Below are 95,878 nucleotides of genomic sequence, written 5' to 3'. Positions count from 1 at the left end.
CGGCGGCGCCGCGTCCGGTACCGGTGGTGCGGGAGCGCCAGTCGGTGAAGTCCCGGTCCCGCGAGCTGCCCCACGCCCCGTCCTCCTTGTGCGCGAGCAGCACCTGCCCCCGGTACACCGTCACGTCCCGGATCACCGCGTCCAGGGACCCGATGACCTCTTCCCGCTCGGCCCGCGCCCACCCGACCGCCGACGCACCCGGCGCACCCTCCCGCAGCCCCGCCAGCGCCGCGCGCACCGCGGCCACCAGCTCCGCCGGTGAGGCTGGGGCGCCACGCGGTGAGGGGTCGGCGGACGGTGAGCCGGTGCGTGCGGCAGGTCCGGCGGCGGGGCCTGCCGCACCAAACGGCGAGCCGAGCGGCCCGGACGAGGGGCCTCGCACATCCGCAAGCCCGGTGTCGGGACGATGAGGGTGACGAGGCATCGTGAGGAGATCGGGGCACTCGTGCGGCCCACCGGCCTTCGGCGTCGCCGCCATCGTCCTCACCTCCGCCCTACGTCGAACGCTTATATGGAAACTAGCTCTGACCACTGACATCGCCGCCGGGCCCTGTGCCACCTCGCGGGTCAGTCGCCGCCCGTCCCCGCCCGCTGCCGCCCGTCGGCGTCGCTGCCCCCGTCCCGCGCCCGCCGGCGGCAGTCGCCCGCTGCCGCTCGTCGGCCTCGCCGTCACCACCTCCGCGACCGCCGGCGGCAGTCACCGGCTGCCGCTCGTCGGCCCCGTCGCCTCCGGTCTCGCCGCCTGCCGCCCTCCGCGTCGGGGGGTTCTCCCGCCGCACCCCCACCACCGGGCGACGCGCGCGTCACAGCGCGCTCCCTCGCCCGCCACGCCACCGGCGCCTACAGTTGGAGGTCGGTGCACCGTCAGGTCGCCGGGACGGGAGACACGAATGAGCCAGCTGGGACGCATCCGTCGGCCAGCCGATCTTCGGCAGCTGACGAGCGCGGAGCTGGACGAGCTGGCGAAGGAGCTGCGCGACTTCCTCGTCGACTCCGTCTCCCGCACGGGCGGGCACCTCGGCCCCAACCTCGGCGTCGTCGAGATGACGCTGGCGATCCACCGCGTCTTCAGCTCCCCGCGCGACCGCGTCGTCTTCGACACCGGGCACCAGGCGTACGTCCACAAGCTGATCACCGGCCGGCACGACTTCGAGCACCTGCGCGGCCGCGGAGGGCTCTCGGGCTACCCGAGCCGCGCCGAGTCGGACCACGACATCGTCGAGAACTCGCACGCGTCGACGGCCCTGTCGTGGGCGGACGGCATCGCGAAGGCGCACGAGCTCGCGGGGCTGCGCGACCGGCACGTCGTCGCCGTCATCGGCGACGGCGCGCTCACCGGCGGCATGGCCTGGGAGGCGCTCAACAACATCGCCGAGGGCCAGGACCGGCGTCTCATCATCATCGTCAACGACAACGGACGCTCCTACGCGCCGACCATCGGCGGCCTCGCCCACCACCTCGACGCCCTCCGCACGGCCAGCGGCTACGAGAAGGTGCTCGGGTGGGGGAAGCGCACCCTCCAGGGAAGCGGGACACCGGGCCGCGTCACCTACGACGCGCTCCACGCGGTCAAGAAGGGCCTCAAGGACGTCCTCGCCCCCCAGGGCCTGTTCGAGGACCTCGGCCTGAAGTACATCGGCCCCGTCGACGGCCACGACACCGCTGCGATGGAGTTCGCCCTCCGCCGTGCCAAGGCCTTCGGTGGCCCCGTCATCATCCACGCCATCACGGAGAAGGGCCGTGGTTACGTCCCCGCTGAGTCCGACGTCGTCGACCGCTTCCACGCCGTCGGCGTCATCCACCCCGAGACCGGGCTGCCCGTGGCGCCCAGCCGGTTCGGATGGACATCGGTGTTCGCCGAGGAGATCGTCGAGATCGCCCGCCAGCGCTCGGACATCGTCGCCGTCACCGCAGCCATGCTCGCTCCGGTGGGCCTGGCCCCCTTCGCCGAGGAGTTCGGCGAGCGCGTCTTCGACGTCGGCATCGCCGAGCAGCACGCCATCACCTCGGCGGCCGGCATGGCGTTCGCCGGCCTGCACCCGGTCATCGCCCTCTACGCGACCTTCCTCAACCGCGGGTACGACCAGCTCCTCATGGACGTCGCGCTGCACAAGGCCGGCGTCACGTTCGTCCTCGACCGGGCCGGCCTCACGGGGGACGACGGCGCGAGCCACAACGGCATGTGGGACATGGCGCTCCTGCGGACGGTCCCGGGCCTGCGCCTCGCCGCCCCCCGCGACGAGGACACGCTGCGCGCCGAGCTGCGCGAGGCGGTCGCCGTCGAGGACGCGCCGACAGTCCTGCGCTACCCGAAGGGCGCGCTCCCGGAGCCGCTGCCCGCGCTCGCCCGCGAGGGGACGCTCGACGTCCTCGCCCGCTCCGCCGGGGACGGCGACGCACGCGTGCTCGTCGTTGGTATCGGCTCGATGGCGCCGACCGCCGTCGAGGTCGGGGCTGCCCTCGCGGCCCAGGGGATCGGTTCGACCGTCGTCGACCCGCGCTGGGTCCTGCCGGTGGCACCGGATCTGCTCGACATGGCGGAGAGGTACGACCTCGTCGTCACGATCGAGGACGGCCTCGCCAGCGGTGGGATCGGCTCGGCTGTGCGTGACGCTCTCGCGGACCGGGGTGACTTCCGGCCCGTCCAGACCCACGGCGTGCCGCTCGCCTTCCTCGAGCACGCGACGCGTGCGCAGCTCATCGAGGACTTCCGCATGCGCGCGCAGGACGTCGCGCGCGAGGCCGCTGCGACCGTCCTCGCCCTCGGTGCCGAGAGCCTCACGCCCGCGGAGCGCGCCGCCAAGCGCTGACAGCCCGGGCGCGAACTACGGCGTGCCGACGGCGGCCGCGGCGGGGACGACGGCGTGCCGAGGCGGGGACGACGGCGTGCCGAGGCGTGCCACGGTGGCTCGTGTCGCGGCCCCCGACGGCGGTCGGTCCAGAGCCTGTGGCGCCCCGTCGCCGTCGGCCGGGCACCAATGGCGCCCCGTCGCCCGGCTGGGCACCGATGGCGCCCGTCGCCGTCGGCTGGGCACCAACGGCGCCCCGTCGCCCGGCGCGGAGCATCCCTGGCGCCCCGTCGCCCAGCCGCACGCACCTGTGACCACCGACACGTGGCGGTGCGGTCCTTGGTCCCACGGCTCGTGGCCGTCGGCTTCGTACGGTGGTATCACCGCAGATCCCCACCGGGAGGCAGCCATGGCTAGCACCGTCCACGAGACCCCGTCCGTCGAGCAGCAGCGCACCGACGCGTGGCGCACGTTCGCGTCCGGACCCTGGCAGGACCAGATCGACGTCCGCGACTTCATCCAGCGCAACTACACCCCGTACTCCGGCGACGCGAGCTTCCTCGCCGGCCCGACGGAGCGGACCACCGGCATCTGGGCCCGCCTCTCGGCGATGTTCCCCGAGGAGCGCGAGAAGGGCGTCTACGACGTCGACGCGACGACGCCGTCGTCCATCACCGCCCACGCGCCCGGCTACATCGACCAGGACAACGAGCTCATCGTCGGCCTCCAGACCGACGCCCCGCTCAAGCGCGCGATCATGCCGTACGGCGGCTGGCGCATGGTCGAGACCTCGCTCAAGACGTACGGGTACGAGGTCGACCCGGTCCTGCGCGAGATCTTCACGACGTACCGCAAGACCCACAACGCCGGCGTCTTCGACGTCTACCCCCCGGACGTCCGCGCGGCCCGCAGCGCCCACATCGTCACCGGCCTGCCCGACGCCTACGGCCGCGGCCGCATCATCGGCGACTACCGCCGCGTGGCCCTCTACGGCGTCGACGCGCTCATCGCCGCGAAGAAGGACGAGCGCGCTGAGCTCGACGCCCAGCGCTCTGTCGAGGACGTCATCCGTGACCGCGAGGAGAACGCCGAGCAGATCCGCGCGCTCGCCGAGCTCAAGCAGATGGCCGCGTCCTACGGCTACGACATCTCCCGCCCCGCCCGCAGCGCGTACGAGGCCGTCCAGTGGCTCTACTTCGCCTACCTCGGGGCCGTCAAGGAGCAGAACGGCGCCGCGATGTCGCTCGGCCGGGTCTCGACCTTCCTCGACGTCTTCCTCGAGCGTGACCTCGTCGCGGGCGTCCTCACCGAGGCCCAGGCCCAGGAGCTCATCGACGACTTCGTCATCAAGCTGCGCATCGTCCGCTTCCTGCGGACACCCGAGTACGACGAGCTGTTCTCCGGCGACCCGACGTGGGTGACGGAGTGCATCGGCGGCATGGGCAGCGACGGGCGGCCGCTCGTCTCGCGGACCTCCTTCCGCATGCTCCAGACGCTGTACAACCTCGGCCCCGCCCCCGAACCGAACCTCACCGTCCTGTGGAGCGAGGCGCTGCCCGAGGGCTTCAAGCGCTTCTGCGCGCAGGTCTCCATCGACACCTCGGCCATCCAGTACGAGTCCGACGAGCTCATCCGGCCCGCCTGGGGTGACGACGCCGGCATCGCCTGCTGCGTGTCCGCCATGGCGATCGGCAAGCAGATGCAGTTCTTCGGGGCCCGCGTCAACATCGCCAAGGCTCTCCTCTACGCCATCAACGGTGGCCGGGACGAGAACTCGGGCGAGCAGGTCGCGCCCCTGAGCGAGCCGGTCACCGGCGACGTCCTCGACTACGACGAGGTCCTGGGCAAGTACGACACCCTCCTCGACTGGCTCGCCGCGACGTACGTCGACGCGCTCAACTGCATCCACTACATGCACGACAAGTACGCCTACGAGCGCCTCGAGATGGCCCTGCACGACAAGGAGGTGCTGCGCACGATGGCCTGCGGGATCGCCGGCCTCAGCGTCGCCGCCGACTCCCTCTCGGCGATCAGGTACGCCCGCGTCCGCCCCGTCCGCAACGCCGACGGCCTCGTCGTCGACTACGAGACCGAGGGCGACTTCCCGACCTTCGGCAACGACGACGACCGCGTGGACGCCATCGCCGTCATGCTCGTCGAGCGCTTCATGGCGAAGATCCGGGCGCTGCCGACCTACCGAGACGCCCTCCACACCCAGTCCGTCCTGACGATCACGTCGAACGTCGTCTACGGCAAGCACACGGGCAACACCCCGGACGGCCGTCGCACGGGCGAGCCCTTCGCTCCCGGCGCGAACCCCATGAACGGGCGTGACACCCACGGCATGCTCGCCTCGGCGCTCTCGGTGGCCAAGCTTCCCTACGCGGACGCGCAGGACGGCATCTCGCTGACGAACACGGTCGTGCCGTCCGGTCTCGGCCGCACGCCCGAGGAGCAGGCGACCAACCTCGTCGGCCTCCTCGATGCGTACATGAGTTCTTCCGGGTACCACATGAACGTCAACGTCCTCAACCGGGACACCCTCTACGAGGCCATGGAGCACCCGGAGAACTACCCGCAGCTGACGATCCGGGTCTCCGGCTACGCGGTCAACTTCGTCCGGCTCACGCGCGAGCAGCAGCTCGACGTCATCTCGCGGACGTTCCACGGGGCGCTGTGAAGCGTGGCCGGACCGGCTGACCCCGCCCGGCCTGCACGGCCCGGCGTCGATCGAGAGGATGGAGCGATGACCCAGCACACGGTGCGCGTCTCCGGCGTCGTCGCCCCGGACGGGATCAACGGCGAGTACGTCGCCGTCCCCGAGGACGCCGTGCCACGGTTGCGGGCCTCGGCCGGGACGGCGGGGATCGCCACGGTCGACGGGATGAGCCACGCCGAGCACCTCGCCGCCGTCCGGGCCGGCGACATCGGCTCCATGCACTCGTGGGAGCTCGTCACGGCGGTCGACGGCCCCGGCACGCGCCTCACCGTCTTCCTCGCCGGGTGCCCCCTGCGGTGCCTGTACTGCCACAACCCCGACACCCTGAGGATGAAGGACGGCGAGCCCGTCGAGGTGACCGAGCTCCTCGCGCGCGTGAAGCGCTACGTCCCGGTCTTCCGGGCCACGGGCGGCGGGCTCACCGTCTCCGGCGGCGAGCCGCTCATGCAGCCCGCGTTCCTCACGCGACTCCTGCAGGGGGCGAAGGAGCTCGGCGTCCACACGACGGTCGACACGTCGGGGTTCCTCGGCGCGCACGCGAGCGATGCCCTCCTCGACGCCGTCGACCTCGTCCTCCTCGACGTCAAGTCCGGCCTCCCCGAGACCTACCACCGCACGACGGGGCGCGAGCTCGCCCCCACCCTCGACTTCGGCCGCCGTCTCGCCGCCCGCGGCACCGAGATGTGGGTCCGCTACGTCCTCGTCCCGGGCCTCACCGACGCTCCCGACAACGTCGCCGCTGCGGCTGACTACGTCGCCTCGCTGGCCACCGTCACCCGTGTCGAGGTCCTCCCGTTCCACCAGATGGGGCGGGACAAGTGGGAGCGCCTCGGGATGACCTACCAGCTGGGGGACACGCCCGCGCCGACGGCGGACCTCACCGAGCGCGTGCGAGGGCAGTTCCGCGCCCGAGGGCTCACCGTCTACTGAGCCGCGGGAGGTGCCGCCTCAGGGCGTGCGGCGGCGGAGCGTCGCGGCCCCGAGGAGGAGCACCCCGACGATGACGGCGACGAGCACGGTGAGCTCGAGCCACAGGTCGGGTGACGCCTCGGTCGCGACCTCGTTCATGGCGTCCACCGCGTAGGACAGCGGCAGGGCGTTCGACACGTACTCCAGCGTGCGGGGCATCTCGTCGCGCGGGACGAGCAGGCCGCACAGGAAGAACTGCGGGAGGACGACAGCGGGCATGAACTGCACGGCCTGGAACTCGGTGCTGGCGAAGGCCGACACCGACAGGCCCAGCGCGACGCCGAGGAGCGCCGAGAGGACGGCGACGAGGACGAGCAACCACCACGGTCCCGCGGTCTGGAGCCCGAGCGGGCCGAGCGCGAGGGCTGAGGCCACGAGCGCCTGCACGGCGGCGATCGAACCGAGGGCGAGGGCGTACCCGAGGAGGAAGGAAGCCTTGCCGAGCGGCAGCGTGAGGAGCCGCTCGAGCGTCCCCGAGCGCCGTTCGCGCAGCGTCGTCACCGAGGTGATGAGGAACATGATGACGACCGGGAAGAGGGTGAGCAGCGCCGGCCCGACCCGCTGGAAGACCGGGCCGCCGTCGTAGACCCACCACAGCAGCGTGAGGAGCACGGCGGGGACGACGACGATCATCGCGATGGTCCGCGGGTCGTGCCGGAGCTGGGCGAGGACGCGCAGGGCCGTGGGGATCACGGTCGCCCGCCCGGTGCGGTGACGAGGGCGAGGAAGGCGGCGTCCGCCGTCGTCGTCCCGGTGCGTGCGAGGAGGGCGCTGAGCGGCCCGTCGGTGAGGACCTTCCCCTCGCGGAGCAGCACGAGGGTGTCGCAGCGCTGCGCCTCGTCCATGACGTGCGAGGAGACGAGGATCGTCGTGCCGCCGTCAGCCACGTCGGTGAACGTGCCCCACAGCGACTCGCGGATCGCGGGGTCGAGGCCCACGGTGGGCTCGTCGAGGACGAGGAGGTCCGGCCGACCGAGGAGGGCTGCAGCGAGCGAGACGCGGGACCGCTGGCCGCCGGAGAGCGAGCCCACGAGGCGGCGTCGTTGGGCCTCGAGGCCGACGGTCGTCGTCACGGCGTCGACGTCGGCTGCGCCGTCGCCGCGCACGCCGAGGACCCGCGCGAAGTAGCGGAGGTTCTCCTCGACGGTGAGATCGGGGTAGACGCTCGGCGCCTGGGTGACGTAGCCGACGCGGCGACGCAGCTCACGGCTCCCGGCCGGCCGGCCCAGGACGCTCACCGTCCCGCCGGCGAGGACCTGGACGCCGAGGATCGACCGGATGAGGGTCGTCTTGCCCGATCCGGACGGGCCGAGCAGCCCCGTGATCTTGCCGGCCGGGACCTCGAGACTCACGCCGTCGAGCGCCACTGCGCCGCCCCGCACGACGCGGAGGTCGCGGACCGTCACCGCTGAGCGCGCCATGACTCACAGTAGAACCGCTGCGGCGGCCGGCGGAAGGCGCGGGGAGACCACGCCGTGCCGGCGTTCGGGCCCCGCACGTCCTGCGGCGGCGGCGCCCGCCCCCTCAGCGGACGGGCACGCTCGCGACGCCCGGGGCGTGGAAGCGCCCGCCCGTCGCCTCCTCCGCGGCCCCCGTCCGGTCGAGGTACGGGGTGATCCCGCCGTTGTGGAGCGGCCAGCCCGCGCCGAGGATCATGGCGAGGTCGACGTCGGCCGCCTCCGCCACGACCCCCTCGGCCAGGAGCGCCGCGACCTCCTCTGCGAGCGCACGTCGCACCCGCGCGAGCACCCCGTCGGCGTCGAGCGGCTCCGCCAGGACCCGCGAGCCGAAGAACCGGGCGATCTCCGGGCGCACCGGCGAGGCGGCGGAGGGGCGGCGGCCGCCCGCCTCGACGAAGGCCTCGCGCTCGTCGACCATGCGGGCGAGACCGGGGGAGTCCGGGTACCGCTCGCCGAGCTCGGCGCGCAGCGTCTCGAGGACGTGGAGCGCCACCGCCGGGCCGACGAGCTGGAGGAGCTGGAACGGGCCCATCGGCAGTCCCATCGGGACGAGGGCCCGGTCGGCGTCGGCGACGCTCGTACCGTCCTCGAGCGCGCCGAGCACCTCGCCGAGCAGCCGCACGAGCACGCGGTTGACGACGAACCCCGGGGCGTCGGCGACGGCCACCGCCGTCTTGCGGCAGGCCGCGGCGACAGCGAACGCCGTCGCGTACGTCGCGTCGTCCGTGCGCGGGGTGCGGACGACCTCGACGAGCGGCATCTGCGCGACCGGGTTGAAGAAGTGGAGCCCGACGACGCGCGCGGGGTGCCGCAGGTCCTCGGCCATCCGGGTGACCGAGAGGGCTGACGTGTTCGTCGCCAGGACGCAGCCGACGTCGACGACGTCCTCGAGCTCGGCGAAGACGTCCTTCTTGACGCCGAGCTCCTCGAAGACCGCCTCGATGACGAGGTCGGCGTCCGCGAGGTCGGCCAGGTCCGTCGTCGCGCTGATGCGGCCGGCCAGGGCGTCCGCGGCGGCGGCGTCGAGGCGTCCGCCCGCCCGGAACTGCTCGACCTGCTCGCGCACGGCGGCGAGGCCGGCCTGCGCGCGCTCCGTGTCGAGATCACGCATGACGACGGGGACCCGCAGCGAGCGGGCGAGGAGGAGCGCGAGCTGGCTCGCCATGAGGCCCGCCCCGATGACGCCGATCCGGCGCACCGGCCGGGCGAGCGCCGCGTCGGGGGCTCCGCTCGGGCGCTTGGCGCGCCGGTTCGTCAGGTCGAAGGCGTACAGCCCGGCGCGGAGCTGGTCGGACATGATGAGCTCGACGAGCGCGTCGTCCTCCGCCGCGAACGCGTCGCCGCGCGGCGCGGTGCGGGCTGCGGCGACGAGGTCGAGCGCACGTGCGGGGGCCGGCGCGCCCCCGGCGGCACGCCGGGCGACCGAAGCCCGGCGGGCCTCGACCGCGGCGGTCCAGGCGGCCTCGTCGTCGGTGTGCGTCGTCCGCTGCGGCTCGATCGCCCCGCTGAGCACCTCGACGGCCCACGCGAGGCAGCCGGGAAGGAAGTCGTCACCCGGTCGCTGCACGGTGTCGACGAGGCCGGCGTCGAGGGCCGCCTGGGCGTCGAGCGTCTTCCGGCGGGCGGGGTTGTCGACGATGACCTGGAGCGCCGGCTCGGGCCCGAGCAGGCGGGGGAGGAGGTAGCACCCGCCCCAGCCCGGGACGAGCCCGAGCCCGGTCTCGGGCAGCCCGAGGCTGCGGACGTCCGCGGCGGCGGCGCGGTACGTGCACGCGAGGGAGAGCTCGAGGCCGCCCCCGAGCGCGAGGCCGCCGAGGAACGCGAAGCTCGGGACCGGCAGGTCGAGGAGCGTGGAGACGATCTCGTGGCCGGCGTGCGCGACCTCCTCCGCCTGGGCCGCGTCCGCGATCGTGGCGACGGCGCGCAGGTCGGCGCCCGCGACGAAGTACTCCGCCGTGCCGGTGAGGGCGACCGCGACGAGCTCTCCGGCGTGCGCCCGTGCGGCGGCGGAGGCGATCCGGTGCTGGAGCGCGGGCAGGCTGTCCGGCCCGAGCGTCGCCGGACGGCCGTCGGGACCGGTGAGGGTGATGAGCTCGAGCGTGCCGACGCCGAGGTCGACGTCCTCGGTCGTGACGGACGTCGTGCGGGTGGTGCTGGACATCGGCTCTCCTGCGATAGACGGCACTGTCGGTATCAGCTAGCACCGTACCGGCAGGACGCGCCCCGCGGGACCGGGCGCGCTACGCCCGCAGCGCCTCGGCGAGCGGGTCCGCGACGAGGCCGATCTGCCACTGGCGGGCACCGAGGTCCGTCAGCGCCGCGCGCACCGAGGCCGGGTCCACCGTGGCGGGCGGGGTCCAGGCGAGCTGGCGCTGTGCGGCCGGGGCGAGGAGGTTCTCCTGGGGGAGGGCGAGCGCTGCGGCGAGGCCCTTGACGACGCCGCGGACCGCCTCGAGGCGCGCGGCGGCCTCGGGGTCCTTGTCCGGCCAGCTGCGCGGCGGCGGCGGGGTGCCCGGCACCGCGGCCAGGCGCCGCGGGGGCAGCTCGCGCTCCGGCAGCGCGAGGGCGCGGGCGACGGCCCCCCACCAGTACGCCGAGCTGCGCCGGGTGTTCTTCCCCGCGAACGCGGGGAGGGCGACGAGCTCCGCCTCGCTGCGGGGCAGGGCGTGCGCGGCCGCGACGATGGCGGCGTCGGGGAGGATGCGTCCGGGCGAGCGGTCCCGCCGGCGGGCGAGGTCCTCGCGGGCGAGCCACAGCTCGCGCACGACGGCGACACCCCGGGCGGTCCGCACCGTGTGCATCGCCGACGTGCGCCGCCACGGGTCGACCCGCGGGGTGGCGGGCGGCGCGGTGCGGATGGCCTCGAACTCCTCGAGGGCCCACTCGAGCTTGCCCTGCGCCTCGAGCTCGGAGGCGAGGCGGTCGCGGAGCTCGACGAGGAGCTCGACGTCGAGCGCGGCGTAGCGCAGCCAGTCCTGGGGCAGGGGGCGCGTCGACCAGTCCGCGGCCGAGTGCTCCTTGGCGAGGGCGAAGCCGAGCTCCTCGGCGACGATGTGGCCGAGGCCGACGCGCGCCCGCCCGAGGAGCCGGGCCGCGAGCTCGGTGTCGAACAGGGAGGCGGGGGCGAGGCCGACCTCCGCCAGGCACGGCAGGTCCTGGTTGGCGGCGTGGAGCACCCACTCGGTCCCGGCGAGCGCGTCGTCGAGGACGCGTAGGTCCGGCAGCGGCACCGGGTCGATGAGGGCGGTGCCCGCCCCCTCACGCCGGAGCTGGACGAGGTAGGCGCTCTGCCCGTAGCGGTAGCCCGACGCGCGCTCGGCGTCGACGGCGACCGGACCGGTCCCAGCGGCCATGGCCCGCGCGACGTCGGCGAGCCCCTCGGGCGTCGTCGTCACCTCGGGGACGCCGTCGGCGGGCTCGACGAGCGGTTGCAGCGGCTCGACCTCGGGCTCGAGGTCGGGCTCCGGCGCGGCGAGAGAAGGCATGTGCTCTACCGTATGCGCGGCCGCGCCCGGGAGCCGCCCGACGCGCTCAGCGCCGGCGCCCGAGCGCCGTGACGTTCTCGGGCAGGGGCTCGAGCCCCGCGGCGGAGCACGTGAGCGCCGCCCAGGCCACCAGGTGCGGGCCGAGGTCCGTCGTCGTCGGCGTCCACGAGGCCCGGACCTCGATCTCAACCTCGCGGTCGCGCAGCTCGAGGCCCCCGAAGCTCTCCGACAGGACCCGGGTGACGGTGCCGGAGAGGTGGTGGAACCCGGCACCGGCCTCGCGCAGCGCGTCGGTCAGCCACGTCCAGCCCACCTCGCCGAGCAGGGGGTCGGCCCCGAGCTCGTCCTCGAGCTGGGCGCGGGCGAGGACGATGACGCGGAACGTGCCGTCCCAGGCGCTCTGGCCCTCCGGGTCGTGGAGGACGACGAACCGCCCGTTGCCGAGCATCGTCTCCGGGTCCCGGCTCGCGTTCACCTCGCCGGTGAGCGCGAGCGCGTACGGAGCGATCCGCGTGGGTGCGGAGACCTCCTCCAGGTGCAGCTCTGGGCGCTGGCGGTGCCCGCGCAGACTGAGCAGCGCCTCCTCGAAGTCCGGCGGGATCGACGCGCCCTCGCTGTTCACGTCCTCAGGCTAGGTGCCGGGCGCCCGACCGCGCCGGGGGCGCGCCGGGCCGATAGACTCCCCGCGCCCTCGGCGACCGCCGCCCGCCCGCCTCTTCGGAAGGAGCCACGGTGCCGACGACGCCGTTCCGCCCGGTCATCCTCGGGACCGACCTCGGGGTGTACTCGATCGCCCGGTCCTTCCACGAGGCCTACGGCGTGCGCTCGGTCGTCGTGGCGAACTCCCCCCGGGGACCGATCAACGACTCGCGGATCATCGACACCGTCTTCACCGGCCAGGGCTCGTCCGAGGAGCAGACCGTCGCGGCGCTCCTGCGCGTGGCGGACGAGAACCCCGGTACGGCGCTCGTGCTCATGGTCAACGCCGAGCACGAGGTCGAGCTCGTCCAGCGCCACCGCGCCGCCCTGGCAGAGCGCTTCATCGTCCCCTTCGCACCCGACGACGTCCTCGCCGCCGCGGCGGACAAGGTCGAGCTCGAGCGGGTGTGCCGCCGGCTCGGGATCCCCGTGCCGGAGTCGCGCACCGTCGACCTCGCGGCCGCCGACGGGTCCGGCTGGGAGCCGCCCGCCGTCGACCTCACCTTCCCCGTCGTGCTCAAGCCGGCCGTGAGCGCCGAGCACCTGCTCATGCAGTACGCCGGGAAGAAGAAGGTGTACCCGGCGCACGACCCCGCCGAGGCGACCGCGATCCTGCGGACCCTCGCCGGCGCGGGCTTCCGGGACGTCGTCGTCGTCCAGGAGCTCGTCCCCGGGGACGACACATGGGGGCGCACGGTCACGTGCTACGTCGACCGGTCCGGTGAGGTGACGATGATGGTCTCTGGCCAGCTTGTCCTCGGGCTGCACGCGCCCACGATGGTCGGCAACTCCGCGACGATCCTCACCCGCCCCCAGCCCGAGCTGTGCGAGCAGGCGGCGGCGATCCTCGCCGAGCTCGGCTTCACCGGCTTCGCGAACTTCGACATCAAGGTCGACCCGCGCGACGGGAAGGGACGTTTCCTCGACCTCAACCCCCGCATCGGGCGCCCGAACTACTACGCGAACGTCGCCGGGTCGAACCCGGCGCGCGCTGTCGTCGAGGACTACCTCGGGGGCGGGCACGGCGCTGCGGGCTCAGCGGGGCGGGCCGGGGAGACCGGGGCGGGCCGGGGGCGGACGGGAGCGGCCGAGCAGGAGCTTGGCGTCTACTCCTACCTGCCCTGGTCCCTCGTCCGCCGGTACATCACCGACCCGGAGCTGCGGCGCACCGTCGGGCGCATCCGGCGCACGCGCGGCTTCACGCACCCGCTCGCCTACCCCCTCGACCGCAGCCCCAAGCGGTGGTTCTTCCGGCAGGCGTCGACGGTCAACCTCGTCCGCGAGTTCCGCGAGCACTACCCGCGCCCGACGGCGACCGGCTTCTGACCGCTCGTCGTGAGCGCCTTCGCAAGGTCTGCCGGAGCGGCTCGTCGGCGGCCTGCTCCCGTGCAGGTGTGACGTCGGTCGCGGACGCACGGGCGGGGAGCACGAGGGGCGCGCGCACCGCCTAGGCTCGCCCGGTGCTCATCCTCCTGCCGCCCTCGGAGGGCAAGACCGGCCGCGCCCGCGGCAAGCCGCACGACCCCGCGGCCCTCGCCTTCCCGACCCTCGCGGCTGCCCGGGCCGAGGTCGCCGCCACGCTGGCGGACGTGAGCGCCCGGCCGGACGCGGCCGCCGTCCTCGGCGTGAGCCCCGCCCTCACCGAGGACATCGCCCGGAACACCCGGCTCGCGCAGGCGCCCGGTGTGCGGGCCGGTGCCCTCTACAGCGGCGTCCTCTACGACGCGCTCGGTTACGCCACGCTCGATCCGGCCGCGCGCCGGCGGGCGAACCGGCGCCTCGTCGTCGTCTCCGCGCTCTACGGCGCGGTGCGGCCGACCGACGTGCTGGCCCCGTACCGGCTCTCCATGGGCGCCGCCCTGCCCGGGCTGGGACGCCTCGCCTCGTTCTGGCGCCCGCACCTCGACGAGGCGCTGCCCGCGGCGGTGGGGCGCGGCGTCATCGTCGACGGCCGCTCGAGCACGTACGCCGCGGCGTGGAGCCCGCGCGGCGCGCACGCCGAGCGGTGGGTCCACGTCCGCGTGCCGGGCGCCACCCACATGGCCAAGCACACCCGCGGCCTCGTCGCCCGGTACCTGTGCGGCGTCGAGGGCGACGTGGCGACGCCGTCGGCCCTGGCCGAGGTGCTCACCGGGGCGTTCGACGTCGCGCTCGAGCCCCCGGCGCGGGCGGGGACGCCCTGGGTGCTCCAGACCCGCGTCCTGCCCGCCTGACCATGACCGCCCGCCCCGGCGCGCGGCCGGGACGGGCGGTCGGACCGGAGCGCGGGATCATGGTGCGGGTCCCGTGGGTCGGCGCTCGGGGCCGGAGGAGCGACGGCGGTTCCTCGCCTCAGATGAGCCGTTCGAGCGCGACGAGAAGGAGCAGCAGGACGGCCGTGACGATGGGCAGCAGCCACGGCGTGAGCGCGAGGAGGACGCGGCCGGCGCGGCCGTCGTCGTCGTCCCGTCCCGTCACCGGGTTGACGACCGGGTCCTCGTCGGACTCGGCCGACCGCAGCTCCCACAGGGACGTCGCGAGGAGGCCCACCGCTCCGACTGCGACGACGGCGAGCGCGGGGAGGACGACGAGCGCCTGGGTGAGGAGAACCTCCGCGACGACGATGCCCGCGACGAAGGCGCCCATGACGAGGCTGGCCCGCCAGGGGTGCCGGACGATGAACTCGATCGCGCGACCGATGGCGAGGACGGCGACGACGAGGAGGACGAGGACGGCGACCCGGCCGACCGTGAGGGTGAAGCCCTCGCCGTCGAGCCACCCGGTGAAGCCCCAGAGCGTGAGGAACATGGCGACGAGGCCGGCGACGCTGCGCACGATGACCGTGCCGAGCCCGGTGACGGGCTCGCCGGGGAGGTCGAGGCTGCGCGCGTAGGCAACCGGGTCGCCGAACGCCGCGCGCACCGGCTGACCGCTCTCCGCGCAGTGGGAGCGGACCTGCTCGAGCGCGTCCCCGATCGTGCGGCCGTCGACGTCGCGCAGGCGGAGCTCGACGATGAAGTCGCTCTCCCAGGCGGTGTCGAGGACGTTGTCGTTCCTGGTCATGAGGCTGCCTTTCGCGAGGTGACGGGTGCCGGGGCGACGTCGTCGGGGTGGTCGTCGGGGATCGACGCGGCGTCGAGGGCGCCGTCGGGGGAGGGGATGAGGTGATCCGTGACGGAGCGCGTGAACTCCGCCCAGCGCACCGTCAGCTCCGCGAGCTCGGCGCGACCCCGTTCGGTGATCGCGTAGTACTTGCGTGCGGGGCCCGCGTCGCCCGTGCGCCACTCGGGTGCGACGACGCCGGCCTTCTCGAACCGGGTGAGCAGCGGGTAGAGCGTGCCGCCCTTGATGGAGCCGAGGCCGGCGGCCTCGAGGTCCGCCGCGATGGCGTACCCGTAGGTGGGGGCCTTCGCCACCGCCCGCAGGACGCACACCTCGAGCACCCCGCGCAGCCACTCGCTCGGCCATGCCTGTGTGGTCATGACTAGATCGTACGGCTATCTAGTAAGTCTGTCTACCTATGCCATCGATCTACCTAGCGGCGGGTGACCACCGACCAGCGCGCGGGTCTTGCCCTGGGCCGGCCCGGGACCAAGGGCCGTGGGTCGAAGGGCTCAGGAACAGGGCGCAGCGCCGCGGCAGCATGGAGGCACGGGAGATCCCCGCGAACGATCATCACCACGGGAGCCACCAGTGGGAATCGCCACCACCGACCTGCTCGTCGCACGCGGCCTCACCGCCCTGGACGAGTACCAGGCCCTGACGCAGGAGGACGTCGACCGGATCGTCAAGAAGGCGTCGGTCGCCGCGCTCAACGAGCACGGCAGGCTCGCGGCGGCGGCGGTGGCCGAGACCGGACGCGGTGTCTTCGAGGACAAGGCGACGAAGAACATCTTCGCCTGCGAGAACGTCACCCACTCGATGCGCGACCTGCGGACCGTCGGGGTCATCGCCGAGGACGACCTCGCGGGGATCATCGAGATCGCCGAGCCGGTCGGGGTGGTCGCTGGAATCACCCCCGTGACGAACCCGACGTCGACGGCGATCTTCAAGGCCCTCATCTGCCTCAAGACGCGCAACCCCATCATCTTCGCCTTCCACCCCGGGGCGCAGGAGTGCTCCGTGGCCGCGGCGCGCGTCATCCGCGACGCGGCCGTGGCCGCGGGAGCCCCCGAGCACTGCGTGCAGTGGGTCGAGGCCCCGAGCATGGAGGCCACCGGCACGCTCATGAACCACCCCGGCGTCGCCCTCATCCTCGCGACCGGAGGCAACGCCATGGTGCGGGCCGCCTACTCGTGCGGGAAGCCGGCCCTGGGCGTCGGTGCGGGCAACGTGCCCGCCTACGTCCACCGGAGCGCGGACATCGGCCGCACGGTCACCGACCTCGTCCTGTCGAAGTCCTTCGACAACGGCATGGTGTGCGCCTCCGAGCAGGCGGTCATCCTCGACGACGTCATCTACGACGAGGCGATCGCCGGCCTCGAGCGCCTCCACGCGCACCGGGCGACGCCGGAGGAGAAGGCGATGCTCGAGGAGCTGATCTTCGGCGCCCGCGCCGGCTCCGAGGGGTGCGCCGGGGTCCGGCTCAATGCCGCCGTCGTCGGGCGGTCCGCGCACTGGATCGCCGCGCAGGCCGGCTTCGCCGTCCCCGAGGACACGTCGATCATCCTCGCCGAGGTCGACGGCGTGGGCCCCCACGAGCCGCTCACCCGCGAGAAGCTGTGCCCCGTGCTCGCCGTCGTGCGCGTCGCGACGGAGGAGGAGGGCATCAGGCGAGCGGAGGAGATGGTCAACCTCGACGGCCTCGGGCACTCCGCCGTCATCCACGCCGCCGACACCGAGCTCATCGCGCGCTTCGGTGCCCGGGTCAAGGCGGTCCGGATCATCACCAACTCGCCGGCCTCGCTCGGTGGGATCGGCGACATCTACAACGCCCTCATCCCCTCCCTCACCCTCGGCTGCGGCTCCTACGGGCACAACTCGGTCTCGAACAACGTCTCCGCGGTCAACCTGCTCAACATCAAGCGCATCGCCCGGCGGACAAACAATCTCCAGTGGTTCAAGGTGCCGGCGAAGACGTACTTCGAGCCGCACGCGATCCGCTACCTCCGGGACATGGAGGGCCTGTCCCGGGTGACGATCGTCACCGACGCGACGATGACCCGCCTCGGCTACGTCGACAAGGTGCTCGACGTCCTCGGTCGCCGGTCCGACCGGGTGGCGCTGCAGATCATCGACGACGTCGAGCCGGAGCCCACGATCGGCGCGGTGCGGCGGGGCGCGGAGAGCATGCGGGCGTTCCACCCGGACACGATCATCGCCCTCGGCGGGGGGTCGCCCATGGACGCGGCGAAGGTCATGTGGCTGCTGTACGAGCACCCCGAGGTGCGCTTCGAGGACCTGCGCGAGAAGTACCTCGACGTGCGCAAGCGGGCGTTCCGCTTCCCGGCGCTGGGGGAGCTCGCCCGGCTCGTCTGCGTCCCGACGACGTCCGGCACGGGCGCCGAGGTCACCCCGTTCGCCGTCATCACCGACCCGGAGACCGGGTACAAGTACCCCCTGGCGGACTACGCGCTCACGCCGTCGGTCGCGATCATCGACCCGGAGCTGACGACGGACATGCCGCCCTTCCTCGCCGCGGACTCCGGCTTCGACGCCCTCACCCACGCGACCGAGGCGTACGTCTCCGTCTACGCCAACGACTTCACCGACGGCCTGGCGCTGCACGCCATCAAGCTGATCTTCGAGAACATCTCGACATCGGTCAACGGCCAGCGGGACGGCGTGGACCCCGCGCTCGTCCGCAGGGCGAGGGAGCGCATGCACAACGCGTCGACGATCGCCGGCATGGCGTTCGGCAACGCCTTCCTCGGGATCGTCCACGCGATGGCGCACACCGTGGGATCGACGTTCCACCAGGTCCACGGCCGGACCAACGCCGTGCTCCTGCCCCACGTCATCCGGTACAACGGCACGGTGCCCACGAAGCTGAGCTCGTGGCCCAAGTACGGCACCTACGTCGCCCCCGAGCGGTTCGCCGAGATCGCCACGCACCTCGGCCTCGCCCACGCCACGCCGGCTGAGGCCGTCGAGGCGTACGCGGTAGCCGTCGAGGCGCTGCGCGCCGAGCTGGGCATGCCGGCCTCCTTCGCGCAGATGGGCATCGACGAGCTCGAGCTCGTCCCGTCGCTCGACACCCTCGCGATGCGCGCGTTCGAGGACCAGTGCGCGCCGGCGAACCCCCGCCTGCCCATGCTCGAGGACATGAAGGACATGATGCAGGCCGCCTACTACGGCGTCACGGTCGCCCAGGTCCGCACCGACCGCGCCGCGGCGGCGGCCGAGTCGGGCGCGGCGGAGACCGCCGCCGCTGGCGAGAGGGCCGCCGGGCACGACCGCCGGACGAGCCGGGCCCGCCCCCCGCGCCCGGTGCGCTGAGCACCACGCCCGGCGGGGCGCCGCCGGGGACGCGCGGGTGAGGCTCTCGCCCGCGCGTCGTCGCGCCGGAGGTCGCCGACCCGGCATCCCCGGCCTCCGCATAGGGTGGTGTGCTTGGAGCGAGGAGAGGCAGGGCGCGTGAGCAGCAGGCTGGTCCCCCTGACGGACGACGAGTTCGCGGCGCTGACCGCCGACGTCGCCGTCCCCGTCGAGCAGGCCCTCGTCTGGGATGCCTACGACCGTGCGGTGCCGGGGCGGCGGCCGTGGAAGCGGTTCGCGTTCTACTGCGAGGACGAGCTCGTCGCGGTCCTCGCGCTCTCGGAGTACACCGGGCGCGGCTTCCGCTACCTCTGGGCCAAGCACGGCCCGGTCTGGCTCGTCGAGCCGACCCCCGAGCGTGAGCGTGCGCTGCGCCAGCGCCTCGTCGCCGGCGTGCGGGCCGTCGACCCGCGCCTCGTCTTCGTCCGACTCCACGCGCGCCACCCGTCCGAGGACCTCCACGAGCTGCTCCAGTCCGTCACGTACGACCGCACGGTCGTCGTCGAGCTCGCCGGGCGCAGCGACGAGGAGATCCTCGCGGGCATGAAGAAGCGGGGCCGGCGCGACCTGCGCAAGGGCATGCGCGAGCGCCCCCTCGAGGTGAGCGAGGAGACGGGGATCTCCGCCGCGGACTTCGCCGAGCTGTACGCCGTCCTGCAGGAGACCGCCGAGCGGGACGGCTTCGGCATCCACCCGCCGGGCGTCTACACGACGATGCTCGACGCCCTCGGGCCGGACGTGGCACGGCTCTTCGTCGGCCGCTACGAGGGGGTCGTCGAGGCGTGGGCCCTCATCACGGTCCACGACGGCGCGTGCACCGTCTACTACGCCGCGAGCTCTGCCGCCGGGCGGTCCTCCGACGCCGCCACGCAGCTCTACTGGGAGATCATCCGCCGCCTGCGCGACGAGGGCGTGCGCACGTGGGACCTCATGGGCGTCGGCTCCGACCGGGCCCCGTCGCTCGAGCCGCTGACGACGATGAAGACGAAGTTCAACCCGGAGATCACCGAGGTCGACGGCGCGTGGGACGTCCCCGTGCGCCCGCTCGCGTACGCCGCCCTCACCCGGGCGCTCGCTGCTAAGCGGTCGACGCTCGCCGCCGCCCGGCGGGCCGTCCCCGCCGCGCGACGGGCCGTCGCCGGCGCCCGCGCAGAGAGCGCCGCCCCGCCGGCGGCTGCCGAGCACGAGAGCACGCACGCACACCTCGACTCGCCGGAGGCGCCGCGAGCTCCCGCAGCCGCCGCCGGCGGCGGGGACGACAGCAAGGAGAACCGGTGACCACGCTCGCCCCCGTCGATGACGCCACGTACCTCGAGCGGGCGGCCGGCATGCCGCTGCCCATCGAGCAGGCGCCCGTATGGGCGGCGTTCGACGACGTCGTCGACGGGCGCCGTCACTGGGGCCGCCTCGCGTTCCTCGTCGACGGCGAGCCGGCCGCCGTCGTCTCCCTCACGGAGGTCCGGGGCCCCGGTGGTTTCCGGTACCTGTGGGCGAAGAACGGGCCCGTCTGGCGCGAGCGTCCGACGCCGGAGCTCGAGCGCGCGCTGCGCGACCGGCTCGCCGCGTCCCTGCGCACCGTCGACCCCGGCCTCGTCTTCGTCCGCCTCCACGCCTGGCACGAGGCCGCGGACCTCCGCGACGTCATGCAGGGCATCACGTACGACCGCACCGTCGTCGTCGACCTCGAGCGCAGCGAGGACGACATCTTCGCCGCCATGAAGCAGCAGGGACGCCGTGCGATCCGCAAGGCCCTCAAGGACGACTCGCTCACCGTGGCCGAGGAGACCGGTGCCGACGCCGAGGCGTTCGCCGAGCTCTACGACGTCCTCGCCGAGACCGGTGCGCGCGAGGGGTTCGGCGCCCACCCCGCGCAGCGCTACCTCGACATGCTGACGACCCTCGGCCCGGAGCACGCCCGGCTCTTCGTCACCCGGCGCGACGGTCGGGTCCTGGCCTGGGCGCTCGTCGTCGTCAACGACGCCCACGCGCTGTACTCGGTCGGCGCCTCCAACGCCGAGGCGCGGGGCGCCTACGCCGCCGACCTCCTGCACTGGGAGATCATCCGCACCCTCGCCGCTGAGGGCCTCGTCAGCTACGACCTCGCCGGCGCCGGCTCCGAGCGCTTCCCCGGGCTCAACGGGCTGACGCAGTTCAAGACGAAGTTCGAGAAGGAGATCACCGCGGTCGCCCCCGCCTGGGACTTCCCGGTGCAGCCGCTGCGCTACGCCGCGCTCGTGCGGGCCCTCGAGGCGAAGCGGCTCGCGGGCCGCGCCCGGAGCGAGCTGCCCGGCGTCGTCCGGGGCCTCGCCGGCCGCGTGCGCGCACTCGCGGCGAGCCGCGGTGCTGGGACCGACGCCGATGGTGAGCGGCCCGCCGACGACGCGGCCAACGGCGCTCCGGGCGCGGACGGCTCAGCGCCGGCGGAGCCCCCGCGCTCCTAGCCCCGGGCGCCCTCGCCGACGGGGTCTCGACGGGCCGGCCGCCGGACGGCTCACGCCAGGGGCGGAGCGGCGCCGACGCGAGGTCGACCCCGGCCGTCCGGCGGGCCGGCCGTGCCCCTCGACACGCACCGCGCCCCGGGTAGACCACGCGCACAGCGTGCGTCGAGGGGCACGGGTGCAGGAACGGCCCGGGCGCTCAGCCGATGATGCTCGAGCCCGTGTAGAGGTGCAGGACAGGGACGCCGAGCGCCTCCCGGGCGCGCGAGGCCCAGTCCCGGCGGAACGTGTCGTCGAGCGCCTTGGGCCGGGTGACGACGACGACGGCGGCCGCGCGCACGTTGCCGACCGCCTGGATGAGCGCCGGCACCGGGTCGTCCTGGACGACGGCGCCGTCCGCCTGTGCCCCGGCCTCCCGCAGGCGCTCGAGCGACCCGCTCAGCGCCGCGCTCGCCTCCATGCGGGCGGTGGCGGGGTCCGTCTCGCGCTCGGTCACCGCGTCCCATGCCTCGCGGAGCTCGAGGAGGCTGAGGTGGTTGATGACCTCGGTCAGCACGTTGTGCTCGGTGTCGGCCGGGACGAGGACCTCGAACGCCGGCCGGTCGGGGGCGTAGTGCCGGACTACCTGCTCGGCATCGCTGGGCAGGAGGGCGTCCTCGGTGAGGATGATGACGGTCTCGGGCACGGGTTCCTCCACGTCGATGAACGGCTCGCTCGAGCGTAACCGGCGGCCGCGACCGGTGCCGCACGCCCGCGTCCGCAGCCCCGGAAGCCGACACCCCAATTAGGGACTACCGACGTTGCGTATATCTCGGTTAGGCTCACCTTCGTTAGGCACCCCTTCCCTACGTCCGACTGGATCCACGTGAGCACCTCACGCACTCGTCGCCCCCTCGTGGCGCTGACCGTCACCGCCTCCGCCTCGCTCGTCCTCGCCGGTTGCGGAGGCAGCGCGAGCTCGTCCGAGACCGCGTCCGCCGGCGGGCCCACCGAGGCCTCCGAGGTCACCGTCACGCACGCGCAGGGCGAGTCCACCGTCCCGCTCGCCCCCCAGCGGGTCGTCGTCCTCGACATGGGCGCCCTCGACACGCTCGACGCGATCGGTGCCGGCGACAGCGTCGTCGGCGTCCCTAAGACGAGCGTGCCCACGTTCCTCGACCAGTACGCCGGCCCGGACGTCGCCGACGTCGGCACGCTCTTCGAGCCGGACTACGAGGCGATCAACGAGCTCGACCCGGACCTCGTCATCGTCGGGTTCCGCTCCGCGGAGGCCTACGGCGAGCTGTCCGAGCACTGGGACGTCATCGACACGTCCTTCGCCAGCACGGACTTCCTCGCCGGGCTCGCCGAGTCCGCCGGGATGCTCGGCGAGGTGTTCGACGCCTCCGAGGAGGTCGAGGCCGCCCTCGCCGAGATCGACGAGCAGACGGAGGAGATCAGCGCCCTCGCCGCCGACGCGGGCGACGCGATGGTCCTGTCCACCTCCGGGGGAGAGGTGACGTCCTACGGCGCCGACTCCCGCTTCGGGCCGATCTTCACCGAGCTCGGCATGACCGAGGCGACGACGGACGTCGAGGCCGCCCCCCACGGCGAGGCCATCTCCTTCGAGCTCATCCGTGAGATCAACCCCGACTGGATGTTCGTCAACGACCGGGACGCCGTCGTCAGCGACGGCGCCGGCGCCGCCGCGGAGCAGATCCTCGACAACGAGCTCGTCGCCTCGACGTCCGCCTGGGCGCAGGACCAGGTGGTCTACCTCGACCCGGAGCGCTGGTACATCGTCATGCACGGCCTCGACAACGTCCACGCGATGTTCGCCGAGGTCGGCGACGCCCTCGCCCGATGACCGCCCTCACCCCGTCCCGGACGCGTGGCCTGCCGACCCGGCACCATGAGGGCTGCGCGTGCCCGGACGGGGTGTGCCTCGCCCTCACCACCGCCGAGCCGCAGCACCCCGCCGCGGCTCGGCGGGGTGCGCTGCGGCGCAACCTCCCGCTCGTCGGGGCCGTCACGGGTGTCCTCCTCCTCGCCGTCGTCTCCGTCTTCATCGGCGTCAGCGAGCTGAGCCCGTGGGCGGTGCTCACCGGCCGGCTGAGCGCGTACGACGTCGAGACGCTGCTCGTCTCGCGCGTGCCCCGCACCGCGGCGATCCTGCTCGCCGGCTCAGCCATGGCCGTCGTCGGCCTCGTCATGCAGATGCTCGTGCGGAACAAGTTCGTGGAGCCGTCCACGGCCGGGACCACGGAGTCGGCCGGGCTCGGCCTGCTCCTCGTCACGATGATCGCGCCGGGCATGCCGCTCGTCGGGAAGATGGCCGTCGCCGCCGTTGCCGCGCTCCTCGGCACCATGCTCTTCCTGCGGATCCTGCGCTACGTCCCGCTGCGCTCGGTCGTCATGGTCCCGCTCATCGGCCTCATGCTCTCCGGGGTCGTCGGCGCCGTCTCCACGTTCATCGCCTACCGGGCCGACCTCCTCCACACCCTCTCGAGCTGGATGACCGGTGACTTCTCCGGTGTCATCCGCGGCCGGTACGAGATGCTGTGGATCGTCCTCGTCCTGGGCGTCATCGCCTACGTCGCCGCGGACCGCTTCACGGTCGCGGGCATGGGCGAGGAGTTCACGACGAACCTCGGGCTCAACTATCGCCGCACCGTCGCGGCCGGCCTGACGATCGTCGCGCTCGTCAGTGCCGTGGTCGTCGTCGTCGTCGGCGGGCTGCCGTTCCTCGGCCTCGTCGTGCCCAACATCGTCAGCATGGCGATGGGGGACAAGCTGCGGCGCGCCCTGCCCTGGGTCGCCGTCCTGGGCGCCGCGTTCGTCCTCGTGTGCGACATCCTCGGGCGCGTCATCCGCTTCCCGTACGAGATCCCCATCGGCGTCGTCGTCGGCGTCGTCGGGGCCGCGCTCTTCCTCTACCTCCTGCTGCGCAGGCCCGCGCGTGTCGGCTGACCGCCCCGCGGGCGGTCTCGACGTCCCCGGCGGTACCGGGCGCTCGAGCGGACGCCCGCCCGCGCTCGGGCGCCCGGCCCGGTCGCGGGAGCGCTCCGCGCGCACGGGCGCCGCAGGCCTGTCGACGAGCGCGCGCCTGGCGATCCTCCTCGGGCTCACTCTCGCCGCCGTCGTCGCGTTCTACGCCATCGGCTCGGCGGGGAACTGGGACTTCGTCATCCCGTTCCGCACCCGCCGGCTCGGGGCCCTCGTCATCGTCGGCCTCGCCATCGCCGTCTCGACGGTCCTCTTCCAGACCGTCACCGAGAACCGCATCCTCACGCCGTCGATCATGGGCTTCGACTCCATGTACGCCCTCATCCAGACGGTCCTCGTCTTCGGGCTCGGGTCGATGACGCTCAATCTCATCCCCGTGACGGCGCGGTTCGGGCTCGAGCTCGCCCTCATGCTCGGCTTCTCGTTCCTCCTCTTCCGGTGGCTGTTCGGCGGGGCGCGGCGCAGCCTCTACCTCCTCGTCCTCGTCGGCATCGTCTTCGGCGTGCTCTTCCGCTCCCTCGCGACGTTCATGCAGCGGATCATCGACCCCAACGAGTACCTCGTCCTCCAGGACCGGCTCTTCGCGAGCTTCAACGCCGTCGACCCGACCCTCCTGGGCGTGTGCGCCGTCATCGTCGTCGTCGTGAGCGTCCCCGTGTGGCGCCGGCGCCAGGTGCTCGACGTCCTCACCCTCGGGCGCGACAACGCGACCGCGCTCGGCGTGGAGTACCGCCGCGAGGTGCTCGGCGTGCTCGCGATCGTCTCCGTGCTCGTCTCCGTCTCGACGGCGCTCGTCGGCCCCATCACGTTCTTCGGGCTGCTCGTGGCCAACCTCGCCTACCAGCTCATGGGCACCCACCGGCACGCGGTCATCCTGCCCGCGGCGGCACTCCTCGGGGTCCTCACCCTCGTCGGCGGGCAGGTGCTCCTCGAGCACGCGTTCGGTCTCGACACCGTCCTGTCCGTCGTCATCGAGTTCGTCGGCGGCATCGTCTTCATCCTGCTCCTGGTCCGAGGAGGCCGCCGTTGATCGAGGTCATGGACGTCACCAAGCGCTACGGCGAGACCGCGGTCGTCGACGGCGTCAGCCTGCGCATCCCCGCCGGCGGCGTCACGTCGATCATCGGGGCCAACGGCGCCGGGAAGTCGACGCTGCTCGGGATGGTCTCCCGGCTGCTGCCCATGAGCGAGGGCCGCATCCGCGTCGAGGACCTCGACGTGGCGACGACGCCGAGCAACGAGCTCGCGCGCACGCTGTCCATCCTGCGCCAGGACAACCACCTGGCCGTGCGGCTCACGGTGGCCGACCTCGTCGCGTTCGGGCGCTACCCGTACTCCCGGGGGCGGCTGACCGCCGAGGACGAGGTGGTTATCCGACGAGCGATGGACTACCTCGAGCTGGCCGACCTGCGGGAGAGGTTCCTCGACGAGCTCTCCGGGGGACAGCGGCAGCGCGCGTTCGTCGCGATGGTGCTCGCGCAGGACACCGACTACATCCTGCTCGACGAGCCGCTCAACAACCTCGACATGAAGCACTCCGTGGCGATGATGCGGCTCATGCGCCGCACGGCCGACGAGCTCGGCAAGACGGTCGTCCTCGTCATCCACGACATCAACTTCGCCTCGGTCTACTCCGACCGCATCATCGCGATGAAGGACGGGCGAGTCGTCCACGAGGGAACGCCCGAGGACATCATCACCCCGGCGGTTATGCGCGAGGTCTACGACATGGACATCGCCGTGGAGGTCATCAACGGGCACCGGATCGGGCTCTACTTCGTCTGAGCCTCGCGCGCACGTCCGAGCGCGCCCGACCGTCGGGCCTGCGAAGCGCGCGGCCGTCACCGACCGTCGCGCCCCGCGGGTGCAGCGTCAGGCCAGGCGGACCACCGCGACCGAGTGGCCCGGGAGCGACACCGAGACGGCGCCGTCGGTCTCGGTGAGGACCGCCGGCTCCCACGCGAGCAGGACGTCCCCGCCGGCGCTCGGCGCGCTGTGGGCACCGCTACCGGCAGGCGCCGCACCGAGCGGCACCTCCTGGGCCTCCTCCGTCAGCGTGCACACGACGGCGACCGAGCCGCGCCGCACGACCACCCGGCTCCCGTCGTCCGCGACGTCCACCTCGGTCGAGGCGCGCTCCCCGGAGGCCACGTCGGCGTCCGTGCGGCGCAGGGCGATGAGGTCGCGGTACCAGGCGAGCAGCCGCGCGTGCTCGGGCCGCTCGGGCTCTGACCAGTCGAGCCTGCTCTCGGCGACGGTGCTCGGCGCCTGGGGGTCCGGCACCTCGACCTCGCCGCCGTAGAGCTCGGCCCACCCGTGGGAGCCGAACTCGCGCGTGCGGCCCTCGCGGATGGCCTCCGCGAGCTCGGGCTCGGCGTGGTCGGTGAAGTACTGGAACGGCGTGCGCGCGCCCCACTCTTCACCCATGAACAGCATGGGCGTGTACGGACCCAGGACGACGAGCGCGGCGGAGACCGCGAGCTGGCCGGGGCTGAGCACCCGGGTGGGCCGGTCGCCCAGCGCACGGTTGCCCACCTGGTCGTGGTTCGAGGCGAAGACGACGAACCGTCGGGTGTCGACGTCCTCGGGGACGGGCGCGCCCCACTCCTGGCCGCGGAACTCCGAGTACTCGCCGTTGTGGACGAACGTCTCGGTGAGCGCCTTGCGCAGCGTCTGCGGCGAGCCGAAGCTGACGTAGTAGCCGTGCCGCTCGCCCGTGAGCGTGGCGTGGAGCGCGTGGTGCACGTCGTCGTCCCACTGCGCCGTCATGCCGCGCCCGCCCTCGGCGGTCGGGGTGACCATGACGGCGTCGTTGAGGTCGGACTCCGCGATGAGGGACAGCGGCCTGCCGGCCTGCGCCTCGAGCTCGGCGACGGCGTCGGCGAGCTCGGCGAGGACGTGGCGCTCGGAGTCGTCGATGAGCGCGTGCACGGCGTCGAGCCGCAGGGCGTCGAGGTGGAAGTCCCGCAGCCAGCGCAGCGCGTTGTCGACGATGAACGCCCGCACCGGGCCGGCGTCCGCGCCGTCGAGGTTGACCGCGGCGCCCCACGGCGTCTCGTGCCGGTCCGTGAAGTACGGGCCGAACTCCCCGAGGTAGTTGCCGGAGGGACCGAGGTGGTTGTAGACGACGTCGAGGCACACCGCGAGGCCACGCCCGTGCGCGGCGTCGACGAAGCGCTGGAGGGCGCCCGGCCCGCCGTACGCCTCGTGGACCGCGTAGAGCGCGACGCCGTCGTAGCCCCAGCCGTGCGCACCGGGGAAGGCGGCGACCGGCATGAGCTCGACCATCTCGACCCCGAGGTCGACGAGATGGTCGAGGCGCTCGATGGCGGCGTCGAGGGTGCCCTCGGGCGTGAACGTCCCGATGTGCAGCTCGTACATGACGGCGCCGAGGCTCGACCGCCCGCCCCAGTCGGCGTCCGACCAGGAGTACTCGTGGGCGTCGAAGGCGCGTGACGGGCCGTGGACGCCCGCGGGCTGCCACGGGCTGCGGGGATCCGGCAGGGCCGGTCCGCCGTCGAGCCGGAAGGCGTAGTCGGTGCCGCCGCCGACGGAGCGCGGCGCGGTCCACCAACCCCCCTCCTCGGCGGTCATGGGCAGGCGGACGCCGTCGGTCGTCAGGTCGAGCTCGACCGCGCCCGCCGACGGTGCCCACACGCGCAACGGCTCGCTGGGTCGGTGCGCGGGGACGGTGTCGGGGTTGTTCACTCTGCCTCCAGGAGGGCGACCGGGTAGCGGGAGAGGAGGTCGCCGAGGTGCTGGGTGCCTCCCGCGAGCACCGTGCCCGTGAGGGTGTCGCGCCACGTCCCCTCGGGCAGGACGACGGTGTGCTCGCCGAACCCGCCGAGCGCGTCGAGACCCGCCCCGAGCCGCGTGAGGACGACGACGGCGCGGGGGCCGCCGGCGTCCGCGCGGGCGAACGCCAGCGCGTGGCCCGTCGACGTCGGGAGCGGGGAGTAGCGTGCCTCGGCACCGACGAACGCCTCGGGGTGCCGGCGGCGCAGGCGCAGCGCGGCCGCGGTCAGGGCCAGCTTGGCCTCGTCGAGGTCGCTCGGGCCGGCGCCCGCGTCGAGCCGGGCGAGGCGGGTGTGGAGCTCGGCGAAGTCGACGGGGCGGCGGTTGTCCGGGTCGACGAGCGAGGTCTGCGTGATCTCGCTGCCCTGGTAGACGTCCGCCACGCCGATGAGCGTGAGCTGGGCGAGCTTGGAGCCGAGGACGGCGGCCCGAACCGCGCGCTCGGTGCGCGCCATCCACTCGGTGAAGGCCGTGACGACGTCGGCGTGGGTGAGCAGTGCCGTCGCGTAGGCCATGAGCGCCTCCTCACGGGCGGTGTCCGGGTCCGTCCACGTCGTCCAGGACTTCTGCTCCCGGACCGCCTTGGTGAGGTACTCGGTGAGCCGGTCGGCGCTGATGGGACCGGCGGGGGTCCACGTCCCGGCGAGGATCTGCCACAGGAGGTTCTCCGTGCGGCCGTCGAGGTCCGCGGGCCGCAGGGCCTCGGTCGCCTCGCGCAGGTGGCCGACGAGCGCCGTCCACTCGGCGGGCAGCTCGGACAGGACGCCGATGCGGGAGCGGACGTCCTCGCCCCGCTTCGTGTCGTGGGTCGAGCCGGCGCTCATCGTGGCGGGGTGCGTCGCGAGCGTCCCGGCGACCCACGCGTGGAGCTCGTCCGGGCTCATCCCGAAGTGGTCGGGGGCGGAGCCCACCTCGCTCAAGCTGACGAGGTGCGTCCAGCGGTAGTACGCCGTGTCCTCCACGCCCTTTGCCATGACCGCTCCGCAGACCTGCTGGAACCGGACGACGAGCTCGTCGCGCCGCTGCTCGCGGGTACGGCCGGCGCTGCCGACCTCCCGGCCGAGGACGAGGTCGACGACGAGGTCGAGGGTCTCGTGGCGGTCCGGGTCGAGGCGCGCCCGGGCGGTCTCGGCCGCCTCGTTGACGGCGCGCTCGCTCGCGACGGGCGGGTGCTCGCCGGGGACGACGTACGCGCGGTACCGGTCGAAGGCGACGACGAGCTCGACGACGCAGTCCTGCAGCGAACGGAACGTGTGGTCGCGCAGGCGCACGTCCCCCTCGCACAGCTCGGACAGGATGGTCGTGAGGCGGTGCACCTCCGCGTAGAGGGACGTCGAGACGATCTGGCGCTTGGACTCCTCGACGAGCGCCGGGAGGTCCCCGGGCGCGTCGCCGGTCAGCTGCTGCATGAGCGAGCCGAGGCCGACGGCGCCGGCCGGGTCGGTGAGGAGGGCCTGGATGCGCCAGGCGGCGTCGTAGCCGGTGGTGCCGGCGACGGGCCAGTCCGCGGGCAGCTCCTCGTGGCCCTCGAGGATCTTCTCCGCGACGATCCACGCCCCGCCGGTCGCCTCGGCCAGGCGCTGGAAGTACCCGCGCGGGTCAGCCAGGCCGTCCGGGTGGTCGATGCGCAGGCCGTCGATGTGCCCCGAGCGCATGAGCTCGAGCAGGAGGGCGTGCGAGGCGTCGAACACGTCGGGGTCCTCGATGCGCAGGCCGGCGAGGGTCCCGACGTCGAAGAACCGGCGGTAGTTGAGCTCCTCGTCCGCGACCCGCCAGTAGGACAGCCGGTAGAACTGCCGCTCGACGAGCTCGGCGAGCGGCAGGTGCTCGGTCTCGGGACGCACGGGGAAGACGTGCTCGTAGTAGCGCAGGACCGGCTGCTCGCCCGCCTCCGGCTCCGAGGGCACGACGGCACGGTCGAGCACGAGCTCCTCGGCCGCGAGCACCGCGCCGATGCGCTTGCCGAGGACGGGCATGAGGAGCGACCCCTGCTCGGACTCGAGCTCGACGTCGAACCACTGCGCGTACGGCGAGGCGGGTCCGTGCTTGAGGACCGACCAGAGGGCGCGGTTGTGCCACGCGGGGGTCGGCACGGCCATGTGGTTGGGGACGACGTCGACGACGACGCCCAGCCCGGCCGCGTGCGCGGCCTCGCTCAGGCGCTCGAATCCGTCGCGGCCCCCCATGACGTCGGAGATCCGGTCGTGGTCGACGACGTCGTAACCGTGGGTGGAGCCCGGCGCGGCCTGGAGGATGGGGGAGAGGTAGAGGTCGGTGACCCCGAGGTCGACGAGGTAGGGGACGGCGGCCTCGGCCTGGGCGAACGTCAGGTCCGGGCCCAGCTGGAGGCGGTACGTCGTCACGGGCAGCCGACGTCCGGGCGCGGGCAGGTGCGCTCCGGCCGCGGATCCGTGGTCGGGGCGGGGGCTGCTCACTGATCGTCCTCCAGGGGGGAGAGGAGGAAGACGACGCTGCGGCCCGTCACCGTCACGGTGGCACCGGGGGCGTACTCGTCGCCGGGGGCGGTCGTGTGGTCCGTGTCGAGGACCGCGCGCCAGCTCGGCGCGTAGTGCTCGCCCGGGAGGGTGAACTCGATCGGTTCCTTGTCGGCGTTGAGGAGCACGAGGAAGGAGTCGTCGAGGATGGAGTTGCCGCGCACGTCGGGCTCGGGGATGGCCTTGCCGTTGAGGAAGACCATGACCGAGCGGGCGAAGGAGCTGTTCCACTCCTCGTCGCGCATGTGCTCCCCGCCCGGGGCGAACCAGGCGATCTCGCCGACCTCGGACTCCCCGCCGTGGTGCGAGGTGCCCGCGAAGAAACGGCGTCGGCGGAACACGGGGTGCTCGGCGCGCAGGCGCACCATCGTCCGCGTGAACTCGAGCAGCTCGGCGCGCTCGTCGTCGAGGTCCCAGTCCACCCACGCGAGCTCGTCGTCCTGGCAGTAGACGTTGTTGTTGCCCTGCTGGGTGCGGCCGAGCTCGTCACCGTGGGCGATCATCGGCACGCCCTGGGAGAAGAGCAGCGTGGCGAGGAAGTTGCGCTGCTGACGGGTGCGCAGGGCGCGGATCTCCGGGTCGTCCGTCGGTCCCTCGACGCCGCAGTTCCACGAACGGTTGTGGGACTCCCCGTCGTTGTTGTTCTCCCCGTTGGCCTCGTTGTGCTTCTCGTTGTACGAGACGAGATCACGCAGGGTGAAGCCGTCATGGGCGGTGACGAAGTTGATCGAGGCGACCGGGCGGCGGCCGGAGTGCTCGTACAGGTCCGAGGAGCCGGTGATGCGGCTCGCGAACTCGGCGAGCGTCGAGGGCTCGCCGCGCCAGTAGTCACGGACCGTGTCGCGGTAGTTGCCGTTCCACTCGGTCCACAGGGGCGGGAACCCGCCCACCTGGTAGCCGCCCTCGCCGAGGTCCCACGGCTCGGCGATGAGCTTGACCTGGGAGATGACCGGGTCCTGCTGGATGATGTCGAAGAACGCCGAGAGGCGGTCCACCTCGTGGAGCTCACGCGCGAGCGTGGAGGCGAGGTCGAACCGGAAACCGTCGACGTGCATCTCCTCCACCCAGTACCGCAGCGAGTCCATGATCATCTGCAGCGTGTGCGGGGAGCGCATGAGCAGCGAGTTGCCCGTGCCGGTCGTGTCGAAGTAGTGGGCCTGGTCGTCCTCGACGAGACGGTAGTACGAGGCGTTGTCGATGCCGCGGAAGGACAGCGTCGGGCCCATGTGGTTGCCCTCGGCGGTGTGGTTGTAGACGACGTCGAGGATGACCTCGATGTTGGCCTCGTGCAGCGCCTTGACCATCTGCTTGAACTCCTGCACCTGCTGACCGCGCGTGCCGTACGCGGTGTAGCCGTTGTGCGGGGCGAAGAAGCCGATCGTGTTGTAGCCCCAGTAGTTGCTCAGACCCTTCTCCTGCAGGTGGGGGTCGTTGACGAACTGGTGCACGGGCATGAGCTCGATGGCGGTCACGCCGAGCTGCGTGAGGTGCTCGATGATCGCCGGGTCGGCGATGCCCGCGTACGTGCCGCGGAACTCGTCCGGGACGTCGGGGTGGAGCTGGGTCAGGCCCTTGACGTGTGCCTCGTAGATCACGCTGTCGTGGTACTCGCGGTCCGGCGGACGGTCGTGGCCCCAGTCGAAGAAGGGGTTGATGACGACGGACGTCATCGTGTGCGGCGCCGAGTCCTCCTCGTTGCGCTGCGAGGGGTCCTCGAACTGGTACGAGTACAGGGAGGGGTGCCCGTCGATCTGCCCGTCGATCGCCTTGGCGTACGGGTCGAGGAGCAGCTTGCTCGGGTCGCACCGCAGGCCCTGCGCCGGGTCGAAGGGCCCGTGCACGCGGTAGCCGTAGCGCAGGCCCGGCTGGACCCCGGGGATGAACGCGTGCCACACGTGACCGTCCACCTCGGTGAGGTTGACGCGCGTCTCGGTGCCGTCGTCGTCGAGCAGGCACAGCTCTACCTTCTCGGCCACGCTCGAGAAGAGGGCGAAGTTGGTGCCGGTGCCGTCGAAGGTGGCACCCAGCGGGTAGGGACGTCCAGGCCATTTCTGCATGAGCCATAGGTTCTCATTGGTTCGTCAACTTCGCGCTGCATGCAGACCCGGCCCGGACGGGACTGGGTTTGCCTAGGATCGCGGGGATCCGGTGGTGTGCGGGCGGTGACGAGGCGGAGGCGACGATGCTGGACCTGAGCCCAGGGATGCAGGTAGCGCTCGAGGCGGTCGGCTGGATCGGCTCGGCCGTTGTGGTCTGGTCGATGATGCAGCAGCGGATCCTGCGGCTGAGGGTGTACAACCTCATCGGCTGCGTCATCCAGATCGCCTACAACGGGGTGCTCGGGGTGTGGCCCGTCGTCGCCCTCAACGTCGTCCTCGCCGTCGTCCAGGTGACGAACCTCTCCCGTCTGCTGCGCGGGCGGCACTCCGACGCGGCGTACGACGTCATCGAGATCTCGCCCGACAGCGCGTACCTGCGGCACATGCTCGAGGTGCACCGCACCGACATCGCCCGCTTCCACCCGGACTTCCACGGGGTGCCGGACGGGGCGGAGGCCTACCTCGTGGTCGCGGGCGACGAGACGGTGGGGTACGTCCTCCTGCGGGACGCCGGGGAGGGGGTCGCCCAGATCGAGCTCGACTACGTCACCGAGCGGCACCGGGACTTCACCCCGGGGGAGTTCGTCTTCCGCCGGAGCGGGATCCTGCGGCGCAAGGGCTACCGGCGGGTCGTGACGGCACCGGGAACGGTCGAGCCGTACTACCCGAAGATCGGGTTCGAGCGGGTGGGGGAGGCGTACGAGCTCAGCCTCGAGGCAGGGACCTGAGACCGTGGCGTCCGGCGCCGGCCGCTGGCTGGGTGGGGGCGAGGTGGCACGGTGCCGTGACCGGTGGGACGCGGCTGAGCCGGTCGGAGCGAGGTGCCTGCCACGGCGAGGCCCGTCCGGCATGCCTCCGGGCGCGTGTGGTGGTGTCATGGCCCTGAAGGCAGGGGCGCCGCCGGGACGAGCCCGGCGGTCGTGCCGGGCCGCGAGCCAGGGAGTGGCGATGAGCGTCGAGGCTGGATCAGGCGGCGGGGTGGACCTCGGCGAGATCCGCGTGGGGATGACGGTCGTCGACCGGGACGGTGAGCCGCTCGGAGAGGTCGTGCGCGTCCACTCGGCCGAGCCCGACGCGCCGCCGCCCGGACCCGTCGAGGACGCCGTCCCGGCGCCGCCGCCCGGACCCGTCGGGCCGGGTCAGACGCCTGCCGGGGAGCCGGTCCCCGCCCAGCCCGGCGCGGGACAGCCGGGTCCCGTCCAGCCGCAGCGCGCCGGCGACGCGCCGTCCGGCGCGGGGTTCGTCCAGATCGACGGTCCCGTCGGTGCGGTGTACGCGGCCGCCGGCCAGGTGGAGAGCGTCACCGACGACGTCGTCCGCCTCGGCGTCTCCCGTGGGGAGCTGCGGGACTACCTGTTCCCGCCGGCTGACTGAGCCCGTCGCCCCTGCCGTCGAGCCGGCCGACGGCGCTCGCCCCTGCCGCCTCTACCGCCGGCGCCGGGAGGCCCGGACCTGCGCGACGAGGTCCACGGCCGCTCCCTCCCACGTCGGGTGCGCGAACGTGAGTCCGGCGTCGAGCAGCCGGCCGGGCACGACCCGGCGGCTCTTGAGGAGGAGCTCGGTGTCGGTGCGCAGGGCGAGCGCACCGACCTCGGCCATGGGCCGGGTCGCGGGCAGGCCGAGCGGCTGACCCCACGCGCGCCGGAGCGAGCGCATGTGGTCGCGTTGCTGGACCGGCTCGGGGGCGGCGAGGATGAACGGTCCGTCGAGGTCGTCCCGGTCGAGGAGCAGCTCGACGGCGCGGACGAAGTCCTCGCCGTGGATCCACGAGACGTACTGCGTCCCGCCGGCGACGGGCCCGCCCAGCCCGAGGCGGGCCATCCACGAGAGGTAGTCGAAGACCCCACCACGGTCGGGCGTCATGACCATCGCCGTGCGCAGGGCGACGCGGCGGGTGCTCGGGACGTCCGCGTCCGCCTGCGCCTGCTCCCACCGGCGTGCGATACGGACGCTGTACTCCCAGTAGAGCGGGACGTCCGGCTCCTCGCCGCCGATGGTCCCGGACCACTCGTCGTGCGGCTGGCCGTCGTCCCGGCTGCGCGCGTCGGCGTAGATCGTCGCCGTGCTCATCTGGAGCCACGCCCGCGGTGGGCGAGCCGCGTGGGCGATGGCATCGCCCACGGCACGGGTGGAGTCGACGCGGGAGGCCATCATCTGGCGCAGGTTGGCGTCGGTGTAGCGGCAGCTGACGGACTTGCCGGCGAGGTTGACGACGGCATCCGCGCCGTCGACCTCGCTGGCCCAGGCGCCCAGCGTCCGCCCGTCCCAGCGCACGTGCCGGACGCCCGGCTCGAGCCGCTCCGGGCGCCGGCTGAGGACGGTGACCTCGTCCCCGCGCGCCACGAGCGCCCGTCGCAGGATTCCGCCGACCTGACCCGTGCCGCCCGGGATGACGATCTTCATCCCGTGAGCCTAGGGGCTCCCCGACGCCGGTCGATCGCGTGCCGACCGGTACGCGTCCGGCCGCCGATGCCCCGTGCCGACGCTCCGTGCCGACGCTCCCTCCGGGGCCGGCTGAGGTCTACTGTGAGCCACATCACGCACAGCTCACTCCCCGAGAGGGCCACATGACCCCCGGCTCGCGACTCCGGCGCCGTGCCAGGCCGCCGCAGCGGCACGCTCCTGGCCTGGTGCGGCCGTGACGCTCATCAGCACCCGGGCGCTGACCAAGCGCTTCGGCGCGGTCACCGCGGTGGAGGACCTGACGGTCGACGTGGCTCCCGGCGTCGTCGGCCTCGTCGGCGCGAACGGCGCCGGCAAGTCGACGCTCCTCAAGATGCTGCTCGGCCTCGTGCCTCCCACGTCCGGCAGCGCCCACCTGCTGGGCCTCGACGTCGCCACCGAGGGCTCCGCCATCCGCGAGCGCGTCGGCTACATGCCCGAGCACGACTGCCTGCCGCCGGACGTGTCCGCGACCGAGTTCACCGTGCACATGGCGCGTATGTCGGGCCTGCCCACCACGGCAGCCCGGGAGCGCAGCGCGGACACCCTGCGCCACGTCGGGCTCTACGAGGAGCGGTACCGCCCGATGGGCGGCTACTCCACCGGCATGCGGCAACGCGTCAAGCTCGCGCAGGCCCTCGTCCACGACCCGGAGCTCGTCATGCTCGACGAGCCGACCAACGGCCTCGACCCCGCCGGCCGCGACGACATGCTCGGCCTCATCCACCGCATCGGCGCCGAGTTCGGCATCTCGGTCCTCGTGACGTCCCACCTGCTCGGTGAGCTGGAGCGGGTCTGCGACAGCGTCGTCGTCGTCGACGGCGGGCGCCTGCTGCGGCACTCCAGCACCGTGGACATGACGACCGAGACCGCCGCGCTGCTCGTCGAGGTCGACGGCGACGTGGCGCCGCTCGCCGCCCTGCTGGAGCAGCGGGGCTTCCCCAGCCTGGCGCAGGGGCGCCAGCTCGAGGTCCAGGTGCACGACGACGCGCTCTATGACGTCATCCGCGACGGCGTAGCTGGGCTCGACCTCGGGCTCGTGCGGATCGAGCGCCGGCGGCACCGCATGTCCGAGCTCTTCGCGACCGCAGGGGGCAGCCATGCCGACGGGACCTGAGCCGCAGGCGGCCGGCGGCGGACCTTCCGGCGTCATCCACGACATCGGGTACCGGCACTACGACGGGCCCCGCCTCGGGACCCGCTACGTGCAGCGGTCGATGTTCGTCGACAGCCTGCGCGCCGCCTACGGGCTCGGCCGGTCCGCGCGCTCCAAGATCATGCCGGTCCTGCTCCTCGGCGCGATGTGCCTGCCCGCGGTCATCATGGTCGTCGTGACGGCGGTGCTCGGTGCTGGCGACCTTCCGCTCGGCTACACGGAGTACCTCTTCAACCTCCAGACCGTGGTCTCGATCTACCTCGCCGCGCAGGCCCCGGTGCTCGTCTCGCGCGACCTGCGGTACCGGGTGGTCCCGCTCTACTTCGCCCGGCCGTTGCAGCGCCAGCAGTACGTGCAGGCGAAGCTCGCGGCGATGACGGCGGCGCTCTTCCTCCTCATGGCCCTGCCTCTCGTCATCCTCTTCGCCGGCGCGCTGCTCGCCGAGCTCCCGTTCTCCGAGCACGCGCCCGACTTCCTGCTCGGGCTGCTCGGCGCCCTGGTGTACGCGCTCGTCCTGGGCAGCATCGGCCTGCTCATCGCGGCCCTCACCCCCCGGCGGGGCCTCGGGGTCGCGGCCGTCATCGCGGTGCTCCTCGTCCTGTCGGGCGTCCAGGTCGCCGTGTGGGCCGTCGCGGACGAGCTGGGCAGCACGACGCTGGCCGGCTACTCGGGCCTCATCTCGCCGTCCTCGCTCGTGGACGGGGTCCTCAGCGGAGTCCTCGGCGCGGGGAGCGCCGTCGCGGAGCCGCCAGGGACCGCGGGGGCGCTCGTGTTCCTCGTGGTGGCGGTGCTGCTCGTCGTCGGCTGCTACGCCGGCCTGCTCGCCCGCTACCGGAGGGTGCCGACGTCATGAGCACGCTGAGACTGGAGCAGGTCTCCCGCTGGTTCGGGAACGTCGTCGCCGTCAACGACGTGACGATGCACATCGGGGCCGGCGTGACCGGCCTGCTCGGCCCGAACGGCGCCGGCAAGTCGACGCTCATCCACATGATGGCCGGCTTCCTCTCCCCGTCCGCCGGCACGGTCACGCTCGACGAGCGCGAGGTGTGGCGCAACGAGGACATCTATCGCGACCTCGGTCTCGTGCCCGAGCGCGAGGACATGTACGACAACCTCTCCGGGTGGGACTTCGTGCTCGCCAACGCGAAGCTGCACCGGCTCCCCGACCCGGAGGCCGCCGCCCGCCACGCGATCGCCACCGTGCAGATGGCCGACGCCCAGGACCGCGCCATCCGCACCTACTCCAAGGGCATGCGCCAGCGCATCAAGATGGCGACGGCGCTGGTCCACGACCCCTCGGTGCTCCTGCTCGACGAGCCGTTCAACGGCATGGACCCCCGCCAGCGCCTCCAGCTCATGGAGCTGCTCGACCGGCTCGGCGGCGAGGGGCGGACGATCCTCTTCAGCTCGCACATCCTCGAGGAGGTGGAGCAGATCGCCGGGCGCATCGAGGTCATGGTGGCCGGGCGTCACGCCGCCTCGGGCGACTTCCGGGAGATCCGCCGGCTCATGACGAGGCGACCGCACCAGTACACGATCCGCTCCAGCGACGACCGGGCGCTGGCCGCTGCGGTCATCGCCCAGCCCAGCACGTCCGCCGTCGAGATCGTCGCCGGCGGTGAGCGGGTCAGCGCCGTGGGGATCGAGCGGGCCGGCGGCGTGCACGTGCAGGCCACCGACTTCGCCGCCTTCGTCCACGCGCTGCCGCGGGTGGCGGCGGCGAACGGGATCCGGCTCTACGAGGTGCGCCCGGCGGACGAGTCCCTCGAGAGCGTCTTCTCCTACCTGGTGGCCCGATGAACGCCACGGTCGCGCGACTCACGGCCCGCGCCATCCTCGGCCGCCGCCGCGCTCTCCTCCTCCTTCTCCTTCCCCTCGCACTCCTCCTCATCTGCGTGTTCGCCCGGGTCCTCGCCGGCGCTGACGACGGTGGGGGCGCCGACGCCCTCGCCGTCGAGCTGCTCAACGGGTTCGGCCTCGCCGTGCTCATGCCGCTGCTCGCCCTCATCGCGGGGACGGGCTCGATCGGTCCGGAGATCGACGACGGCTCGATCGTCTACCTGCTGGCCAAGCCGTTGCGTCGGTCGACGATCGTCGTGACCAAGCTGGCCGTCGCCCTCGGCATCGTCACGCTCTTCGGCGCAGTCCCGGTCGTCGTCGGCGGGGTCATCCTCACCGGCGAGCTCGGGGACGTCGCCCTCGGTTACGGCACCGGCAGCCTCGTGGCCGGCATCGCGTACTGCGCTGTCTTCCTCCTGCTCGCGGTGGTGAGCCGCAACGCCGTCGTCATCGGCCTGCTCTACGCGCTCATCTGGGAGTCGCTCATCGGGCAGGTCGTGCCGGGCGCGCAGGCGCTGAGCGTCCAGCAGTGGTCGCTCGCGATCACGGAGACGGTCGTCGGGGCCGACGCCGAGGCGCTCGGGATCGACTCGGCGGTGAGCCTTCCCGTCGCGGTCGTCCTGCTCCTGCTCGTCACCGTCGGCGGCACCTGGTACGCGTCGCGGCGGCTGCGGACGATCCGCCTGAGCGAAGAGGGCTGAGCGCGCCCGTGATCGGTCGTGCGCCGTGCGGTCCAGCGAGGCCGGACGGAAGGAGGGCGTCGGTGTGCGCTCCTGGGCGTTCCTCGTCTCCCTTCTCGGCGGGCACTGGCGCTGGCGAGCGACGCCACAGGATTGTGACGTGCCCGCGGTTGTCCGCCGCGATGGTGAAGACGAGTGGCCGAGGATGTCGAAGACGGCCTTGAGTCAGCTCAGAGGCGGCTGAGATGAAGCAGAACCGATTGCTCAGGGTTGACCACGGGAGCGTGGAGCCCGACCGTGCCGAGCACCTTGCCGGTCAGCGTGGCTACGGGCCACCATGGCGGCGGGGCGTGCCCGGTGCGGCCAGTGACCGCGTCGGCCGGGGCGAGCGGCGTGACCCGGTAGGTCGCCGCGGCGTCCAGCCCGGGGAGGGTGACCCGCCCGAGCGGAGCAGCGACGGGCGTGCGGATCTCGACGATGGCGAAGATCGCTTCGCTGCCGTCCGCGGCGACGACGCCATGGACCCACAGCGCTGGGTCGGCGTGGTCTCCGTGAACGACGGTGCCGGTGTGCAACAGGTCTCGGTGCCGCTTGTGGGCGGCGACCCACTCGGTGAGGCGGCCGAGCTCCTCGGTCGTGGCCGTGGTGATGTCCCACTCGATGCCGAGGTGGGAGAAGAACGCGGTGCCGGCGCGGAAGTCGAGGCTGTGTGCGCGGCCGGTGCTGTGGTTGACCGGGGATGCGATGTGCGAGCCGACGAGCTCGGGCGGCAGGAGGAGGCTGGTACCGGCCTCGATGAACTGACGCTCCAGCGGGTCGATGCAGTCGGATGCCCACACGCGGTCGGTGCGCGCGAGGATGCCCAGGTCCGCCCGGCCACCGCCACCGGCGCACGACTCGATCTCCAGGTGGGGGTGCGCGGCTCTGATCTCGTCGATCAGCCGGTAGACCGCAATGGTCTGCTCATGGACGCCGGCGCGGCCGGTGGCCTGCGAGGCAGGTTCGATGAGGTCGCGGTTGTAGTCCCACTTGACGTAGTCGATGTGGTACTCGTCCAGGACTCTGAGCATCTGGTCGCGGACGTGGGCGTACGCTCCCGGTTGCGCGAGGTCGAGGACCTGCTGGTTACGGGCCGGGACGGGGACCCGACCGCCCGCAGAGAAGATCCACTCCGGGTGCGCCCGGTACAGCTCGGAGTCGACGTTGACCATCTCCGGTTCGAACCACAACCCGAATTGCATGCCGAGGGCGTGGACGTGGTCGACGAGCGGTCCCAGGCCGTGCGGCCAGACATCGGGTGAGACGATCCAGTCCCCGAGGCCGGACGTGTCGTCGCGGCGGGAGCCGAACCACCCGTCGTCCAGGACGTAGCGCTCTACACCCGCCGCAGCTGCGAGATCGGCCAGCGCTTTCAGCCGCTCGACGTCATGGTCGAAGTACACCGCTTCCCACACGTTGAGGAGGACCGGACGGGGCGCGGCCGGGTGCTCGGGGCGTGACCGCAGGAAGCGGTGGAAGCGCCCGGACATCTCGTCCAGGCCGTCGCCGTGAGAGGCGTAGAGCCAGGGACTCTGGTAGGTCTCGCCCTCCGCGAGGCGCACCTCGCCCGGAAGCAGGAGCTCGCCGCCGGCGAGGAGGGAGGTGCCGAGGTTCGTGCGCTCGGCGTAGGTGCGGGTGTTGCCGGACCACGCGACGTGCACGGCGTGCATGCGCCCGCGCCGCCAGCCGAACCCGCGCTCGCCGGCCGCGAGGACGAGGCTGGCGTCGTGGCCGCGGGCTCGACGCGACTCGCGCAGGTGGGTGCCGAGGGTGAAGGCGTGACGCTGCTGTGCGCGTTCGCGCAGGTGACGGCCAGTCAGGTCGAGGATCTCCGTGGCCTGTGCCGGCACCGGGAGGGCGAGGTCGAGGGCGGCGAGGTCGAAGACGTCCTGCCCGGTATTCGTCAGCTCGGCGCGCATCCGCAGAAGGCCGGGACGCAGGAGCTCGAGGAGGAGTCGCAGGCCGAGCCCGGCGGCGGCGTCCGTCGCGGTGACCCGCACGCGGTGCGCGACGAGGGCGTCGCCTTCCCCGTCCGTGACGTCGAGGGAGGTGACGGCGAAGGCCGTCGAGAAGTCACGACCCTGGCGGTGACCGACGAGGCCCGGGGTGCCGAGCCAGCCCGAGGAGTGCTCCGGCACCAGGGCGAGCGGGACGACGATGTCGGCCTGCCCGGAGACGAGCGGGGGCTCGCTGACCCGCGCGAGCTCGTGGAGGACGTCGGGGCCGACGTCGCCGAGGTCGTCGCCCCAGTGCAGGACCTGAGGCAGCGCGCTCCCAGCCGCCACGAGCACGAGGGAGGTTCCCCCGGAGCGCAGGTGATGTACCTGCGGGGCGGCGGCGGACGGCGATGGCTCGACGGTCATGGCCCCAGTCTTCCGGGTGATGCCCGGCGTCGCTCCTGGTGCCACGCTGCGGTCGTCACTTGATGGCACCCCGGGTGACTCCGGAGATCACCCAGCGCTGGGCGAAGACGTAGACGACGAGCAGCGGCGCCATCGCCATGAGGTAGGACGCGAAGGCGAGCGTGTAGTCGGCGGAGAACTGCCCCTGGAAGACGTACTGGGCGAGCTGGATCGTCGCGCCGTCGGGATCGGAGATGATGACGAGCGGCAAGAGGAAGTCGTTCCACGCCCACACGCACGTGAGGATGCCCACCGTCGCGTTGATCGGGGCGAGGAGCGGGAAGATCACCTTCCAGAACACGCCCCACGTGCTCGCCCCGTCCATGCGCGCGGCCTCCTCCAGCTCGGCCGGGATCGACCGGATGTAGGCGGTGTAGAGGAAGACGTTGAAGGACAGCCCGTAGACGGTGTAGAGCAGGATGAGCCCGGCCTGGTTGTCCAGCCCGAGGATGGCGGCTTGCTTCGCGGCGGGGAGCATGAGGACGGGGAAGGGGATGAACAGTGCCGCGATGAAGTAGTAGAAGAGCGCCTTGAACAGCCGCCGGTGCATCTGCCGGGCGATCGCGAAGGCGACCATGGAGTTCGTCAGCAGAGTGAGGACCACGGCTCCCACCGTGATGAGCGCGGTGTTGAGCGCCCGGGCGGGGAAGCCGATGGTGCGCCACGCCTCGGCGAAATTGCCCCAGGCCCACTCCGTGGGTAGCGCGAAGCCGGTGCCACCTAGCTGGTCCGGTGTCTTCAGGGCCGTCACCACGGTGAAGTACAGCGGGATGAGGACGGTGAGGGCCAGCACGCACAGCAGCGCCGTCAGCCACCAGCCCGTCCCGCTCATTCGGGGTCGGCGGCGGCGCGGCGCCAGCGGTGGTGGCATGGTCACTGCGTTGGCTCCGGACATCAGGCCGACACCTCCTCACGGCGCAGCACGCGGAGCTGGAAGAACGCGAACGCGACGATGACGATCATGAAGATCACCGCGTTGGCGAGCTGGTAGCCGAACTCCCCGCCCTCGAAGCCCCCGCGGTAGATGAGCACGCCGATGGACTCGGTCGAGGTACCCGGACCGCCGCCCGTCATCGCGATGATCTGATCGAAGACCTGGAGGAAGTTCTTCAGTGCCAGGACCAGGTTGATGGTGAAGAAGCCCCAGATCATCGGCATCGTGATGCTCCAGAACTGCCGCCACCGGCTCGCGCCGTCGATGGAGGCGGCCTCGTAGAGCTCAGTGGGTACGGTCTGCAGGCCGGCGAGGTAGATGATGATGGTGAATGCCACGCCCTGCCAGACCGTCATGACGACGATGCCGATCCAGGCGAGGCTCGGGTCGGCGAGGATGGACGTACTCAACCATTCGATGCCCAGCGCCTGCGCGACGGCCGGCAGGGAGAGGTTGAACATGTATGAGAACACGTAACCGATGACGAGCAGGGCCAAGACGTAGGGGATGAAGTACACCCCTCGCAGCGTGTTCTTGAGCTTGATGCGCGCGTTGAGGCCGAGGGCGATCGCCAGGCCGATCACGTTGACGAGGATTGTCGTGACGATTGCGAACTGAAAGGTGAAGAGGTAGGCGGCAACGACTCGCGGGTCGGAGAAGAGGGCGACGTAGTTGGAGAACCCCACGAAGTCCCACGTGCCGTAGCCGGGGGAGTCGGTGAAGCTGTAGAAGATGCCCTGGAGCACCGGGACGGTGTGCAGGACGAAGAACAGGACGAACGCCGGCAGCACCATCCAGTAGTAGGCGCGGTCCAGACCCCGCTTCGTCTCCCGCCGGGCGCCCTTCCGTGCGCCGGATCGCTCAGCAGCGCTCGTGCCGCTCATGAGCCTTCCACCGCCCCTACGCCCCAGGTGCGCCGCTGCGCTACCCGGTCCCAGTTGCTGTCGAGGCCGTCGACGAACGCCTCGGCGTTCCGATCGAGCAGGTACTGCTGCAGCAGCGGGCCGAGCGGGATGGCCGGAATGAACTGGTGGTCCGTGAAGCCCACGATACGTTCCTCCTCGATGTAGTCCCGCACCCCCTCGAGCGCGGGGTCCTCGTTCGCGAGGCCCTCGAGGACGGGTATGGCCACCTGCTGCTCGGCGTACTCCTGCACGACTTCCGGCCGGAGGAGGTAAGCCAGGAAGCGTTCCACCTCCTGCTGGTGCGGGGTGGTCGCCGAGGCGGCCAGGACGACGTCGACGCCGGAGACGAGCGTCGTCTGCGCGGGGTCGTCCGTGGCGGGGAACGCGAAGGAACCAACCGTGAAGCCCGGCTCGAAGGAGCGGATCTGGGGGACGGCATAGCTGCCCAGCAGGAGCATCGCGGACTCGCCATCCGCGAAGGCCCGGGTTCCCTCCTGGTATCCGAACGCCGCCGGATCCGGCTGCGTGTACTCGAACAGGGTCCCCAGCTTCTCGATGGCCTCCAGCCAGCCTTCTCGGAAGGTCGCCTCACCGGCGAACCGCGCCTCGAAGAAGTCCTCCGGCTGCGTCTGCGCTGTGAGCGGCGCCAACGGTGACTGCGCCGTCCAGGCGTCGGCGAGCATCGCGTAGAACGGCGTGATGCCTTGGGACTCGAAGTACTCCGCGGTCTCGGTGAGCTCGGACCATGTGGCCGGAACCTCCCGGCCGTGCTCCTCGAACATCTCCACGTTGTACAGGACGCCCGAGGCGTTGGCGGCGAACGGGATCCCGTCGACCGCTCCGGGTTCGCTCTCGCCGAGCTCCTGGATGACCTCGACGTACACGGGCTGGACGTCCTCGAGAAGGGGACTGCCGGAGAAGTCGTGGAAGATCCCGGCCGACGCGAACTCCCCGAACGTGGCGTTGGCATTGAAGGTGAGGACGTCGGGGGGATCCTCCTTGACCAGCCGGATCCGCAACGCGGTCTCGGGGCTCGGCACGTTGTCCACGGTCACGCGGATGTCGGGGTTCTCGGTCTCGAACCGGTCCGCGATGTCGTTGAAGAAGTCCACGGCCTCGGGCTTGAACTGGAAGAAGACGATCTCTGTCGGTCCGTCAGCGCCGGCGCCGGCGCAGGCAGCCAGTGCGGCGAGCGAGATCGCCAGTGAGGCGACGCCGACAACCCGGACCGGCCTGCGCATCGACGACCTCCTGGAGTCCGTGGCGTGTTCCGCGATGCCCATTGCCGAGGCGTTCTCAGCGGTCGCAACGCTAGCCCCTCGGGCCGTCGCCCGCACGCCAAAGTGTGACGTGCGTCACACCGTTCGCACGTCGGGCCCGAGGGGGTCATCGCACCGGCTGCTGCCACGATCGAGGGCTGCCGTTCACCCTCGCACGTGGGCAGTCCCGCACGTCGCGAGCTCCGCCGTTCGCAGCGAAGGATTCCGTGCGCCGTTGGGGTACGCGTTGCGTACGAGGGCTCCGGACAAGCAGAAGGGCCGCCCGGATCTCTCCGGACGGCCCTTTCGACCTGCTACTTCTCTGGTGGGCGATACTGGGATCGAACCAGTGACCTCTTCCGTGTCAGGGAAGCGCGCTACCGCTGCGCCAATCGCCCAAGCCAAACACATACACAAACCGAGGTGGCGACGGGATTCGAACCCGTGTATACGGCTTTGCAGGCCGCTGCCTCGCCTCTCGGCCACGCCACCCTGAGACTGGATGCCCACCGGGTGGTGGTGCCTCCGAGCGGACGACGGGATTCGAACCCGCGACCCTCACCTTGGCAAGGTGATGCTCTACCACTGAGCCACGTCCGCATGCATTCGCCCTTCGCTTTCGCTCTTGGCGGTGCGTCCGAAACTCTAGCCGAGGGGAACGGCGAGAGTCCAACTCGTGGGGCTAGCGTGGCAGTGTGACCTCGACAACAGTGGCCCGGGACCCGCACGATCCCGCGGGTTCGGCCGCCCAGTTCCCGGGTGTCCGGGCCCGCGGGGCCGTCCAGAGCGTGGATCTTTGCCGGGACCCGGCTGTGCTGAGGGCCGGTGGGTGGTGGGCCGTGGTCGCCGACTTCGACGGTCCGGCGCGCGCCTGGCGCTTCGCCGAGGTCGAGCGCGACCCGGCACCGGGCGCGCCCGGCCGGCCCACCGGCACCCGCGACGCCTCCGCACCGCTGCCTCCGTGGTCCGGCCCCCGCCCCGAGGCGTGGACGACGTCGATGGACCGTGCCGCGTACACGTCGGCGGTGCGGGTCACGCGGGCAGCGATCCGGGAGGGAGAGGTCTACCAGGCGAACATCTGCCGCGTGCTCTCCGCGCCGCTGCCCGCCACCGACGCCGAGCCTGACGCCGCCGCCCTCGCCGCTGTCCTCGCGGCGGGCAACCCGGCGCCCTACGCCGGCTACGTCCACGTCCCGGCCGCCAGCGGGCACCCCCCGGCGTGGGTCGTGACCGCCTCGCCCGAGCTGTCCCTCTCCGTCGCCGACGGGTTCGTCACGTCCGGACCGATCAAGGGCACCGGCCGCACGGCGGCTGACCTCGCCGAGAAGGACCGTGCGGAGAACGTCATGATCACCGACCTCGTGCGCAACGACCTCCAGCAGGTGTGCGTCCCAGGGAGCGTCGAGGTGCTCGACCTCCTCGCGGTCGAGCACCACCCCGGCCTCGTCCACCTCGTCTCACGTGTACGCGGGCGCCTCCTCGAGGACGACCCGGCGCGGCTCTGGTCCGGCCTCCTCGCCGCGGCCCACCCGCCGGGCTCGGTCTCCGGTGCGCCGAAGTCGAGCGCGCTCCGGCTCATCTCCGCGCTCGAGCCGGTCGCCCGCGGCCCGTACTGCGGTGCCGTCGGCTGGATCGACGCGGACGCGGGGCGCGCCGAGCTCGCCGTCGCCATCCGCACGTTCTGGTGGACGCCGGACTCCGCTGCCGGCCCCGCAGCCCTCCGTTTCGGCACCGGCGCCGGCATCACGTGGGGGAGCGACCCGGAGGAGGAGTGGGAGGAGACCGAGCTCAAGGCGCGTCGTCTCGTTGGTCTCGCCTCCGGCTCGCCGGTCCCCGGCTCCGGCGCTCGGGCCGGAGAAGCGCGACCGGCGCACGCGCCGGCGCCCTTCCGTGCCAGGCTCGGGTCATGACGACGCTCGTGTGGCACGACGGCGCCCTCCACGGTGCCGACACCCCGCTCCTGTCCGCCCTCGACCGCGGCGTGACGGTGGGCGACGGCATCTTCGAGACGTGCGCCGTCGTCGACGGGACGCCCTTCGCCCTCACCCGCCACCTCGACCGGCTCGCCCGCTCTGCCGCCGGGATGGGCCTGCCGGTCCCCGACGAGGGCGTCGTCCGCGGCGCGGTCGGGGAGGTCGTCGCGGCCCTCGGCCGCGTCGACGGACGCCTGAGGATCACGTGGACGGCCGGACCGGGTCCCATGGGCTCAGCGCGCGGCGACGGCGGACCGACGCTCCTCGTCACCGCCTCACCGGCGCCGCCCGTCACCGTGACCGGCGCGCCCCCGGCCCGCGTCGTCGTCGTGCCCTGGGTGCGCAACGAGCGCTCCCCGCTCGTCGGCATCAAGTCGACGTCGTACGGGGAGAACGTCCTCGCCCTCGCCCACGCCCGCGAGCGCGGAGGCACCGAGGCGATCCTCGCCAACTCCCGCGGGGAGCTGTGCGAGGGGGCCGCGTCGAACGTCTTCGTCGAGTCCGGCGGTGTCCTGCGCACCCCGCCGCTGAGCTCGGGCTGCCTCGCCGGTGTCACCCGCGAGCTCGTCCTCGAGTGGGCGCGCGCCGAGGGCATCCCCGTGAGCGAGGAGACCCTGCCCCTGTCGGCGCTCCACGACGCCGAGCACGTCGCCATCACGTCGAGCCTGCGCGGCGTGCTGCCCGTGGGCGCCGTCGACGGCCGCGACCTCGCCCCGGGACCGCTCGCGACCGCCATGAGCGAGGTGTTCAGCCGCCGTCGGGCCGGCGACCTCGACCCGTGACCGAGCCCTTGACGGCTGGGTGTTAGTCACTAACACTGGGCGCGTGGCACGACGGGGAGAGACGCGAGCGGCGCTGCAGTCGGCGGCCCTCGACCTGTTCGAGCACCAGGGGTACGAGGCCACGACGGTCGAGCAGATCGCCTCCGCGGCCGGCGTCACCGCCATGACGTTCTTCCGCCACTTCTCCACGAAGAGCGGCGCCGTCATGGACGACCCCTACGACCCCCTCGTCGGACAGGCCGTCGCCGCGCAGCCGTCGGACCTCTCCCCGCTCGACCGGGCCTGCCGTGGGCTGCTGGCGGCGCTGTCCGAGCTTCCTGCCGACGAGCGGGGCGACACGCGGCGGCGCGTGCGGGTCATCGCCGCGAGCCCCGCGCTGCGGGGGAAGATGTGGGAGAACAACGAGCGGACGCAGACGGTCATGGCCGAGGCGCTCGTCGCGACGGGGGCGACGCGGCACGAGGCGCAGGTGGCCGCGGGTGCGTGCCTCGGCGCCGTCGTCGCGTCGCTGCTCGAGTGGGGCCGTACGGGTGAGCGGGACCTCGGTGACCTCCTCGTGAGCGCGCTGGCACAGCTCTCTCCGGGCGCCGCCCCGGGCGCCGGTGAGGCGGTGCCCCCATCATGAGCGGTCCCGTGCTCGAGCTGCGGGGCGTCACCAAGCACTACCCGGGCGTACCGGCCCTCGTCGGGATCGACCTCGTGGTGCTGCCGGGTCAGACCCACGCCGTCGTCGGCCTCAACGGCGCCGGGAAGTCCACGCTCATGCGGGTCCTGCTCGGGATGACGCGACCGACGGCGGGGGAGGGCCGCGTCCGGGGCCGGTGCGTCCAGGCGATGCGGCCGCGGGACTGGGACGGTGTGGGCTGCCTCGTCGAGGCACCGTTGGCCTATGCCGAGCTGACGGTGGCGCAGAACCTGTGGGCGGCCGGTCGGCTCTCGGGCCTCGGCGAGGCCGAGGCGCGAGCGGCGGCGCGCCGGGTCGCCGAGGAGCTCGTCCTCACCCCGTGGTGGGAGCGCCGGGCGCGCACGCTCTCCCTGGGCAACCGGCAGCGGGTCGGGCTGGCGGGGGCGCTCGTCGCGGACCCGTCAGTCATCGTCCTCGACGAGCCGACCAACGGCCTCGACCCCGCCGGTGTCGTCGTCGTGCGCAACGCCATCCTCGAGCGGGTGCGAGCCGGCGCGGCCGTGCTGGTCTCGAGCCACCACCTCGACGAGGTCGCCCGTATCGCCGACCAGATCAGCGTCCTCAATGCGGGGCGGGTGATCGGCACGCTCGCCCCGGACGCGGCCGACATCGAGCGACGCTTCTTCGAGCTGGTCTACGCCGACGTCGAGGGTGCGCGGTGAGCGCGTACCGGGCCGCGCTGGTCGTGGAGTGGATGAAGGTGCGGCGCTCGCCCGTGGGCGGCGTCACGACCGCCCTCCTCGTCCTCGGTGTCGCGGCGGTCTCCGGCGCCTCGTTCGCCAGCATCGGCGGTGACGGTGTGCTCGCCGCCAAGGCCGAGCTGCTCGGCGGCGGACAGGGGTGGACGGGGCTGCTCGGGCTCGCGAGCCAGGTCATGGCAGTCGGCGGCCTCCTCGGTTTCGGCGTCATGGCGGGGTGGCTGTTCGGGCGGGAGTTCACCGACGGCACCGTGGCCGCCCTCTTCGCCCGGCCTGTCCCGCTGAGTGCCGTCGCGGCCGCGAAGCTCACCGTCTACCTCGGCTGGGCGCTAGGGGTCGCGGGCCTCGTGCTGACGGGCGTGCTCGCCGTCGGTGGCCTCCTCGCCCTTGCGGGCGACGCGAGCCTCAGGTCGACCGCCGCAGCGGGGCCGGCGTTCAAGCTCGTGGTCGTCACGGTGCTCACGGCGCTCCTGGCGACCCCGTGCGCCCTCGTGGCGACGCTCGCCCGCGGGTACCTCGCCGCCGTCGGGGCGGCGGTGGCGGTCGTCGTCGTCGCGCAGGTCGCCGTCATGGTCGGCCTTGGCGGCTGGTTCCCTTTCGCCGCCCCCGGCGTCTGGGCGGCCGACGTGGCGGGGGCCGACGGCGTGGCGGCCGTGCAGCTCACCCTCGCCGTGCCCGTAACGCTCGTCGCCGGCGCCATGACGGTGCTGGCCTGGCGGCGTCTGGCGCTGTGAGCGGCGGTTCACGCGCACCATCGGTGGTGCGTTAGTATCTCTTCCCGCGGGCGATTGGCTCAGTGGTAGAGCGCCTCGTTCACACCGAGGAGGTCACTGGTTCGAACCCAGTATCGCCCACCACCCGCGAACGGCCCCCGACCCCTCGACGAGGTCGGGGGCCGTCGGCGTCTCCGGCGCCGTGCGCCCGCGGCACGGAGGCTGCCCGGAAGGGCACGCGGCCGTGCCCTTCCGTCCTGCGTCCGGCGCTTCATCCTGCGGGTGACCGGTGCGATCGTCGGACGGTGGAGCCGGCTGCACGCGGTCAACGTGACGTCGCACGCGCAGTGACGCAAGGGGCGCGTGGGAACCGCGCGCCCACGACCGGCCGGGCCGAGCCCCGCGCCGGGGCCGCCGTGCACCCGCTCACGCGGGCAGCACCGCGCGGACACGCGTCGCCCGGCACGACGATCGCGCAGGTCGTCCAGATGCAGCGCCTCGTCGGCAACCACGCCGTGAGCCAGCTGCTCGGAGCCACGGGTGGACGCACCGGACCGGGCACCGACGAGCGCGCAGCAGTGCCCGACGTCGCGAGTCCTGCCGGCGAGACCGGTGGGTCACGCCCCGTGGGTGCCGGTACCGCGGGGTGGGCCGTGGCGGACCCGCCCTCAGGAGCAGCGGGTGCGACGAGGCGCGAGAGCGAGGGGGATCCCGGTGCGGCTGCTCCCGCCGCGGCCGACCCCGCCACGGCGGATCCCGCCACCGCGAATCACGGCACGGTGGCGCCGGGCGTGGGGGCGCCGCTCGAGGCGCCGGGCGGCCTCATCGGAAGCGCGGTGGCCGCTCCGCTCCGTACCGGTCCGTCCGGTGCCGAGCGGTCACAGCACGGGGGCAGCGCTCGTTCCGGGGCTGGTGGGGCGGTGGCGACCCACCCGGGCACAGCGGCCGGCGGGGGCGACGCTGACGTCGATCAAGCCGGCCAGGAGATGTTCGAGGTCGGCGTCGCTGGGCCCGGCACCGACCTCGACCTCATCGATACCGAGCTCGCCGAGCACGAGCGGTGGACCGGCTCGTTCGGGGACCTCGGCACCGCGGGGAGCGACCAGCGGGCGCGGTTCCTCCTCGAGATGACCGGGCAGGGCGCGGTGAGCGGCGCCGCCGGAGGCGTCGTCATGGGCTTCGCGATGAGCGCGATCGGCGCGGCCGTCGGCCAGGTCGCCGGGCGGCGCCTCGCGACGTTGGCCGTCTCGCGCGGTTTGAGCGCCACACCCGTGCCGGGTCTCGGCTCGGCCATCGGCGGCGTCATGGCTGTCGCGGGCCTGGCGATGCGCGACTGGGGGGCGACCGGGCAGACCATCGGGCGCATCGGGACAGGCACGGGGTACGAGCGCCTCGCCAACGACCTCGAGGGCCTCGCGGAGCTGCTCGACGTGACGACCGCCATCATGGACGTCGTCGCCGGCGTCCTGGGCGGCATAGCGGTGGGGATGTGGGTCGGCGCCATCCTCTCGGCGGGCGCGTTGTCCCCGCTGGCCGCGACCCTCTCCGCCATCGGTATCGGCATGAACATCGCGACGACCGCCGTCGGCCTCATCGTCAGCGCGATCATCCGTCCTGTCGTCGCCGCGCTGCGCGCCCTGCACGCGTTCGAGTCCCAGGGCGACCCGGCCACGGTCGAGCAGCAGGGCGCGGCGCTCTCCGCCGCGGCGGGGCAGGTCACCGGCGCCGTGGCGGGCGCCCTTGCCGCCAAGGCCGGCGGGCACGTGGGGCAGGCCGGGGGCACCCGCGCCGACCGTGGCATCACACGTCTGCAGGAGCACGCCACGGGCGGAGCCCCACCGCGCTCCTCGACGTCCGAGGCCGGACCGCGCCTGCACGTCGAGATGCCCGAGGCGCCCGCCCCGCGGCCGGAGGCCGACGCGGTCCCGCCTCCGGCCCCGAGCGCATCTCCGGGTCCTGCCCCGGCCCCTGCCCCAGCCCCGCGAGGGGACGCCGGCACGAGCCCGTCCCCGGACGCACCACCGACGCCCGACGTCGTCATCCGCGGCGACTTCTCGGACAGCGCGCTCTCCGTCCACGGACGCCGCAACACCGCCTCCGCCCAGGCAGGGGACATCGCCCGGCACGGGCACCAGGGCCCCCGGGGCGACGCGCTCATCTCCGAGCACGTCATCCCGGGCGCCCAGGTGCGTGACGCCACGTTCGACCCGAAGCACGGCGCGCCTGACTGGCAGCGGACCACACCCAGCGGCAGGAGCGACGGCGCGGACTACAACAACGCCACCACCATCGCCGAGCACGCGGCGGTCGCCAGCCACAAGACTGCGCTCGACAACGTCGCGACGGCGGACCTGCAGTCCCGCGGTGGACCTCGCAACCTCGTCGACGACCTCCTTCTCCCCTCGCTCGACCGCCACCAGCAGGCGGTGGACACCGCGATCGCCCGCGGGGAGATCACGCCCGAGCAGGCCACCGACCCCACCCATCGCGCCCTCGCAGCGCTCGCCGAGATGTGGGGCGCGGGCGACGCGGGCGGAGGTGCTCAGGCGCGGGCCGACGCGGCGGCAGCGGGTACGCGCGTCACCAACCCGAGGTCCGCGCGCGGCCGTCGGGCGGCGTCCGAGCAACGCCGCGGCGCGCGGCTCAGCGGCGAGGACGTCGCCGGGTTCGACGACATCGACTGGGACGCGACGTTCAGCGGCGGGACCCGCGCCGAGGCGGACGCGCCGGCACCGGCCTCCCCGGCACCCGGGCCCGCGGGCCGGGCGCCGGGCGGTGCACCCGCGAGCGGGCCGCCCGTCCCCGACCACACCCAGACGGCGGCCACGACGTCCCGGGCGGACGCGATGGCCCAGTACCAGGCGCAGGTCCAGGCGGATCCGGCGCGTGAGTCGGGTGTGTGGCGCGACGGCGCGGGCACGTACCACGTCATGCAGGGCGGGCCGGGCAGCGTCGCGCCGCCGGCGGGGGCGAGCGGGCGGCTCGAGCTCGTCTACCACAGCCACCCCGTCGAGACCGACCAGGTCATGCGGGACCTCGTGACCCAACCGTCCCAGGCAGGCGGCGACCTCAGCGTCCTGCAGTACCAGCACGGCGAGGGACCCGTGGGGCAGCGCCAGACGTCCGAGCTCCACTTCCCCGTCTACGACTCGACGGGCGCGCACGTCGGCTACGGCTCCACCCACTTCACCTACGACCCCACGCACCCGCTGCCGCTCCAGGTGAGGACGACGACCCCCACCGGGCGCACCACGACGCAGCGGTACGCCTCGTTCGCGGACTTCGAGCAGCGCGCCGGCGTGGGAGCGAGCGCAGCGACGCCGGCGCAGGGGCAGGCGGTCCGCGACGCCGCCGAGGCCCAGCTCGGCACCGACCGTGCCGGAGCCGGGGCCCGGATCGAGGAGACGTCCCGAGCCCTGCGCGGCGGGCCGGGCATCGTCGGGATCCGCGAGGGCCGCGGACTGGCACGCGAGGAGGAGGACGACCCGGCGCGCGCCCCGGCCGCGGGGCCGGGGTATACCGCGCGGGTCACGGGGCTGCGCCCGGGAGAGGCCCTCGAGCTCCCGGTCAGCCCGGCGTACCCACCTCCGCCCGGGACCACGGCCGAGCTGGCCGTGCTGCGCGAACGCGTCGCGGTGACCCGGTCGGCCCAGGAGGAGCTGGCGCGCACCCGGTACCGGATGGCTGCCCAGGCGGCGGGCCAGCGGGCCGAGGACGCACGGCTCGGGCGGGCGGCGACCGTGTCCCAGGGACTGACGACCGGTGCCCAGCAGCAGACGAGCGCCACGGGCCGGACGGACGCGACGAACGCGCAGCAGCAGCAGACGGCGGGGGAGGCCCTCGGCACGCTCGGGCGCACGAGCCAGGAGGGCGCCGCGGTCGCCACCCTCGTCGGGAGCCTGCGGACGTTCCAAGGACTCGCCCACCTCTTCGGGTACCTGCCGGGTGACCTCGGCGCGGACGCCCGCGCGGCGGGCCGTGACGTCACCCGGCTCATCGCGGCGCTGGGCCGCGTGCGGGACGCGGACGCCGCCCAGGGGGAGCTCGCCGGGCGACGCGAGGGGATCGCCGCGAACCACCAGCGCATCGGTGCCGTGGCACAGGAGAACCGCCGGACCACGGAGGAACTTGTCCGGGGCGAGGTGCAGGTGGCCGAGCTCCGTGCGCGCAACCAGGCAGCCCTTGGTGAGACCGACGCGGTCGGCGCGCAGGCCCAGGCTGAGCATGGGGCGGCAGTGGCGGAGGAGCGGGAGACGCAGGCCCGCCACGACGACCTGCTCGCCCGCATGCGAGCATGGGCCGGCGAGCACAGGGCGGCCCGCGACGCGGCGGTCGCGACGGCTCGCGCGGGGCTCGTCGCCCAGGGGCTCGAGGCGGAGGAGGTGCGATGACCGTGTCCGAGCACCCCGATGTCCGCCGTGCCCGCACGACGGTGGCGAGGTGGCGCGACGAGGCCGCACCTGCCGCGCTCGCCACGGCCCTCGAGGACCTCGCCACCGCGGCGACCGAGGGCGGCGACCTCGGCACAGCCGCGGCGTCGCTCGAGGAGGCCGCCGGCCTCTGGGACGTGACGGGTGACCATGACCGGCACGGGCACACCCTCCTCCTCGCGGCGGCGACCCAGCGCCTGCGGGGGGACCTCGGCGCGGCACGGCACGACCTCGAGCGGGCGCTCGCCGTTCCGGACCTCCCCGACGCCGTCCTGGGCGCGCTCGAGATGGAGCGCGCCGAGCAGGACCTCGCCGGGGGCGAGGTGGAGGCCGCCCGGCAGCGCTTCGGTGCGGTGGTCGCCAAGCTCGCCGGCAGCGAGGACGCGCTCGTGCTCGCCCGGGTGCTCCAGCGGCGGGCTGCCGCGGCCGTCGCTGCGGAGGCGTGGCGGGACGCGGCACGCGATCTCATGGACGCCGAGGCGATCTTCCTCGACCACGGTCACCGTGCGGAAGGGGAGGCCGCGGCACTCGGTGCGGCCGTGAGCGTCGCCCACGTCGATCCCGCTGTCGGCGAGGAGGTGTGGGCGGGCGTCGTCGCGCAGGCCCCCGCCGACGGCGCCGTCGCCGCGCAGCGCGGCATCGTGGGCGGGCGGGTAGCGATGCTCGCGGGGGACCCGGCGCTCGCGCTCCGGCGGTTCGACGACGCGCGGGCGGGCGCCCTCGATGCCGGCGACCCGATCGCCTACCTCATGGCCGCCAGCGAGGCGGCCCGGGCCGCCGAGTCCCTCGACGACGACGTGACGGCCTACGAGCGGCTGGCCACGGCGTGGGCGAGCATCGGGGATCTCCTCGGTGCGGAGGCCGGCCGCCAGCTGACCCGACCGTTGCTCGAGCAGCTCCGCGACCGCCTGGGGCCTGGGCGGTTCGACGCCGCACGGGCGGCGTACGAGGCTGCCCGGCGGCATCGCGCCGGGTAGAACCACCGCGTCGCCACGGTGCGGCGGGGAGCCGCGGCGGGATGGGTACGATCGCACCCGTCACTTCCCGACCGTCCGAGGAGCCTCTCCGTGCCCGAGCAGCAGATCATCGATGGCGTCGAGCGCATCCTCGCCGACGGCACGACGGGCACCGAGCACTTCGCCGACCGGCGCGACGTCGTCGCCGTCCGCGTCGACGGGGAGCTGCGCGACCTCGCCACCGACCTCTCGGCGCTGCCCGCGGGTGCCGTCGTCGAGGCCGTGACGATCGACAGCCCCGACGGGCTCGCGATCCTGCGCCACTCGAGCGCCCACGTCCTCGCCCAGGCGGTCCAGCAGGTCAACCCCGACGCCAAGCTCGGGATCGGCCCGCCCATCACCGACGGCTTCTACTACGACTTCGACGTCGAGACCCCCTTCACGCCCGAGGACCTCAAGGCCCTCGAGAAGGCGATGCAGCGCATCATCAAGGAGGGCCAGACCTTCGTCCGCCGTGTCGTCACCGACGCCGAGGCGCGCGCCGAGCTCGCGGGCGAGCCGTACAAGCTCGAGCTCATCGGGCTCAAGGGCTCGGGGGAGGCCGACGGCGCCGCCGAGGGCGCGAGCGTCGAGGTCGGTGCCGGCGAGCTCACCATCTACGACAACGTCCGCCGCGGCGGCGAGGTCGCGTGGAAGGACCTGTGCCGCGGGCCGCACCTGCCGAGCACGCGGCTCATCGCCAACGGCTTCTCCCTCATGCGCTCGGCCGCCGCCTACTGGCGGGGCAGCGAGAAGAACCCCCAGCTCCAGCGCATCTACGGCACCGCCTGGCCGAGCAAGGACGAGCTGCGCGCCCACCTGGAGCGCCTCGCCGAGGCCGAGCGCCGCGACCACCGGCGCCTGGGCAGCGAGATGGACCTCTTCTCCTTCCCGGACGAGATCGGCTCGGGGCTCGCGGTCTTCCACCCCAAGGGCGGCATCATCCGCAACGAGATGGAGGAGTACTCGCGGCGCAAGCACATCGAGGCCGGCTACTCCTTCGTCAACACCCCCCACATCACGAAGTCGCGCCTGTACGAGCTCTCGGGCCACCTCGACTGGTACGCGGACGGCATGTACCCCCCGATGCAGCTCGACGCCGAGGTCGACGCGGAGGGCGTGGTCCGCAAGGCGGGGCAGGACTACTACCTCAAGCCGATGAACTGCCCGATGCACATCCTCATCTACCGCTCCCGCGGGCGCTCCTACCGCGAGCTGCCGCTACGGCTCTTCGAGTTCGGCACGGTCTACCGGTACGAGAAGTCCGGCGTCGTCCACGGCCTCACCCGTGCCCGCGGCTTCACGCAGGACGACGCGCACATCTTTGCCTCCCGCGAGCAGATGAAGGCCGAGATCGCGAGCGCCCTCAGCTTCGTCCTCGACCTCCTGCGGGACTACGGCCTCGACGACTTCTACCTCGAGCTCTCGACGAAGAACCCGGAGAAGTTCGTCGGCAGCGACGAGCTGTGGGAGGAGGCGACCGAGACACTGCGCTCCGTGGCCGTCGAATCCGGCCTCGAGCTCGTCTCCGACCCGGGCGGCGCCGCGTTCTACGGCCCCAAGATCTCGGTCCAGGCCAAGGACGCCATCGGGCGCACGTGGCAGATGTCGACCGTCCAGCTCGACCTCAACCTCCCCGAGCTCTTCGACCTCGAGTACGCGGCCTCGGACGGCTCCCGGCAGCGCCCGGTCATGATCCACCGCGCCCTCTTCGGCTCGATCGAGCGGTTCTTCGCCGTGCTGCTCGAGCACTACGCGGGTGCGTTCCCGGCGTGGCTCGCGCCCGTCCAGGTCCTCGCGGTGCCGGTGGCCGAGCCCTTCAACGACTACCTCGCCGACGTCGTCGCCCAGCTCCGCGCCCGGGGCGTGCGCGCCGAGCTCGACGACAGCGACGACCGCTTCAACAAGAAGATCCGCAACGCGACGAAGGACAAGGTGCCCTTCGTCCTCATCGCGGGCGGCGAGGACGCCGAGGCGGGCGCCGTCTCCTTCCGGTACCGCAGCGGCGAGCAGCGCAACGGCGTGCCCGTGGCTGAGGCGGTCGATACGATCCTCGCCTCGATCGCGGCGCGGGAGCAGGTGTAGCCAGGCGTGACGCAGCCCGACGACGGCTCCCCGGCTCCGCTCGCGCCCGAGCCGGCCGGCGCCCACCCCGGCGTGCCGGACGCGTTCGAACGCCTGTGGACGCCGCACCGCATGGTCTACGTGGGCGGGGAGAACAAGCCGACGGACCCGAGCGAGGCCCAGTGCCCGTTCTGCCGGGCGCCCGACGGTGACGACGGCACGAGCCTCATCGTCCACCGGGGCACCGCCGCGTACGTCGTGCTCAACCTCTACCCCTACAACCCCGGCCACGTCCTCGTGTGCCCCTACCGCCACGTGGCGGACTGGACGGACCTCACGCCCTCCGAGCGCGCGGAGATCGGGGAGCTGGCCGCGACGGCGATGCGGGTCATCCGAGCGGCCAGCGCACCCCACGGCTTCAACCTCGGGATGAACCAGGGGTCGGTGGCCGGGGCGGGGATCGCCGCGCACGTCCACCAGCACGTCGTCCCGCGCTGGGGCGGCGACGCAAACTTCCTCCCGATCATCGCCCAGACCAAGGCCCTGCCCGCCGTGCTCGACGACACCCGCCGCCTCCTCGCCGCCGCCTGGGCGGAGCAGACCGGCGCCGGTGCGGGGGAGCCGGGGTGCTGAGCACGTCCGGGCGGGGCTTCACCACCGCCGTGTTCGGACCCGTCGCGCGCCTCCTCGTCCGCGCCGGGGTCAGTCCCGACGCCGTGACGGTGGTCGGGACCGCCGCCGTCGTCGGCGTCGCCCTGTGGCTGATCCCGACCGGTCACTTCGTGGCCGCGTCGCTCGTCATCGGCGTCCTCGTCCTCGCCGACAGCATCGACGGCCAGATGGCCCGGATGCTCGGGCGTTCCTCCCGCTGGGGCGCGTTCCTCGACTCGACGCTCGACCGTGCCTCCGACGCGGCGATCTTCGCCGGACTCGTCGTGTGGGCGGCGCGGCGCGAGGACGACCTCGCCCTCGCGCTCGCCCTCGCGTGCCTCGTTCTCGGCAGCGTCGTCCCCTACGCGCGTGCCCGCGCCGAGGGCCTCGGCCTCACCGCGTCCGGCGGCATCGCCGAGCGTGCCGACCGGCTCTTCCTCGTCCTCGCCGCCGTTCTCGCCGTCGGGCTCGGCCTGCCCGCGTGGGTCCTGACCGCGGCCCTCGGCGTGCTCGCCGCGGCGAGCCTGTACACCGTGGGGCAGCGGATGGCGGCCGTCCGCCGCCAGACGCGTGAGGACGCCCCAGGAGCACTCCCGTGATCGACGGCGGGGCCCTCCTCGTCCGCGCCACCCGGATCGTCCCGCGCCTGCCCGCGCCGGTCTCCGCGGGGCTGTTCCGGACGGTGGCGGACCTCGCGTGGGCGCTGCGGATCGGGGGCGTGAGCCAGCTCGAGGCGAACCTCGCCCGCGTGCGGCCGGGCACCGGGCGCCGCACCCTGCGCCGGCTCACGCGGACCGGCATGCGCTCCTACATGCGCTACTACGAGGAGGCGCTGCGGCTGCCCTCCGTCAGCGCGGAGCAGCTCGCCCAGCGGGTGCGTGCGACGGGCGACGGCCCGCTCCGCGAGCAGCTCGCCACAGGCGGGAGCGTCGTCCTCGCCCTCGGCCACAACGGGAACTGGGACCTCGCCGGCGCGTGGGCCGAGAAGCACCTCGGCCACGTCGTCACGGTCGCCGAGCACCTCCAGCCCGAGGAGCTGTTCCAGAGCTTCCTCACGTTCCGCGAGGGACTGGGCATGACGATCATCCCCCTGGAGAAGGACGGGAACACGTTCCGCGACCTCCTCCGCCACGCGCGCTCGGGGCCCCGGATCATCCCGCTCCTCGCCGACCGCGACCTCTCCCGCAGTGGTGTCGAGGTCGAGGCGTTCGGCACGCCGATGCGCGTCGCCGCGGGCCCGGCCTCCCTCGCGCTCACCGCCCACGCCCCGCTCCACGTCGCGATGATCCGGCACGAGCGGCTCCGCGGTGCCCGGGCGCAGGCCGCCGGGAGCCGGTGGGGGATCGTCATCGACTTCAGCGCGGAGATCAGCGTGCCCGCCGGCGCGGCGAAGGCCGACGCCGTCCGGGCGATGAGCCAGGCGTGGGTCGACGTGCTCGCCGCGGGCATCGCCGAGCACCCGACCGACTGGCACATGCTCCAGAAGGTCTTCGTCGCCGACCTCGACCCCGAGCGGCTCGCACGGAGCCAGCAGGAGGCACCCTGATGCGCGTCGGGATCGTCTGCCCGTACTCCTTCGACTTCCCCGGCGGCGTCCAGTTCCACGTCCGGGACCTCGCCGAGCAGCTCATCCGCCTCGGCCACGAGGTGAGCGTCCTCGCCCCGGCCGAGGAGTCCACCCCGGTGCCCGACTACGTCGTCAGCGCCGGGCGGACCGTCGCCGTGCCCTACAACGGCTCGGTCGCCCGGCTCAGCTTCGGACCCGTCACCGCGGCCCGCACCCGGCGCTGGCTCGAGGACGGCTCGTTCGACGTCCTCCACCTCCATGAGCCGATCACCCCGAGCCTGTCGATGCTCGCGCTGTGGATCGCCGACGGGCCCATCGTCGGAACCTTCCACACGGCCATGAACCGCTCCCGCTCGCTCCAGGTCGCCTCGCCCCTCGTACGCCCGCTCCTCGAGAAGATCAGCGGACGGATCGCCGTCTCGGAGGAGGCGCGGCGCACCGTCGTCGAGCACCTGGGCGGGGACGCCGTCGTCGTGCCGAACGGGGTCTACACACGCACGTTCGCCGACGCGCCGCCGGCGCCGGCCTGGAGCGGCACAGACGAGCGCCCGACCGTCGCCTTCCTCGGCCGCCTCGACGAGGCGCGCAAGGGGCTGCCGATCCTCGTCGAGGCGATCCCGGCGGTGCTCGCGGCCGTTCCCGGGGCCCGCTTCCTCATCGCCGGCCGTGGCGACGTCGAGGAGCACCGCCTCGCCCTCGAGCGCTACGGCGACTCGGTCGCGTTCCTCGGGCCTGTCAGCGACGCCGAGAAGGAGTCTCTCCTCGCCTCCGTCGACGTCTACGTCGCCCCGCACACCGGCGGCGAGAGCTTCGGGATCGTTCTCGTCGAGGCGATGAGCGCCGGGGCGCACGTCGTCGCCAGCGACATCCCGGCGTTCCGGTCCGTGCTCGACGACGGGCGCCTCGGCACGCTCTTCCCCCGCGGGGACGCCGCGGCCCTCGCGACGACCCTCGCCGGCGTCCTCGCCGACCGCCACGGCACCGCCCTCCTGCGGCGGGCGGCCGGCACCGCCGTGCGCCGCTACGACTGGGAGGTCGTCACCGCCCAGGTGCTCGCCGTCTACGAGCTCGTCACGGCCGCCGCGCACTCCCAGGTCCGGGAGGACCCGCGCTCCCGCACGATGCTCGGGCGCCTGCGCGCCGTCATGGACGGCGACACGCGCACGGGAGGACGCTCATGAGCTGGGAGGGGTGGGCCCTCGTCGCCGTCCTCGTCCTCGTCGCCCTCGGCTGGCTCCTGTGGCTCCAGGCCTCGCGCGTCGACCGGCTCCACCGCAAGGTCCTGCGCTCGCGCACGACGCTCGAGGCGCAGCTGGCGCAGCGTGCGTCCGCGGCCCTCGAGCTCGCCACGTGCGGCGCGCTCGACCCCGTCGAGTCGGTCATCCTCGCCGACGTCGCGCAGCGGGCCGCCGCGAGCGCACCGGCCGGAGTCGTCCACGACGGCCTCGAGGGGGCGGCCGACGCAGGCGAGCCCGAGGAGCTCCTCGTCCCCGACGTCGACCGCGGGCTCGTCGAGAGCGAGCTGTCCCGGACCCTGCGCGCGGTGCTCGCCGAGCACCCGGCGGGCGAGGACCTCGTCGCGGACCCGCTCGCCACCGCTGCCCTCGACCGCCTCGAGGGAGCCTGGTACCGGCTCGAGCTCGCCCGCCGGTTCCACAACGCGCACGTGACGGAGGTGCGGCGGCTGCGCGCGCAGCCCATCGTGCGCCTCCTGCGCCTGGCCGGCCACGCCCCCATGCCCGTCGCCTTCGACATGGACGACGCCCGCCCGGCCCGCGTGCCCCGCACAGACCCCTAGTCTCTTCCCCATGTCTGGCTACACCCCGGGGCTGCGGCCCAGCGAGCCCTACCCGCCGTCGCGCACGGTCGGCGCCGCGCACGTCCATGCGGGGGCCACGCCACCCCCCTGGGGCCAGGGCGCCCCTCCGGGGACGGCAGGCCCGCGGTGGCCCGAGCCGGCGTCCCGCCGGGGGACGCCGGTCTGGGGCGTCCTCGCGGTCGTCCTCGTCGGCATCGTCACGCTCGTCTCGATCGGCCAGATCGCCGACATCACCGGGTCCGGCGCCGCCGTCGCCGGCGGCGTCGTCGCGCTCGTCCCCCTCGTCGTCGTCCTCCTCGGGATCCGGTGGGTCGACCGTTGGGAGCCCGAGCCGCGGCTGACCCTCCTCTTCGCGCTCCTGTGGGGAGCGGGCGTGGCCACGCTCGTCTCGCTCGTGCTCAACACCGCGGTCTCGATGGCCGTCTACGCCACCACCGGTGACGTGACGACGGCGGAGACCGTCGGTGCCGTCGTCTCCGCGCCGCTCGTCGAGGAGAGCGCGAAAGGACTCGGCGTCCTGCTCATCCTCCTCGCGCGCCGGCGCTACTTCGACGGCCCGGTGGACGGGATCGTCTACGCGGCCACCGTCGGCGCGGGCTTCGCGTTCGTCGAGAACATTCTCTACTTCGGGGAGTCGATCGAGACGCTGCCGGCGGTCTTCATCATGCGCGGCATCATGTCCCCGTTCGCGCACGTCATCTTCACGGCGGCGATCGGCGTCGCGCTGGGCCTCGCCTCCCGGTCCCGCTCACGCGCCGCGTGGGTGCTGGCGTTCCCGGCGGGGTGGTTCGTCGCCGTCGTCCTCCACGCGCTGTGGAACGGCAGCGCCGTGGCCGGGACGTTCTTCGCGCTGTACGGCCTCGTGCAGGTCCCGCTGTTCGTCGGCGTCGTCGTGCTCGTGCTGTGGCTGCGCCGGCAGGAGCGTGGTGTCATCGGCGCCCGCCTGGGCGAGTACGCGGCGGCCGGGTGGTTCGCGCCCCACGAGGTCGCGATGCTCACCTCGTTCCCGGCTCGGCGGCGGGCGCGGGCGTGGGCGTCCGGGCGCGGTGCCGGCGCGGCGATGACGCGCTTCCAGCGGGCCGCGACCGAGCTCGCGTTCGCGCGCCAGCGCGCGGCGACCGGGCGTGCCGACCTGCGGCAGGGAGCGGACGAGCGCGCCCTCCTCGAGCGCGTGACGGCGAGCCGGCACGAGTTCGCGGGAGCTGCTGCCCGCGGCTGACCACCCGGCCGCCACCACCGGCACCCGCCCGTCCGCGAGAAGGGCTCACGGGCCGCGCCGGGCAGCCGGTCGACGGGCGGACGCCTCGGTGCCTCGGGCAGCGGCGCGGTTACAGTGACCCCGCCCGACGTCCGCACCGACCAGCGAGGTCTTCCGTGTCAGAGCAGTCCCCCAGCACGTCCGTGGGCGCCACGTCCACGCCGCAGTCCGGCACCGCACGCGTCAAGCGCGGGATGGCGGAGATGCTCAAGGGCGGCGTCATCATGGACGTCGTCACCGCGGAGCAGGCGAAGATCGCGGAGGACGCGGGGGCCGTCGCCGTCATGGCCCTCGAGCGCGTGCCGGCCGACATCCGCGCCCAGGGCGGCGTGTCCCGGATGAGCGACCCCGACATGATCGACAGCATCATCTCCTCGGTCTCCATCCCGGTCATGGCCAAGGCCCGCATCGGGCACTTCGTCGAGGCGCAGGTCCTGCAGAGCCTCGGCGTGGACTACGTCGACGAGTCCGAGGTCCTCACGCCCGCCGACTACGCCAACCACATCGACAAGTGGCGCTTCACCGTCCCCTTCGTGTGCGGCGCGACCAATCTCGGCGAGGCCCTGCGCCGCATCACCGAGGGCGCGGCGATGATCCGCTCCAAGGGCGAGGCCGGCACCGGAGACGTCTCCAACGCCACGACGCACATGCGCACGATCCGCGCCGAGATCCGCCGCCTCACGACGCTTGCCGACGACGAGCTCTACGTCGCCGCCAAGGAGCTGCAGGCCCCGTACGAGCTCGTCGCCGAGGTGGCGCGTGCCGGGAAGCTCCCCGTCGTCCTCTTCACGGCCGGTGGGATCGCGACGCCTGCCGACGCCGCGATGATGATGCAGCTGGGCGCCGAGGGCGTCTTCGTCGGCTCCGGCATCTTCAAGGCCGGCAACCCGGCCGAGCGCGCCGCCGCCATCGTCAGGGCGACGACGTTCCACGACGACCCGGACGTCATCGCCAGCGTCTCGCGCGGGCTCGGCGAGGCCATGGTCGGCATCAACGTCGACGAGATCCCCGTCCCGCACCGGTTGGCCGAGCGCGGCTGGTGAGCCACGCAGGGACGCCCGGTAGCGACGCCGGCGGGACCGACCGGCCCGCCGGCTCGCTCAGCGGCGCACGCGAGGCAGCGGCGGGCGGGGACGGCGCGGGCGCGGACCTGCCCGACGTGGTCGACGCGTACGGCCTGGGTCCCGAGTGGACCCCGGGACCCGACGGCGTGCCGTTCCGCCGGGCGGCGCGCGTCATCGTGCTCGACGACGAGGACCGGGTCCTGCTCGTGCGGGGGCACGACGCCGGCGAGGCGACCCGGTCGTGGTGGTTCACGATCGGCGGCGGGCTCGCGCCGGGGGAGGGCACCCGCGCGGGGGCCGTGCGCGAGCTGCGCGAGGAGACCGGGCTCGTCATCGACCCCGCCCTGCTCGTCGGCCCGGTCCTGTCCCGCAGCGCGCTCTTCGACTTCGCCCGGGTGACGTGCCGCCAGGACGAGGAGTTCTTCCTCGCCCGCGCCGAGGTCACGCACGTCGACGACGCCGGCTGGACGGCGCTCGAGCGCGAGGTGCTCGACGAGATGCGCTGGTGGCACCTCGACGAGCTCGAGGCGGCGGTCGCCGGCGGCGCCGTCGTCTACCCCCGCTCGCTGCCCGAGCGCCTGCGGCGCCTGCTCGCCGGGTGGGACGGCCACACCCCGCACCTCGACGAGCACGACGTCTGATGCCGGCAGCGACCCGGCCCACGATCGGTGTCCTCGCGCTCCAGGGCGACGTGCGTGAGCACCTCGCCGCCCTCGAGGCCGGCGGCGCGCACGCCGTCACCGTCCGGCGCGGGGCCGAGCTCGCCGCCGTCGACGGGCTCGTCCTGCCGGGCGGGGAGTCGACGACGATCGACAAGCTGCTCCACGCCTTCGAGCTCGCCGGGCCTCTGCGGCAGCGGATCGAGGAGGGCCTGCCCGTCTACGGCTCGTGCGCGGGCATGATCCTCCTCGCCGACCGCGTCCTCGACGCGCCCACCGACCAGCGCACGCTCGGCGGCATCGACATGACGGTGCGGCGCAACGCGTTCGGGCGCCAGGTCGACTCCTTCGAGGAGGACCTGCCCGCCCCCGACCTCGCCGCCGGCGACGCGCCGCTGCGCGCCGTCTACATCCGCGCCCCCTGGGTCGAGGACACCGGCCCGGACGTCGCGGTGCTCGCGCGTGTGGGATCCGGACCGGCCGCCGGTAGGATCGTTGCGGTTCGGCAGGGCGTCCTGCTGGCGACCGCCTTCCACCCCGAGATCGGTGGGGATGCGCGTGTGCACGCGCACTTCGTCGAGATCGTCCGCGGGGCTGCGGGGGCGTGAGCCTGCGGCGGGTCGGTCCCTGCCCTGGTACTACCGAAGCGAGGAGCGCACATGTCGGGCCACTCCAAGTGGGCAACCACCAAGCACAAGAAGGCCGGGATCGACGCCAAGCGGGGCAAGCTCTTCGCGCGGCTCATCAAGAACATCGAGGTGGCCGCGCGCACGGGCGGCGGTGACTTCGCCGGGAACCCGACCCTCGTCGACGCGGTCCAGAAGGCGAAGAAGTCCTCGGTCCCGGCGGACAACATCGACCGCGCGGTCAAGCGCGGCTCCGGTGCGGAGGCCGGCGGCGCCGACTACCAGACGATCATGTACGAGGGCTACGCCCCCGGTGGCGTCGCCGTCCTCGTCGAGTGCCTGACGGACAACCGCAACCGCGCCGCCTCCGACGTGCGCGTCGCCTTCACCCGCAACGGCGGCAACCTCGCCGACCCGGGGTCGGTCAGCTACCTGTTCAACCGCCGTGGCGTCGTCGTCGTCCCCAAGAGCGACGGCCTCACCGAGGACGACCTGCTCGCCGCCGTCCTCGACGCGGGCGCGGAGGAGGTCAACGACCTCGGCGAGTCCTTCGAGGTGCTCTCGGAGGCGACCGACGTCGTCGCCGTCCGCACCGCGCTGCAGGAGGCCGGGCTCGACTACGACTCCGCCGAGGCGCAGTTCGTCCCGTCGATGGAGGTCGAGGTCGACGTCGACGGCGCACGGAAGGTCCTGCGCCTCATCGACGCGCTCGACGACTGCGACGACGTCCAGAACGTCTTCGCGAACTTCGACGCCTCCGACGAGGTCATGGCGGCGCTCGACGCGGAGGACTGAGCCCTCGCCGCCCGCCTCGGGGTGTCGCTCACCCCGGGCGTGGGCGGGCCCTGACACAGTGGGGGAGTGCGCGTCCTCGGAGTTGACCCCGGCCTGACCCGGTGCGGGCTCGGCGTCGTCGACTCCGCGGCCGACCGGACCCTCTCGGCCGCCGCGGTCGGCGTGCTGCGGACCGCGCCGGACCTCGCGCCCGCGCTGCGGCTCCTCGCGATCGCCGAGGGCATCGAGGCGTGGATCGCCGAGCACCGCCCCGACGTCGTCGCCGTCGAGCGCGTCTTCGCCCAGCAGAACGTCCGCTCGGTCACCGGGACGTCGCAGGTGGCGGGCATCGCGATGCTCGCGGCTGCGCGCGTGGGCATCCCGGTGGCGCTCCACACGCCGAGCGAGGTCAAGGCGGCCGTCACCGGCTCCGGGCGCGCCGAGAAGGCCCAGGTCCAGGAGATGGTGCGGCGGATCCTGCGGCTGAGCGAGGCGCCGCGCCCCGCGGACGCCGCGGACGCGCTCGCCCTGGCGGTCTGCCACGTGTGGCGGGGTGGCCGGCCGGGCCTGGCGCCACGGCCGACGGCGTCCGGCGTGGCGGTCGTGCCGGACGGCCCCGCGTCGCTCACCGCGGCGCAGCGGCTGTGGGCGGAGGCCGAGCGCGCGGCGCGCCGACCCACGACGCTCGCGCGGAGACGCTAACCTCGACGGTCGTACAGATGTTCGCCCCCTGTGGGCCCGAGCGCGGGAGTACCCAGTGATCGCCACCGTCCGAGGCACGGTCGAGGCCGTAGGGCTGGACTCCGCCGTCGTCGAGGTCGGCGGCGTCGGCCTGCTCCTCCACGCCACGCCCGCCACCCTCGCCGCGCTGACGGTCGGCCGCGAGGCGCGCCTGGCCACGGCGCTCGTCGTGCGGGAGGAGTCCCTCACGCTCTACGGCTTCGCCGACGACGACGAGCGGTCCGTCTTCGAGACGGTCCAGACCGTCTCCGGCGTCGGTCCCCGCCTGGCGCTGGCCATGCTCGCCGTCCACCACCCGGACGGCCTGCGCCGCGCCGTCGCCGGGGAGGACCTCGCCGCGCTCATGCGGGTCCCGGGCATCGGTCGCAAGGGCGCCCAGCGGATCGTGCTCGAGCTCGGGGACAAGCTCGGGCCCCCGCGCGGGCAGGACCGGGCGCCTGCGCCGGCGCCCGCCGACGGCGAGATGCCCGACGTCGTCGACGCGCTCGTCTCGCTCGGCTGGTCGGAGAAGGTCGCCGCGGAGACGGTCTCCGGCGTGCTCTCGGCCGACGACGCCCCCTCGGACGTCGCGGCGGTCCTGCGTGCCTCGCTCCAGCGCCTGGGCGGGCACGGGCGTGGCTGAGGAGCGCGACTTCCTCTCGGCCGCCGCCGACGACGTCGAGCGTGCGGCCGAGGCGGCGCTGCGCCCGCGGCGCCTCGCCGAGTTCATCGGGCAGCGGGTCGTGCGCGACCAGCTCTCGCTCGTCCTCGACGCGGCCAACGCGCGCGGCACGACGCCGGACCACGTCCTGCTCTCCGGCCCGCCGGGCCTCGGCAAGACGACGCTGGCGATGATCATCGCGAACGAGGTCGAGGGCTCGCTGCGCCTCACGTCCGGCCCCGCGATCCAGCACGCCGGGGACCTCGCCGCCATCCTCTCCTCCATCCAGGAGAAGGACGTCCTCTTCATCGACGAGATCCACCGCCTCGCGCGCCCCGTCGAGGAGATGCTCTACCTCGCGATGGAGGACTACCGGGTCGACGTCGTCGTGGGGAAGGGGCCGGGGGCCACGGCCATCCCGCTCACGCTGCCGCCGTTCACCGTCGTCGGCGCGACGACCCGCGCCGGGCTCCTGCCCGCCCCGCTCCGGGACCGCTTCGGGTTCACGGGGCACCTCGAGTTCTACTCGCCGGCCGAGCTCGAGCAGGTGCTCCACCGCAGTGCCGGCCTCCTCGGCGCGCCGCTCGGCGCCGACGCCGCGAGCGAGCTCGCCGCGCGCTCCCGGGGGACACCGCGCATCGCCAACCGGCTCCTTCGGCGCGTCCAGGACTGGGCCCAGGTGCGCGGAACCGGCGAGCTCGACCTGCGCGCCGCGCACGGGGCGCTCGACGTCTTCGAGGTCGACCGGCTCGGCCTCGACCGCCTCGACCGCGCGGTCCTGCGCGCGCTGTGCGAGCGCTTCGGGGGGGGACCGGTGGGCCTGACGACGCTCGCCGTCACCGTGGGGGAGGAGCCGGAGACCGTCGAGACGGTGGCCGAGCCCTTCCTCGTGCGCGAGGGGCTCATGGCCCGCACGCCGCGCGGGCGGATCGCGACGCCAGCCGCGTACGCGCACCTCGGCCTCGCCCGCCCGGACGACGGTGCCCTGTGGCAGTAGGAGGCCCGACCGGCGCGGTGTTCCCCGCCACGGCGAGCGTCACCTAGACTCGGCGAGGTTTCTGTCGTCGTCGAGGGGTTGTGCTTTCCGTGGAGTTCTTCATCATCATCGCCCTGTTCGTCGGCATGATGTGGCTCATGGGCCGGGGTGGGCGCAAGGCCCAGCAGGCCGCCGCCGAGTTCCGCGCCAACCTCGAGGTGGGCCAGAACGTCATGACGATGGGCGGTTTCTACGGACGCATCGTCGACATCGACGGCGACGCGATCACCCTCGAGTCGACCCCCGGCGTCGAGACCATCTGGCGCCGCGCCTCGATCCAGATGCTCGCCGACCCGCCCTTCGCCGTCGTCGAGGACGAGGACGGCGCGGGCACGGACGAGGGCGCCCACGCCCTGACCGACGGCCTCGAGGTGCCCGACGACGCGTCCGCGCTCTCGGACGCACCGGCGCCGTACGCCGGCGCCGGTCACACCGACGCGCCGACGACGACCGTCGCCGACGGCGACGCCGTCGTCATCGAGCGCCCCGAGGACGACGAGCCGCGCAACCCGAAGATCTAGCCGGACCGCCTGGTCCATGTCTGTCACGCCGCGCGTGACCCGTTCGAGAGAAGACGTCGTTGGCGCAACAGTCAGGCCGCCCTCCAGCGAGGCCTAGGCCCGTACGAACCCTGGTCCTCCTCTTCGTGGCGATCGCCGCGATCTTCGGGTCGGTCGCCACCGGGACGCAGGTGTCCGACGAGGCCTCGTTCGCCCCGCAGCTCGCCCTCGACCTCGAGGGCGGGACCCAGCTCGTGCTGACCCCGCGGCTCGACGACGGCGCCGACGCCACCGACGAGATCACGCCCGAGGACCTCAACCAGGCCATCGCGATCATCCGCCAGCGCGTCGACGCCTCCGGCGTCGCCGAGGCCGAGATCACCCGGCAGGGCTCCGGCAACATCGTCGTCGCCCTCCCGGGCGAGCCGAGCGAGGAGACGCTCGACCTCGTCCGGCGCTCCGCGCAGCTCCGGTTCCGGCCGGTGCTCATGATCACCGCCCCCACCCCGATCGACCCGGACCAGGCCGCGCTCGCCGAGGGGGAGGCTCCCGACGAGGCGCTCACCGACGGCGAGACCGCAACCGACGCCGCCACGGACGCCGTGGCCACGGACGCCGCCACCGACGAGTCCGCCACGGACGCGGTGAGCGACGCCGCCACGGACGGCGCCACGCCGGACGCCCCGGCCACCGCGCCCCCGGCGCGCGAGGACATCGAGGCCGCCGCGATGACGGCGGCGGACGTGGACGGCGACGGCGAGCTCTCCTCCGAGCCTGCCACCGCCCCGACGTCGAACAGCGACGTCGCGTGGGTGACAGAGCAGCTGACGTACGACATGTACGCGCTCGACTGCACGGACCCGGCGAACCTCACCGGCGGTGCGGCGCACGACCCGCTGACTCCCGTCATCGCGTGCGGCGAGGACGGCACGGCGAAGTACGTCCTCGGCCCCGCCGACGTCGAGGGCACCCACGTCGACAGCGCGAACTCCGGGCTGCGGACGACGAGCACCGGCGCGACGACGAACGAGTGGGTCGTCAACATCGAGTTCGGCAGCGAGGGATCGGACCTCTTCCGTGAGACGAGCCAGCGGCTCGTGTCCCTCGCGCCGCCCCAGAACCAGTTCGGCATCGTGCTCGACGGTCTCGTCATCTCCGCGCCCTCGATGAACTCCGTCATCCCGGACGGCCAGGCGCAGATCAGCGGCACCTTCGACCGCGAGAGCGCCTCGACGCTCGCGAACCAGTTGAACTTCGGCTCGCTGCCCCTCAACTTCGAGGTCCAGAGCGAGGAGCAGATCTCCGCGACGCTGGGCAGCGAGCACCTGCGCAACGGCCTCATCGCCGGCCTCATCGGCCTCGTGCTCGTCGGTGCCTACCTCGTGTGGCAGTACCGCGGCCTCGCCGCGGTCGCCGTCGCCAGCCTCGTCCTCGCCGCCGTCCTCACGTACGGCGTCATCGTCCTGCTCTCCTGGCTCCAGGGCTACCGGCTCTCGCTGGCCGGCGTCGCGGGCCTCATCGTCGCCGTCGGCATCACCGCGGACTCGTTCATCCTCTTCTTCGAGCGGATGCGGGACGAGATCCGCGAGGGCCGCACGATCGCCTCCGCCGTCGACGAGGGCTGGGTCCGCGCCCGCCGCACGATCCTCATCTCCGACGTCGTCACGCTCCTCGCCGCCGTCGTCCTCTACTTCCTCGCGGTCGGCGGGGTGCGCGGCTTCGCGTTCACCCTCGGCCTGACGACCCTCATCGACATCGTCGTCGTCTTCTGGTTCACGCACCCGGCCATGCAGGTCCTCATCCGCACCCGGTTCTTCAGCGAGGGGCACCCGATGTCCGGCCTCAACGCGGAGCGCCTCGGTGTCGACGAGGCGACGGCGCGCGGGCACGGCCGGCCGCGCCCGCCGCAGCGGAGCGGGCCCGTGCCGCGCACGGGCGCCACGGCGGCTCCTGCGCCGGAGGGTCCGCGGATGACCATCGCCGAGCGCCGCGCGGCGCAGCAGCGCGAGCAGGAGGCCGCCGCCGCGGCGGCCGAGAGCGTCAACACGAGTGCGGGGGACGAGCGCTGATGTCCAAGCTGGCCACCATGGGCAACGACCTCCACACGGGGCGCCGTTCCTTCCCGATCGTCCAGCGCGGGAAGACCTGGCTCGCCGTCGGCGGGACGCTCGTCCTCATCTCGCTGCTCCTCCTCGCCTTCAAGGGCCTCAACGCCGGCATCGAGTTCCGCGGCGGGTCGCAGTTCACGATCACCGGCACCTCGACGCTCGAGCAGCAGCCCGCCCACGACGTCCTCAACGAGGTCGGGGCGGACCAGGCGGCGCGCATCTCGACGGTCGGCGACGAGGCGCTGCGCATCCAGACCGAGGAGCTGACGACCGAGCAGACCTCCGAGGTCCGCGCCGGGCTCGCCGAGACCTACGACGTGCCGGTCGCCGACGTCGCGTCGACGTTCATCGGCCCCTCGTGGGGCGAGGACATCACGCGGCAGGCGCTCCAGGGCCTCGGCATCTTCATCCTCCTCGTCTCGGTCGTCCTCTCCGCGTACTTCCGGAGCTGGAAGATGGCGGCGGCGGCGATGATCGCGCTCCTCAACGACCTCGTCCTCACCGTCGGCGTGTACGCGCTCATCGGGTGGGAGGTCACGCCCGCGACCGTCATCGGCCTGCTGACGATCCTCGGGTACTCGCTGTACGACACGGTCGTCGTCTTCGACAAGATCCGGGAGAACTCGACCGGCCTCCTCGAGCAGGAGGAGCGCACCTACAGCGAGGCCGCCAACCTCGCCGTCAACCAGACGCTCATCCGCTCGGTCAACACGTCGATGACCTCGCTCCTGCCCGTCGGCTCGATCCTCTTCGTCGGCGCCCTGCTCCTCGGCGCCGGCACCCTGCGCGACATCGCCCTCGCGCTCTTCGTCGGCATGCTCGTCTCGACGCTCTCGTCGATCTTCATCGCCGCGCCCGTCCAGGCCGCCCTCCACGAGCGGGAGGACACCATCAAGGAGCACACCGCCCGGGTCCTCGACAAGCGTCGGGCGCGCGCGGAGCGGGCAGCGGCGACCAGCGAGCGGGCGAGCGCCGGCGCGGAGCACGGCACGCAGCCGGCCCCCCCGGTCACCGGCGAGGCGGTCGTCGCGGGCCACCACCGGGGCAACGTGGCACAGCCCCGACGTAAGAAGGGACGACGATGACGACCTCCTCCAGCGAGCTCGCGGAGCTACTGCGCTCCCACGTGCGCGAGGTGCCGGACTTCCCGGAGCCCGGCGTCCTCTTCCGGGACATCACGCCGCTCCTCGCCGACGGCCCTGCGTTCGGCGCGCTCATCGATGCGCTCGCCGAGCGCTACCGCGGGCGCATCGACGCGGTGGCCGGCCTCGAGTCCCGCGGGTTCATCCTCGCCGCGCCCCTCGCGCACGCCCTCGGCGTCGGCATGATCACCGTCCGCAAGGCCGGGCGGCTGCCCGGCCCGGTCATCGGCGTCGACTACTCCCTCGAGTACGGCACCGCCCGACTCGAGCTGCGGGCCGAGACCGTCGCGGAGGGCTCGCGCGTGCTCGTCATCGACGACGTCCTCGCCACGGGCGGGACGGCGGCGGCTGCGATCGAGCTCATCGAGGGCAGCGGCGGGACCGTCGCCGCCCTGTCGATGCTGCTCGAGCTCGTCGCCCTCGGTGGCCGCTCGCGCATCGAGGGCTACGAGGTGGACAGCATCCTCAGCTACTGAGCCGGCGCTACCGGCGGCGCCTCCCAGGTCTGCGCACGGGCGCCGTCGGCATAGGATTGCGCGATGGCAGAGGAGACGGTCACCGGCACTCAGCCGGCCGCTGACGACACGGTCGTCCCGGGGTCGCGAGTGCGCTCGCGCCTCGTGCGGCTCGGGGCCCGTGGTCACGCCTCGCCCGCGATCGAGCCGCTCCTGCGTGCCGTCCGCGCGAACCACCCGCGCTCGGACACCGCCGTCATCGAGCGCGCCTACCAGGTGGCCGAGAAGGCGCACCGGGGCCAGCTCCGCAAGAGCGGAGACCCGTACATCACGCACCCCGTGGCGGTGGCGACCATCCTCGCCGAGCTCGGGATGACGCCGCCGACCCTCGCGGCCGCACTCCTCCACGACACCGTCGAGGACACCGACTACCCGCTGCGCGACCTGCGCGCGGAGTTCGGCGACGAGATCGCCCTCCTCGTCGACGGCGTGACGAAGCTCGACAAGGTGACGTACGGCGAGGCCGCCGAGGCGGAGACGGTCCGCAAGATGGTCGTCGCCATGGCGCGCGACATCCGCGTCCTCGTCATCAAGCTCGCCGACCGGCTCCACAACGCCCGGACGTGGAAGTACGTCCCGGCCGCCTCCGCCGAGCGCAAGGCCCGGGAGACCCTCGAGATCTACGCACCCCTCGCGCACCGCCTCGGCATGAACACGATCAAGTGGGAGCTCGAGGACCTCTCCTTCGCCACGCTCTACCCCAAGGTCTACGAGGAGATCGTCCACCTCGTCGCCGAGCGCGCACCGGCGCGCGAGGAGTACCTCAAGAGCGTGAGCGCCCAGATCGAGACGGACCTGCGGACCAACAAGATCCGCGCCACGGTGACCGGCCGGCCGAAGCACTACTACTCGATCTACCAGAAGATGATCGTCCGGGGCCGCGACTTCGACGACATCTTCGACCTCGTCGGCGTGCGCATCCTCGTCGACTCGGTCCGCGACTGCTACGCCGTCCTCGGCACGATGCACGCCCGGTGGAACCCCCTGACGGGGCGCTTCAAGGACTACATCGCCATGCCGAAGTTCAACCTCTACCAGTCGTTGCACACGACCGTCGTCGGGCCGGGCGGCAAGCCGGTCGAGATCCAGATCCGCACGCACGACATGCACCGGCGGGCCGAGTACGGCGTGGCGGCGCACTGGAAGTACAAGCAGGCCGCGAAGGGTGCCCGCAACGAGGAGCCCTCGGGCGACACGGAGATGAGCTGGTTGCGCCAGCTCGTCGACTGGCAGCGGGAGACGGCCGACCCGGGGGAGTTCCTCGACTCGCTCCGCTTCGAGATCTCCGGCTCCCAGGTGTACGTCTTCACGCCGAAGGGCGACGTCATGGCGCTCGCGCCGGGCGCCACGCCGGTCGACTTCGCCTACGCCGTCCACACCGAGGTGGGGCACCGCACCGTCGGCGCGCGCGTCAACGGTCGGCTCGTGCCGCTGGAGTCGACGCTCGAGAACGGCGACACGGTCGAGATCTTTACGTCGAAGGCCGAGGGGGCCGGCCCGAGCCGGGACTGGCTCGGCTTCGTCACGAGCCCCCGGGCCCGGAACAAGATCCGCGCGTGGTTCACCAAGGAGCGCCGCGAGGAGGCGATCGAGGCCGGCAAGGCGCTCATCGCCAAGGCCATGCGCAAGCAGAACCTGCCGATCCAGCGGCTCATGTCGCACGAGTCGCTCACGGCGCTGGCCCACGACATGCGCTACGCCGACGTCTCGGCCCTCTACGCCGCCGTGGGCGAGAACCACGTCTCGGCGTCGAACGTCGTCCAGCGGCTCGTCCACACGATGGGCGGCGAGCAGGGCGCCGAGGAGGACCTCGCCGAGGCGACGATGCCGGGCGAGCAGCGGCCGCGCCTGCGGTCCGGGGACCCGGGGATCGTCGTCGAGGGCATGTCGGAGTCGGACGTGTGGGTCAAGCTCGCCCGCTGCTGCACGCCGGTCCCCGGCGACCCCGTCGTCGGGTTCGTCACCCGGGGGTCAGGTGTGTCCGTCCACCGCGCCGACTGCGGGAACCTCGACAGCCTCCGCGCCGAGCCAGAGCGCGTCGTGGGCGTCTCGTGGTCGCCGCACGGCCAGAGCACCTTCCTCGTCCAGATCCAGGTGGAGGCGCTCGACCGCTCGGGACTTCTCTCCGACGTCACGCGCGTCCTCTCGGACAACCACGTCAACATCTTGTCGGCCTCGGTGACGACGAGCCGGGACCGAGTCGCGCTGTCGAAGTTCGTCTTCGAGATGGCCGAGCCCTCGCACCTCGGGCACGTGCTCTCCAACGTCCGCCGCATCGACGGCGTCTTCGACGTCTACCGCCTCACGGGTGCACGCAGCGCCGACGTACCGGCGCGCGGCTAGGCACCGCCTCGCGGCGCGGCTAAGCACCGCCTCCCGGCACCGTCAGGGCCGCCGCGACGACGGCGCGGGCGCGCGCGGTGTACGCGTCGCGGGCGTGCCGGTCGAGGTCAGCCGTGACGTCGGCGACCGGGAGCCCGACGGCGGCGAGGGCGCGCAGGCGCGGCGCCGCGACGTCGAGCGGGCACCACCGGGCGAGGTCGACCGCGGTGCGCACCAGCGTCGTGACGAGGACGCCCCCGATGGTGACCGTCTCGCCGGGCTCGACGCGCTGCTGGTGCACCGTGAGCGTCGGCAGGTGCTCGCGCCGTCCCCGCGGGACGACGACCTCCGGGACGGCGGGTCGGTAGCAGCCCGTGTGGACCCAGACCGCCGAGGCCCGGGCGATCGCCGCGCCGGCGGGGACATCGGCGGCGAGGCTGGCGGCGCGGCCGTCCGGCCCGCGGACGAGGTCGGCCGCGGCGAACCGGTCACGTCCCGTGGGCAGGAGCAGCCCGTCGAGCCGTGCGACCCGCAGCGCCCGGTCCTGCGCCGTGACCGAGACGACGGGCTCGGGCGGGCGGGCGTGCAGCCAGGCCAGCGGGTGGGTCATCGCCCCAGGGTGCCGCCCGGGCCGGCAACGCAGCGACAGACCGGCCCGGGCATGTGGATGCCCGGGCCGGTGGTGCGCGTGTGGATACAGCCTCTCAGCGCGGCTACTCGGCGGAGCGCAGCACCTGGTCGAGCCACGCCTGACGGGCATCGAGCGCCTCGCGCGCACGAGCGACGGCACGCTCGTCCCCGCGTGCCTGCGCGTCCGCGACGTCCTTCTCGAGGGCGGTGATGGAGTCCTGCAGCTGGGCTGCCGCCCCCTCCGCGCGCGCCTTCTTCTCGGGGTCCGTCTGCTGCCAGCGCTGGTCGTCGGCGTCACGGACAGCCTGCTCGACAGCACGCATGCGGCCCTCGACGCGCTGGACGTCCGCGCGCGGCACCTTGCCGGCCTCCTCCCAGCGGTCCTGGATCGGGCGCAGTGCCGCCTTGGCGGCGGTCGGGTTCGTCACGGGCAGGAGGGCCTCGGCCTGCTCGAGCAGGGCGAGCTTGACCTCGAGGTTCTTCGAGTACTCGGCGTCCACCTGTGCGTTCTGCGCGTTGCGGGCGTCGAAGAAGACCTGCTGCGCGGCACGGAACCGCGCCCAGAGGGCGTCGTCGTCCTTGCGGTTCGCGCGCCCGGCCTGCTTCCACTCGTCCATGAGGCCGCGGTAGGCAGCCGAGGTGGCGCCCCAGTCGGTCGACGTGGACAGCGCCTCGGCGCGCTGGACCAGCTTCTCCTTGGCGGCCTTCGCCTCGCCCTGCGTGGCGTCGAGCTCGGCGAAGTACTGCCGGCGGTGGCGGTCGAAGGTCGTGCGGGCCTGCGAGAACCGCTTCCACAGCGAGTCCTCGCAGGGGCGGTCCAGACGGGGCCCGGAGCGTTGCGCCGCCTTCCACTGGTCGAGGAGCCCGCGGAGCTCCTCGCCGGTGGAGCGCCACTGGATCTTCGCCGGGTCGGTCGCCGCGATGGCCTCGGCCCGCTCGACGATCGCGGTGCGCTCGGCGAGCGCCTGGGCCTTGAGCGCCTCGCGCTCCGCGGCGAGCTCCTTACGACGCTCGGACGCCCGGCCACGCAGACCCTCGAGGCGCGCGCGGAGGCCGTCGATGTCGCCGACGGCGGTCGGCGCCTCGAGGGCGTCCCGGAGCGTGGTGATGGTCTGGTCGATCTCCTTGACGGCGAGCTGCGGCAGGCGCGCCTCGAAGAGCGCCACCTGGGCCTGGAGGTCGAGGAAGCGGCGCACGTAGAAGGCGAGCGCCTCCTCCGTGTCCGCGCCCGGGTACTGCCCCACGGTCCGCTCGCCGGTCGCCTCGCGGACCCACACGGTGCCGTCGGGGTCGACGCGCCCCCACGCGGCCGCCTCGGCGGCGTCGTGGGCGTCGACCGGCGGAACCGGCACGACCGGGGCCGCAGCGGCCCGGCGACCGGGCAGCGGCGGGCGGGGAGCGGGGCGGGGGACGGGCGTCGGCCGCGTGGACGGCGACGCCGGACCGGCGGCGGCGGCCGGCGGCTCGGGGGCAGCCTCCGCCTCTGCCACCGGTGCAGCGTCCGCGGCCGGCGGCTCGGCGGGCGTGGCGTCGGCGGGCGCCGGAACCTCGGCCTCGGGGGTGGCGGCCTCGACGGCGTCGGCCACGGGCTCGGGCTCGGTGTGCTCGGTCGGCGCCGGGGTGGCGTCGGCGGCGGGCGCCGCGGCCTCGGCCGGCTGCTCGGCGGGGACGGGGGCGTCCTCGGCCGGCTGCTCGGCGGGGACGGGGGCGTCCTCGGCCGGCTGCTCGGCGGGGACGGGGGCGTCCTCGGCCGGCTGCTCGGCGGGGACGGGGGCGTCCTCGGCCGGCACGACGTCCGCGGCCGGCTGCTCGGCGGGCGCGGAGTCCGCCGCCTGCTCGCTCGGCACAGGCGCTGCGTCGCCGGTCGGCTGGTCCGCGCTGGGAGCGGTGTCCTCGGTCGGCTGGTCCGCGCCGGGAGCGGCGTCCTGGGTCGGCTGCTCCGCGCTGGGAGCGGCGTCCTGGGTCGGCTGCTCCCCGCTGGGAGCGTCCGCCTCGGCCGGTGCGGCGGCCTCGTCGGTCGCAGCACTCGTGCCGTCGGCCACGTGCTCAGCGGAGGCACCGTCGTCAGCCGGCGCCTGCGCGGCCGGGGCGACGGCGGGGGCGTCGGCGCCCTCGTTCGCCGCCGGAGCAGCATCGGCCTGGCCGGCCGCGTCCGGCACGGACTCCTCCGTGACCGGTGCCTCCGGACGCTCCTCGCGGGGCGGCTGGGACTCGGCTGCGGCGGCGGGCACCTGCTGGTCGTCCTGGGGGTGCGACGTCGGCTCGGTCACTGGATGGTCACTCCTTCGATGGTGACGGGAAGTACGGGCTGCTCGCTGCCCGGGACGGTGCCCTGCGACCCCACCTGCTGGAGGATCTCGAGCCCCTCGGTGATGGTGCCGAAGACGGAGTAGCCACCGGCCTCGTCCGACGGGAGGGTCACGTCGGCGAAGACGAGGAAGAACTGGCTGCCCATGGACTCGCCGTTGTTGCCCTGGCGCGCCATGGCGAGGGTGCCGGCGGGGTAGAGGTCGCCCTCGGGGGCGTTCTCGACGGGCCCGAAGCTGTAGCCCGGGCCACCGGTGCCGGTCGCCGTCGGGTCACCGCACTGGAGGAGCGAGGTCGGCAGGAGGCGGTGGCACCCCGTGCCGTCGTAGAAGCCGTCGCGGGCGAGGCGGAGGAAGTTGGCGGTGGCCTGCGGTGCGGCGGCGCCGTCGAGCTCGATGCCGATGTCTCCGGCGCTCGTGCTGATCGTCACCTCCCACGTGCGGCCCTCGGCCTCGGCCGGGTCCGGCGCGGCGTCGTAGAGCTGCGGGTCCGTCGTCGGCAGCGGCTCGGGCGAGGCCGTCGCCTGCGGCTCGCTCGTCGAGCCGGGGTCGGTGGTCTCTCCGTCCGGCCGGTTGACGAGGATGAGCGCGATGACGATCCCGACGACGACGATGCCGGCGATGACGAGGGCGATCGTGCGTCGCTGGCGCTGGTGGACGCGTCGGCGCGCCTCCCACTTCTCGTGGCGGCGCCGTTCGTACTCGCGCTGCTGCTTCGTGCCCGGGGCCAACTGGACCTCCTCATGAGCGATGACGTGACGTACGCCACCGCGACGACTGATCGCGGGACAGTCTAGGCGGGCGCGGCCCCGCGCACTGCCGTCCCGGGCACGCAGAGGTCACAGGCTGGTCACGGCCTAGCCTGGAACGATGCTGCTCCTCACCGTCCAGGCCCCGGTGTTCGCCACGAACTGCTATCTCCTCGCCCCGGCGGAGGGCGGCGAGGCGCTCGTCATCGACCCCGGCGCCGGCTCCGCCGCCGCCGTGCGCCGCACCCTCGACGAGCACCGCCTCACCGTGTCCGGGGTGGTCGGGACCCACGGGCACCCGGACCACGTGTGGGACGCCGCCGAGGTGGCCGGTGATGCTCCCGTCTACCTCGGCGCGCCTGACCTGCCGCGCCTCGCGGACCCGGCCGGCGCGCTCGGTGCTCCGCTCGGGGCGATGTTCCGCTCCCTCACCGCCGGGCCGTGGCGGCGTCCGGCGCAGGGGTGGCCCCTGCCCGACGGCGGGCTCGCGCTGGCGGAGGGACTCGTGCTCGAGGCGGTGCCCGCCCCCGGGCACACGCCGGGCAGCACCGTCCTCGTCCTCCGTCTCCCGGACGCCCGGCCGAGCGGCGACGACGTGTCCCCGGCGGCGGCTGACGTCCTCGCGTTCACCGGCGACGTCCTCTTCGCGGGCTCGATCGGCCGGTGCGACCTGCCCGGCGGTGACCCCGCCGTCATGGGTGCGACCCTGCGGGTGCTCGCCGGTGCCCTGCCCGGCCGTACGCGCCTGCTGCCCGGGCACGGCCCCGCCACGACGATGGACGCCGAGCGAGCGACGAACCCGCACCTGCGCGCGGCCCTCGGCGCGGCGTAGCGACCGGACGTGGAGCCGCCCACGGGCCGGGCGCCTCGCACCAGAACCGCCGGTGATGGGAGGATCGGCCCCATGGCCCGCCCCACGCCCTTGTCCGGCTTCCCCGAATGGCTCCCCGCTGACCGCGCCGTCGAGGCGCACGTCCTCGACGTCCTGCGCCGCACCTTCGAGCTGCACGGGTTCGCGGGCATCGAGACGCGGGCCGTCGAGCCGGTCGAGGAGCTGCTCCGCAAGGGCGAGACCTCGAAGGAGGTGTACCTCGTCAGCCGCCTCCAGGAGGTGCACCCGGACGACGGCGGCGAGGACGTCTCGGCTGCGTCGGGCTCCGCCGCCGACCGCCGGCTCGGCCTCCACTTCGACCTCACCGTCCCGCTCGCCCGCTACGTGCTCGAGCACGCCGGCAAGCTCGCCTTCCCGTTCAAGCGCTACCAGATCCAGAAGGTGTGGCGCGGGGAGCGCCCCCAGGACGGCCGGTTCCGCGAGTTCATCCAGGCCGACGTCGACGTCGTCGGCGCGGACGCCCTCCCGTTCCACTACGAGGTCGAGCTGCCGCTCGTCATGGCCGAGGCGCTCGCCGCCCTCCCGATCCCGCCGGTGCGCATCGCCGTCAACAACCGCAAGATCGCCCAGGGCTTCTACGAGGGCATCGGGCTCGCCGACGTCGAGGGCACGCTGCGCACGATCGACAAGCTCGCGAAGATCGGCCCCGACGCGGTCGCCGAGCTCCTCGAGCACGAGGCTGGGGCGACGCCCGAGCAGGCGCGTGCCGCGCTCGAGCTCGCCTCGATCACCGGGGCCGACGCCTCGGTGGCCGAGCGCGTGCGGGCGCTCGGCGTCAGCACGGACCTCCTCGAGGAGGGCCTCGGTGAGCTCGTCAGCCTCGTCGCGGCCGCCGCCGAGCGCGTGCCGGGCGTCGTCGTCGCCGACCTGTCGATCGCCCGGGGCCTCGACTACTACACCGGCTCCGTCTACGAGACGACGCTCGTCGGGCACGAGGACCTCGGCTCCATCTGCTCCGGTGGGCGGTACGACTCCCTCGCCTCCGACGGCACGCGCACCTACCCCGGTGTGGGCCTGTCCATCGGCGTGAGCCGGCTCGTCGCCCGCATCCTCTCCGGGGGGCTCGCGCGCGCCACCCGCGCCGTGCCGACCGCCGTCCTCGTCGCCGTGACGAACGAGGACGGGCGCCGCGCGAGCGACCGTGTCGCGGCCGCGCTGCGCAGCCGCGGCATCCCCGCCGAGGTCGCCCCCAGCGCCGCGAAGTTCGGCAAGCAGATCAAGCACGCCGACCGGCGCGGCATCCCCTTCGTGTGGTTCCCCGGCGCCAGCGAGGACGGCGACGCCGTCAAGGACATCCGCTCCGGGGAGCAGGTGGGCGCGGACGCCGCGACGTGGAGCCCGCCCGCGGACGACGTGCGGCAGCGCGTCGTAGCAGCGGTACCGGACCAGGACGAACGATGAGCACGGTGCGCGGCGTCGAGCGGGAGTCCGCGGGCACGCCCGAGGTCGTCGCCGCGCTGCGCGCCCTGCGCGACCTGCTGCGCGAGGTGCGGCTGCCCCTCGACGTCGTCGGCGCCGAGGCGGCGCGGGCGCAGCGGACCGCCGTCGTCGACCAGCTCGACGACTACGTCATCCCGCGCTTCGACCAGCTCGACGCCCCGCTCCTCGCCGTCGTCGGCGGTTCGACGGGCGCCGGGAAGTCGACCCTCGTCAACTCGCTCGTGCGGACGGAGGTCTCGACGGCGTCGGCCATACGTCCGACGACGCGCCGGCCCGTGCTCGTCCACCACCCCGACGACGCCGCGTGGTTCACGAGCACGCGCATCCTCCCGCAGCTCGCCCGCGTGCGCGTCGGCCAGGAGGCCGCGTCCGTGGCGCCCGACGACGTGACCGACCGCTCGGCCCTCCAGACCGAGCTCGAGCTGCGCGCCGCCGTCAGCGTGCCCCGCGGCCTGGCGCTCCTCGATGCTCCCGACATCGACTCCGTCGTCTCGGAGAACCGGGTGCTCGCCGGCCAGCTCCTCGCCGCCGCGGACCTGTGGCTCTTCGTCACGACCGCCGCACGCTACGCCGACGCCGTGCCGTGGGCGCTCCTGCGCGAGGCGGCCGCGCGCCGCGTCGTCGTCGGTGTCGTGCTCGACCGTGTGCCGCCGGGTACCGCCGGGGACGTGCGCGCCGACCTCGCACGGCACCTCGAGGCCGAGGGCCTCGCGCACGCGCCGCTGTTCGTCGTCCCCGAGACGGCCCGGGACGCCCGGGGCATGCTCCCCGAGGGCGACGTCGAGCAGGTGCGGGCCTGGCTGGGCGGCCTCGCCCACGACGCGAGCTCGCGTGCCGCCGTCGCACGGCAGACGCTCCTCGGGGCCCTCCACGCCGCGCTGCGCCGTACCCACGACGTCTCCGACGGCGCCCGCGCGCAGGTGGACGCGGCCACCGCCCTGGCCGACCACGTCCACGGCGCCTACAACGAGGGCGTCGACCGGGTCATGGCCGCCACGGAGGACGGGACGCTCCTGCGTGGGGAGGTCCTCGCGCGCTGGCAGGAGTTCGTCGGCACGGGGGAGTGGTTCCGCGGGCTCGAGGCGTCGGTCGGACGGCTGCGCGACCGGGTGACGGGGTTCCTGCGCGGCCGGCCGGCCCCCGCCGCCCGCGTCGCGGAGGCCGTCGAGTCGGGCCTCGTCACCCTCGTCGTCGCCGAGGCCGAGCGCGCCGCGCAGGACGTGCGCCGCCGCTGGCGCAGCGACCCCGCCGGGCGCGACCTGCTGACGACCGAGGACGAGGCCGACGACGGCGAGCCGCCCGCCCAGGTGCGAGCCCGGCTCGCCGAGCGCGTCGAGACCGAGGTCCGCGCGTGGCAGCAGGGCATCCTCGAGCGGGTCCGCGAGGAGGGAGAGGACCGGCGCACGCGCGCGCGCATGCTCTCCCTCGGGGTCAACGTCTCGGGTGTCACGCTCATGCTCGTCGTCTTCGCCCTCTCGGGCGGCATCACCGGCGGTGAGCTCGGCGTCGCCGGCGGCACGGCGATCGTCGGGCAGAAGGTCCTCGAGATGGTCTTCGGCGACCAGGCGGTGCGCGACCTCGCCGAGGCCGCGCGGGTGGACCTGCGCGCGCGGACCGGACGGCTCTTCGCGGAGGAGGCCTACGCGCGCACCGGCCAGCTCGACCGGCTGCGGATCGACCGCGGCGCCCCGGACGCGCTCGACGACGCCGTCGAGCACGTCGTGGCCCGCCTCGCGGCCGCGGGGATGGCGCGGTGAGGCGCCGCACCTCGCGCGCCGCCGAGACCAGCCTCGAGTCGAGGCTCGAGAGCCTCGCGCACGCCGTCGAGCTCGCCGAGGGGCGCGTGGCGGCCGACGCCCTGGCGGTGGCCGGCGCCCTCATCGAGCGGTCCGCGGAGCGCCAGCGCATCGGCGTCGGCCTCACGGTCGCCGCGCTCCTCGGGGCGACGGGGTCCGGCAAGTCGAGCCTGCTCAACGCCGTCGTCGGCGCGGACCTCGCCCGCGTCGACGCACGGCGCCCGACGACGACCCAGCCCCTCGGCGTCGTGTGGGGCGAGGCGAGCGCGACCGAGCTCCTCGACTGGCTCGACGTGCCGGACCGCCTCGAGCGCGGGCACGACCCGCGCGGCCTCGACGGCCTCGTCCTCCTCGACCTCCCGGACATCGACTCGACGAGCGCGGCCAACCGCGCCGTCGCAGCGCGGCTCGCGCAGCGGGTCGACGCCCTCGTGTGGGTGCTCGACCCGCAGAAGTACGCCGACGGCGTCGTCCACGAGGAGTACCTCCAGGCGATGGCCGACCACGCCAGCGTCAGCGTCGTCGTCCTCAACCAGGTGGACCGCCTCGACCCGGGCGACGTGCCCGGCGTCGTCGACCACCTGCGCCGCCTGCTCGCGCAGGACGGGATGACCGGCGTCGAGGTGCTCCTCACCTCCGCGCGGGAGGGCACCGGCGTGGACGAGCTGACGCAGCGGCTGGCGACGGTCGCGGGGGCGGGGCGCGCGGCCCGCGACCGCCTGACGGCCGACGTCACGACCGCCGTCCGGACGATCGCCACGAGCAGCGGTGCCGACCTCAACGACGGGACGTCGGGAGAGGTGCCCGCGGAGGCGACGGAGGCGCTCACGAGCGCCGCGGCGCGCGCGGCGGGCGTGCCGACCGTGACGGCCGCCGTGCAGCGCGCGTACTCGCGGCGCGCCGCCCGGCACGTGGGGTGGCCCCCGGTGCGCTGGCTCGCCCGCCTGCGCCCCGACCCGCTGCGCCGCCTCCACCTCGAGGCGGGCGACGCGCCGACCTCGCTGCCGCCGGTCAGCGCCGCCCACTCCGCCGCCGTCACCGCCGGCGTGCACGACCTCGCGTGGTCGACCACCGGGCACCTGCCGGCGCAGTGGCGCGAGCGCGCGCTCACCGACGCCGAGGACGCCGTGCCGGGGCTCGTCGACGCCCTCGACCGCACCGTCGCCGGCACGGACCTGCGGCTCGGGCGCACGCCGGCGTGGTGGCGCGTGCTCGGCCTCCTCCAGGCCGTCCTCCTCACCGCGGCCATCGCCGGGGCCCTCTGGCTCGGCGCCCTCGCGGGAGCGGGGTACCTGCGGCTGCCGGTGCCGGAGACGCCCATGGCGGGGCGCGTCCCGTGGCCGACGGCGCTGCTGCTCGGCGGGGTCCTCGCCGGGGTCCTCCTCGCCGTCATCGGCCGGGTCCTCGCCCGGTGGGGGGCACGCCGGCGCGCCCGCGCCGCCCGGCGCGACCTCATGACGGGGGTCCGCGCGACCGTGGAGCGCTCCGTCGTCGTCCCGCTCGAGGCCGAGCTCGACCGCTACGCCGACTTCCGGACGGCGCTGCGGAGCGCGCGCGGCTGAGCCTCACCCCACGTTCACCCGCACACCCCTGTTCTCTGCCGGACGTCGCTCGTACGCTCGGGGCATGGACCTCATCCTCATCCCCGGCTTCTGGCTCGACGGCGCCTCGTGGGACGACGTCGCCGATCCGCTGCGCGCCGCGGGCCACACCGTCCACGCGCTCACCCTTCCGGGCCTGGAGTCGCGCGACGCCGACCGTGCGGGCATCGGGCTGCGCGACCACGTCGACGCCGTCGTCGCCGTCGTCGACTCGTTGCCCGGGCCGGTCGTCCTCGTCGGCCACAGCGGCGGCGGCGCGATCGCGCACGCCGTGGTCGACGCCCGGCCCCGGGCGGTGGCGCGGGTCGTCTACGTCGACAGCGGCCCCCTCGGCCACGGGGACGCCATCAACGCCGAGCTGCCCGCGGCCGGCGGCGAGGTCCCGCTGCCCGACTGGTCGGTCTTCGAGCCGGAGGACCTCACCGACCTCGACGAGGACCTGCGCGGCCGGTTCGCCGCGATGGCGGTCCCGCAGCCCGCGCGGGTGGCGAGCGACGCGCAGGTGCTCAGCGACGACGAGCGGCGCTACGACGTCCCGGTGACCGTCATCTGCTGCGAGTTCCCGAGCGAGCTCCTGCGCCAGTGGATGGACGCGGGCAACCCGTTCGCGGCTGAGCTCGCCCGCATCAAGGACGTCGAGATCGTCGACCTGCCCACGGGCCACTGGCCCCAGCTGACGCGACCGACGGAGCTCGCGGCGGCGATCCTCGCCGCCGTCGACCGCTGACCGGCGCCCCCAGGGACGACGACGCCCCCCGGCCAGGCGGCCGGGGGGCGTCGGTGACTCGGCTCAGCTCACCGGTGTCAGTGCGCGCTCGTGTGGTGCGGGCGGCGGCCGTCGCTCGGGCGCGAGGGGTGCTCGGCGCCGCGGCGCGTGTCGCGGCTCGGGGCCGCACCGGTGGTGCGGGGGCCGGAGTCCGGGCGGATCTTCAGCGGGCGGCCGGCGACGCGGGCGGCGCCGATCCGCCGCGTCGTCTCCGCGTCGATGTCCGCGCTGATCTCCACGAGCGAGAAGCTCGGGAAGATGTCGATCTTGCCGAGGTCCTTGCCGCGCAGGCCGCCCTCGCCGGTGATGGCGCCGACGATCGCGCCCGGCTGGACGCCGTCGCGGTGGCCGACCTCGACGCGGTAGCGGGTGCCGACGACGTCGCGGCGGCCGCCGCGCGCAGCCGAGCTCCGGGGGCCGGAGCGGGCTCCGCCGTCGCGGCCCTCCTCGAACCGGGCCTGGACGAACGAGCCGCTGTCGTCGTAGGACTCCTCGCGGCGCGGGCGTGCCTCGGCAGCGTCGTCGGCGTCGGTGCGCGGCGCGGGGCCGGCGTCGCCGATGGCGATGGCGAGGAGCGTGGCGGCCAGCTCGACCGGGTCCGTGCCGTGCTCGGCGACGTGGGCGCCGACGAGCTCGCGGTAGAGGTCGAGGCGGCCGACGGTGTGACGCTCCGGCGCCTTGCCGAGGAGCGTCTTGGCGCGATGGGCCGAGACGTCGGCGGGCGAGGGGATCGCCGCCTCCTCGAGCTTGGTGCCGGTGAGGCGCTCGATCTGTCCGAGGCTGCCACGCTCACGCGGGGTGAGGAAGGTGAGGGCCTCGCCGCTGCGACCCGCGCGGCCGGTGCGGCCGATGCGGTGGACGTAGCTCTCCGCCTCGCGGGGGACGTCGAAGTTGACGACGAGACCGATGCGCTCGACGTCGAGCCCGCGGGCCGCGACGTCGGTGGCGACGAGGACGTCGAGCGTGCCGGCGCGCAGGCGCTCGATGAGCTTCTCGCGCTCACGCTGGGCGACGTCACCGGAGATCGCGGCGGCCTGGATCCCACGGCCGGCGAGGTCGATGGCCACCTCGTCCGCGGCGGCCTTGGTCCGGACGAAGACGATGGCGGCGTCGGCGTCGGAGATGGACAGGACGCGGGCGAGCGCGCCGACCTTGTGCTTGTAGGGCACGACGGCGTACGTCTGGCGGACGGTCGAGACCGTCGAGGACGCACGCGAGACGGCGACGCGGACCGGGTCGTTGAGGTGCGTCGCGGCGACCTTCTTGATGGCGCCGGGCATCGTCGCGGAGAACAGTGCGGTGCGGCGGTCGGACGGGACGCGGGCGGCGATCTGCTCGACGTCCTCGGCGAAGCCCATGCGCAGCATCTCGTCGGCCTCGTCGAGGACGAGGAAGCGCACGCCGGACAGGTCGAGGCTGCCGCGCTCCATGAGGTCGATGACGCGGCCGGGGGTGCCGACGACGACCTGGACGCCCTCGCGCAGGCCCCGCAGCTGCGGGATGAAGCTCGAGCCGCCGTAGATCGACATGACGCGCAGCGACGGGGTCCGGGCCGCGAACGTGGCGATCGCGTCGCTCACCTGCATGGCGAGCTCGCGGGTCGGGGTGAGGACGAGGGCCTGGACGCCCTTGCGGCTGGCGTCGACCGCGGCGAGCAGCGGCAGGCCGAAGGCGGCCGTCTTGCCGGTGCCCGTCTGGGCGATGCCGACGACGTCGCGCCCGGCGAGCAGGCGCGGGATGGCCTCCGCCTGGATGTCGGTCGGGATGGTGAAGCCGAGGTCGAGGACCGCCTCGAGAAGGTGCTGCGGGAGGCCGAGGTCGGCGAACGTCGTCGCGGCGCTGATACCCGCGAAGTCACCGGTGTTGTCCTGGACGCTCGTGGCAGAGTCGTGCTGGGGCATGGTTGTGGTCACAGAGGAACCCGTCATTTGATGCGGAGTGGGGTGCGATCGCCAGGTTGGGCGAGGCACCATCCGCACAAGGGCCCCCACACATGCGCCAACATCCGCTCGGGGCCTGGTTCTGCGGTCTGTGCACTCCAGGAACCACCAGGTTACCGGTACGGGGCCCACGGGGCACAGGAGGAGGCCCGGTGACCTTGGGCACACGGCCCCGGCCGGCGGGGCAACTAGGATCGTCGCGCGCCCGCCCGTCTCGCGGTGCGCCCACCGATCCGGAAGGACCCACCGTGCTCCGCACCCACACCGCAGGCTCCCTGCGCGCCAGCGACACCGGCGCCACCGTCACCCTCACCGGGTGGGTGGACCGCCGGCGAGACCACGGGGGGGTCGCATTCATCGACCTGCGCGACGCCTCGGGCATCGCCCAGGTCGTCATCCGCGACGAGGAGGTCGCCCACGAGCTCCGCAGCGAGTTCGTCCTCCAGGTGACGGGCGAGGTGGCCGCCCGCCCCGAGGGCAACGCCAACCCGAACCTTCCCACGGGGGACATCGAGCTCATCGCGAGCGACGTCGTCGTCCTCAACACGGCCGCGCCGCTGCCGTTCCAGGTGTCCGCGCACGCGGAGGACGCCGGCCAGGTCGGCGAGGAGGCGCGACTCAAGCACCGCTACCTCGACCTGCGCCGCCAGGGCCCCGCGCACGCGCTGCGCCTGCGCGCCAAGGCGAACGCCGCCGCGCGGCGGGTCCTCGACGCGAAGGAGTTCGTCGAGATCGAGACGCCGACGCTCACGCGGTCGACCCCCGAGGGGGCCCGTGACTTCCTCGTCCCGGCGCGCCTCGCGCCCGGCTCCTGGTACGCCCTGCCGCAGTCGCCCCAGCTGTTCAAGCAGCTCCTCATGGTGGCCGGCATGGAGCGCTACTACCAGATCGCCCGCTGCTACCGCGACGAGGACTTCCGCGCGGACCGCCAGCCCGAGTTCACTCAGCTCGACGTCGAGATGAGCTTCGTCGAGCAGGACGACGTCATCGGTGTCGCCGAGGAGGTCCTCACCGAGCTGTGGTCGCTCATCGACGTCGCGATCCCGCGCCCGATCGAGCGCATCACCTTCGCCGACGCCATGGAGAGGTACGGCACCGACAAGCCCGACCTGCGCTTCGGCCTCGAGCTCACCGACCTCACCGAGTACTTCGCCGGTACCCCGTTCCGCGTGTTCCAGAACCCCTACGTCGGGGCCGTCGTCATGCCGGGCGGGGCCGCGCAGCCGCGCCGGGCGTTCGACGCGTGGCAGGAGTGGGCGAAGCAGCGCGGCGCCAAGGGCCTCGCCTACGTGACGATCGCCGAGGACGGCACCCTCGGCGGGCCGGTCGCGAAGAACATCTCCGAGGCCGAGCGCGCGGGCCTCGCCGCCGCCGTCGGCGCCCAGCCCGGCGACTGCGTCTTCTTCGCCGCCGGCAAGCCGAACGAGGCGCGTTCGCTCCTCGGCGCGGCGCGCCTCGAGATCGGGCGCCGCCAGGGCCTCATCGATGAGAGTGCCTGGTCGTTCGTGTGGGTCGTCGATGCGCCGCTGTTCAAGCCCACGGGAGAGGACGACGACGTGGCCGTCGGCTCCGGGTCGTGGACGGCCGTCCACCACGCCTTCACGTCGCCGACGCCGGAGTGGATCGACCGCTTCGAGGAGGCACCGGGCGAGGCGCTCGCCTACGCCTACGACATCGTCTGCAACGGCAACGAGATCGGCGGCGGGTCGATCCGTATCCACCGCCGTGACGTCCAGGAGCGCGTCTTCGCGGTCATGGGGATCGACGAGGAGCAGGCCCAGGAGAAGTTCGGGTTCCTCCTCGAGGCCTTCGCCTACGGAGCGCCGCCGCACGGCGGGATCGCGTTCGGCTGGGACCGGATCGTCGCCCTCCTCACGGGGGCGGACTCGATCCGCGACGTCATCGCGTTCCCCAAGTCCGGCGGCGGCTACGACCCGCTGACGCACGCACCGGCACCGATCACGCCGGAGCAGCGCCGCGAGGCGGGCGTGGACGCGAAGCCGAAGAAGCCCGCGCAGGACTGACCCGACGATGGTGGTCGGGCAGGGCACCGACGTACACGCGCTGCTCGACCGGTGGCCGTTCTGGCACGCGAACGCCTTCCGCTGGCCCGTCCGGCGGGTGTGGGGGGACGCGGCCGGGACGGCCGCGCTGGTCGAGGTCGGCGACGCCGCCATGCTCGTCGGCCTCGGCGCCCCGGCCGCCCTCGCCGGCGTCATCTCGGCCGCCGACGACCTGCCCCCGCAGCCGGGGCACACGATGCTCACGCGTGGCACGTGGGCCCACGTCGCCCCCGCGGCCCGCGAGCACCTCGGCCTGGCGCCGGCGCGGGGGTGGGACTGGCTCGTGTGCGCGGCGGTCCCGCCGGCGCAGCCGGGGGAGGAGCGCGTCGAGCTCCTCACCGGCACCGACCGGCTCGCGCGGGTCTCCCGCGTGCTCGGGGTCGCGTACCCCGAGCGCGGGCCGCGCCGCGACGACGCGGAGAAGGCCTGGTGGGGCTGGGCCGGTGACGACGGCTCGCTCGGCGGGGTCGGCGCCGCCACGGCCCCGGAGCCGAGCGGCGCGGGGGAGGTCCACCTCTCCTCGATCGCCGTCCTGCCGCAGCTCCGCCGCCGCGGCGCCGGGGCGGCGCTGACGGCCCGCCTCACGCGGTGGGGTCTCGAGCGCGGTTCCTACGTCCACCTCGGCATGTGGGCGGACAACGACGGCGCCCGCAGGGTGTACGAGCGGCTCGGCTACGCCGTCGGCCACGAGGTGGAGAACCTCGCCGGGGTGTGAGCTGACCCGCTCGCCCCCACCTCGCCGTGACGCGCTCGCACCAACCCTCTCGTGATCGTGCTGAAGTGCCGGGAAGCACCCGCAAGGCGGACGCCCCCCGCGACCCCCTCGTGATCATGCAGAAGTGCCGGGCAGCGGCCGGCTCAGGGGTGCGCCGCGGCACCTCAGTGCGCGATGGCGAACCGGTCGTGGAGGCGGCGCAGCGGCGCCGGCGCCCACCAGTTCCACTTCCCGAGCAGCGTCATCGTCGCCGGCACGAGGAGGAGGCGCACGAGGGTGGCGTCGATGAGGACGGTGACGGCGAGCGCGACGCCCACCTGCTTGATGATGACGAGCTCGCCGGCCGCGAAGCCCGCGAAGACGGCGATGATGATCGCGGCCGCCGAGGTGATGATCCGGCCCATGAGCTGCAGGCCGCGCTCGACCGCGACGTCGTTGTCCATCCCCGCGTCCCAGAACTCCTTGATGCGGGTGAGGAGGAAGACCTCGTAGTCCATCGCGAGGCCGAACCCGAACGTGATGATGAGCGGGACGACCGTCGCCTCGAGGCCGGCGACCGGCTCGAAACCGAGGACGCCCGCGAGGTTCCCCTCGATGAATATCCACACCGTGATGCCGAGCGACGCGGCGAGGGAGAGCGCGTTCGTGACCAGCGCCTTGACCGGGACGAGGACGGAGCCGGTCATGAGGAAGAGCAGGACGAGGACCGCCGCCGCGACGAAGAGGACGACCCACGGCATGCCGTCGACGAGCGCGTCGATGAAGTCCTTCTGCGTCGCGGCCTGCCCGGTCACCCACGCCTGGGCAGCGGGGTCGAGCGCCCGGATCGCGGTGACGAGCGCGCCGGCCTCGTCGCCGCCCGGGTCGTCGGTCTCGAGGAAGACGCCCAGCGTCACGTAGTCCCCGACCGGCGCCGGATCGCCGACGTCGGTGACGCCGTCGAGCGCCGCGACGGCAGCGGCGAGGTCGGTGGCGCCGTCCGGCGTGCCCGCGCTGACGACGACGATCTCCGGCGCCTGCGCCGCGGGGTAGTCCTCGACGACGGCGGCGATGAAGTCGCGCTGGTCGGAGTCCTCGGGGACGAGGTCGAGGCCGGAGGAGCGCATGTCGAAGCCGCGCAGCGGGCTGGCGAGGACGACGAGGACGGCGAGGACCCCGATGAGGACCGGCCACGGCCGCGCGTGGACGAACCGGGCGATGCGGGAGAAGACGCCGACCTCCGGGGCGACGTCCCCCATGCGGCCGACCACCCGGCGCACCCCGGGCACGCGGGCGAGCAGGGCGGGGCGGTCGAGGCGGCGGCCGAGGAGGACGAGCAGCGCCGGCACGAGCGTGATCGAGGCGAGGAGGGCGAGCACGACGATCGTCACCCCGGCGGCCGTCAGCGCGCGCATGAGGTCCGGCGTCATGAAGACCATGCCGAAGACGGCGAGCGCGATGGTCACGGCCGAGAAGGCGACGGTGCGACCGGCCGTCGCGAGCGTGCGGGTCATGGCGGCGGTGATGACCGGGTCGCTGCCGGCGCGCGTGCGCCGCCGACGTCGGGGGTTGCGGTCGGCAGGGGGCTCCGCCGCGAGCGCCGTGCGCAGCTCCTCGCGGTAACGGGAGACGACGAGGAGGCCGTAGTCGACGGACAGCCCGAGGCCGATGACCGTGAGCACGTTGATCATGTAGGAGTCGATGTCCATGACGTGCGTGAACCCGAGCAGCGCACCGAGGCCGATGACGATCGAGGCCACGGCGCCGGCGAGCGGCATGCTCGCGGCGAGGAACCCGCCGAAGACGACGACCATGAGCAGGAGCGCGAGCGGCAGGGCGACGAGCTCGCCCCGGATGAGGTCCTCCTCGACCTGGCCGACGATCGCGTCGGCGATGAGAGTGGGGGAGGACGTGAGCGCGACGACGTCGCCCGGCACGTCGGCGAGCTCGGACGGCACCTGGGCGAGCCGCTCGACGACGGCGTCGTGCGCCTCGCCCGCGGCTGGGCCCTCGAGGTCCTCGAGCACGACCGAGAGGAGGAAGCCGTCCTGGTCCTGGGCGACGAGGGAGGCCGCGGCGGGGTGGGCGAGCCCGTCGGGCAGGACGAACGCGCTGACGACCTGCTCGACGCCGTCGATGTCGGTGAGCTCGGCGTGGGCCGGGGCGAGCGCCTCGCCGACCGCCGCGGCGACCTCGGGGTCGGCGAGGTCGACACCCTCGACGAGGTAGCTGATCTCCTCCCCGCCGGCGCTCGCGTCCGCGATGATCTGCGAGCCCCGCTCGCTGTCCGAGCCCGGGGCGCCCGGCTCACCGGTCTGCAGCCTGGCGAACAGGCCCTCGTTCCCGACCGCGCCGAGCGCGAGGAGCAGGGACGCCACGGTCAGGGCGAGCCAGCCGAGCGCGGTGGTCCGGGGGTGGCGGGCCACGAGACGCCCGAGATGGTCGAACACGGCCGCCATCCTCGCACCGCGCCGGGATGAGCGCCCCAGCGCGGCCCGCCCGCTCTGAGGACCACCGAGCGCGGGGGACCACCACCCGACGCGTGCGCGGGAGGCGGGCGGGGCGCGGTACGCCCGTGACGGTGCCCGCCGCCGGCGGCACGCGCGCCGTCGAGTTGCCCAGCGCCTCCCGCGGTGCCCGGGCACGCGGTAGCGTCCCTTCGTCCGCACCCCGCACCCCGCACCCCGCGGCCCCGCTTCCCGGGCCGCCCGCCCGCGCCAGACGCAGGAGCCGTCGATGACCCGAGTCGAGCTGCGCGAGCAGCGACCCGAGGACGCCGCGGCCGTCGCGGTGCTCGACAACCTCGCACCGGACGGTGGGATGATCTCCTTCGGCTGGGAGCTGCACGTCCCGGACCTCCAGACGACGGCGGGGCAGCACGAGCACTGCGTCGGCGTCGTCGCCGTCCTGCACGGGTCCGGGGAGGTCGTCGGGCACGCGAAGCTGAGCACGGGCCGGTGCCGCGTCGGGGGCAGGGAGCTGCCCTACGCCCTCCTCGGCGCACTGTCGGTGCACCCGGACCACCGCCGACAGGGCATCGCGCGCGCCCTCGCGCAGTGGCGCATCGACCGGGCTCGGGACCGGTTCGGCCCGGACGTCGTCGTCGTCGCGGAGATCCAGAGCGGCAACGCGGCGTCGCTCGCCAGCGCCCGTACGTGGGCGACGCAGCTCGTCGGCCGGGCGGTCGTCGCTCCGATGCCGATGCGCGTGCGCCCGCCCCGGCGGGACCCGGCCCTCGAGGTCCGCGCGGCGCTCCCCGGCGACCTTCCGGAGGTCGCCGCGCGCCTGACGGAGTTCACCCACGGCATGGAGCTCGCACGGCTCCACTCCGCCGAGTCGCTGGGCGCGTGGCTGGCGAGCAGCCCGCTGGCCGAGCCGGTCAACCACTACGCCGTTGCCACCGACACGTCGGGGCGGCTCCTCGCCGGCATGGGGCTGCGGGAGGAGGGGCGGCTGCGCTCGATGCGCGTCGTGCGGATGCCGGCGGCGCTGCGGGCGGCGAACCGGCTCCTGCGGATCGTGCCACCGGGCGGCGTCATGCGGAACGTCCTCACCGACAAGGTCTGGTACGCGCCGGGCCACGGGCGCGCGGCGCGCTACCTGTGGGAGACCACCCGCTGGCGGATGCGCGGGAGCGGCACGACCGTCGTCGCGACGTACGACCCGCGTGGACCCTTGCGTGACGCGCTGTCCAGCCCGCCGTGGTTCCCGACGACGTCGTTCACCCTCGCCGTGCGCTCACCGGTCCCGCTCGACCCCACCCGGGTCATCGACCCGCCGCCCTGACGCCGGCGGCCACGCCCCGCGGCGGACCCCGTCCGGCGACGGCCCTCCGGTCGGGCGGGCCTGTCGGGCTGCGTAGGCTCGGGTCGTGGATCTCTTCGAGGCGGCGGGCGCCGACAACGCCGGCGTGCCGGCCGTACGTGCCGGGGCGCCGCTCGCCGTGCGCATGCGCCCGGCCGACGTGGGCGAGGTCCTCGGCCAGTCGCACCTCCTCGAGCCGGGCTCGCCCCTGCGCCGCCTCGTCGACCCCGAGACGGACTCCCGGATCGCCCCCTCGTCGGTCATCCTCTGGGGCCCGCCGGGGACGGGCAAGACGACGCTCGCCTACCTCGTCGCGCACGGCTCGAACCGGCGTTTCGTCGAGCTCTCGGCGGTCACCGCCGGCGTCAAGGACGTCCGTGCCGTCGTCGACGACGCGCGCCGCCGCCTCGTGACCGGCGCCGGTGAGACGGTCCTGTTCATCGACGAGGTCCACCGCTTCTCCAAGTCCCAGCAGGATGCCCTCCTGCCGTCGGTGGAGAACCGGTGGGTCACCCTCGTCGCGGCGACGACGGAGAACCCCAGCTTCTCCGTCATCTCGCCGCTGCTCTCGCGGTCCCTCCTCCTCACGCTGCGTCCCCTCGCCGAGGACGACGTGCGCACGCTCGTCCGGCGCGCGCTCGTCGACGAGCGCGGCCTCGGTGGCTCGCTCGAGATGGAGGACGACGCCGAGGACCACCTCATCCGGCTCGCCGGGGCCGACGCCCGCAAGGCGCTCACGGTGCTCGAGGCGGCGGCCGGCACGGCGAGCTCGGGCGGCGCGGACCGCATCACCCTCGAGGCGGTCGAGCGCGCCGTCGACGTCGCCGCCGTGCGCTACGACCGCGCGGGCGACCAGCACTACGACGTGACGAGCGCCTTCATCAAGTCGATGCGCGGCTCCGACGTCGATGCGGCGCTCCACTACCTCGCGCGCATGGTCGTGGCGGGGGAGGACCCGCGGTTCATCGCCCGGCGGATCGTCATCTCCGCGGCGGAGGACGTCGGCATGGCCGACCCGTCGGCCCTGCAGACGGCCGTCGCCGCGGCCCAGGCTGTCGCACTCATCGGCATGCCCGAGGCGCAGCTCGTGCTCGCCGAAGCGGTGGTCCACATCGCGACGGCGCCCAAGTCGAACGCCGCGTACAAGGCGATCGGCGCCGCCATCGCCGACGTCCGCGCCGGCAAGGCGGGCCCGGTCCCGCCGCACCTGCGCGACGCGCACTACGCGGGCGCCGCCGGGCACGGACACGGCGAGGGCTACCGGTACAGCCACGACTACCCCCACGGGATCGCGGCGCAGCAGTACGCCCCCGACGAGCTCGCCGGCGCCCGCTACTACGAGCCGACCACCCACGGCCACGAGCGCGACGTCGCCGCTCGCCTCGAACGGGTCCGCCAGATCCTGCGCGGCACCTGACAGCCGCATCGAGGGCGCGGGCGCGGGAGCCGCGAGGAACGAGCGGCCGATGGAAGACCCGGCACGCCGTCGCCCCGCCCGGGCTCCAGCCGGCCCGACGAAGGCCCCGCTGCGCCCTGCTAGACTTTCCCGGTTGCCCTGCGCCGAGCGCGGGCAACCACCTGGGGTCTTGGCCACGATGGTCGGCCCCACGCCGGCGGCAGTCGCCTGCAGGCGTGACATCCACATGACAGGAAGAACACGTTGAGCAAGAACAACCAGAGTCGTTCGCGCCGCCAGGTGCGGCTGTCCCGTGCGCTCGGGATCGCCCTCACCCCCAAGGCCGTCAAGTACTTCGAGAAGCGTCCCTACCCGCCGGGCGAGCACGGCCGCGCCCGCCGTCGCACCGAGTCGGACTACGCGGTGCGTCTCAAGGAGAAGCAGCGTCTGCGCGCCCAGTACGGCCTGCGCGAGGTGCAGATCCAGCGCACCTTCGAGGAGGCCCGTCGCGAGTCCGGCATGACCGGTGAGTCGCTCGTCGAGCTCCTCGAGATGCGTCTCGACGCCCTCGTCCTGCGCTCCGGCTTCGCCCGGACGATCGCCCAGGCCCGCCAGGCCGTCGTGCACCGTCACATCCTCGTCGACGGCCAGCTCGTCGACCGCCCCTCGTTCCGCGTCAAGGTCGGCCAGGTCATCCAGGTCAAGCCGAAGAGCCAGACGATGACGCCGTTCCAGGTCGCCGCTGCCGGCGCCCACCGCGACGTCCTGCCGATCGTCCCGGCGTACCTCGACGTCCAGGTCGAGAAGCTCCGCGCCGAGCTCGTCCGTCGCCCGAAGCGTGAAGAGGTGCCCGTCACCTGCGACGTGCAGCTCGTCGTCGAGTACTACTCGCGCTGATGTCACCGGGGCCGCCTGCCGGCTCCGCTCCACGCGCCCCGGGCGCCGGCTCAGCCGGTTCCCGGGGCGTCGTCGTTCACCGGTAGCCTCATCCAGCAGCCACGCGCAGCCGCGTCGGGCCTACCGCAGGGAGAAGGAATCCGAATGCCAGTCGGTGACATCGCCGGGATCATCGCCGCGCTCGCCTTCGTCGCGCTCGTGGCGCTGCTCGCCGTCCCGCTCATCAAGCTCGGCCGCGTGCTGGACGAGGCGCGCACGTCGGTGCGCGAGCTCACGGCCCACACCCTCCCCGTCGTCGACGAGGCAGCGGCGACCATCGCGTCGAGCAACGCCCAGATCGCCAAGGTGGACGCGGTGACGACGGCCGCGGCCGAGGTCTCGCAGAACGTCTCGGCCGTGACGACGCTCGTCTCCGCCACGATCGGGGCGCCCCTCATCAAGGTCGCGTCCTTCAGCTACGCCGTGCGCCGCCTGCTCAGCCCCGGCCGGGACGCCTGACGTGCGGCGCACGACGATGCTCGCCCTCGGCGTCACCGTCCTCGGTGCGGCCGCGCTCGTCGCCCTCGCCGTCCCGGCGGCGGGCGGCGGCGTCGGCCGCGCCCTCTCCGGCCTGACGGCGGAGGCCCGGCGGCGCGTGGCCGCGTTCCGCACGGACATGGCCGTGCGGGAGAGCGAGCTGCGCTCCGGGCTCCTGCCCTCCGAGCCCGACGTCGCCGCAGCCCGTGCCCACCGCGCCGCCTCCGCGGCGTCCCCGGACGTGGCGGCGCCGCAGGCCTGGCGGACGACGGGAGCCACCTCCCCCGCGGGTTCCGCGAGCGGCGCCACCAGCGCCGACGGCGTGCCGGCGTCCCCGGCAGACCGGTCCACCACCGCGTACCCCGCAGCGCCCCCGCCGACGACGCGGCCGTAGCCGCCGCAGCCGCACCGCCCACGCAGGCCCGCGCACGACGCCCGGCCCGCACCGACACCACGATTGCCCGAGGACCCATGCGCACCGCCGAGATCCGCAGCCGCTGGCTCGACTACTTCGCCGCCCGCGACCACACCGTCGTGCCGAGCGTCCCGCTCGTCTCGCCCGACCCGTCGATCCTCTTCAC

79 protein-coding genes and 4 tRNA genes are annotated in these 95,878 nt (G+C 73.7%); 58 read left to right on the top strand and 25 right to left on the bottom strand.

Annotation, left to right across the window (positions count from 1 at the left end; translation table 11 throughout):
- A partial coding sequence (locus tag V2J63_RS14735; RefSeq protein ID WP_331231743.1) for a hypothetical protein occupies nucleotides 1-238 on the bottom strand: 238 nt, incomplete at its 3' end.
- Between the two features lie 652 nt (nucleotides 239-890).
- On the opposite strand from V2J63_RS14735, the gene dxs reads away from it, so the two are divergent.
- The 3 genes from dxs (at nucleotide 891) to pflA (ending at nucleotide 6,438) form a co-directional block, all read left to right on the top strand.
- Nucleotides 891-2,810, top strand: coding sequence for a 1-deoxy-D-xylulose-5-phosphate synthase (gene dxs / locus V2J63_RS14730; protein ID WP_331231742.1), 1,920 nt, complete (start codon nucleotides 891-893; stop codon nucleotides 2,808-2,810).
- A gap of 388 nt (nucleotides 2,811-3,198) precedes the next feature.
- Nucleotides 3,199-5,469 carry a formate C-acetyltransferase gene (gene pflB / locus V2J63_RS14725; RefSeq protein ID WP_331231741.1) on the top strand — a complete coding sequence of 757 codons (2,271 nt, stop codon included), beginning with the start codon at nucleotides 3,199-3,201 and terminating at the stop codon, nucleotides 5,467-5,469.
- 66 nt (nucleotides 5,470-5,535) lie between these two features.
- The gene (gene pflA / locus V2J63_RS14720; protein ID WP_491062013.1) at nucleotides 5,536-6,438 is read left to right on the top strand and encodes a pyruvate formate-lyase-activating protein; all 903 of its coding nucleotides are present in this window, start codon (nucleotides 5,536-5,538) and stop codon (nucleotides 6,436-6,438) included.
- 18 nt (nucleotides 6,439-6,456) lie between these two features.
- Here the strand turns inward: pflA and V2J63_RS14715 are convergent, their stop codons facing one another.
- The 5 genes from V2J63_RS14715 to V2J63_RS14695 all read right to left on the bottom strand — a co-directional run bounded on the left by V2J63_RS14715 (nucleotide 6,457) and on the right by V2J63_RS14695 (nucleotide 12,044).
- On the bottom strand, nucleotides 6,457-7,170 hold the full coding sequence (locus V2J63_RS14715) for an ABC transporter permease (RefSeq protein WP_331231740.1): 714 nt from the start codon (nucleotides 7,168-7,170) through the stop codon (nucleotides 6,457-6,459).
- Entirely contained in the window at nucleotides 7,167-7,898 is a 732-nt protein-coding gene (locus V2J63_RS14710) for an ABC transporter ATP-binding protein (RefSeq protein ID WP_331231739.1), read from the bottom strand. The genes V2J63_RS14715 and V2J63_RS14710 overlap by 4 nt, the downstream gene beginning before the upstream one ends.
- A gap of 103 nt (nucleotides 7,899-8,001) precedes the next feature.
- Nucleotides 8,002-10,098, bottom strand: a complete 2,097-nt coding sequence (locus V2J63_RS14705) for a 3-hydroxyacyl-CoA dehydrogenase NAD-binding domain-containing protein (RefSeq protein ID WP_331231738.1) — start codon at nucleotides 10,096-10,098, stop codon at nucleotides 8,002-8,004.
- Between the two features lie 79 nt (nucleotides 10,099-10,177).
- On the bottom strand, nucleotides 10,178-11,422 hold the full coding sequence (locus V2J63_RS14700) for an HRDC domain-containing protein (protein ID WP_331231737.1): 1,245 nt from the start codon (nucleotides 11,420-11,422) through the stop codon (nucleotides 10,178-10,180).
- Nucleotides 11,423-11,468: 46 nt separating this feature from the next.
- Nucleotides 11,469-12,044 (bottom strand): DUF3000 domain-containing protein, encoded by a 576-nt coding sequence (locus V2J63_RS14695; protein ID WP_331231736.1) that lies wholly within the window; start codon nucleotides 12,042-12,044, stop codon nucleotides 11,469-11,471.
- A 110-nt stretch (nucleotides 12,045-12,154) separates the two neighbouring features.
- Here V2J63_RS14695 and V2J63_RS14690 point away from each other — a divergent pair, with 110 nt between their 5' ends.
- Together V2J63_RS14690 and V2J63_RS14685 are read left to right on the top strand one after the other, a co-directional pair.
- Nucleotides 12,155-13,447, top strand: coding sequence for a carboxylate--amine ligase (locus tag V2J63_RS14690; protein ID WP_331231735.1), 1,293 nt, complete (start codon nucleotides 12,155-12,157; stop codon nucleotides 13,445-13,447).
- 134 nt (nucleotides 13,448-13,581) lie between these two features.
- Entirely contained in the window at nucleotides 13,582-14,334 is a 753-nt protein-coding gene (locus tag V2J63_RS14685; protein ID WP_331231734.1) for a YaaA family protein, read from the top strand.
- 118 nt (nucleotides 14,335-14,452) lie between these two features.
- Here V2J63_RS14685 and V2J63_RS14680 read toward each other — a convergent pair whose 3' ends face one another.
- Nucleotides 14,453-15,163 carry a hypothetical protein gene (locus V2J63_RS14680; protein WP_331231733.1) on the bottom strand — a complete coding sequence of 237 codons (711 nt, stop codon included), beginning with the start codon at nucleotides 15,161-15,163 and terminating at the stop codon, nucleotides 14,453-14,455.
- Complete coding sequence (locus V2J63_RS14675; protein ID WP_331231732.1) at nucleotides 15,160-15,582, bottom strand: PadR family transcriptional regulator; 423 nt, start codon at nucleotides 15,580-15,582, stop codon at nucleotides 15,160-15,162. Before V2J63_RS14675 ends, V2J63_RS14680 begins: the two co-directional genes overlap by 4 nt.
- Before the next feature lie 211 nt (nucleotides 15,583-15,793).
- Here V2J63_RS14675 and adhE point away from each other — a divergent pair, with 211 nt between their 5' ends.
- The 3 genes from adhE to V2J63_RS14660 all read left to right on the top strand — a co-directional run bounded on the left by adhE (nucleotide 15,794) and on the right by V2J63_RS14660 (nucleotide 21,018).
- Entirely contained in the window at nucleotides 15,794-18,538 is a 2,745-nt protein-coding gene (gene adhE / locus V2J63_RS14670) for a bifunctional acetaldehyde-CoA/alcohol dehydrogenase (RefSeq protein WP_434056343.1), read from the top strand.
- A gap of 138 nt (nucleotides 18,539-18,676) precedes the next feature.
- Nucleotides 18,677-19,855: a lipid II:glycine glycyltransferase FemX gene (locus V2J63_RS14665; protein ID WP_331231731.1), complete on the top strand. Its 1,179-nt coding sequence runs from the start codon at nucleotides 18,677-18,679 to the stop codon at nucleotides 19,853-19,855.
- Nucleotides 19,852-21,018 carry a lipid II:glycine glycyltransferase FemX gene (locus V2J63_RS14660; RefSeq protein WP_331231730.1) on the top strand — a complete coding sequence of 389 codons (1,167 nt, stop codon included), beginning with the start codon at nucleotides 19,852-19,854 and terminating at the stop codon, nucleotides 21,016-21,018. Before V2J63_RS14665 ends, V2J63_RS14660 begins: the two co-directional genes overlap by 4 nt.
- Before the next feature lie 196 nt (nucleotides 21,019-21,214).
- Here the strand turns inward: V2J63_RS14660 and V2J63_RS14655 are convergent, their stop codons facing one another.
- Entirely contained in the window at nucleotides 21,215-21,700 is a 486-nt protein-coding gene (locus V2J63_RS14655) for a hypothetical protein (RefSeq protein ID WP_331231729.1), read from the bottom strand.
- Nucleotides 21,701-21,880: 180 nt separating this feature from the next.
- Here V2J63_RS14655 and V2J63_RS14650 point away from each other — a divergent pair, with 180 nt between their 5' ends.
- The 4 genes from V2J63_RS14650 to V2J63_RS14635 all read left to right on the top strand — a co-directional run bounded on the left by V2J63_RS14650 (nucleotide 21,881) and on the right by V2J63_RS14635 (nucleotide 25,785).
- Nucleotides 21,881-22,861, top strand: coding sequence for a siderophore ABC transporter substrate-binding protein (locus V2J63_RS14650; RefSeq protein WP_331231728.1), 981 nt, complete (start codon nucleotides 21,881-21,883; stop codon nucleotides 22,859-22,861).
- A complete protein-coding gene (locus tag V2J63_RS14645; RefSeq protein ID WP_331231727.1) occupies nucleotides 22,858-23,964 on the top strand; it encodes an ABC transporter permease in 1,107 nt (368 codons plus the stop codon). The genes V2J63_RS14650 and V2J63_RS14645 overlap by 4 nt, the downstream gene beginning before the upstream one ends.
- A gap of 118 nt (nucleotides 23,965-24,082) precedes the next feature.
- Nucleotides 24,083-25,030, top strand: a complete 948-nt coding sequence (locus V2J63_RS14640; RefSeq protein ID WP_491062016.1) for an iron chelate uptake ABC transporter family permease subunit — start codon at nucleotides 24,083-24,085, stop codon at nucleotides 25,028-25,030.
- Entirely contained in the window at nucleotides 25,027-25,785 is a 759-nt protein-coding gene (locus V2J63_RS14635; RefSeq protein ID WP_331231725.1) for an iron ABC transporter ATP-binding protein, read from the top strand. The genes V2J63_RS14640 and V2J63_RS14635 overlap by 4 nt, the downstream gene beginning before the upstream one ends.
- Before the next feature lie 87 nt (nucleotides 25,786-25,872).
- Here V2J63_RS14635 and treZ read toward each other — a convergent pair whose 3' ends face one another.
- The 3 genes from treZ to glgX are packed head-to-tail and all read right to left on the bottom strand — an operon-like array spanning nucleotide 25,873 to nucleotide 32,347.
- Entirely contained in the window at nucleotides 25,873-27,708 is a 1,836-nt protein-coding gene (gene treZ / locus V2J63_RS14630) for a malto-oligosyltrehalose trehalohydrolase (protein ID WP_331231724.1), read from the bottom strand.
- A complete protein-coding gene (gene treY, locus V2J63_RS14625) occupies nucleotides 27,705-30,230 on the bottom strand; it encodes a malto-oligosyltrehalose synthase (RefSeq protein WP_331231723.1) in 2,526 nt (841 codons plus the stop codon). The genes treZ and treY overlap by 4 nt, the downstream gene beginning before the upstream one ends.
- Nucleotides 30,227-32,347: a glycogen debranching protein GlgX gene (gene glgX / locus V2J63_RS14620; protein WP_331231722.1), complete on the bottom strand. Its 2,121-nt coding sequence runs from the start codon at nucleotides 32,345-32,347 to the stop codon at nucleotides 30,227-30,229. Before glgX ends, treY begins: the two co-directional genes overlap by 4 nt.
- A gap of 125 nt (nucleotides 32,348-32,472) precedes the next feature.
- Here glgX and V2J63_RS14615 point away from each other — a divergent pair, with 125 nt between their 5' ends.
- Entirely contained in the window at nucleotides 32,473-33,117 is a 645-nt protein-coding gene (locus V2J63_RS14615) for a GNAT family N-acetyltransferase (RefSeq protein ID WP_331231721.1), read from the top strand.
- Nucleotides 33,118-33,337: 220 nt separating this feature from the next.
- Nucleotides 33,338-33,763 (top strand): hypothetical protein, encoded by a 426-nt coding sequence (locus V2J63_RS14610; RefSeq protein ID WP_331231720.1) that lies wholly within the window; start codon nucleotides 33,338-33,340, stop codon nucleotides 33,761-33,763.
- Nucleotides 33,764-33,814: 51 nt separating this feature from the next.
- Here the strand turns inward: V2J63_RS14610 and V2J63_RS14605 are convergent, their stop codons facing one another.
- Nucleotides 33,815-34,792: an epimerase gene (locus V2J63_RS14605; protein WP_331231719.1), complete on the bottom strand. Its 978-nt coding sequence runs from the start codon at nucleotides 34,790-34,792 to the stop codon at nucleotides 33,815-33,817.
- 235 nt (nucleotides 34,793-35,027) lie between these two features.
- Between V2J63_RS14605 and V2J63_RS14600 the strand changes: the two genes are divergently transcribed.
- The 4 genes from V2J63_RS14600 to V2J63_RS14585 are packed head-to-tail and all read left to right on the top strand — an operon-like array spanning nucleotide 35,028 to nucleotide 38,527.
- Nucleotides 35,028-35,948 carry an ABC transporter ATP-binding protein gene (locus V2J63_RS14600; RefSeq protein WP_331231718.1) on the top strand — a complete coding sequence of 307 codons (921 nt, stop codon included), beginning with the start codon at nucleotides 35,028-35,030 and terminating at the stop codon, nucleotides 35,946-35,948.
- Complete coding sequence (locus V2J63_RS14595; protein ID WP_331231717.1) at nucleotides 35,932-36,840, top strand: ABC transporter permease; 909 nt, start codon at nucleotides 35,932-35,934, stop codon at nucleotides 36,838-36,840. Before V2J63_RS14600 ends, V2J63_RS14595 begins: the two co-directional genes overlap by 17 nt.
- Nucleotides 36,837-37,787: an ABC transporter ATP-binding protein gene (locus tag V2J63_RS14590; protein WP_331231716.1), complete on the top strand. Its 951-nt coding sequence runs from the start codon at nucleotides 36,837-36,839 to the stop codon at nucleotides 37,785-37,787. The genes V2J63_RS14595 and V2J63_RS14590 overlap by 4 nt, the downstream gene beginning before the upstream one ends.
- A complete protein-coding gene (locus tag V2J63_RS14585; RefSeq protein WP_331231715.1) occupies nucleotides 37,784-38,527 on the top strand; it encodes an ABC transporter permease in 744 nt (247 codons plus the stop codon). Before V2J63_RS14590 ends, V2J63_RS14585 begins: the two co-directional genes overlap by 4 nt.
- Before the next feature lie 209 nt (nucleotides 38,528-38,736).
- Here V2J63_RS14585 and V2J63_RS14580 read toward each other — a convergent pair whose 3' ends face one another.
- From V2J63_RS14580 to V2J63_RS14550, 7 genes are all read right to left on the bottom strand, one after another.
- Nucleotides 38,737-40,908, bottom strand: a complete 2,172-nt coding sequence (locus tag V2J63_RS14580) for an alpha-galactosidase (RefSeq protein ID WP_331231714.1) — start codon at nucleotides 40,906-40,908, stop codon at nucleotides 38,737-38,739.
- A gap of 55 nt (nucleotides 40,909-40,963) precedes the next feature.
- Nucleotides 40,964-41,779, bottom strand: coding sequence for a carbohydrate ABC transporter permease (locus tag V2J63_RS14575; RefSeq protein WP_331231713.1), 816 nt, complete (start codon nucleotides 41,777-41,779; stop codon nucleotides 40,964-40,966).
- 62 nt (nucleotides 41,780-41,841) lie between these two features.
- Entirely contained in the window at nucleotides 41,842-42,765 is a 924-nt protein-coding gene (locus V2J63_RS14570) for a carbohydrate ABC transporter permease (RefSeq protein ID WP_331231712.1), read from the bottom strand.
- Nucleotides 42,762-44,027 (bottom strand): ABC transporter substrate-binding protein, encoded by a 1,266-nt coding sequence (locus V2J63_RS14565; RefSeq protein ID WP_331231711.1) that lies wholly within the window; start codon nucleotides 44,025-44,027, stop codon nucleotides 42,762-42,764. The genes V2J63_RS14570 and V2J63_RS14565 overlap by 4 nt, the downstream gene beginning before the upstream one ends.
- A 341-nt stretch (nucleotides 44,028-44,368) precedes the next feature.
- Nucleotides 44,369-44,443, bottom strand: a tRNA-Val gene (locus tag V2J63_RS14560).
- A 23-nt stretch (nucleotides 44,444-44,466) separates the two neighbouring features.
- Nucleotides 44,467-44,537 (bottom strand) — tRNA-Cys (locus V2J63_RS14555).
- A 36-nt stretch (nucleotides 44,538-44,573) separates the two neighbouring features.
- Nucleotides 44,574-44,645 (bottom strand) — tRNA-Gly (locus tag V2J63_RS14550).
- Between the two features lie 95 nt (nucleotides 44,646-44,740).
- On the opposite strand from V2J63_RS14550, the gene V2J63_RS14545 reads away from it, so the two are divergent.
- The 27 genes from V2J63_RS14545 to V2J63_RS14415 all read left to right on the top strand — a co-directional run bounded on the left by V2J63_RS14545 (nucleotide 44,741) and on the right by V2J63_RS14415 (nucleotide 73,828).
- The gene (locus tag V2J63_RS14545) at nucleotides 44,741-45,955 is read left to right on the top strand and encodes a chorismate-binding protein (RefSeq protein ID WP_331231710.1); all 1,215 of its coding nucleotides are present in this window, start codon (nucleotides 44,741-44,743) and stop codon (nucleotides 45,953-45,955) included.
- Nucleotides 45,952-46,800, top strand: a complete 849-nt coding sequence (locus tag V2J63_RS14540) for an aminotransferase class IV (RefSeq protein WP_331231709.1) — start codon at nucleotides 45,952-45,954, stop codon at nucleotides 46,798-46,800. Before V2J63_RS14545 ends, V2J63_RS14540 begins: the two co-directional genes overlap by 4 nt.
- 43 nt (nucleotides 46,801-46,843) lie before the next feature.
- Nucleotides 46,844-47,425: a TetR/AcrR family transcriptional regulator gene (locus V2J63_RS14535; RefSeq protein ID WP_331231708.1), complete on the top strand. Its 582-nt coding sequence runs from the start codon at nucleotides 46,844-46,846 to the stop codon at nucleotides 47,423-47,425.
- Entirely contained in the window at nucleotides 47,422-48,147 is a 726-nt protein-coding gene (locus tag V2J63_RS14530) for an ABC transporter ATP-binding protein (protein ID WP_331231707.1), read from the top strand. The genes V2J63_RS14535 and V2J63_RS14530 overlap by 4 nt, the downstream gene beginning before the upstream one ends.
- On the top strand, nucleotides 48,144-48,917 hold the full coding sequence (locus tag V2J63_RS14525) for an ABC transporter permease (protein WP_331231706.1): 774 nt from the start codon (nucleotides 48,144-48,146) through the stop codon (nucleotides 48,915-48,917). The genes V2J63_RS14530 and V2J63_RS14525 overlap by 4 nt, the downstream gene beginning before the upstream one ends.
- 48 nt (nucleotides 48,918-48,965) lie before the next feature.
- Nucleotides 48,966-49,040 (top strand) — tRNA-Val (locus tag V2J63_RS14520).
- A 776-nt stretch (nucleotides 49,041-49,816) separates the two neighbouring features.
- Complete coding sequence (locus tag V2J63_RS14515) at nucleotides 49,817-53,287, top strand: hypothetical protein (protein ID WP_331231705.1); 3,471 nt, start codon at nucleotides 49,817-49,819, stop codon at nucleotides 53,285-53,287.
- Nucleotides 53,284-54,303, top strand: a complete 1,020-nt coding sequence (locus V2J63_RS14510) for a hypothetical protein (RefSeq protein WP_331231704.1) — start codon at nucleotides 53,284-53,286, stop codon at nucleotides 54,301-54,303. The genes V2J63_RS14515 and V2J63_RS14510 overlap by 4 nt, the downstream gene beginning before the upstream one ends.
- A 90-nt stretch (nucleotides 54,304-54,393) precedes the next feature.
- A complete protein-coding gene (gene thrS, locus V2J63_RS14505; RefSeq protein WP_331231703.1) occupies nucleotides 54,394-56,406 on the top strand; it encodes a threonine--tRNA ligase in 2,013 nt (670 codons plus the stop codon).
- Between the two features lie 6 nt (nucleotides 56,407-56,412).
- Nucleotides 56,413-57,018, top strand: coding sequence for an HIT family protein (locus V2J63_RS14500; RefSeq protein ID WP_331231702.1), 606 nt, complete (start codon nucleotides 56,413-56,415; stop codon nucleotides 57,016-57,018).
- Nucleotides 57,012-57,635, top strand: coding sequence for a phosphatidylinositol phosphate synthase (gene pgsA / locus V2J63_RS14495; RefSeq protein ID WP_434056342.1), 624 nt, complete (start codon nucleotides 57,012-57,014; stop codon nucleotides 57,633-57,635). Before V2J63_RS14500 ends, pgsA begins: the two co-directional genes overlap by 7 nt.
- A complete protein-coding gene (locus tag V2J63_RS14490; RefSeq protein WP_331231701.1) occupies nucleotides 57,632-58,582 on the top strand; it encodes a phosphatidylinositol mannoside acyltransferase in 951 nt (316 codons plus the stop codon). The genes pgsA and V2J63_RS14490 overlap by 4 nt, the downstream gene beginning before the upstream one ends.
- Nucleotides 58,582-59,784 carry a glycosyltransferase family 4 protein gene (locus V2J63_RS14485; RefSeq protein ID WP_331231700.1) on the top strand — a complete coding sequence of 401 codons (1,203 nt, stop codon included), beginning with the start codon at nucleotides 58,582-58,584 and terminating at the stop codon, nucleotides 59,782-59,784. Before V2J63_RS14490 ends, V2J63_RS14485 begins: the two co-directional genes overlap by 1 nt.
- Complete coding sequence (locus V2J63_RS14480; RefSeq protein WP_331231699.1) at nucleotides 59,781-60,401, top strand: hypothetical protein; 621 nt, start codon at nucleotides 59,781-59,783, stop codon at nucleotides 60,399-60,401. Before V2J63_RS14485 ends, V2J63_RS14480 begins: the two co-directional genes overlap by 4 nt.
- A gap of 10 nt (nucleotides 60,402-60,411) precedes the next feature.
- The gene (locus V2J63_RS14475) at nucleotides 60,412-61,641 is read left to right on the top strand and encodes a PrsW family intramembrane metalloprotease (protein WP_331231698.1); all 1,230 of its coding nucleotides are present in this window, start codon (nucleotides 60,412-60,414) and stop codon (nucleotides 61,639-61,641) included.
- 155 nt (nucleotides 61,642-61,796) lie between these two features.
- Complete coding sequence (gene pdxS, locus V2J63_RS14470) at nucleotides 61,797-62,723, top strand: pyridoxal 5'-phosphate synthase lyase subunit PdxS (protein WP_331231697.1); 927 nt, start codon at nucleotides 61,797-61,799, stop codon at nucleotides 62,721-62,723.
- Complete coding sequence (locus V2J63_RS14465) at nucleotides 62,720-63,385, top strand: NUDIX hydrolase (RefSeq protein WP_331231696.1); 666 nt, start codon at nucleotides 62,720-62,722, stop codon at nucleotides 63,383-63,385. The genes pdxS and V2J63_RS14465 overlap by 4 nt, the downstream gene beginning before the upstream one ends.
- Complete coding sequence (gene pdxT, locus V2J63_RS14460) at nucleotides 63,385-64,011, top strand: pyridoxal 5'-phosphate synthase glutaminase subunit PdxT (RefSeq protein WP_331231695.1); 627 nt, start codon at nucleotides 63,385-63,387, stop codon at nucleotides 64,009-64,011. Before V2J63_RS14465 ends, pdxT begins: the two co-directional genes overlap by 1 nt.
- A 51-nt stretch (nucleotides 64,012-64,062) precedes the next feature.
- Nucleotides 64,063-64,824 carry a YebC/PmpR family DNA-binding transcriptional regulator gene (locus V2J63_RS14455; RefSeq protein WP_331231694.1) on the top strand — a complete coding sequence of 254 codons (762 nt, stop codon included), beginning with the start codon at nucleotides 64,063-64,065 and terminating at the stop codon, nucleotides 64,822-64,824.
- Nucleotides 64,825-64,890: 66 nt separating this feature from the next.
- Nucleotides 64,891-65,505, top strand: a complete 615-nt coding sequence (ruvC, locus tag V2J63_RS14450) for a crossover junction endodeoxyribonuclease RuvC (RefSeq protein WP_331231693.1) — start codon at nucleotides 64,891-64,893, stop codon at nucleotides 65,503-65,505.
- A gap of 55 nt (nucleotides 65,506-65,560) precedes the next feature.
- Nucleotides 65,561-66,166 carry a Holliday junction branch migration protein RuvA gene (gene ruvA / locus V2J63_RS14445; protein WP_331231692.1) on the top strand — a complete coding sequence of 202 codons (606 nt, stop codon included), beginning with the start codon at nucleotides 65,561-65,563 and terminating at the stop codon, nucleotides 66,164-66,166.
- Nucleotides 66,159-67,181: a Holliday junction branch migration DNA helicase RuvB gene (ruvB, locus tag V2J63_RS14440; RefSeq protein ID WP_331231691.1), complete on the top strand. Its 1,023-nt coding sequence runs from the start codon at nucleotides 66,159-66,161 to the stop codon at nucleotides 67,179-67,181. Before ruvA ends, ruvB begins: the two co-directional genes overlap by 8 nt.
- An 89-nt stretch (nucleotides 67,182-67,270) precedes the next feature.
- Complete coding sequence (yajC, locus tag V2J63_RS14435) at nucleotides 67,271-67,741, top strand: preprotein translocase subunit YajC (RefSeq protein WP_331231690.1); 471 nt, start codon at nucleotides 67,271-67,273, stop codon at nucleotides 67,739-67,741.
- Between the two features lie 125 nt (nucleotides 67,742-67,866).
- The gene (secD, locus tag V2J63_RS14430) at nucleotides 67,867-69,789 is read left to right on the top strand and encodes a protein translocase subunit SecD (RefSeq protein WP_331231689.1); all 1,923 of its coding nucleotides are present in this window, start codon (nucleotides 67,867-67,869) and stop codon (nucleotides 69,787-69,789) included.
- Nucleotides 69,789-70,913 carry a protein translocase subunit SecF gene (gene secF, locus V2J63_RS14425; protein WP_331231688.1) on the top strand — a complete coding sequence of 375 codons (1,125 nt, stop codon included), beginning with the start codon at nucleotides 69,789-69,791 and terminating at the stop codon, nucleotides 70,911-70,913. The genes secD and secF overlap by 1 nt, the downstream gene beginning before the upstream one ends.
- Nucleotides 70,910-71,446 (top strand): adenine phosphoribosyltransferase, encoded by a 537-nt coding sequence (locus V2J63_RS14420; RefSeq protein WP_331231687.1) that lies wholly within the window; start codon nucleotides 70,910-70,912, stop codon nucleotides 71,444-71,446. Before secF ends, V2J63_RS14420 begins: the two co-directional genes overlap by 4 nt.
- A 63-nt stretch (nucleotides 71,447-71,509) precedes the next feature.
- A complete protein-coding gene (locus V2J63_RS14415) occupies nucleotides 71,510-73,828 on the top strand; it encodes a RelA/SpoT family protein (protein ID WP_331231686.1) in 2,319 nt (772 codons plus the stop codon).
- 19 nt (nucleotides 73,829-73,847) lie between these two features.
- On the opposite strand, the gene V2J63_RS14410 is transcribed toward V2J63_RS14415, so the two are convergent.
- From V2J63_RS14410 to V2J63_RS14400, 3 genes are all read right to left on the bottom strand, one after another.
- Nucleotides 73,848-74,417 carry a hypothetical protein gene (locus V2J63_RS14410; RefSeq protein WP_331231685.1) on the bottom strand — a complete coding sequence of 190 codons (570 nt, stop codon included), beginning with the start codon at nucleotides 74,415-74,417 and terminating at the stop codon, nucleotides 73,848-73,850.
- A gap of 103 nt (nucleotides 74,418-74,520) precedes the next feature.
- A complete protein-coding gene (locus V2J63_RS14405) occupies nucleotides 74,521-76,707 on the bottom strand; it encodes a DUF349 domain-containing protein (RefSeq protein WP_331231684.1) in 2,187 nt (728 codons plus the stop codon).
- Nucleotides 76,704-77,474, bottom strand: coding sequence for a peptidylprolyl isomerase (locus V2J63_RS14400; protein ID WP_331231683.1), 771 nt, complete (start codon nucleotides 77,472-77,474; stop codon nucleotides 76,704-76,706). Before V2J63_RS14400 ends, V2J63_RS14405 begins: the two co-directional genes overlap by 4 nt.
- Before the next feature lie 139 nt (nucleotides 77,475-77,613).
- Here V2J63_RS14400 and V2J63_RS14395 point away from each other — a divergent pair, with 139 nt between their 5' ends.
- From V2J63_RS14395 to V2J63_RS14375, 5 genes are all read left to right on the top strand, one after another.
- Nucleotides 77,614-78,324, top strand: coding sequence for an MBL fold metallo-hydrolase (locus V2J63_RS14395; RefSeq protein WP_331231682.1), 711 nt, complete (start codon nucleotides 77,614-77,616; stop codon nucleotides 78,322-78,324).
- Between the two features lie 72 nt (nucleotides 78,325-78,396).
- Nucleotides 78,397-79,785, top strand: a complete 1,389-nt coding sequence (gene hisS / locus V2J63_RS14390) for a histidine--tRNA ligase (RefSeq protein WP_331231681.1) — start codon at nucleotides 78,397-78,399, stop codon at nucleotides 79,783-79,785.
- Complete coding sequence (locus V2J63_RS14385; RefSeq protein ID WP_331231680.1) at nucleotides 79,782-81,581, top strand: dynamin family protein; 1,800 nt, start codon at nucleotides 79,782-79,784, stop codon at nucleotides 81,579-81,581. Before hisS ends, V2J63_RS14385 begins: the two co-directional genes overlap by 4 nt.
- Nucleotides 81,578-83,182, top strand: a complete 1,605-nt coding sequence (locus tag V2J63_RS14380) for a GTPase (RefSeq protein ID WP_331231679.1) — start codon at nucleotides 81,578-81,580, stop codon at nucleotides 83,180-83,182. The genes V2J63_RS14385 and V2J63_RS14380 overlap by 4 nt, the downstream gene beginning before the upstream one ends.
- A gap of 64 nt (nucleotides 83,183-83,246) precedes the next feature.
- Nucleotides 83,247-83,948 (top strand): alpha/beta fold hydrolase, encoded by a 702-nt coding sequence (locus V2J63_RS14375; RefSeq protein WP_331231678.1) that lies wholly within the window; start codon nucleotides 83,247-83,249, stop codon nucleotides 83,946-83,948.
- A 77-nt stretch (nucleotides 83,949-84,025) separates the two neighbouring features.
- Here V2J63_RS14375 and V2J63_RS14370 read toward each other — a convergent pair whose 3' ends face one another.
- Nucleotides 84,026-85,915 (bottom strand): DEAD/DEAH box helicase, encoded by a 1,890-nt coding sequence (locus V2J63_RS14370; protein WP_491062243.1) that lies wholly within the window; start codon nucleotides 85,913-85,915, stop codon nucleotides 84,026-84,028.
- 260 nt (nucleotides 85,916-86,175) lie between these two features.
- On the opposite strand from V2J63_RS14370, the gene aspS reads away from it, so the two are divergent.
- Nucleotides 86,176-87,951: an aspartate--tRNA ligase gene (aspS, locus tag V2J63_RS14365; RefSeq protein ID WP_331231677.1), complete on the top strand. Its 1,776-nt coding sequence runs from the start codon at nucleotides 86,176-86,178 to the stop codon at nucleotides 87,949-87,951.
- A 7-nt stretch (nucleotides 87,952-87,958) separates the two neighbouring features.
- Nucleotides 87,959-88,705: a GNAT family N-acetyltransferase gene (locus V2J63_RS14360; protein ID WP_331231676.1), complete on the top strand. Its 747-nt coding sequence runs from the start codon at nucleotides 87,959-87,961 to the stop codon at nucleotides 88,703-88,705.
- A gap of 164 nt (nucleotides 88,706-88,869) precedes the next feature.
- On the opposite strand, the gene V2J63_RS14355 is transcribed toward V2J63_RS14360, so the two are convergent.
- A complete protein-coding gene (locus tag V2J63_RS14355) occupies nucleotides 88,870-91,143 on the bottom strand; it encodes an MMPL family transporter (RefSeq protein ID WP_331231675.1) in 2,274 nt (757 codons plus the stop codon).
- A gap of 277 nt (nucleotides 91,144-91,420) precedes the next feature.
- On the opposite strand from V2J63_RS14355, the gene V2J63_RS14350 reads away from it, so the two are divergent.
- The 6 genes from V2J63_RS14350 to V2J63_RS15835 all read left to right on the top strand — a co-directional run.
- A complete protein-coding gene (locus tag V2J63_RS14350; protein WP_331231674.1) occupies nucleotides 91,421-92,470 on the top strand; it encodes a GNAT family N-acetyltransferase in 1,050 nt (349 codons plus the stop codon).
- A gap of 85 nt (nucleotides 92,471-92,555) precedes the next feature.
- Entirely contained in the window at nucleotides 92,556-93,905 is a 1,350-nt protein-coding gene (locus V2J63_RS14345) for a replication-associated recombination protein A (RefSeq protein ID WP_331231673.1), read from the top strand.
- 243 nt (nucleotides 93,906-94,148) lie between these two features.
- Entirely contained in the window at nucleotides 94,149-94,781 is a 633-nt protein-coding gene (gene rpsD, locus V2J63_RS14340; protein WP_331231672.1) for a 30S ribosomal protein S4, read from the top strand.
- Nucleotides 94,782-94,925: 144 nt separating this feature from the next.
- Nucleotides 94,926-95,279 (top strand): DUF948 domain-containing protein, encoded by a 354-nt coding sequence (locus tag V2J63_RS14335; protein WP_331231671.1) that lies wholly within the window; start codon nucleotides 94,926-94,928, stop codon nucleotides 95,277-95,279.
- Nucleotide 95,280: 1 nt separating this feature from the next.
- Complete coding sequence (locus V2J63_RS14330; protein ID WP_331231670.1) at nucleotides 95,281-95,691, top strand: hypothetical protein; 411 nt, start codon at nucleotides 95,281-95,283, stop codon at nucleotides 95,689-95,691.
- Nucleotides 95,692-95,768: 77 nt separating this feature from the next.
- A partial coding sequence (locus V2J63_RS15835) for an alanine--tRNA ligase-related protein (RefSeq protein WP_434056304.1) occupies nucleotides 95,769-95,878 on the top strand: 110 nt, incomplete at its 3' end.

The organism is Georgenia wangjunii, from assembly GCF_036421975.1.
Classification (GTDB): domain Bacteria; phylum Actinomycetota; class Actinomycetes; order Actinomycetales; family Actinomycetaceae; genus Georgenia_A; species Georgenia_A wangjunii.
This window is presented reverse-complemented; position numbering and strand designations above follow the sequence as displayed.

Excerpts from the sequence above, each read along its gene's own strand:
- dxs (WP_331231742.1), top strand. The coding sequence starts at position 891 with ATGAGCCAGCTGGGACGCATCCGTCGGCCAGCCGATCTTCGGCAGCTG.
- pflB (WP_331231741.1), top strand. The coding sequence starts at position 3,199 with ATGGCTAGCACCGTCCACGAGACCCCGTCCGTCGAGCAGCAGCGCACC.
- pflA (WP_491062013.1), top strand. The coding sequence starts at position 5,536 with ATGACCCAGCACACGGTGCGCGTCTCCGGCGTCGTCGCCCCGGACGGG.
- V2J63_RS14710 (WP_331231739.1), bottom strand. The coding sequence starts at position 7,898 with ATGGCGCGCTCAGCGGTGACGGTCCGCGACCTCCGCGTCGTGCGGGGC.
- V2J63_RS14705 (WP_331231738.1), bottom strand. The coding sequence starts at position 10,098 with ATGTCCAGCACCACCCGCACGACGTCCGTCACGACCGAGGACGTCGAC.
- V2J63_RS14700 (WP_331231737.1), bottom strand. The coding sequence starts at position 11,422 with ATGCCTTCTCTCGCCGCGCCGGAGCCCGACCTCGAGCCCGAGGTCGAG.
- V2J63_RS14680 (WP_331231733.1), bottom strand. The coding sequence starts at position 15,163 with ATGACCAGGAACGACAACGTCCTCGACACCGCCTGGGAGAGCGACTTC.
- V2J63_RS14675 (WP_331231732.1), bottom strand. The coding sequence starts at position 15,582 with ATGACCACACAGGCATGGCCGAGCGAGTGGCTGCGCGGGGTGCTCGAG.
- V2J63_RS14645 (WP_331231727.1), top strand. The coding sequence starts at position 22,858 with ATGACCGCCCTCACCCCGTCCCGGACGCGTGGCCTGCCGACCCGGCAC.
- glgX (WP_331231722.1), bottom strand. The coding sequence starts at position 32,347 with ATGCAGAAATGGCCTGGACGTCCCTACCCGCTGGGTGCCACCTTCGAC.
- V2J63_RS14615 (WP_331231721.1), top strand. The coding sequence starts at position 32,473 with ATGCTGGACCTGAGCCCAGGGATGCAGGTAGCGCTCGAGGCGGTCGGC.
- V2J63_RS14610 (WP_331231720.1), top strand. The coding sequence starts at position 33,338 with ATGAGCGTCGAGGCTGGATCAGGCGGCGGGGTGGACCTCGGCGAGATC.
- V2J63_RS14605 (WP_331231719.1), bottom strand. The coding sequence starts at position 34,792 with ATGAAGATCGTCATCCCGGGCGGCACGGGTCAGGTCGGCGGAATCCTG.
- V2J63_RS14595 (WP_331231717.1), top strand. The coding sequence starts at position 35,932 with ATGCCGACGGGACCTGAGCCGCAGGCGGCCGGCGGCGGACCTTCCGGC.
- V2J63_RS14590 (WP_331231716.1), top strand. The coding sequence starts at position 36,837 with ATGAGCACGCTGAGACTGGAGCAGGTCTCCCGCTGGTTCGGGAACGTC.
- V2J63_RS14585 (WP_331231715.1), top strand. The coding sequence starts at position 37,784 with ATGAACGCCACGGTCGCGCGACTCACGGCCCGCGCCATCCTCGGCCGC.
- V2J63_RS14580 (WP_331231714.1), bottom strand. The coding sequence starts at position 40,908 with ATGACCGTCGAGCCATCGCCGTCCGCCGCCGCCCCGCAGGTACATCAC.
- V2J63_RS14575 (WP_331231713.1), bottom strand. The coding sequence starts at position 41,779 with ATGAGCGGGACGGGCTGGTGGCTGACGGCGCTGCTGTGCGTGCTGGCC.
- V2J63_RS14570 (WP_331231712.1), bottom strand. The coding sequence starts at position 42,765 with ATGAGCGGCACGAGCGCTGCTGAGCGATCCGGCGCACGGAAGGGCGCC.
- V2J63_RS14565 (WP_331231711.1), bottom strand. The coding sequence starts at position 44,027 with ATGCGCAGGCCGGTCCGGGTTGTCGGCGTCGCCTCACTGGCGATCTCG.
- V2J63_RS14540 (WP_331231709.1), top strand. The coding sequence starts at position 45,952 with ATGACGACGCTCGTGTGGCACGACGGCGCCCTCCACGGTGCCGACACC.
- V2J63_RS14530 (WP_331231707.1), top strand. The coding sequence starts at position 47,422 with ATGAGCGGTCCCGTGCTCGAGCTGCGGGGCGTCACCAAGCACTACCCG.
- V2J63_RS14510 (WP_331231704.1), top strand. The coding sequence starts at position 53,284 with ATGACCGTGTCCGAGCACCCCGATGTCCGCCGTGCCCGCACGACGGTG.
- V2J63_RS14485 (WP_331231700.1), top strand. The coding sequence starts at position 58,582 with ATGCGCGTCGGGATCGTCTGCCCGTACTCCTTCGACTTCCCCGGCGGC.
- V2J63_RS14480 (WP_331231699.1), top strand. The coding sequence starts at position 59,781 with ATGAGCTGGGAGGGGTGGGCCCTCGTCGCCGTCCTCGTCCTCGTCGCC.
- V2J63_RS14475 (WP_331231698.1), top strand. The coding sequence starts at position 60,412 with ATGTCTGGCTACACCCCGGGGCTGCGGCCCAGCGAGCCCTACCCGCCG.
- pdxT (WP_331231695.1), top strand. The coding sequence starts at position 63,385 with ATGCCGGCAGCGACCCGGCCCACGATCGGTGTCCTCGCGCTCCAGGGC.
- V2J63_RS14455 (WP_331231694.1), top strand. The coding sequence starts at position 64,063 with ATGTCGGGCCACTCCAAGTGGGCAACCACCAAGCACAAGAAGGCCGGG.
- secF (WP_331231688.1), top strand. The coding sequence starts at position 69,789 with ATGTCCAAGCTGGCCACCATGGGCAACGACCTCCACACGGGGCGCCGT.
- V2J63_RS14420 (WP_331231687.1), top strand. The coding sequence starts at position 70,910 with ATGACGACCTCCTCCAGCGAGCTCGCGGAGCTACTGCGCTCCCACGTG.
- V2J63_RS14415 (WP_331231686.1), top strand. The coding sequence starts at position 71,510 with ATGGCAGAGGAGACGGTCACCGGCACTCAGCCGGCCGCTGACGACACG.
- V2J63_RS14410 (WP_331231685.1), bottom strand. The coding sequence starts at position 74,417 with ATGACCCACCCGCTGGCCTGGCTGCACGCCCGCCCGCCCGAGCCCGTC.
- V2J63_RS14395 (WP_331231682.1), top strand. The coding sequence starts at position 77,614 with ATGCTGCTCCTCACCGTCCAGGCCCCGGTGTTCGCCACGAACTGCTAT.
- hisS (WP_331231681.1), top strand. The coding sequence starts at position 78,397 with ATGGCCCGCCCCACGCCCTTGTCCGGCTTCCCCGAATGGCTCCCCGCT.
- V2J63_RS14385 (WP_331231680.1), top strand. The coding sequence starts at position 79,782 with ATGAGCACGGTGCGCGGCGTCGAGCGGGAGTCCGCGGGCACGCCCGAG.
- V2J63_RS14375 (WP_331231678.1), top strand. The coding sequence starts at position 83,247 with ATGGACCTCATCCTCATCCCCGGCTTCTGGCTCGACGGCGCCTCGTGG.
- V2J63_RS14370 (WP_491062243.1), bottom strand. The coding sequence starts at position 85,915 with ATGACGGGTTCCTCTGTGACCACAACCATGCCCCAGCACGACTCTGCC.
- V2J63_RS14360 (WP_331231676.1), top strand. The coding sequence starts at position 87,959 with ATGGTGGTCGGGCAGGGCACCGACGTACACGCGCTGCTCGACCGGTGG.
- V2J63_RS14355 (WP_331231675.1), bottom strand. The coding sequence starts at position 91,143 with ATGGCGGCCGTGTTCGACCATCTCGGGCGTCTCGTGGCCCGCCACCCC.
- V2J63_RS14350 (WP_331231674.1), top strand. The coding sequence starts at position 91,421 with ATGACCCGAGTCGAGCTGCGCGAGCAGCGACCCGAGGACGCCGCGGCC.
- V2J63_RS14335 (WP_331231671.1), top strand. The coding sequence starts at position 94,926 with ATGCCAGTCGGTGACATCGCCGGGATCATCGCCGCGCTCGCCTTCGTC.